The sequence below is a fragment of the Nonomuraea sp. NPDC004580 genome, from assembly GCF_040609855.1.
Classification (GTDB): Bacteria; Actinomycetota; Actinomycetes; order Streptosporangiales; family Streptosporangiaceae; genus Nonomuraea; species Nonomuraea salmonea.
The window spans coordinates 56,789-163,921 of record NZ_JBEXLH010000015.1 but is presented as its reverse complement, the minus strand read 5'-3'; the positions used below and the strand labels follow the sequence as shown (position 1 = coordinate 163,921).

Annotated in this window: 104 protein-coding genes and 2 pseudogenes (1 of these 106 running past the window's edge); 52 read left to right on the top strand and 54 right to left on the bottom strand. The window is 70.0% G+C overall.

All coding sequences use genetic code 11. The features are described 5' to 3' along the window. The coding region (locus ABZW11_RS18685; RefSeq protein ID WP_355418562.1) for a glycine betaine ABC transporter substrate-binding protein at nt 1–347 on the bottom strand (347 nt) is incomplete at its 3' end. A 70-nt stretch (nt 348–417) separates the two neighbouring features. After that, entirely contained in the window at nt 418–654 is a 237-nt protein-coding gene (locus ABZW11_RS18680; protein WP_355418560.1) for a hypothetical protein, read from the bottom strand. A gap of 756 nt (nt 655–1,410) precedes the next feature. Here ABZW11_RS18680 and ABZW11_RS18675 point away from each other — a divergent pair. After that, complete coding sequence (locus ABZW11_RS18675) at nt 1,411–3,846, top strand: PEP/pyruvate-binding domain-containing protein (RefSeq protein ID WP_355418558.1); 2,436 nt, start codon at nt 1,411–1,413, stop codon at nt 3,844–3,846. 141 nt (nt 3,847–3,987) lie between these two features. On the opposite strand, the gene ABZW11_RS18670 is transcribed toward ABZW11_RS18675, so the two are convergent. After that, nucleotides 3,988–4,929 carry a sigma-70 family RNA polymerase sigma factor gene (locus ABZW11_RS18670; protein WP_355418572.1) on the bottom strand — a complete coding sequence of 314 codons (942 nt, stop codon included), beginning with the start codon at nt 4,927–4,929 and terminating at the stop codon, nt 3,988–3,990. Between ABZW11_RS18670 and ABZW11_RS18665 the strand changes: the two genes are divergently transcribed. From ABZW11_RS18665 to ABZW11_RS18645, 5 genes are all read left to right on the top strand, one after another. Next, nucleotides 4,921–5,361 (top strand): hypothetical protein, encoded by a 441-nt coding sequence (locus ABZW11_RS18665; protein ID WP_355418570.1) that lies wholly within the window; start codon nt 4,921–4,923, stop codon nt 5,359–5,361. The genes ABZW11_RS18670 and ABZW11_RS18665 overlap by 9 nt on opposite strands. A gap of 91 nt (nt 5,362–5,452) precedes the next feature. Further along, nucleotides 5,453–5,806 carry a DUF4288 domain-containing protein gene (locus tag ABZW11_RS18660; RefSeq protein WP_355418556.1) on the top strand — a complete coding sequence of 118 codons (354 nt, stop codon included), beginning with the start codon at nt 5,453–5,455 and terminating at the stop codon, nt 5,804–5,806. A 204-nt stretch (nt 5,807–6,010) separates the two neighbouring features. Continuing rightward, nucleotides 6,011–7,003 (top strand): hypothetical protein, encoded by a 993-nt coding sequence (locus ABZW11_RS18655; protein ID WP_355418554.1) that lies wholly within the window; start codon nt 6,011–6,013, stop codon nt 7,001–7,003. Between the two features lie 71 nt (nt 7,004–7,074). Beyond that, nucleotides 7,075–7,932, top strand: a complete 858-nt coding sequence (locus ABZW11_RS18650) for a maleylpyruvate isomerase N-terminal domain-containing protein (protein WP_355418552.1) — start codon at nt 7,075–7,077, stop codon at nt 7,930–7,932. Nucleotides 7,933–8,698: 766 nt separating this feature from the next. After that, on the top strand, nt 8,699–9,472 hold the full coding sequence (locus tag ABZW11_RS18645; RefSeq protein ID WP_355418550.1) for an AraC family transcriptional regulator: 774 nt from the start codon (nt 8,699–8,701) through the stop codon (nt 9,470–9,472). A 181-nt stretch (nt 9,473–9,653) separates the two neighbouring features. Here the strand turns inward: ABZW11_RS18645 and ABZW11_RS18640 are convergent, their stop codons facing one another. The 9 genes from ABZW11_RS18640 to ABZW11_RS18600 all read right to left on the bottom strand — a co-directional run bounded on the left by ABZW11_RS18640 (nt 9,654) and on the right by ABZW11_RS18600 (nt 18,897). Next, the gene (locus ABZW11_RS18640) at nt 9,654–10,379 is read right to left on the bottom strand and encodes an SDR family NAD(P)-dependent oxidoreductase (protein WP_355418548.1); all 726 of its coding nucleotides are present in this window, start codon (nt 10,377–10,379) and stop codon (nt 9,654–9,656) included. A gap of 293 nt (nt 10,380–10,672) precedes the next feature. Then, on the bottom strand, nt 10,673–11,083 hold the full coding sequence (locus ABZW11_RS18635; protein ID WP_355418545.1) for an SgcJ/EcaC family oxidoreductase: 411 nt from the start codon (nt 11,081–11,083) through the stop codon (nt 10,673–10,675). Nucleotides 11,084–11,227: 144 nt separating this feature from the next. Further along, nucleotides 11,228–12,661, bottom strand: a complete 1,434-nt coding sequence (locus ABZW11_RS18630; RefSeq protein WP_355418543.1) for an MFS transporter — start codon at nt 12,659–12,661, stop codon at nt 11,228–11,230. A 183-nt stretch (nt 12,662–12,844) separates the two neighbouring features. Beyond that, nucleotides 12,845–13,510: a helix-turn-helix domain-containing protein gene (locus ABZW11_RS18625; RefSeq protein WP_355418541.1), complete on the bottom strand. Its 666-nt coding sequence runs from the start codon at nt 13,508–13,510 to the stop codon at nt 12,845–12,847. Between the two features lie 79 nt (nt 13,511–13,589). Beyond that, nucleotides 13,590–14,846: a styrene monooxygenase/indole monooxygenase family protein gene (locus tag ABZW11_RS18620; RefSeq protein ID WP_355418539.1), complete on the bottom strand. Its 1,257-nt coding sequence runs from the start codon at nt 14,844–14,846 to the stop codon at nt 13,590–13,592. An 80-nt stretch (nt 14,847–14,926) separates the two neighbouring features. Beyond that, nucleotides 14,927–15,808 carry an SDR family NAD(P)-dependent oxidoreductase gene (locus tag ABZW11_RS18615; RefSeq protein WP_355418537.1) on the bottom strand — a complete coding sequence of 294 codons (882 nt, stop codon included), beginning with the start codon at nt 15,806–15,808 and terminating at the stop codon, nt 14,927–14,929. A gap of 14 nt (nt 15,809–15,822) precedes the next feature. Then, entirely contained in the window at nt 15,823–16,449 is a 627-nt protein-coding gene (locus ABZW11_RS18610; protein WP_355418535.1) for a peroxidase-related enzyme, read from the bottom strand. A gap of 45 nt (nt 16,450–16,494) precedes the next feature. Next, nucleotides 16,495–18,048: a GMC family oxidoreductase N-terminal domain-containing protein gene (locus ABZW11_RS18605; RefSeq protein ID WP_355418533.1), complete on the bottom strand. Its 1,554-nt coding sequence runs from the start codon at nt 18,046–18,048 to the stop codon at nt 16,495–16,497. Between the two features lie 9 nt (nt 18,049–18,057). Further along, nucleotides 18,058–18,897 (bottom strand): SAM-dependent methyltransferase, encoded by an 840-nt coding sequence (locus ABZW11_RS18600; RefSeq protein ID WP_355418531.1) that lies wholly within the window; start codon nt 18,895–18,897, stop codon nt 18,058–18,060. Between the two features lie 247 nt (nt 18,898–19,144). Between ABZW11_RS18600 and ABZW11_RS18595 the strand changes: the two genes are divergently transcribed. After that, nucleotides 19,145–20,689 (top strand): GMC family oxidoreductase N-terminal domain-containing protein, encoded by a 1,545-nt coding sequence (locus ABZW11_RS18595; protein WP_355418529.1) that lies wholly within the window; start codon nt 19,145–19,147, stop codon nt 20,687–20,689. Between the two features lie 64 nt (nt 20,690–20,753). On the opposite strand, the gene ABZW11_RS18590 is transcribed toward ABZW11_RS18595, so the two are convergent. From ABZW11_RS18590 to ABZW11_RS18580, 3 genes are read right to left on the bottom strand one after another with little or no spacing between them, the layout of a single operon-like run. Continuing rightward, a complete protein-coding gene (locus ABZW11_RS18590; RefSeq protein WP_355418527.1) occupies nt 20,754–22,112 on the bottom strand; it encodes a cytochrome P450 in 1,359 nt (452 codons plus the stop codon). After that, the gene (locus tag ABZW11_RS18585) at nt 22,109–23,089 is read right to left on the bottom strand and encodes a DUF1702 family protein (protein ID WP_355418525.1); all 981 of its coding nucleotides are present in this window, start codon (nt 23,087–23,089) and stop codon (nt 22,109–22,111) included. The genes ABZW11_RS18590 and ABZW11_RS18585 overlap by 4 nt, the downstream gene beginning before the upstream one ends. After that, the gene (locus tag ABZW11_RS18580) at nt 23,050–23,961 is read right to left on the bottom strand and encodes a helix-turn-helix transcriptional regulator (RefSeq protein ID WP_355418523.1); all 912 of its coding nucleotides are present in this window, start codon (nt 23,959–23,961) and stop codon (nt 23,050–23,052) included. Before ABZW11_RS18580 ends, ABZW11_RS18585 begins: the two co-directional genes overlap by 40 nt. Before the next feature lie 649 nt (nt 23,962–24,610). Between ABZW11_RS18580 and ABZW11_RS18575 the strand changes: the two genes are divergently transcribed. The 4 genes from ABZW11_RS18575 (at nt 24,611) to ABZW11_RS18560 (ending at nt 30,864) form a co-directional block, all read left to right on the top strand. Beyond that, a complete protein-coding gene (locus ABZW11_RS18575; protein ID WP_355418521.1) occupies nt 24,611–26,395 on the top strand; it encodes a tryptophan 7-halogenase in 1,785 nt (594 codons plus the stop codon). 86 nt (nt 26,396–26,481) lie between these two features. After that, entirely contained in the window at nt 26,482–28,464 is a 1,983-nt protein-coding gene (locus ABZW11_RS18570) for an ASPIC/UnbV domain-containing protein (RefSeq protein WP_355418519.1), read from the top strand. Then, nucleotides 28,461–29,483 (top strand): enediyne biosynthesis protein, encoded by a 1,023-nt coding sequence (locus ABZW11_RS18565; protein WP_355418517.1) that lies wholly within the window; start codon nt 28,461–28,463, stop codon nt 29,481–29,483. Before ABZW11_RS18570 ends, ABZW11_RS18565 begins: the two co-directional genes overlap by 4 nt. A gap of 67 nt (nt 29,484–29,550) precedes the next feature. Continuing rightward, nucleotides 29,551–30,864, top strand: coding sequence for a cation:proton antiporter (locus ABZW11_RS18560; protein WP_355418515.1), 1,314 nt, complete (start codon nt 29,551–29,553; stop codon nt 30,862–30,864). A gap of 23 nt (nt 30,865–30,887) precedes the next feature. Here the strand turns inward: ABZW11_RS18560 and ABZW11_RS18555 are convergent, their stop codons facing one another. The 5 genes from ABZW11_RS18555 to asnB form a co-directional block, all read right to left on the bottom strand. Continuing rightward, nucleotides 30,888–31,598 (bottom strand): alpha/beta hydrolase family protein, encoded by a 711-nt coding sequence (locus tag ABZW11_RS18555; protein ID WP_355418513.1) that lies wholly within the window; start codon nt 31,596–31,598, stop codon nt 30,888–30,890. Between the two features lie 294 nt (nt 31,599–31,892). Continuing rightward, nucleotides 31,893–32,333, bottom strand: coding sequence for an acyl-CoA thioesterase (locus ABZW11_RS18550; protein WP_355418511.1), 441 nt, complete (start codon nt 32,331–32,333; stop codon nt 31,893–31,895). A 6-nt stretch (nt 32,334–32,339) separates the two neighbouring features. After that, a complete protein-coding gene (locus ABZW11_RS18545) occupies nt 32,340–38,270 on the bottom strand; it encodes a type I polyketide synthase (RefSeq protein ID WP_355418509.1) in 5,931 nt (1,976 codons plus the stop codon). Nucleotides 38,271–38,439: 169 nt separating this feature from the next. Continuing rightward, nucleotides 38,440–39,132, bottom strand: coding sequence for a TetR/AcrR family transcriptional regulator (locus ABZW11_RS18540; protein WP_355418507.1), 693 nt, complete (start codon nt 39,130–39,132; stop codon nt 38,440–38,442). Between the two features lie 98 nt (nt 39,133–39,230). Then, nucleotides 39,231–41,066, bottom strand: coding sequence for an asparagine synthase (glutamine-hydrolyzing) (asnB, locus tag ABZW11_RS18535; RefSeq protein WP_355418505.1), 1,836 nt, complete (start codon nt 41,064–41,066; stop codon nt 39,231–39,233). Between the two features lie 298 nt (nt 41,067–41,364). Here asnB and ABZW11_RS18530 point away from each other — a divergent pair, with 298 nt between their 5' ends. The 3 genes from ABZW11_RS18530 (at nt 41,365) to ABZW11_RS18520 (ending at nt 44,289) form a co-directional block, all read left to right on the top strand. Beyond that, nucleotides 41,365–43,113, top strand: a complete 1,749-nt coding sequence (locus ABZW11_RS18530; RefSeq protein ID WP_355418503.1) for an acyl-CoA carboxylase subunit beta — start codon at nt 41,365–41,367, stop codon at nt 43,111–43,113. 133 nt (nt 43,114–43,246) lie between these two features. After that, nucleotides 43,247–43,807, top strand: coding sequence for a hypothetical protein (locus tag ABZW11_RS18525; protein ID WP_355418501.1), 561 nt, complete (start codon nt 43,247–43,249; stop codon nt 43,805–43,807). Beyond that, nucleotides 43,804–44,289, top strand: coding sequence for a hypothetical protein (locus ABZW11_RS18520; protein ID WP_355418499.1), 486 nt, complete (start codon nt 43,804–43,806; stop codon nt 44,287–44,289). The genes ABZW11_RS18525 and ABZW11_RS18520 overlap by 4 nt, the downstream gene beginning before the upstream one ends. A gap of 93 nt (nt 44,290–44,382) precedes the next feature. Here ABZW11_RS18520 and ABZW11_RS18515 read toward each other — a convergent pair whose 3' ends face one another. The 3 genes from ABZW11_RS18515 to ABZW11_RS18505 all read right to left on the bottom strand — a co-directional run bounded on the left by ABZW11_RS18515 (nt 44,383) and on the right by ABZW11_RS18505 (nt 48,353). Next, on the bottom strand, nt 44,383–46,020 hold the full coding sequence (locus ABZW11_RS18515) for an FAD-binding oxidoreductase (RefSeq protein WP_355418497.1): 1,638 nt from the start codon (nt 46,018–46,020) through the stop codon (nt 44,383–44,385). Between the two features lie 396 nt (nt 46,021–46,416). Further along, nucleotides 46,417–47,736, bottom strand: a complete 1,320-nt coding sequence (locus tag ABZW11_RS18510; RefSeq protein WP_355418495.1) for an AarF/UbiB family protein — start codon at nt 47,734–47,736, stop codon at nt 46,417–46,419. A 68-nt stretch (nt 47,737–47,804) separates the two neighbouring features. Beyond that, nucleotides 47,805–48,353 (bottom strand): flavin reductase family protein, encoded by a 549-nt coding sequence (locus ABZW11_RS18505; RefSeq protein ID WP_355418493.1) that lies wholly within the window; start codon nt 48,351–48,353, stop codon nt 47,805–47,807. A 1,034-nt stretch (nt 48,354–49,387) separates the two neighbouring features. Here ABZW11_RS18505 and ABZW11_RS18500 point away from each other — a divergent pair. Further along, nucleotides 49,388–49,843: a DUF4383 domain-containing protein gene (locus tag ABZW11_RS18500; RefSeq protein WP_355418491.1), complete on the top strand. Its 456-nt coding sequence runs from the start codon at nt 49,388–49,390 to the stop codon at nt 49,841–49,843. 17 nt (nt 49,844–49,860) lie between these two features. Here ABZW11_RS18500 and ABZW11_RS18495 read toward each other — a convergent pair whose 3' ends face one another. After that, complete coding sequence (locus tag ABZW11_RS18495) at nt 49,861–50,946, bottom strand: acyltransferase (protein WP_355418489.1); 1,086 nt, start codon at nt 50,944–50,946, stop codon at nt 49,861–49,863. Nucleotides 50,947–51,005: 59 nt separating this feature from the next. Further along, complete coding sequence (locus ABZW11_RS18490; protein ID WP_355418487.1) at nt 51,006–52,220, bottom strand: AMP-binding protein; 1,215 nt, start codon at nt 52,218–52,220, stop codon at nt 51,006–51,008. A gap of 322 nt (nt 52,221–52,542) precedes the next feature. Here ABZW11_RS18490 and ABZW11_RS18485 point away from each other — a divergent pair, with 322 nt between their 5' ends. Next, on the top strand, nt 52,543–53,640 hold the full coding sequence (locus tag ABZW11_RS18485; RefSeq protein WP_355418485.1) for a VLRF1 family aeRF1-type release factor: 1,098 nt from the start codon (nt 52,543–52,545) through the stop codon (nt 53,638–53,640). A gap of 43 nt (nt 53,641–53,683) precedes the next feature. Here the strand turns inward: ABZW11_RS18485 and ABZW11_RS18480 are convergent, their stop codons facing one another. The 3 genes from ABZW11_RS18480 to ABZW11_RS18470 form a co-directional block, all read right to left on the bottom strand. Beyond that, nucleotides 53,684–55,000: an acyltransferase gene (locus ABZW11_RS18480; protein ID WP_355418483.1), complete on the bottom strand. Its 1,317-nt coding sequence runs from the start codon at nt 54,998–55,000 to the stop codon at nt 53,684–53,686. A gap of 451 nt (nt 55,001–55,451) precedes the next feature. Beyond that, nucleotides 55,452–56,297 carry an alpha/beta hydrolase gene (locus ABZW11_RS18475; RefSeq protein WP_355418481.1) on the bottom strand — a complete coding sequence of 282 codons (846 nt, stop codon included), beginning with the start codon at nt 56,295–56,297 and terminating at the stop codon, nt 55,452–55,454. A 36-nt stretch (nt 56,298–56,333) separates the two neighbouring features. Continuing rightward, entirely contained in the window at nt 56,334–56,483 is a 150-nt protein-coding gene (locus tag ABZW11_RS18470) for a hypothetical protein (RefSeq protein WP_355418479.1), read from the bottom strand. 612 nt (nt 56,484–57,095) lie between these two features. Between ABZW11_RS18470 and ABZW11_RS18465 the strand changes: the two genes are divergently transcribed. The 3 genes from ABZW11_RS18465 (at nt 57,096) to ABZW11_RS18455 (ending at nt 59,084) form a co-directional block, all read left to right on the top strand. Next, on the top strand, nt 57,096–57,275 hold the full coding sequence (locus ABZW11_RS18465; protein WP_355418477.1) for a hypothetical protein: 180 nt from the start codon (nt 57,096–57,098) through the stop codon (nt 57,273–57,275). A gap of 79 nt (nt 57,276–57,354) precedes the next feature. After that, nucleotides 57,355–57,798: a CBS domain-containing protein gene (locus ABZW11_RS18460; RefSeq protein ID WP_355418475.1), complete on the top strand. Its 444-nt coding sequence runs from the start codon at nt 57,355–57,357 to the stop codon at nt 57,796–57,798. Continuing rightward, nucleotides 57,795–59,084: an ArsB/NhaD family transporter gene (locus ABZW11_RS18455; protein WP_355418473.1), complete on the top strand. Its 1,290-nt coding sequence runs from the start codon at nt 57,795–57,797 to the stop codon at nt 59,082–59,084. Before ABZW11_RS18460 ends, ABZW11_RS18455 begins: the two co-directional genes overlap by 4 nt. An 88-nt stretch (nt 59,085–59,172) precedes the next feature. Here the strand turns inward: ABZW11_RS18455 and ABZW11_RS18450 are convergent, their stop codons facing one another. Both ABZW11_RS18450 and ABZW11_RS18445 read right to left on the bottom strand, forming a co-directional pair. Further along, nucleotides 59,173–60,327 (bottom strand): FAD-dependent monooxygenase, encoded by a 1,155-nt coding sequence (locus ABZW11_RS18450; RefSeq protein ID WP_355418471.1) that lies wholly within the window; start codon nt 60,325–60,327, stop codon nt 59,173–59,175. Next, entirely contained in the window at nt 60,324–60,821 is a 498-nt protein-coding gene (locus tag ABZW11_RS18445; RefSeq protein ID WP_355418469.1) for a transcriptional regulator, read from the bottom strand. Before ABZW11_RS18445 ends, ABZW11_RS18450 begins: the two co-directional genes overlap by 4 nt. Nucleotides 60,822–60,994: 173 nt before the next feature. Here ABZW11_RS18445 and ABZW11_RS18440 point away from each other — a divergent pair, with 173 nt between their 5' ends. From ABZW11_RS18440 to ABZW11_RS18430, 3 genes are read left to right on the top strand one after another with little or no spacing between them, the layout of a single operon-like run. After that, nucleotides 60,995–61,369 (top strand): hypothetical protein, encoded by a 375-nt coding sequence (locus tag ABZW11_RS18440; RefSeq protein ID WP_355418467.1) that lies wholly within the window; start codon nt 60,995–60,997, stop codon nt 61,367–61,369. A gap of 35 nt (nt 61,370–61,404) precedes the next feature. Beyond that, nucleotides 61,405–62,463: a CocE/NonD family hydrolase gene (locus tag ABZW11_RS18435; RefSeq protein ID WP_355418465.1), complete on the top strand. Its 1,059-nt coding sequence runs from the start codon at nt 61,405–61,407 to the stop codon at nt 62,461–62,463. Continuing rightward, nucleotides 62,414–62,872 carry a CocE/NonD family hydrolase gene (locus ABZW11_RS18430; protein WP_355418463.1) on the top strand — a complete coding sequence of 153 codons (459 nt, stop codon included), beginning with the start codon at nt 62,414–62,416 and terminating at the stop codon, nt 62,870–62,872. Before ABZW11_RS18435 ends, ABZW11_RS18430 begins: the two co-directional genes overlap by 50 nt. Before the next feature lie 65 nt (nt 62,873–62,937). Here the strand turns inward: ABZW11_RS18430 and ABZW11_RS18425 are convergent, their stop codons facing one another. The 4 genes from ABZW11_RS18425 to ABZW11_RS18410 form a co-directional block, all read right to left on the bottom strand. Continuing rightward, nucleotides 62,938–63,546 (bottom strand): TetR/AcrR family transcriptional regulator, encoded by a 609-nt coding sequence (locus ABZW11_RS18425; protein ID WP_355418461.1) that lies wholly within the window; start codon nt 63,544–63,546, stop codon nt 62,938–62,940. Between the two features lie 39 nt (nt 63,547–63,585). Next, nucleotides 63,586–63,738, bottom strand: a complete 153-nt coding sequence (locus ABZW11_RS18420) for a hypothetical protein (protein WP_355418459.1) — start codon at nt 63,736–63,738, stop codon at nt 63,586–63,588. A gap of 10 nt (nt 63,739–63,748) precedes the next feature. Further along, nucleotides 63,749–64,894 (bottom strand): FAD-dependent oxidoreductase, encoded by a 1,146-nt coding sequence (locus ABZW11_RS18415; RefSeq protein ID WP_355418457.1) that lies wholly within the window; start codon nt 64,892–64,894, stop codon nt 63,749–63,751. 113 nt (nt 64,895–65,007) lie between these two features. After that, complete coding sequence (locus ABZW11_RS18410; RefSeq protein WP_355418455.1) at nt 65,008–65,979, bottom strand: hypothetical protein; 972 nt, start codon at nt 65,977–65,979, stop codon at nt 65,008–65,010. Between the two features lie 90 nt (nt 65,980–66,069). Between ABZW11_RS18410 and ABZW11_RS18405 the strand changes: the two genes are divergently transcribed. Next, entirely contained in the window at nt 66,070–66,198 is a 129-nt protein-coding gene (locus ABZW11_RS18405) for a hypothetical protein (protein WP_355418453.1), read from the top strand. Nucleotides 66,199–66,235: 37 nt separating this feature from the next. Here ABZW11_RS18405 and ABZW11_RS18400 read toward each other — a convergent pair. After that, a pseudogene (locus tag ABZW11_RS18400) lies at nt 66,236–66,721 on the bottom strand (response regulator transcription factor); the annotation flags it as partial. Nucleotides 66,722–66,975: 254 nt separating this feature from the next. Next, nucleotides 66,976–67,425: a hypothetical protein gene (locus ABZW11_RS18395; protein WP_355418451.1), complete on the bottom strand. Its 450-nt coding sequence runs from the start codon at nt 67,423–67,425 to the stop codon at nt 66,976–66,978. 180 nt (nt 67,426–67,605) lie between these two features. On the opposite strand from ABZW11_RS18395, the gene ABZW11_RS18390 reads away from it, so the two are divergent. After that, nucleotides 67,606–69,411 carry an alkyl sulfatase dimerization domain-containing protein gene (locus ABZW11_RS18390; RefSeq protein ID WP_355418449.1) on the top strand — a complete coding sequence of 602 codons (1,806 nt, stop codon included), beginning with the start codon at nt 67,606–67,608 and terminating at the stop codon, nt 69,409–69,411. A 116-nt stretch (nt 69,412–69,527) separates the two neighbouring features. Here the strand turns inward: ABZW11_RS18390 and ABZW11_RS18385 are convergent, their stop codons facing one another. Next, a complete protein-coding gene (locus ABZW11_RS18385; protein ID WP_355418447.1) occupies nt 69,528–69,848 on the bottom strand; it encodes a putative quinol monooxygenase in 321 nt (106 codons plus the stop codon). Between the two features lie 355 nt (nt 69,849–70,203). On the opposite strand from ABZW11_RS18385, the gene ABZW11_RS18380 reads away from it, so the two are divergent. Continuing rightward, on the top strand, nt 70,204–70,608 hold the full coding sequence (locus tag ABZW11_RS18380) for a type II toxin-antitoxin system PemK/MazF family toxin (RefSeq protein ID WP_355418445.1): 405 nt from the start codon (nt 70,204–70,206) through the stop codon (nt 70,606–70,608). A gap of 58 nt (nt 70,609–70,666) precedes the next feature. On the opposite strand, the gene ABZW11_RS18375 is transcribed toward ABZW11_RS18380, so the two are convergent. Beyond that, nucleotides 70,667–71,626: an MBL fold metallo-hydrolase gene (locus ABZW11_RS18375; RefSeq protein WP_355418443.1), complete on the bottom strand. Its 960-nt coding sequence runs from the start codon at nt 71,624–71,626 to the stop codon at nt 70,667–70,669. A 58-nt stretch (nt 71,627–71,684) separates the two neighbouring features. Between ABZW11_RS18375 and ABZW11_RS18370 the strand changes: the two genes are divergently transcribed. Together ABZW11_RS18370 and ABZW11_RS18365 are read left to right on the top strand one after the other, a co-directional pair. Further along, entirely contained in the window at nt 71,685–71,948 is a 264-nt protein-coding gene (locus tag ABZW11_RS18370; RefSeq protein WP_355418441.1) for a hypothetical protein, read from the top strand. Nucleotides 71,949–71,957: 9 nt separating this feature from the next. Beyond that, a complete protein-coding gene (locus ABZW11_RS18365) occupies nt 71,958–72,554 on the top strand; it encodes a DUF1707 domain-containing protein (protein WP_355418439.1) in 597 nt (198 codons plus the stop codon). A 111-nt stretch (nt 72,555–72,665) separates the two neighbouring features. On the opposite strand, the gene ABZW11_RS18360 is transcribed toward ABZW11_RS18365, so the two are convergent. From ABZW11_RS18360 to ABZW11_RS18350, 3 genes are read right to left on the bottom strand one after another with little or no spacing between them, the layout of a single operon-like run. Further along, nucleotides 72,666–73,973 carry a hypothetical protein gene (locus ABZW11_RS18360; protein WP_355418437.1) on the bottom strand — a complete coding sequence of 436 codons (1,308 nt, stop codon included), beginning with the start codon at nt 73,971–73,973 and terminating at the stop codon, nt 72,666–72,668. Continuing rightward, entirely contained in the window at nt 73,970–74,653 is a 684-nt protein-coding gene (locus ABZW11_RS18355; RefSeq protein WP_355418435.1) for a hypothetical protein, read from the bottom strand. The genes ABZW11_RS18360 and ABZW11_RS18355 overlap by 4 nt, the downstream gene beginning before the upstream one ends. A 10-nt stretch (nt 74,654–74,663) precedes the next feature. After that, entirely contained in the window at nt 74,664–75,557 is an 894-nt protein-coding gene (locus ABZW11_RS18350) for a helix-turn-helix transcriptional regulator (protein ID WP_355418433.1), read from the bottom strand. A gap of 104 nt (nt 75,558–75,661) precedes the next feature. Here ABZW11_RS18350 and ABZW11_RS18345 point away from each other — a divergent pair, with 104 nt between their 5' ends. The 3 genes from ABZW11_RS18345 to ABZW11_RS18335 all read left to right on the top strand — a co-directional run bounded on the left by ABZW11_RS18345 (nt 75,662) and on the right by ABZW11_RS18335 (nt 78,194). Next, nucleotides 75,662–77,221 (top strand): MFS transporter, encoded by a 1,560-nt coding sequence (locus ABZW11_RS18345; RefSeq protein ID WP_355418431.1) that lies wholly within the window; start codon nt 75,662–75,664, stop codon nt 77,219–77,221. 9 nt (nt 77,222–77,230) lie between these two features. Further along, nucleotides 77,231–77,836: a TetR/AcrR family transcriptional regulator gene (locus ABZW11_RS18340; RefSeq protein WP_355418429.1), complete on the top strand. Its 606-nt coding sequence runs from the start codon at nt 77,231–77,233 to the stop codon at nt 77,834–77,836. Between the two features lie 64 nt (nt 77,837–77,900). Continuing rightward, the gene (locus ABZW11_RS18335; protein WP_355418427.1) at nt 77,901–78,194 is read left to right on the top strand and encodes a hypothetical protein; all 294 of its coding nucleotides are present in this window, start codon (nt 77,901–77,903) and stop codon (nt 78,192–78,194) included. On the opposite strand, the gene ABZW11_RS18330 is transcribed toward ABZW11_RS18335, so the two are convergent. After that, nucleotides 78,131–79,093, bottom strand: coding sequence for a GntR family transcriptional regulator (locus ABZW11_RS18330; RefSeq protein ID WP_355418425.1), 963 nt, complete (start codon nt 79,091–79,093; stop codon nt 78,131–78,133). The two genes, ABZW11_RS18335 and ABZW11_RS18330, sit on opposite strands and share 64 nt — an antisense overlap. A gap of 140 nt (nt 79,094–79,233) precedes the next feature. Between ABZW11_RS18330 and ABZW11_RS18325 the strand changes: the two genes are divergently transcribed. Continuing rightward, nucleotides 79,234–80,403, top strand: a complete 1,170-nt coding sequence (locus ABZW11_RS18325) for a hypothetical protein (protein WP_355418423.1) — start codon at nt 79,234–79,236, stop codon at nt 80,401–80,403. Between the two features lie 26 nt (nt 80,404–80,429). On the opposite strand, the gene ABZW11_RS18320 is transcribed toward ABZW11_RS18325, so the two are convergent. From ABZW11_RS18320 to ABZW11_RS18310, 3 genes are read right to left on the bottom strand one after another with little or no spacing between them, the layout of a single operon-like run. After that, on the bottom strand, nt 80,430–80,840 hold the full coding sequence (locus ABZW11_RS18320) for a DUF6463 family protein (protein ID WP_355418568.1): 411 nt from the start codon (nt 80,838–80,840) through the stop codon (nt 80,430–80,432). Beyond that, complete coding sequence (locus ABZW11_RS18315) at nt 80,840–81,031, bottom strand: DUF2867 domain-containing protein (RefSeq protein WP_355418566.1); 192 nt, start codon at nt 81,029–81,031, stop codon at nt 80,840–80,842. The genes ABZW11_RS18320 and ABZW11_RS18315 overlap by 1 nt, the downstream gene beginning before the upstream one ends. After that, nucleotides 81,031–81,345 carry a fumarylacetoacetate hydrolase family protein gene (locus tag ABZW11_RS18310; protein ID WP_355418421.1) on the bottom strand — a complete coding sequence of 105 codons (315 nt, stop codon included), beginning with the start codon at nt 81,343–81,345 and terminating at the stop codon, nt 81,031–81,033. The genes ABZW11_RS18315 and ABZW11_RS18310 overlap by 1 nt, the downstream gene beginning before the upstream one ends. Before the next feature lie 108 nt (nt 81,346–81,453). Between ABZW11_RS18310 and ABZW11_RS18305 the strand changes: the two genes are divergently transcribed. Then, nucleotides 81,454–82,020, top strand: a complete 567-nt coding sequence (locus ABZW11_RS18305; protein WP_355418419.1) for a helix-turn-helix domain-containing protein — start codon at nt 81,454–81,456, stop codon at nt 82,018–82,020. 33 nt (nt 82,021–82,053) lie between these two features. On the opposite strand, the gene ABZW11_RS18300 is transcribed toward ABZW11_RS18305, so the two are convergent. The 4 genes from ABZW11_RS18300 to ABZW11_RS18285 all read right to left on the bottom strand — a co-directional run bounded on the left by ABZW11_RS18300 (nt 82,054) and on the right by ABZW11_RS18285 (nt 85,745). Continuing rightward, complete coding sequence (locus ABZW11_RS18300; protein ID WP_355418417.1) at nt 82,054–83,637, bottom strand: ABC transporter permease; 1,584 nt, start codon at nt 83,635–83,637, stop codon at nt 82,054–82,056. Beyond that, a complete protein-coding gene (locus ABZW11_RS18295) occupies nt 83,634–84,524 on the bottom strand; it encodes an ABC transporter ATP-binding protein (RefSeq protein ID WP_355418415.1) in 891 nt (296 codons plus the stop codon). The genes ABZW11_RS18300 and ABZW11_RS18295 overlap by 4 nt, the downstream gene beginning before the upstream one ends. After that, nucleotides 84,521–85,147: a TetR/AcrR family transcriptional regulator gene (locus tag ABZW11_RS18290; RefSeq protein WP_355418413.1), complete on the bottom strand. Its 627-nt coding sequence runs from the start codon at nt 85,145–85,147 to the stop codon at nt 84,521–84,523. Before ABZW11_RS18290 ends, ABZW11_RS18295 begins: the two co-directional genes overlap by 4 nt. A 61-nt stretch (nt 85,148–85,208) precedes the next feature. After that, nucleotides 85,209–85,745 carry a hypothetical protein gene (locus tag ABZW11_RS18285; RefSeq protein ID WP_355418411.1) on the bottom strand — a complete coding sequence of 179 codons (537 nt, stop codon included), beginning with the start codon at nt 85,743–85,745 and terminating at the stop codon, nt 85,209–85,211. 118 nt (nt 85,746–85,863) lie between these two features. Here ABZW11_RS18285 and ABZW11_RS18280 point away from each other — a divergent pair, with 118 nt between their 5' ends. The 5 genes from ABZW11_RS18280 (at nt 85,864) to ABZW11_RS18260 (ending at nt 89,274) form a co-directional block, all read left to right on the top strand. Continuing rightward, nucleotides 85,864–87,024: a histidine kinase gene (locus ABZW11_RS18280; protein ID WP_355418409.1), complete on the top strand. Its 1,161-nt coding sequence runs from the start codon at nt 85,864–85,866 to the stop codon at nt 87,022–87,024. After that, nucleotides 87,021–87,668, top strand: a complete 648-nt coding sequence (locus tag ABZW11_RS18275) for a response regulator transcription factor (RefSeq protein WP_355418407.1) — start codon at nt 87,021–87,023, stop codon at nt 87,666–87,668. The genes ABZW11_RS18280 and ABZW11_RS18275 overlap by 4 nt, the downstream gene beginning before the upstream one ends. A 119-nt stretch (nt 87,669–87,787) precedes the next feature. Next, the gene (locus ABZW11_RS18270) at nt 87,788–88,522 is read left to right on the top strand and encodes an SDR family oxidoreductase (RefSeq protein ID WP_355418405.1); all 735 of its coding nucleotides are present in this window, start codon (nt 87,788–87,790) and stop codon (nt 88,520–88,522) included. A 47-nt stretch (nt 88,523–88,569) separates the two neighbouring features. Further along, nucleotides 88,570–89,034 carry a tetratricopeptide repeat protein gene (locus ABZW11_RS18265; protein WP_355418403.1) on the top strand — a complete coding sequence of 155 codons (465 nt, stop codon included), beginning with the start codon at nt 88,570–88,572 and terminating at the stop codon, nt 89,032–89,034. A gap of 108 nt (nt 89,035–89,142) precedes the next feature. Then, nucleotides 89,143–89,274: a hypothetical protein gene (locus ABZW11_RS18260; RefSeq protein WP_355418401.1), complete on the top strand. Its 132-nt coding sequence runs from the start codon at nt 89,143–89,145 to the stop codon at nt 89,272–89,274. On the opposite strand, the gene ABZW11_RS18255 is transcribed toward ABZW11_RS18260, so the two are convergent. After that, entirely contained in the window at nt 89,264–89,722 is a 459-nt protein-coding gene (locus ABZW11_RS18255; protein ID WP_355418399.1) for a MarR family transcriptional regulator, read from the bottom strand. The genes ABZW11_RS18260 and ABZW11_RS18255 overlap by 11 nt on opposite strands. A gap of 30 nt (nt 89,723–89,752) precedes the next feature. Between ABZW11_RS18255 and ABZW11_RS18250 the strand changes: the two genes are divergently transcribed. Continuing rightward, nucleotides 89,753–90,829 (top strand): bifunctional NAD(P)H-dependent oxidoreductase/GNAT family N-acetyltransferase, encoded by a 1,077-nt coding sequence (locus ABZW11_RS18250; protein WP_355418397.1) that lies wholly within the window; start codon nt 89,753–89,755, stop codon nt 90,827–90,829. Here ABZW11_RS18250 and ABZW11_RS18245 read toward each other — a convergent pair whose 3' ends face one another. After that, nucleotides 90,830–91,264, bottom strand: coding sequence for a hypothetical protein (locus tag ABZW11_RS18245; protein WP_355418395.1), 435 nt, complete (start codon nt 91,262–91,264; stop codon nt 90,830–90,832). A 44-nt stretch (nt 91,265–91,308) separates the two neighbouring features. On the opposite strand from ABZW11_RS18245, the pseudogene ABZW11_RS18240 reads away from it, so the two are divergent. The 9 genes and pseudogenes from ABZW11_RS18240 to ABZW11_RS18200 all read left to right on the top strand — a co-directional run bounded on the left by ABZW11_RS18240 (nt 91,309) and on the right by ABZW11_RS18200 (nt 99,054). Next, nucleotides 91,309–92,235 (top strand): annotated as a pseudogene (locus ABZW11_RS18240) (oxidoreductase). Nucleotides 92,236–92,244: 9 nt separating this feature from the next. Further along, nucleotides 92,245–92,457: a hypothetical protein gene (locus ABZW11_RS18235; RefSeq protein ID WP_355418393.1), complete on the top strand. Its 213-nt coding sequence runs from the start codon at nt 92,245–92,247 to the stop codon at nt 92,455–92,457. 359 nt (nt 92,458–92,816) lie between these two features. Continuing rightward, complete coding sequence (locus ABZW11_RS18230; RefSeq protein ID WP_355418391.1) at nt 92,817–93,008, top strand: hypothetical protein; 192 nt, start codon at nt 92,817–92,819, stop codon at nt 93,006–93,008. Between the two features lie 266 nt (nt 93,009–93,274). Beyond that, entirely contained in the window at nt 93,275–93,478 is a 204-nt protein-coding gene (locus tag ABZW11_RS18225) for a helix-turn-helix domain-containing protein (protein WP_355418389.1), read from the top strand. Between the two features lie 190 nt (nt 93,479–93,668). After that, nucleotides 93,669–94,190, top strand: a complete 522-nt coding sequence (locus tag ABZW11_RS18220) for a hypothetical protein (RefSeq protein WP_355418387.1) — start codon at nt 93,669–93,671, stop codon at nt 94,188–94,190. A 393-nt stretch (nt 94,191–94,583) separates the two neighbouring features. Next, on the top strand, nt 94,584–95,474 hold the full coding sequence (locus tag ABZW11_RS18215) for an ABC transporter ATP-binding protein (RefSeq protein ID WP_355418385.1): 891 nt from the start codon (nt 94,584–94,586) through the stop codon (nt 95,472–95,474). Then, a complete protein-coding gene (locus tag ABZW11_RS18210) occupies nt 95,471–96,523 on the top strand; it encodes an ABC transporter permease (RefSeq protein ID WP_355418383.1) in 1,053 nt (350 codons plus the stop codon). The genes ABZW11_RS18215 and ABZW11_RS18210 overlap by 4 nt, the downstream gene beginning before the upstream one ends. Beyond that, entirely contained in the window at nt 96,520–97,908 is a 1,389-nt protein-coding gene (locus ABZW11_RS18205; RefSeq protein WP_355418381.1) for a S41 family peptidase, read from the top strand. Before ABZW11_RS18210 ends, ABZW11_RS18205 begins: the two co-directional genes overlap by 4 nt. Before the next feature lie 12 nt (nt 97,909–97,920). After that, on the top strand, nt 97,921–99,054 hold the full coding sequence (locus ABZW11_RS18200) for an alpha/beta hydrolase (protein ID WP_355418379.1): 1,134 nt from the start codon (nt 97,921–97,923) through the stop codon (nt 99,052–99,054). 25 nt (nt 99,055–99,079) lie between these two features. Here ABZW11_RS18200 and ABZW11_RS18195 read toward each other — a convergent pair whose 3' ends face one another. Further along, nucleotides 99,080–99,700: a helix-turn-helix domain-containing protein gene (locus ABZW11_RS18195; RefSeq protein ID WP_355418377.1), complete on the bottom strand. Its 621-nt coding sequence runs from the start codon at nt 99,698–99,700 to the stop codon at nt 99,080–99,082. Nucleotides 99,701–99,814: 114 nt separating this feature from the next. On the opposite strand from ABZW11_RS18195, the gene ABZW11_RS18190 reads away from it, so the two are divergent. Next, entirely contained in the window at nt 99,815–100,441 is a 627-nt protein-coding gene (locus ABZW11_RS18190; protein WP_355418375.1) for an NAD(P)H-dependent oxidoreductase, read from the top strand. Nucleotides 100,442–100,766: 325 nt separating this feature from the next. Here ABZW11_RS18190 and ABZW11_RS18185 read toward each other — a convergent pair whose 3' ends face one another. After that, nucleotides 100,767–104,126, bottom strand: a complete 3,360-nt coding sequence (locus ABZW11_RS18185) for a BTAD domain-containing putative transcriptional regulator (protein WP_355418373.1) — start codon at nt 104,124–104,126, stop codon at nt 100,767–100,769. A 78-nt stretch (nt 104,127–104,204) separates the two neighbouring features. Between ABZW11_RS18185 and ABZW11_RS18180 the strand changes: the two genes are divergently transcribed. Then, complete coding sequence (locus ABZW11_RS18180; protein ID WP_355418371.1) at nt 104,205–104,387, top strand: hypothetical protein; 183 nt, start codon at nt 104,205–104,207, stop codon at nt 104,385–104,387. Here ABZW11_RS18180 and ABZW11_RS18175 read toward each other — a convergent pair. Next, nucleotides 104,347–105,357, bottom strand: a complete 1,011-nt coding sequence (locus tag ABZW11_RS18175) for a VCBS repeat-containing protein (protein WP_355418369.1) — start codon at nt 105,355–105,357, stop codon at nt 104,347–104,349. The genes ABZW11_RS18180 and ABZW11_RS18175 overlap by 41 nt on opposite strands. Before the next feature lie 172 nt (nt 105,358–105,529). Between ABZW11_RS18175 and ABZW11_RS18170 the strand changes: the two genes are divergently transcribed. The 3 genes from ABZW11_RS18170 to ABZW11_RS18160 form a co-directional block, all read left to right on the top strand. Further along, nucleotides 105,530–105,658, top strand: a complete 129-nt coding sequence (locus tag ABZW11_RS18170) for a hypothetical protein (protein ID WP_355418367.1) — start codon at nt 105,530–105,532, stop codon at nt 105,656–105,658. 371 nt (nt 105,659–106,029) lie between these two features. Continuing rightward, complete coding sequence (locus ABZW11_RS18165) at nt 106,030–106,593, top strand: hypothetical protein (protein ID WP_355418365.1); 564 nt, start codon at nt 106,030–106,032, stop codon at nt 106,591–106,593. Between the two features lie 113 nt (nt 106,594–106,706). Beyond that, a protein-coding gene (locus ABZW11_RS18160; RefSeq protein ID WP_355418363.1) for an MFS transporter crosses the window boundary here: on the top strand, nt 106,707–107,133 show its 5' portion. Its footprint extends 107 nt past the window's final position; 427 of the gene's 534 nt are visible here — the first part of the coding sequence; it begins with the start codon at nt 106,707–106,709; the stop codon falls past the right edge of the window.

Genomic DNA, 107,133 nt, shown 5'->3' with positions numbered 1-107,133 from the left:
TGGATCGGCTTGGTGTTCTTGAGGAACTCGATCCAGCCGGTGCCCGAGTAGTCCCAGTACAGGTCGATCTCGCCGGACTCGAGGGCCTTGCGGTTGGGTACGGTGCCGCCGAGGTTCGTCTTGTCCTCGATCTCCGCGCCGTGCGCCCGGAGCAGGTGCACCGCGATCTTGCCGAGCATGATGTTCTCGGTGAAGTCCTTGGAGCCGACCACGAGCTTGGCGCCCGCCAGCTCGTCGCCGGCGCTGCCCGTTTCGACGGAGCCGGAGCCGCCGCACGCGCCGGCCGACAGGGTCAGCGTCGCGGCGGCGAGAAGGGTGAGTGTCGTCCTGAGGGGACGGAAACGCATGTCAGAAACACCTCGTGGGGGTTGCGTGGGGGAACTGCCTGACGAAACGGGGGATCTCAGGGGGGCGAGATCACATGCCGCGCGGCTTCAGCGCGTGCTCGGCCAGACCGCCGAGCTGGTCGAGGATCGTCAGCACCGTCGCGGAGACCGCCGTCGAGCTGCCGCGTGCTCTCGGCGAAGCGCAGGAGAGGAGCCCGACGCCGATCGCCGTGGCGATGGCCAGGGCGATCGCGACGACCAGCGCGTGTTCGGCGGCGGCCGGCGAGAGAGTGTCCCAGCCTGAGACCACGTACTCGCCGAAGCTCATGAAATGACCACCTTCGCTTACGTTTACATCGATCCGCAAACGTATGCGAACTGTTGCGATCAGCGCAAAACTGAGTGCAGCTAGCGCAACATGAGTGCAACGCTTTCGTTATGGACGGACAGGGAAGAGCGAGGAGGCGCCGGTGTCGTCGGCGGGGCTCCGCCGGGACATGGAGATCCTCGAAGTACGACGACTGGCCGGGTACGCGATCTCCGATGTCGAGGTCGAGGGCGGCTCGGCCGGGCTGTCCGGCCGACCGGTCACGTTCGACCTCGGGCCCGGCGAGGACGATCGGCCTGCGGCGTCTCCGGGGGATGGGGGACGCCGCAGGTCAGTCGCGGCTGTCGGCGGAAATCCGGGGCCGCGGACCGGGACGGAGCCGAGCGCATCCTCTCGCACAACGTGTGTCCCGCATCGTGTTTCTTGGGCACGCCCAGCCCCCTGTCCCTGCATGGCGCTCTCCGACCTCGAGTCGCCACCGGCGATCTCTTGCGCAGTGCAATCGTTGTCCGGCTTCGAATACCGCTGATGAGCGGGCGGCTGCAACGCATCACAGATCTGTTGCAGTATGCAATATTTTCTTGGTATATCGAAACATATCCGGATGGAAGGGTCATTCGGTGTGCCCCCAGCCGCTGTGTGGCGCGGCAGACGCTCTGGTGTGCGGGCTTCGGCGGTGCTAACGTCCGGGACGGAGCGCCGGGAAGCCTGGTCGGCATCGTTGCGCATGATGCCGACCGCGGGAGAGAAGGCGCGATGGAACTGCTGCAGCTGCCCGACATCGATAGCTCCATGCTCGGCCTGGTGGGCGGTAAGGCTGCCGGGCTCGGGGAGATGATCAAGGCGGGTGAGCGCGTTCCCGACGGCTTCTGCCTGACCGTCGAGTCCTACCGGTCGGGGCGGCTGCCAGAAAGGGCGCTGGTCGAGGCGTACGAGCGGCTCGGCGGCGGGCGGGTGGCGGTCCGCTCCAGCGCCACCGCCGAGGACCTGCCGGACGCCAGCTTCGCCGGCCAGCAGGACACCTACCTCAACGTCGAGGGGACGGCGAAACTGGTCGGCGCGATCCGCCGCTGCTGGGACTCCCTGTTCACCGAGCGGGCCGTCGCCTACCGGGCCGCCGCCGGCATCGACGAGGCGGCCATGGCCGTGGTGGTGCAGCGGATGATCGACCCGGTCGCGGCCGGGGTGCTGTTCACCGCCAACCCCATCACCGGCTGCCGCACGGAGATGGTCATCGACGCTGCGCCGGGCCTGGGCACCGCCGTCGTCGACGGCACCGTCGTGCCCGACCACTACGTGCTCGACCGGCGGACGCCGGCCGTACCGAACCCCGGGGGTTGTCTGAGCGCGGAGCAGCTAGGCGAGCTGCGCGCGGCCGGGGCGCGGCTGCAGGAGCGTTTCGGCTCGCCGCAGGACGTCGAATGGGCGATCGATGGCGAGGGCACGCTGTGGCTGCTGCAGTCCCGGCCGATCACCACGCTCTTCCCGCAGCCGCCCGACACCGGCGACACTCGGCTGTACCTGGAGTTCGGCCACATTCAGGGCATGCTCCGCCCGTGCACTCCGATGGGCGTGTCGCTGCTCAAGACCGGCGGAAGTATGTGGTTCCAGGCAGCGGGCGCCAAGATCGACCGGCGTGACCCGTTGCCCCGATTGGTGTCGATCGGCGGCCGGCTCTACTTCGACGTGACCGACTTCCTGCGTAGCAGGACCATGCGCGAACGCATCGGAACCTCTCTGGAGGTCTACGGGCCGAGGGTGCGGGACGCCGTGCGGCGCATGCTCGACGACCCGCGGTTCGCGCCGCGCCCCGGCCTGCCCTTCCACCTCGGCAGCGCGCTCAAGGGCTCCTTGCGGATGATGCCCCCGGGGCTTGCCGGAGTAGTGTCGAGCCTGTCCAACCCGGCTCTCGCGCGAGCCCGCGCCTACCGCGGCGTCGCGGAGATCAAGCGCATGATCGTTCCGCCGGGCGAATCCGCCACGGCCGCCGATCGGTTGCGCTGGGTCGCCGAAGACTCCCACAAGGCGGTCATGAGCATCGACATGCGCGGGATCCTGTGGCCGCTGGCGGCAGGCATGATCGCCGGGACGGTCCCCGCCGCGTTGCTCAAAGGCATCGCCACGGCCGAAGAGCTCGACAAAGTCCTCGGCGGCATGCCCTACAACGTGACCACGCAGATGGACCTCAAGCTCTGGGACCTGGCGGTGACGGCACGCGAGCACCGCGACCTCTTCCTGGGCACCTCCCCGGAGGAGCTCGCCGTCAGGTACTTCGCCGGCGAGCTTCCCGACATCGGGCTGGCCGGCTTCCTGGCCACGTACGGCATGCGTGCGGCGGCCGAGATCGACGTCGGCGTACCGCGCTGGGACGAGGACCCGGCGCCGCTGTTCGCCATGATCGCCAACTACCTCCGCGTCGCTGATCCTGCACAGGCGCCTGATGTGCGGTTCAAAGCGGCAGCGGCCAAGGCGGAACGGATGATCGAGACGCTGGCACGGCGGGCACGGCGCAGGCGTCCGATCCGAGGTCGGCTGGCGGTGTTCTTCATGCGCCGCTCGCGGCAGCTCACCGGACTGCGGGAGATCGCGAAGTTCGCCTGGCTGCCCGCGATCCAGGCATGCCGGCGACAGCTCCTCCTGGCCGGCGCGGACCTGGCCGGCCGCGGCCGGCTTGAGCGCGCCGACGACATCATGTTCCTGACCCTGGACGAGGCGCGAGCCGCCGCCCACGATCAGGCCGGCCAGGGGGAACTGGCCGCGATGCGGCGTGCGGAGCACGAGCGGGAACTGCGCCGGCGCGTCGTCCCCGGCGCCTTGCTGTCCGACGGGACCGACGTGGAGATGCTCGCACCCGCCGAGCCGGCACAGGACGGCGTGCTGACCGGTATGTCCGGGGCCGCCGGGCGGGCGACCGGCAGGGCGCGGGTGATCCGCGATCCGGCCGGAGCCCGCATCGAACCAGGGGAGATCCTGGTCGCACCCACCACGGATCCGGGGTGGACCCCGCTGTTCCTGACCGCGGCCGGCCTGGTGACCGAGACCGGTTCCCCTGTCGCGCACGGCCCCACAGTGGCCCGCGAGTACGGGATCCCCGCCGTCATCTGTGTCCGTGACGCGACGAATGAGATCAAGACCGGACAGCTGATCACCATCGACGGCGCATCGGGGACAGTCCGTGTGGAACCCGAGTGACGTCGGCGAGGGGTGGTGCGGGACTTCAGCGTGCCGAGATGCCGTGCACCGGTGGCGGCCACAGCGGCGTGACAGACACCTGAGCGTTGCGAAAGCCCATCGATGCCGTTTCCCCACTGCGCGATTCACTGCTGCGCGATTTCACCACTGCGGGATGAGCAGGGTTCCGGAGGCATGCCGCCGCCAGGTCTCGGCGAGGCGAGCCACCCGGGCGGGCGCGGCGATCCCTCGCACGGTTGCGATCCGGCCGTCGGCCAGGTCGAACGTCACGACACCGGCGACCCGGTCGCTGACCACGAAGAGGATGGCGGGAGCCCTGTTGACGAGCGCGTAGTGGACCTCCGACGCGCCGCCGGCAAGACGCCGTTTGGCGGGTGTGGGCTTGAACCCGGCCCGTACGACCGCGGCGATGCGCTGCGAAGTGGCGTATCGCAGCAGCGTCCCGACCAGGCCGGCTCCGTCGGAGATGGCGGTCGCGTCTGCGGTGAGGAGTGCCACCAGCCGTTCCGTCCGCCCGGAGAAGGCGGCGGCGAGGAACTCCTCGACGATTCTCCGGGCGGATGCCGGGTCGACCTCGCCGCCCCGGCGGCGCGCCGCGGTGACGCGGTGCCGGGCCCGGTGAAGGTGCTGCTGGCTTGCGGACTCGCTGATGCCGAGCATCTCGGCGATCTCGGCATGGCTGTAGGAGAACGCCTCGCGCAGGAGGTAGACGGCCCGTTCGACGGGGGACAGGCGCTCCATGAGCGTCAGCATGGCGAGGGAGACCGACTCGCGCTGCTCGACGGTGTCGGCCGGGCCCAGCATCGGGTCACCCTCGAGGAGGGGTTCGGGAAGCCAGGCGCCGGCCGTGCGTTCACGGCGCACCTGCGCCGAGCGAAGCCGGTCGAGGCACAGATTGGTGACGATCTTGGTAAGCCAGGCCTCCGGCACCCTGATCCGCCGTCGGTCGGCGGCCTGCCACTGCAGGAACGCGTCCTGCATGACGTCTTCGGCGTCGGCGGCGGAGCCCAGTAGCCGGTACGCCAGTGAGGCCAGCCGAGTGCGGCTGGCCTCGAACCAGCGCGGACCAACGCCCTGGCCGATGCCCTCTACAGCCCCTTCGAGCCGGCGGACAACCTGGCCCGTATGACCTCCATCGACCCTGCCGGCCGGCGCTCCTACACCGGCTGGGACCGGGCGGCCCAGGCCACCGTGGCCAACCTGCGCCAGGCGGCCGGCTTCGCCCCGGACGACCCGCGGCTGGCCGAGCTCCTCCGCGATCTCGCCGGGCGGAGCGCGGACGTCGCCCGGCTCTGGAACGCCCACACCGTGCAGGGTAAGACCCAAGACGCCGAACACTTCCTGCACCCCGACGTCGGCCCGCTCACGCTCACCTACCAGGCCTTCGACGTCCGCGACGCCCCCGGCCAGCAGCTCGTGACCTACCACGCCGAGCCGGGCAGCGCCAGCGCCCAGGCCCTCGGCCTTCTCGGCTCCATCCACGCCACCCGGCGCCAGAGCGAACCGTGCAGGTGAAGGGCTGATTCGCCCGGGACGGTCGTTAGACTGCGGCCGTACAGTCCGGCGGCGGTCGCCCTTGGCGTGCCTCCGATCAGAGGGAGGGCCGATGGGCGAGACGCAGTTCCTTTGGGGCGTGGTGCTGATCTACCGGACGGATATAGGGGGCGGTTACGCACCTCCACGTTTCAGTGAGGACGTGAGGGTGGTGCGCGCCGATTCGGAGGACGCCGCCCGCGACGTGGCCTCAGCACTGGGACGGGAGGACGAGGTCAGTTACGGCAACGCCTTCGACGAAGAGGTGACGTGGCGGTTTCTCGGAATAGCGTCACTGCAACTGCTTCAGGTGGACGAGCCGGAGGCAGGGGTCACTCTGCTGTCGCGGTCCTTCGACAGCCTGAACCGCTACCGGGACCTGTTCGAGGCCGATGATCTGCCGGAAGAACCTCAGGACCACCCGTGAGCGTCCCCTGCTCGGGGGGCCAAGGGCGCGCGGTTCGCCGCCTCACCGCACTCGTGGCCGTTACAGGAACCGGCGCCCCCGCGAGTAACAGAGCACTTTGAAAGAAGGTCTCGCGTTTCGCCTGCCTCAAGCTTGAGGAGGCGCTCTGGGGGGTCACTTCTGCCTCGGCGTCGTCCTGTGAGCCGGTTCCGAAGGGAGAGGCACATGACGCAAGCACGCAGCAGCGGACGAGCACGGCCTGCGGTCGCGGGGGAAGCGCCCGACACCAGCGCCTCGTCCATGTTCGTGACCGGGGCGGTCCCGCGCCGGCGCGGACTGATCGTTCTGCTCGCGAGCCTCATCGGGTTCGTGCTCACGACGGTGTGGTCGGCGGAGTTCGTGGACCAGACGATCGGCGGCAACGTCGCCGGCACGCTGCTCGGGCATGACCCCACGGAGACGCCGATCGCCGGCATGGCGGCCGGGATCGTGTTCGCGTTCGTCAGCGGGCTGGCGGGGTCGTTCACCGCGTGCAACATCGCCTGCTTCGGGGCGGTCGCGCCGATGATGGGCGGGGTCGGCAGCCGATGGGGGCGGTTGCGGCAGTCGTTACGGCCGCTGCGGTGGCTGGCCGTGGGCATGGTCACGGTCTCGGCGGTCTACGGCGCGATCGTCGGCTTCGTCGGGACGAGCATGCCGCAGTTCTCCACCGCGCCGACCGTGCCGGGAACGTTGTCCGCACGCAGCGTGCAGTCGATGGTGGTGTTCGGGCTGATCGGGCTGTGCATGCTGTACATGGGGCTGGCCGCACTGCGCCTGGTGCCCGATCCGTTCGGCCGGATCGCACGGCGGTTCCCGAACGCGCCGATGGTGTTCATGGGCGCGCTCATCGGCGGGTTCCTCATCGGACGGCCCTACCCACTGTTCCGGCAGATGTTCCGGGACGCCGCCGAGAGCGGCAACCCGCTGTACGGGGCAGCGGCGTTCGTGCTGCAGTCGGTGGGGAACATCGTGATCATGGCGGTGCTGTTCATCGTGCTGTCCGTCGTGGCGGGCGGCCGGCTACAGCAGTGGCTCACGGCCAAGCCGGGCCGGATCGCGGCTCTGACCGCCGGATCGCTGATCATCGCCGGTGCGTTCACGTTCTTGTACTGGGACGTCCGCCTGCTCGCCCGCCGCGAGATCATTCCCTGGTATCCGACCGCGCCCTGGTCCTGACCGGCCGGCTTCGAGCGCCGGGACGCGGGCTCAGCACATCGGGACGGCTCTTCGCCATGGGGGAGTAGGTCATGATCGTGCCCATCACTCCGGACAGCTGGATGCGGGTCCGCCGTGCCCTCGATGCGACGACGGATCGGTTCGCCGAGTTGCTCGTGGCAGCTCGTGCTGTGCCGGCGAAGGCGACCGTGCACTGGTCGGTGGGGGAGACGGCGGCCCATGTGGCGACCCTGAGCAGACTCCTGGTCGCCATCACCGACCCCGGGGCCGGCCCGTTCCCGTTCTCGGGCGGCAAGGAACTCGTGCGCGAGACCGTCGTCGACACGGTTGCCCGGCTGAACGAGGTGCTGCTGGGAGAGTTCACCGAGCGGGATCCCGCGGTGCTGGCCCGGTTGATCCGGGCCGACATCTCCAGAACCCTGGAGGCCACTGAGGCGGTCGATCCGGTCGCAGCCGTTCCATGGCTGGGCGGAGCCCGGCTCCCGCATGCGGGTCTGCTCGCCCACATGGTGAACGAACTGCAGATTCACGGCTGGGACATCGCCAGAGGGGCACGGCTGCCTTGGACGGTGCCGCCGCAGGAGGCCGGTCTGTTCTTCGACCTCTTCCTTCTTGGGGTGATCCATTACGGCTATGGCCGGCTGCTGGAAGGACATGGGCCCGTCCCGAGGGGACGTATCACCGTGGAGTTCAGCTCTCCCTACACCGCCAGCAGAGTCATTGCGCTGACCGGCGGTTCCGTCACGGTCGAGCAGCCCAACGGCAGGCCTGACGCGCGGCTCTCCTTCGACCCGGTCACGCTCAACCTGATGTTGTTCGGACGCATCAGCAAGTCCCGCGCGGCGCTGACGGGCAAGGTCGCCGTGCGGGGCGGGCGCCGTCCTTGGCGGCTTCCCGCGTTCATGCGGATCGTGCGCCTCCCTTCGTGATCAGTCGGGCCCAGGGGGTCCCGTGCTCGTGGCAGGCGTATTCGACCAGCTTCAAGGATCACGTGCGTTCACGACGGCAATCCGCGCCGGCCGCCGGTGAATGGCCGGAGGCGTTTCTTCAAACGTGCTCAGATCGGCGCCGGCTTGAGATGAGCGCGTCAGGGTCTTGTCGCATGCCGCCCGCACGGATTATCAAGGATGGGTCCGGAACGCGAGGAAGCGGCTCGCATGAAAGCACCGGAAAATGATCGCCTACGCACAGTCATGGAAGTTATCCAAGAGTAATGGATTGAATAGTGAATCATTAAGTCGATCTTCGCTGGCACGCTCGATAATCCCGGCGAGGGTCCTTTTCTTCGGGTTCCGGCCCATCACTTATCAGCGTTCACGACACCCTCAAGGCGGGCCGCCCGCCGGCTGTCACGCTCCCATGTTCGGCCTGGCGTCTCCCGGGTCGCCGCCGTCTGAGAGGTGCCACCGACGTGGCTCTCCCACTCTTCATGCCTCTTGACCAGGGTGAATGTCACCTCTGTCGGTCGAGGTGCCGGATGCGCGGCGCGCCGCCCGTGCCCCTCGCCCGCTTCGGCCTGCCAGTGGCCCGGCGGCGCCTGTCGCGCGGCGGAATTGGCATAAAAAGGACATGGTTCAACACTTGCAGCGGACGGTCACATAAATTAAGAAAGAGGGGGCGCGCGAGCAATTCACTGGGGGAGTGGAGCTGGCCGGTCGCCGATCAACCACGACTAGTAGTTACGGGGGTCGCTCTGTGGGCAGCAGCATTGAGGACTCGATTGTGGGCGTCATCGCAGCCATGCAGGAGAACCTCGGTGAACGATTCACAATCGACGACATGGCGCGCATCGCCATGTTCAGCAAGTTCCACTTCTGCCGCGCCTTTCGCGCCTCCACCGGAATGTCCCCGGCGAGGTTCCTGGCGGCGCTGCGGCTCCAGGAAGCCAAGCATCTGCTCGTTTCGACGTCGGACGGCATCGCGGAGATCAGTAACAAAGTCGGCTATACCAGTGTCAGCACCTTCACCACCCGGTTCAGCGCCTCGGTAGGGGTGACCCCTGGAGTCTTCCGCGCCCAGCGCGGCCGGACCTCGCATCCCCGCACCTGCGATCAGCACACGCCGGCCAAGGGGGGCGGCGCGGTCATACAGGGCAAGGTCTCGGCGAGTGCTCCGTACGATGATTCGACCGTGTATCTCGGCCTCTTCCGCGACGTCGTACCGGAGGGCACACCCATCCGGAGCTTAGCCCTCGACAAGCCAGGGGTCTTCGAGATAGGCCATGTACCGGACGGCACATGGCACCTGCTGGCGTACACCGCGACACCCCCTCGGTTGCCCGGCTCGGACGGCGTCCGGCTGAGCGTGCCGCGATCGGCGATCGCAGCCCAGGGACCGTTCCATGTCAGCCAGGGGTCGGTGCTCAGCTGCGTGGACCTGCGTCTGCGGTCCACGCGCGCGACCGATCCGCCCGTCCTGGTCGCACCGTTCGACGCCCGGTGGGAGCCGGCCATGGCGACGGTCGGCTGAATCGCCCGGACCGCGCCGGTCGTGGCGTCACTCGTTCTCCAGGGCGGCGGCTCCTCGGTGGTCGGCCGCCGTCCTCACGCCTGATCGATCGCCTGCTGGACGCCGTACACCCGGACCGCACGTGGCGATCCGGGTGTCGTGCCGGAGACCTGCTCCGGCCGGGGGCCGCTGCTCGTCCGGTTCAGGAGGAGGCCGGCGCTTCCTGGACGAGGGCCGCGAACTGCTGCTCGAGGATCTTGTCCGGGCTGTTGGCGTACAGCTCCGCCAGAGGCGCCACCGTGGCGTCGGGAAAGATGTCCTCCTCGCCCTTGGCGACCGCGTCGAAGATGGCCTGCGCGGCGGATTGCGGGGTGGCCTTGGGAACCTGCAGTTCCCGCACCATGTCGGTGTCGATGGGGCCGGCCAGGACCGCGTGGAACTTGACCCCCCGAGGCCCGTAGAACGCGCGCAGCGTCTTGGTCAGCGAGTACGAAGCCGCCTTCGAGATCGAGTACGACGGGAAGGGCGGCAGCGGCGCCAGCGCGACCACGGACATCATGGTGATGACGGCTCCGCCGGAGTTGACGAGCGCCGGCAGGAACGCCTGGGTGACGGCGTTGGTGCCGTGGAAGTTGACGGCCATGTGACGGTCGAGCACGGACGGGTCGAACGGAACGTCGGGCAGCATGATCCCGGCGTTGTTGATCAGGATGTCCAGCGACTCGATCTGACTGGCGGCCCCCTGGATCTGGGCGGGGTCGGTGATGTCGAGCGTCACCGGGGTCACGCGCTCGTCCGAGTGGTCCAGCGGCTTGCGGGTGCCGCAATAGACCTGCTTGGCGCCCCTGGCCAGAGCTTCGGTGACCAGCGCCTGCCCGATGCCGCGGTTGGCCCCGGTCACCAGCAAGGTCTTGCCTTCGATGCTCATGTTGCTGCTCCTTTTTCTGATCGGTCAGGCGAGAATCATGTGCAGTCGGCCATTGATGACGGATCGGGAATTCGCAGAAATCGGCGGGACCACTTTCTCGATATACCGCCGAGGTTAACAGCCGGCCGATCGTCGTGGCCATGACTCCGATCGAACTTGGCAATATGGAAGAAGCGGAGATGTGGATGCCTGAATGCGGGGCCCGGCGGCCCCGCGCGATTGTTCGCATCGGGCCGCCGGCGGTGCGCCCCGTCCTTCAGGCCAGGACGGGGCACGGTCGCGGCGGCGGGCGGTTACTGCGGGCCGGGGCCGATCATGGGGCTGTTGCAGTAGGCCGCGATCTTCCACCCGTCGTCCCGCTTGGCGAGCACCCAGGTCGCGTACGAGGTGCGCTGCGGTGGAGCCTCGCTCTCTCCGGGGAGCAGCACGCCCGTCTCGGTGACGACCACCGCGGTCTCGTCGTTGAGGAAGCGGACGTTGCGGACCTTCTCCGAGGCCCCGGTGCCCTTCATCGGGCCGCTGAACAAGAAACCGATGGAGCCCTTGATCTCCCCGCGCGACTCCATGTAAGAACCGGGCAGGGTGGCGGAGGCGTCATCGAGATAATCCGCGACGAAGAGGTCCGCGTCGTTCTTGTTCCACGCATCGTGGACGCCCTTGACAGCGGCGAGGACAGCAGTCTCGTCGCTCTTGTTTATGGCCATGCCTAACCTCGTTCTGCTCGTGCGCCGAGAACACCGCGGACGGCCGCTTGACAGGTGCGAAATTCACGGCGCTGGGAATGGACTTCGAAAGAATGAGAGAGTTTTCGGTCCTCCTTCTGCCATTGAGGTGCGGCCGTTCGCCGGTCACGACGACACGGACGGTTCTTCTGACAGGCGGCGCAGCTGGTGCTGGACGACGCTGTGCGCCGGGTACGCCAGCGACATCAGCGCGCCCACCGCGGAAAGGCCCGCGCACAACCACATGGCGTCGCCGAAGCTGGAGATGAAGGTGGCGGGGGAGGTGTAGTTGCCCGGATGGGCGAAGACGCTCGCGGTGAGCGCGACCCCGAAGACGCCCCCCAGTTCCCGCAGCGTCGCGCTGGTTCCCGAGGCGATGCCGATCTGGTCCGGGCCGACCGAGGTCATCACGCCGTTGGCGACCGTCGGGAAGACGATGCCGATGCCCACACCGGCGACCAGCAGCGGACCGAGGATCTCACCGAAGCCCATCCCCGGCTCGACCGCGAACGCCACCCAGCCGAACCCGATCGCCTGGAAGGCCATGCCCATCGCCATGAACACCCGGTTGCCGTACTTGTCGGCCAAAGGGCCGACGATGGGCCCGATGAACATGGAGACGCCCGTCCAGGCCAGCAGATGAAGGCCGGCCATGAGCGGGGAGTCGCCGAGCCCGTCCTGGAAGAACTGGGCCATCAGGAACAAGGTGCCGAACAGCGGCGCGTACATGAAGAAGTTGACCCAGCTCGCGGCGTTGAACGCCTTGTTGCGGAAGAGCTCGAGGCGCACCATCGGTGCGCGCCGGCGGCCTTCGACCACCAGGAACACCGCGAGGACCACCCCGCCGGCGATCAGTGACGCGATCACCTGCACGTGTCCCCAGCCGACGCTGCTGACTCGCACCAGCCCCCAGGCCAGCAGGAAGGAGCCGGCGCTGCCCAGCGCCAGCCCGTACAGGTCGAGTGACTGGCGTGGCCCGTAGCTTTCGGTCAGTCGCGTGAGCGTCAGGACGGCGGCCACCAGGCCGATGGGGACGTTGACCCAGAAGATCCAGTGCCAGTCGAGGCCGGTGACGATGGCGCCGCCGAACACCGGCCCGATCGCGACCGCGAGACCCGAGACCGCGCCCCATGTGCCGATGGCGGTGCCACGCTTCTCGACCGGGAACGCGTCGCTGATCAGCGTGAGCGAGACGGGCATGAGGATGGCGCAGGAGAGCCCCTGGACGGCGCGGGCCGCGATGAGCACGCCGATGTTCGGTGACAGTGCCGCCACGACCGACGTCGCGGCGAAGAGGATGAGCCCGATCGCGTACACCTTGCGGCGGCCGAACCGGTCGGCCAGCGCGGCCATCAGCAGCAGGACGCAGGCGAAGGTGAGGACGTAGGCGTTGATGGTCCACTCGAGGGCGCTGAGGCTCGCCTGGAAGCTGGTCCGCAGCTCGGTCAGGGCGGTGGTCACCACGAGCGTGTCCAGGGCGGTCATGAAGACGCCTACCGAGCTGAGTACGAGGGTCCAGCCTTTGTGCGGCGCTGCTGCTCCGGTGTCAGCGGATGCCATGGCGTGCCAACTCCTCCAGGGAAGGTTCTGCACTGCAACGAAATTAGGTTCGCATTTTCAACTAGCTACTTCAATTTTTGCACCTGTGAGCCTACAGAGGGCTGGCGAACACGCGCAACAACATCACGCCGATCGGTGTGGCGAACGTGCCCCTTCGATGACCCGGCCCGGTGGGGCGACCGGCTACTTGATCACGGTCCTGATCAGGCGGTCGTCACCCTCGATTCGCACGCGCCCCGCCGCGATGGCGTCGTCGAGCGTCTCGTCGCGATTGACGAGCGACTTCAGCGTATGGGCGTCCATCCGCACGAGCGCGTCGGCCTCGTAGGCCGCAGCGCGCGCGATGGCCAGCCCCGCCTCGTCGAAACGCAGGGTGAATCGGTCGTCTCCGACGCGCATGTCACAGACGCCGGTGACGGGCATGCCGCCGGGGAAGAAGAACTGAGCCTGCGAGCGCAACGACAGCAGCAGCGAATCGACGGTCGAGGGGGCGTGCTTGTCCCACCACGGCGACATCACCGCCCAATTGCCCAAAGCGAACAGGACCGGCTCCAGGGACCGGCCCCAATCGGTCAGCTCGTACACGTTCGTGCTCACCGGGACACCGGCGCGCTGCCTGCGCAGCACGCCGATCCCCTCCAGATCGCGAAGCCGTCTCGTCAGGATGTTCGAGCTGGCGCCGCACAAGCCATCGCGCAGATCACTGAAACGCTTCGGCCCGAGCATGAGCTCGCGAACCACCAGGAGCGCCCAGCGCTCACCCACGAGATCCAGCGCATGGGACACCGGGCATCCCTCGCCGTAGCTGCGCCTCTTCTCCATGCCGCTACCATACTCCGTCATGTTCATGCCTCTTTGCGCACGATAAAGGGCTGACAGCGCACCCCTGTCCTGGTGACATCGGCAGGGCCGCGGCCTCGGACGGCTTTCAGCGGGCCGGCCCGGCAGCGGCGCCGGCGACCTCCGCGAGGTAGGCGGCCGCCTTGTCGGGATCGAAGAACCACTCGGTGAAGTCGTTGGGGTCGTCGAACCCCGCGATATAGCGATTGCCGATCGCCGGGAACCGGCTCGCGGCACCCAGGATCTCCTGCACGTGCGGGGGCGGCGGCGCCAGCGCCATGTTCGACCACTCGGTGGTCACCCGACCGTGCCGCGCCCAGAACGTCTCGAAGACACGTTCCATGAACGCGCCGTCGAACGGCCGATCCCCGTGCTCGATGATGGCGTCGAGGTAGCTGGCCGCGGACCTCGCGGCCATGTTCGCCCCCTGAGCCGTGATGGGGTCGTTGGCCACGACCACGTCGCCCATGCCCAGCACCCGGCCGCCGGAGGGCAGCGTCGCGACCGGCCGCCGCACCGTGGGGGCGAAGCCGCCGCGCAGCGTTCCGCCCGCGTCGGTGAGCTCCAGCTTGCCGTACTGCTCGCACACCCAGGGCACATGCCGCTCCAGCAGCTCGACGAAACGGTCCAGATGCTCCTGCGCAGAGGAGACGTCGCCGAACACGTCCAGCGCGCCGCCGGGTATCGCCTCGAAGAACAGGATGTGGCACGGACCGGAGGTGGTGATCGCCGGCATCACGATCAATTCGCCCCGTCCCGGCAGGAGGTGGAAGTCCACTGAATGATCGCCGGGGCCGGCCGGATCCGGCTGGAAGCCGTTGACGTAGACGACCGAGAGCATGCGCTGCGGCCGTGTGTAGGGCGAACGGGCCGCGTCACGCTCGAACACCTCGGCCAGCGGGCCCTTGCCGGCCGCCACGACGACGAGATCGTAGCCGGCCGCCCACTTGTCGAGGTCGGAGACGGTCGCGGCCCGGATGACCACGCTGCCACCGCGTTCTTCGAACAGCCGGAGCCAGCGCGACATCTTGACCCGCTGGTCGATGTCGGCGCCCGGCTTCTTCAGCGGGGCGCTCCACTCGAGCACGGGAGCGGGACCATCACCGCCCAGCATGAAACGCGTGCCGGGGGTGTGCGGCGGCTGCCCGTCCCAGAAGAAGATCCCCAGGTCGCGCTCGTACCTGAGGGTGCTGTCGAACTGGAATTGCGTGGACATCACGTTGCCGTGCTCGATCTCCTCGGCCGTGCGCGCCGACACCACGGTCACGTCGTACCCGTGCTGCTGCAGCCCGAGCGCCAGATGCAGCCCGGCCTGCCCGGCGCCGACGATCAGTATCCTGCGCATACCGCGTCACCTTCTCTGATGGCGGCCGACGACTCGTCCGCGTCCTTCATGTCCCTGTGTCCTCCTGTCGTGAGCACCGGCTACGGCGTGGGGAAGAAGGTTCGTACGAACTTCTCCCAGGCGCGTTCGCCGAAGATCACCCGTTGCGGGCGGAGCAGCCGTACCGGGATGCCGATGCGGTACCGGATGCGCGGCTTGCGTACGCTGATCGCCTTTTCGATGACGGCGGCGACGTGGTCGGCGCGCAGCGACATCCGGCCTCGGCCCTTGGGATGCTCGACCTCCCGGTACGCTCCGTGCCACACGACGAATCGCTCCCAGAAATCGCCGTAGGGATCTTCTTCGTCGGCGCTGGGGGCGAGCCCCAGGTCGCCCACGGTGGTGGGGACGAACGCGCCGAGGATCGGGGACGGCTCGATCACGACGACCTTGATGCCGAAGCGATGGACCTCCAGCCGCAGCGAATCACCGATCGCCTCGATCGCGTGCTTGGTGGCCTCGTAGTAGCCCCGCCCCGGCGTGGCGAAGAGCCCGAAGATCGAGGACATGATGACGATGCGGCCGGCTCCCTGGGCCCGCATGCCCGGGAGCACCAGCTGGGTCATCCGGGACAGGCCGAAGACGTTGGTCTCGAACTGCTGGCGGACCGAGTCCATCGGGGTCTGCTCGATCGTGCCGTTGAGGCTGTAGGCGGCGTTGTTGATGAGCACGCCGACCGCGCCGTGCTCGGCGGTGATCCGGTCGACCGCCTCGGCCATCGACTTCTCGTCGGTGACGTCGACCCGCAGGGTGGTGATGCCCTGCTGCTCCAGGTCTTTCAGGCCCTCCAGACTGCGGCCGCTGGCGTAGACCGGCCATCCCGCCCGGTGCAACCGCAGCGCCAGCGCTCGTCCGGTCCCGGAGGAAAGGCCGCTCAGCGAGGAGATACCGGTGATCAGGACCGCGCGCGATGGTCGCTGCATGATGGGCTCCGGCATCAGTCGGTCGCGGCGGCCGTGGCCGTCGCGGAGGTGTCCGGCACGCTCTGCTGCGAGATGCGGCTCCGTGTCACGGTGGTGCCGAGCCCGAGCCCGTCGACGAGACGGGTGATGAAGTTGAACAGGGCCGCGCAGAAGAACGCCTCGAGTAGATCATCGGCCGTCCAGCCGGCGTCCAGGGCGTGCCGCCAGTCCGCGTCCGTGATCCGATAGGCGCTGACGCTGAGCTTGGTCAGCAGGTGCAGGAGCACCCGCTCGCGTTCGTCCACCGGCAGGTCGTCGGGCGACTGCGCCCTTTCGATCGCGTCGGCGAGTTCTTTGGAGCCGCCGAAAACCTGAAGGAAGAAGTTGTGCGTGCCGACGCAATAGGGGCACTGGTTCACTCTCGAGGTCCAGGCGGAGATCAGTTCCCTGGTCTGCCGCGGTAGCCGGCCGTGATTGAAGACACCGTTGTAGCCGGCCAGCATGGTCTCCAGGAGTTCGGGCCGGGAGGACACCAGCCGGAACATGTCGGGCACGAAGTCGAGTCCGGTCACCTCCTTGGCCCGCTCGTAGAGCTCCGCCAGCCGTCCCGTCGCGTCCGCCTCGTCGATCAGCGGAACGCGAACCCCTGCGTTCGAATGCATCTGCCTACCCTTCTTCTCCTCTGTCGGCCGAAGCGCGTTCCCGGGTCAGCGATCGCGCAGCAACGCCGCCGCTCGTTCGCCGATCATGACGACGGACAGGTGCGTGTTCGCGCAGACCATGCTGGGCATGATGGACGCGTCCACGACGTGCAGGTTGTCCACCCCGTGCACGGCGCAGCGCTGATCGACGACCGCGCCCGGATCGCCGGCCGGGCCCATGCGCGTGGTGCCGACCGGGTTGTAGGCGCTGTCGACGCCCTTTTCGATGTAGTCGCGCAGGGCCTGGTCGTCGTCCATGACGCGCTCGTCGACCGCGACCAGTTGCTCACCCTTGTCGAGGATCTTCGGTGAGCTCGCCAGCTCCCAGCAGCCTCGGACGCCGTCGGCCAGCAGGCCGTAGTCGCGCTCGTCGGACAGGTATCCCAGATCGACGGCGGGTGCGATGTACGGGTCGGCGGAGGCGAGAGTGACCCGGCCGCGTGAGAATTGCCGGCGCAGCACCACCATCACGCCGAACACCGCCGTGGCCCCGGCGACCCGCCGCAGTTCGGGGAAGTGGTGGGTGAGGTCGAAGCGGTTGACCGCCGCGTAGTACTGGTCGTTGAAACGGTCGGCGGTCGTGCGGGTCACGATCTGGCCGGTCGACTTGCCCTCGTTCTCGTAGCCCGGTTTGGGCGTCATGAAGACACCGATGCGCGGCTGGTCGGTCAGCCCGGCGCCCACGCCGGGCAGATCCTGCCGGACGTCGACGCCGAGGGCACGCAGGTCCTCCGCGGGCCCGATGCCCGATCGCAGCAGGATCGCCGGCGAGCTGATCGCTCCGGCCGCCAGGATCACGCGCCCCGCGTGGATCGTCTCATAAGCGCCGCCGTCGATGGCCACGACCACGCCCGCCGCACGATCACCCTCGAACACGACCCGGTCGACGCTGGAGCGGGGCAGGATCGTGAGGTTGTCGCGCTCGGCGGCCGGCCACAGGTACGACATCGCGGCCGAGACGCGGATGAGCGGATCGCGGCGGTTCGACGGGATCGGCCCGACCCCGGTCGAGTCGGGGTGGTTGTGGTCCTCGGCCCACGGGTGGCCGGCGGCGAGGCAGGCCTCGCGGAACTCCTGCTGCAGTTCGGTCAGTTCCTCCGGCCGCCACCGCCGGATGGGCACCGGGCCGCCGCGACCATGGAAGGCGCGGTCGCCGAAGTCCAGGTCGTCCTCCAGGAACCGGAAGAACGGCTCCACGTTCTCCCAGGACCACAGCGGGTTGCCGGCGGACGCCCACTCCTCATAGTCCTGCGGAGTGCCCCGGATCGCGACGGTGTTGCCCACGGCCGAGGAGCCGCCGGTGACCTTCGCGAGCGGGAACATGACGCGGCGGTCCCGGGTGAGCCGAGCCGTGAAGCCCCAGCTGTGATTCACCAGCGACATCGTGTTGGCGTCCAGCAGGTCGGGCGGGGTGGACGCGGTCGCCCGATAGTGCGGCCCGGCCTCGATCAGCAGCACCCGGCGGCTCGGGTCCTCGCTCAGCCGGGCCGCCAGCACGGCGCCGGCACTGCCCGCCCCTACGACGATGTCGTCAACGTCAGAAGCCTTCCACGGCGACATGAATGCTCCTCAACGCTTCCTGGCGAGCCCGCACCACATGGGCAGCGGCTTGGGCCCGGAGGCGCCGGCCGGCGGGCGCCACAGCTCGGTCTCCACCACGCCGGGCGCCACGATCTCCATGCCGTCGAAGAACCGTTCGACCTCGGTACGGGTCCGCCGGGTCACCGCCTCACCGGTCTGCTTGTCCATTTCGGTGAGCATCGCGTTCATCGCCGTGTCCGCCTCGTCCTTGGCGAAGTGGGACAGCGCCAGGTAACTGCCGGAAGGCACCGCGGCGAGCAGATCGTCCAGGATCCGCTGGGGGCCGTCGGCGTCGTCGACGAAGTGGAGCACCCCGAACAGGACGAGTCCGACGGGCTGGGAGTAGTCGAGCGTGGTGGCGGCCCGGGGGAGGATGTCCTTGGGGTCGTTGAAGTCGGCCTCCAGGAACACCGTGTCAGGGTCGGAGGCCAGCAGGTACTGCCCGTGCGCGACGACGGACGGGTTGCTGTCGACGTAGACGACGCGGCAGCCCGGCGCGACCGCCCGCGCTGCCAGGTGGGTGTTGCCCATGGTCGGCAGCCCGCTGGCGAGGTCCAGGAACTGCCGAATGCCGCACTCTCCCGCCAGATATCCGACGATCCGGCCCAGGGCGTCGCGCGCGGCGTGCAGGTCGACGCGCACGCCCTCGATGCCGCCGGTCTCGCCCGGCCAGTTGACGAACGCGTTGTCGCCGATGGCACGGTCGGGTGCGTAGTGCTCGGTCCCGCCGAGCAGATAATCCATGATCCTCGCCGTGTTGGGGATCATCGGGTTCACGCCGGCCGGAGCGTGGCCCGGATCCTTCATCGTCGGCTGGCCCTCTCGCATGCTGAAGCCTCCTTACGCGCCCCGGTGCCGGAGCTCGCGGCGTTGACGAAGACAGCGTGCCGCTCCTTCAGGGGCGGGGGCTTCTTTCTGCGTGCCCAGCCCGCCCGGCGGTGCCGGGCAACGCGGGAGTAGTCCGCCCGGTCCGGCCGATGCGACGCTCAACAGGACAGACGCCCCCGCGTCCAGAAGCGACGTGGCCACCGTTTCGCGTCGCGCCATCCGCAGCCCTGATCAGCGAGGATCATCTATGACGCCCCAGTACGATGACATCGTCGTCGGCGCCGGCTCGGCCGGCGCCGTGCTGGCCGCACGACTGAGCGAGGACGGGGCCCGCCGCGTGCTGCTCCTCGAGGCCGGCCCGGATTACCTGACACCACAGGAGACTCCGGGCGACATCCGCTCCGGTAACGCGATGTCCTTCAGCGACCACGACTGGCAGTTCAGAGCCGACATCCGGGACGGGCGCCGGATCCGCTTCCCGCGCGGCAAGGTGACCGGCGGCTCGTCGGCCGTCGGCGCCACGGTCGCGCTGCGCGGCATCCCCGACGACTACGACCAGTGGGCGCGAGCCGGGAACCCGGCCTGGTCCTGGCAGGAGGTGCTGCCGTACTTCCGGCGTCTGGAGGACGACCTGGACTTCGGCGGCGAGTATCACGGGCAGGGCGGCCCGTACCCGATTCGCCGCTGGCGCCCGGACGAGCTGCTCCCCGTGCAGTCGGCATTCGTCGAGGCCTGCCTCGAGGCCGGCTTCCCCGAAGCCAAGGACCACAACCACCCCGAGTCCACCGGAGTCGGGCCCATCCCGTCGAACCGGCGGGACGCCGCGCACCGGGTCACGACCGCGATGGCCTACCTGGCGCCGGCTCGCGGCCGCCCCAACCTGGACATCAGAGCGAACACGATCGTCGACAGGGTCGTCTTCGAGGGCGGCCGCGCGGCCGGCGTGGTGGCCGGCCGGACCGGTGGCGGCTACGAGACGATCAGCGCACGCCGGGTGATCCTGGCGGCCGGGTCCGTGGCGTCACCGATGATCCTCATGCGGTCCGGCATCGGCCCGGCAGCGGAGCTGCTGCGGCATGGCATCGACTGCCTCGTCGACCTCGCGGGCGTCGGCGCCAACATGGTCGACCACCAGCGAACCGGCGCGTTCCTCACCCCGAACCCCGGAGCGTGCGACCCGTCGGTGCCGTTCCTGCAGCAGATCCTGCGCACGACCGCGGCCGGCTCGGACGAGACCAACGACCTGCAGTACTACATGGTCAACCATTTCGACCTGACCCACTTCCCCGAGCTGCAGATGCTCTCGGGCACAACGATGATCTTCGGTGTCATGGTGGTGTCGCAGCGGCCCCGCTCCCGCGGAAGCCTCAGGCTGACCTCCCCCGACCCGCTGGCGCCGCCGGAGATCGACCTGAACTTCCTCGGCGACGACGGCCGGGAACTCGACCTCCTCGTGGACGGCGTGCGCACGTGCTGGCGCCTGGCCGACCACCCGGGAATCCGCAAACTCGGGCAGAGCTTCGTGATCCTCCGCGAGGCCATGATCGATGACGACGACATGATGCGGCAGTACGTCAGAACCAGCATCGACAGCGCCTACCACCCGGTCGGGACGGCGCGCATGGGCCCGGCCGCCGACCCGTCGACGGTCGTCGACGAGCGGTGCGGGGTGCACGGCGTACAGTCCCTCTACGTCTGCGACGCCTCGGTGATGCCCGGCACCGTCCGCGCCAACACCAACCTCACCTCCATCATGATCGGAGAGCGCACGGCGGACTGGCTGCGCGCCTAGCGAACACAGCGGACCGGCCGGGCGGATCTTCCGCCCGGCCGGTCCGGTGCTCGGCCGATCGGCCTCAGCCCGCCGGCCGCACGGTCATCGGCAGGCCACCACGGATCTGCAGGGTCAGCATCGCCTCGCCGGTCACCCGGAAGCCGGGGCTCTTCGTCAGCCGCAGGTCACGGGCGATGGTCGCGAGCGCGACGGTCGCCTCCATCATGCCGAGGTTGTTCCCGACGCAGAAACGCGGCCCGGCGCCGAACGGGATGTAGGAGTAGCGGTTCCGGCCCGCTGAGGCCAGAGGGGTGAAGCGATCGGGGTCGAAACGGGCCGGCGCGCTCCAGAACTCGGGGTGCCGGTGCAGCAGGTAAGGGCAGAGCAGCACGTCCGCTCCGGCCGGTACCGGGTAACCGCCGATCTCGTCGGCTGCGCGGGCGATCCGCGGCAGCAGCCAGACCGGGGGATACAGGCGAATCGTCTCTTCCAGGACCTGCTTGGTGTAGGTGAGGGCGTGCAGGCTCTCGATGGTGAGCGGTCCGCCGGCGAACACCTCGACGGCCTCGTCGTGCAGCCGCTCCCATACCTGCGGGTGCTCATCCAGCATGTGGAAGGCCCAGGTCAGCGTGCTGGCCGTGGTCTCGTGGCCGGCGAGCAGCAAGGTGACCAGCTCATCTCGCATGCGGACGCGTCCGGCCCGCTGGTCGCTCTCGTGACGGACGGATTCGATCAGCCGCGAGACGATGTCGGCGCCGGCGGGCTTGGCCGCGCGATCCGTGGCCAGCTTGTCCACGATCCGCTGCAGGTCACGCCTGGCCCGCCGGAACCTGCTCTGCAAGGGCAGCGGCAGCCACAGAGGCACCGTCCCGAGCGTGAGGGCGTCGAACATCGCCTGGTTCTGGACCGCCTCGAACGAGGCGCCGATCGACTCGAACTCGCCGAGGTCGGCGTCGACCAGCGTCCGCCCGAGCACGCCCAGCGTGAAGGAGGTCATCTCCTCGCGCATGTCCACCCGGCCGCGGACGCGCAGCCGCGCCGCCAGCTGCTCGGCCTCATCGGCGATGGCGCCGAGCTGACCGGCGATCCGCTTGCTGTGGAAGACCGGCTGGATCGTCCTGCGCTGCCTGCGCCACAGCTCGCCCTCGCTCGTCAGCAGCCCGTCCCCCAGAGCGCGCCGGGCGTGCACCATGCCCAGACCCTTGGTGTAGTTGCCCGCGTTGTCGGCCAGGACGTGCTTCGCGTGATCGGGGTGGTTGAAGAAGTAGAGCGTCTTGGGGCCGAGCGGCAGCCGGACCGCGTCACCGTACCGGGATGCCGCCCAGGCCATGACCTCAAGCCGGCTGCGCGTCATCTTGCCCAGGACGGCCAGGATGGCGGTACGGGGCGGCCCGGGGAGCCGGCGGCCGCCCCGGGCCGCCGGTCGCCTCGTCGTGGTCATGGCGCGGTTTCCAGATCGGCGAGACCGGAGACGATGCGTCGCCGCCACAGCTCGTAGCTGGGGACGTCCGAGACCTCGAAACGCTGAGCGCGGCTCGTATCGGCCAGGCCGGAGGCCTGCTCCGGCGTGATGCCGCACAGCAGGCCGGCCGCCATCGTGGTGTGGGGCATGACCAGGCCGGCCCGGAAACGGGCGGCGCCGGCGAACACGCTGCCCTGCGCCACGTGCGGCAGATAGCGGCCGGCCCGCCGCTGGAAGGCGCGCAGCTCGGACTCGTCGGCCGCGCCCGCATAGGTGGCCGCCAGGCCGGCGCCGCTGTACAGATCGGCTCGCCGGCTCTCGTCGAAGGCGTCGATCAGGTCGGCGGCCACGTCGGGGTCGGCTCCGCCGACGAACCAGATGGCCCGCCCGATGCCCTGGTCGATGACCCGGCCGGCGTACCAGGCCGGGCCTCCGGCGGGCCAGGGGAAGTCCGGCTCCTGGTACTGCCGGCGCACGTACCGGTCGGTGTGGAAGAAGGCCTGGTGGAATCCGTAGCCGTCCAGCACGAGCCAGCGCAGCAGGGGATCGGCCGCCGCGGCCGATGCCCTCGCCCAGCGGAACCGGGGCAGCCGGGCGAGGGCCCAGCCGATGCCGACGTAGACCATGTACACGTGGTCTACGGCCTTGCCCTGCAGGAACCGGTGCACCAGCCCGCCTCCGAACGGCAGGCCGTCGCGGATCGCGAAGCCCATGCCGGCGCCCTCGTAGGCGAAGCCGCGATACTGCGGCGGTATCAGCTCCAGACGGGCCTCGGCCTCCGCCGGATGGCGTGCCTCGGCGGCATAGGCGTAACCGGTGAGGAACATCTCGCCCGTCGTCTCCAGCATCGTCCGCGCGGCGGCGTCCTTCACGTGGAACCCGCGGACGGAAAGCTGGGCTTCCTTCTTGTTCGGCGTCAGGATGCGGCGTCTGAGCGCGCGCCACGCACTGGCCAATTTCCCGCTCCTTTCAGCGGATCACCTGAAGGCGGCAGACCCGGGCGGGATCTCACGGCCCGGGAGTTCAGCGGACCCGCGCCCTGCTTACCGGCATGACGCTGCAGCCGGCCCGGGGTGAACCCGAGGTGGTGCACGGCCGGCTCAGGCTCGGGAACACCCCGCTGGTCGAGCTCCGGCAGCGCCAGCAAGATCGGCAGGTCGGTGAGATCGACGCCGCGCATCGGGATGTCGAGCTCGATGCTTTGACCGGTCCGCATGGTGAACGGCTTCGGGTCTCCCACGAAGCCGGGCCTCGCCCACGGCCGCGGATCGATGTCGTCGCCGCGCATCGCGACGGCGACGGACCGGACGTGCCACTGGCCGGCGGGCACCGAACCGAGCCGGTACTCGCGCACGCGGCAGCTGCCGGCAGGGCTGTCGAGGATGTCGCAGGAGATCGGCATCCCCTCGACGAGGGGGCTGCTGAACACTCCGACGTAGACGCGGAGCGGCGTGCTGCTGTGCGGCAGGACCATCTTGCCGTGCACCTCGCCGGATGCCTGCCCCGCGTCCATCCTGGGCGGCAGGAACGACAGCGTGCCGCTGCGGAACAACGTCCGGAACTGGGCCGGGGTCACACCGACGCTCTGGCGGAACCGGGTGGTGAACGTCCCGAGACTGTTGTACCCGACCATGTAGGCGATATCGGTGACGCTCATCGGTGTCTCCAGCAGCAGGCTCTTGGCGCTGTACAAGCGGATCGCGCTCAAGAAACGCCTTGGAGACGTGCCGGTGACGGAGCGGAAGACCCGGGAAAAGTAGAACTTGCTCAATTGGGCACTGTCGGCGATGTCGTCCAGGGACAACGGTTCACCGTAGTGCTGCCACATCATTGTTATGGAACGTTCGACGGCCTCTCGACAGATCTCTTTCACAGAACCCCGTCCCCTGGAAACATCAGTATGATCGCTTGTACGACACCTCAACGGTTATTGATCCGGATGTTCGATCTCTCGAGAAAACACTCTCGGTGACTGCAAGGTAGCTGTGGGAGTGGACCCGTCCATTATGCGCACGCGGGTCGCGGATACACTTCTTTGAACTTGCTTGCATGGGTCCGCCGGCGGCCCGCCGGCGCCTCTTATGGGGGCCCTGCCTGCCGACCTCCGAAATTACGGGCGCAATTTGGAAGAAGCCGTGCGCGGTCGAGGTGCCTAGGCTGTCCGGGGGATTCGGCTCGCCACGGGCCCTGATGCGGGAACCCCGGGCCGCGAGCTCGCCACTTCCAGGAATTCGCCGTGAGTTTTAGCGGCGGCTCCTGGATCGCGCCGTGCCTGCTTTTCGTGATGCCCCGGCGCCGTTGCTCGATTCTCGCTACGGCAAGGCGGGAGAAGACGGGTGCGGACCTCGGTGCCATGCTGGCCAGGGTGAGCGCAGGTGCTCTCCGAAAAACCCAATCACAAGCCGTCCTAATTATGGGGAACGATGCTGACCAACCGATTTGATGTGGCAATCCTTGGGTCGGGAATCGGTGGCTCGATGCTGGCGTGCATCCTTGCCAGACAAGGCGTCTCGACTCTCCTGCTCGAAGGGGCGAGCCATCCGAGATTCACCATCGGCGAGTCGCTGATACCGGAGACCGGCCTGCGGCTGCGCATCGTCGCCGACAAGTACGGCGTTCCGGAGATCGGCTGGATCGGCACATTTCACAAGCTGCGCGATCATGTCAGCAGCAACTGCGGCGTCAAGCGCTCGTTCGGCTTCATGTATCACCGCGCCGGCGAGGAGAACCGCCCCGAGGAGATCAACCAGTTCGGCACGCTCGCCCCGCCCGTCGGCCCCGACTCGCACCTGTTCCGGCAGGACACCGACGCCTACCTCGCGGCGATGGCGGTCAAGTACGGGGCGACGTTCCACTCCCAGACGCGAATCTCGGAGATCAAGTTCGGGGACGAGGTCGAACTGCTCGCCGACTCCGGCCGTACGTACCGCGCCAAACTCCTCATCGACGCCTCGGGAATGCGGTCGATGGTCTCCGACCAGCTCGGCATGCGCGATGAGGTGCCGCGCTTCAGAACCGACACGCGCGCCATCTACACCCACATGATGGGGGTCAAGAGCGCCGATCTGCTGCTGGACGCCGGAGACCGGCGCCGCCTGATGACGCCGCTGGGCCAGTCCACCATGCACCACATCTTCGACGGCGGCTGGATGTGGGTCATCCCGTTCAGCAACCACCGCGATGCCACCAACCCGCTGACCAGCGTGGGCCTGATGCTGGACCGGCGCAAGCACCCGAACCCCCAGGGAGAGCCGGAACAGGAGTTCCGCCGGATCATCTCCGCCTACCCGACGATCGCCCGCCACTTCGCCGAAGCGGACGCGGTGCGCCCATGGATCAGGTCCGGCCGCATCCAGTACTCCTCGCCGCACCTGATCGCGCCCCGCCTGATCCAGCTTCCGCACGCGGCCGCCTTCATCGACCCCCTGTACTCCAGCGGCATGTCGGTGCTCATCGTCGCGGTGGATCTGATCGCCGAAGCCCTGCTGAAGGCCGTCGCCGACGACGACTACGACATCGAGCGGTTCCGCTTCGTGGAAGAGGTGGTCAACCGCGGATTCGACCACTACGACGCGATCGTGTCCGGGTCGTTCGACTCGTTCGCCAGCTACGACACATGGAACGCCTGGAACCGCAACTGGGTGATGGGCAGCCTGCTCGGCACGTTCGGCCCGCTGTCGCTGTGGATGCGCTACCGCAAGACCAAGGACCGCGCCTATCTGCACAAGACGACCGAACCGAGCCGCATGGGCGTGCTGGGAAGCCATCTGCCGGGCGTGGTCGATGTCGTCCAGGCCTCCCGCGCCGACCTGGACGCCGCGATCGCCGGCGAGATCAGCCACGCCGAAGCGAGCGAGCGCATCTTCGCCCGGTTCCGCAGGGCCGATTTCCTGCCGCCGTACATGGGCTTCGGCGATCCCCGCCAAACCGGGACGGCCACCTTCACGCTGCTGCCAGGTGCCCGCCACGTCATGTGGTACCGGCGCCACGCCGATCCGATCTACCGGGAGAACTGCGACTTCCCGCTGCTGACCTACGCACGCGACGGCGCGGGGTTCGTGCTCGGGGAGGCCCGTCAGTCAGGGCGGCGTACGCTGTCCGCCCTGCGTGACGTCTTCTTCGCCGGCAACCGCGACGGGCGCCACATGGCACCGGCGCTGTCGGCGCACCGCCACCTCCTGACGCCGGTCCAGGCGGCCACCGCCTTCGACGACGAGCTGACCGGGATCGACGCCGCCGGCACCCCCCGAAGCATGGCCTGACCGGTACGCATCGGCGCGACCGCCATCCATCGCGATGCGGAGGACGCCCACCTCGTCATGAACGTTCACTTGGAAAGGAGATCGCAGTGAGGCTACGTGAGCGTCTCCGCCGGCTGGTACCGGGAGCGCTGGCCATCGTGGTCGGTACGTCGCTGTGGTTGGCCGCCGGCGCCGCCGTCGCGGTTTCCGGCGCCGAGGGCACGGCCACGAAGTACAAGTTCCAGGAATTGCCGATCGCGCTGCCGCCCGGCTACGACAAGCTGCCCAAGAGCACGATGCGTCCGGTCAACCCGGCCTATCACAAGATCCGCTCCTGGGTCTCCGCGGTCGGGGCCAGCGTCGCCATCAACGACTTCACCGGCAACGGCAGCCCGAACGGCATGTGCATCGTCGACACCCGGACCAACAAGGTGATCGTCACCTACACGCCCACTGCGCCGGCGGAGGATCAGTTCACGCCGTTCACCTTGGAACCGGGACCGCTGCCCTACGACGACACGATGGCACCCACCGGCTGCGCTCCCGGCGACTTCATCGGCGACGGCCGCATCGGCTTCCTCGTCATGTACTGGGGACGCACCCCGATCCTGTTCCTGCCCAAGTCGGATGCCGCGAAGCCGGAACCGACCGCGTACGTGCCGCGGGAACTCGTGCCCTCGCAGTCGCTCGACGGCAGATACCACGGTGCGCGCTGGAACACCGATGCCGTGTACGTCGGCGACCTCGACGGCAGCGGGCGCCCGTCGATCATCGTCGGGAACTACTGGCCCGACTCCGACGTGCTGAACCCCGACGGTATCAACAACGTGGCGATGCCCAACAGCATGTCCTCGGCCGACAACGCCGGCGGCGCCCATGTGCTGCGCTGGGTCAGCGCCACGCCGGGCACCGATCCGCAGGCGAACTACGTCGAGGAGAAGAACGCGATTCCGTTCGAGAACTCCACCGGCTGGACGCTCGCGATCTCCGGGGCCGACCTCACCGGCGACGGCCTGGCCGAGGTCTACCTCGCCAACGACTTCGGGCACGGCTTCCTGCTGTACAACGAGTCGACGCCGGGCCGCATCAGGTTCAAGGAGGCCAAGGGGGTGCGCTCCCCGACGACCCCGAAGTCGTTCGTGGTCGGGAACGGCTCCTTCAAGGGGATGGGCGTCGACTTCACCGACCTGAACCGCACCGGCACGTTCGACTTCCTGGTCAGCAACATCAACGTTCCCTGGGGCCTGCAGGAGAGCAACTTCGTCTTCGTCAACCAGGCCAAGGACGAGGCCGACATGAAGCGGCAGCTCAGCGAGGGTGTCGCCCCGTTCACCCAGGAGGCCCAGCAGCACGGGCTGGCGTGGACCGGCTGGTGCTGGGACGTCAAGGCCGACGACTTCCTCAACAGCGGTGACAGGGAAGTCGTCCAGACCACCGGCTTCGTCCAGGGCACCGCCAACCGGTGGAACTGGCTGCAGGAGGCCGCCACCATGAACGACGAGCTCCTGCGCAGCCCGGCGATGTGGCCCAACTTCCAGCCCGGCGACGACATCTCGGGCCACGAGGCCATCGCCTTCTACGCCAAGAACGCCGAAGGCCAGTACGTGGACATCAGCGCCGAGCTGGGCCTGGCCGTGCCGATCCCGACGCGCGCGGTCGCCACCGGTGACACGACCGGCACCGGCGCCCTCGACTTCGCCGTGGGCCGGCAATGGGGGCCGCCGGCGTTCTACGCCAACCAGTCGCCGAACCGCGGCAACGCCCTCACGCTCAAGCTCTACCGTCCCTCCACCGGCACGGGCGAGACCGGCGACGGGCTGAAGGGGGCCGGCGCTCCCGCCTACGGCGCCACCGTGAAGATCACCACGCCGCAGGGCACCCAGATCTCGCAGCTCGACGGCGGTGGCGGCCATGTCGGATTCCGCAGCTTCGACGTCCGCTTCGGGCTCGGCTCCCACACCGGTCCGGTCTCCGCTCTGGTGCGGTGGCGTGACGTCGACGGCGTCATGCGCCAGCAGACGCTCTCGCTCACGCCAGGCGTCCACAGCCTCATGCTCACCGACTCCGCTGAGGAGGTCTCCAGCCGATGACCGCCGTCCTGAACCACCCCACCGGCGACAGCGCCCCGGCGAGCGCACCGGCCGCCCCCGCCAAGCCGAAGCCCGATCCCCGGTACCTCGCGCTGCGCAACTTCGCCTTGTCGATCAGTGTCCTGAACGTCTTCGGCTACACCCTCCTCGGCTTCGAGCAGCCCTGGCTATGGCCGTTCATCGCCGTGCTCACGGGATACACGACCGAGATCACCCTCGAAATGGTCAGCGCGTGGGCCCAGCGGCGCCGGCCGCGCTTCCTGGGATCCGGACCGCGCGGCGTCTATGAATTCCTGCTCCCTGCGCACATCACGGCACTGGCCGTCAACATGCTGCTCTACGCCAACAACCAGATCCTGCCCATCATCTTGGGCGTGTTCGTCGGGGTCGCCGGCAAGCATGTGTTCCAGGCGCCCATCGCCGGGCGGATGCGGCACTTCATGAACCCGTCGAACTTCGGCATCACCGTCGTCCTGGTCGCCTTCAGCTCCTGGGTCAGCATCGCCCCGCCGTACGAGTTCACCGAAGAGGTGAACAGCTTTTTCAGGCTGATGATCCCGTTGATCATCATCACCGCCGGGACCGTGCTCAACGCCATGCTCACCCGCAAGGTGCCCCTCATCCTCGGCTGGATGGGCGGCTTCGCCATCCAGGCCTTCCTCCGGCACTGGGTCTGGGACGTCGCGCTCTTCTCCGCGCTCGGCACGATGACCGGAGTCGCGTTCGTCCTGTTCACCAACTACATGATCACCGACCCGGGCACGACGCCGTTCAAGGCGCGCGCCCAGTTCATGTTCGGCGGCTCCGTCGCGGTCGTCTACGGAATCCTCATGCAGTTCAACATCACCTACACCTTGTTCTTCGCACTCGTGATCGTCTGCGGGGTGCGTGGCCTGGGCTGGTGGGTGCACCACTTCCGCACCCGCAGCCGGTCCCGGCTCACGATCGACGCCACCCCGGCCGCAGGAAAGGACCCGGTCCTGACCTCGGGGACGACGGACACGGGGCTGCGCGGCTAGGAGCGAGCACCGCAGGTGTCCGGGGGAACCGTGATCGGTGACCGACGGACGAGCACCCGAGGAGATCATGTCCCAGAGTTCCAGCTCGGTGCTGGCCGTCGCCGACGTGGCGGTGGTGCTGGCGGCCGGAGCGGCCCTCGCACCGCTGATCCGCCGCCTGCGCCAGCCCCGGGTCATAGCCGAGATCGTCGCGGGCATCGCACTCGGCCCGAGCCTGCTCGGCCTGCTGCCGGGCGAGCTGACGACACACCTGTTCCCGGCCGAGGTCCGCCCCCTGCTGTCGGCCATCGCCCAGGTCGGCGTCCTGCTCTTCATGTTCCTCGTGGGCTGGGAGATGGACCTCGGCCACGCCCGCACCCGCGGCGGTGCCGTGCTGGGCGTCTCGCTCGCGTCCATCGCCTTTCCCTTCGGAGCCGGCGCCGTGCTGGCCACCTGGCTCTACGGCAACCACGCCATGATCGACGGGCACCGGGTCGACCAGGTGGCGTTCGTCATGTTCGTCGGCACCGCGATGGCCATCACGGCCTTCCCGGTGCTGGCACGCATCATCACGGAGCATCGGCTCCAGCTGACGCCTGTCGGCGTCATCTCGCTGTCCGCCGCCGCGGCCGGGGACGTGCTGAGCTGGTGCATGCTCGCGCTCGTCTCGGTCGTGGCGACATCCGCCCATCCCGGGCGCCTGCTCGAAGTCCTCGGCTACTCCGCTCTGTACGCCCTCGTGCTCTGGGCCGCCGTACGGCCGCTCCTCAGGGTCCTGATCCGCCGCATGAGCCGCGGCGGCGGCGTCTCACCGCAACTGCTCACGATCATCGCCGCCGGCGTCTTCCTGGCCGCCTACGCGACCGACCGGATCGGGATCCACGCCATCTTCGGTGCGTTCTCCTTCGGCCTGATCATGCCTCGCGACTCCGTCAAGGTCCTCGCCTCACATGTGCGGATCCCCATGGAGCACGTCACCGGACTGCTGATGCCGATCTTCTTCATCACCACCGGGCTGTCCGTCGACCTCAGCGCGCTCGGCGGCAGCGGCATCGTGGAGCTCCTGGCCATCATCGCCGTGGCCTGCCTGGGCAAACTCGCCGGCGTCATCCCGGCGGCACGAGCGGCCGGGATGACGTGGACGGACTCGACGACCGTCGGCCTGCTCATGAACACGCGCGGCCTCACCGAGGTGATCATCCTGAACGCGGGACTCAGCCTCGGCATCCTCGACACCCGCATGTTCACGATGATGATCGTCATGGCCCTGGTCACCACGGGCATGGCGGGGCCTTACCTCTCCTACCGGCCCCACGCCAGAGCCGACGGACACACCACCACCGGCCGCACCGCGCCGAAGAGCCGTCTCAGCGAGGCCGCTTCGCCCGGTCCGGCGGAGTGAGCGCCGGGAGATCTCGGAATCGCTCAGGCGATCTCGCGCGCTATCTCGTCGAGCAGGGCCGCCAGCTGCTCGGGAACCGACACCATGGGCCAGTATCCGGCGTGCAGGGTGCGGAAGGTCCAGCCGGGCTCGGACCGCAGCGCCTGGATGGCCGGGCACAGGAGGCCATGGGTGTGGTCGAGGCCGCAGACGACGTAGGTCGCCGGGCCGATCGGGTGCTTCACCGTGACCGGCTCGGTGAGCGTGCGGCCGGGGTGGGGGACGAGCCGTTCGGCGAGCCGGCGGGCGTCCCGGCCGGAGAGGTCGGGCACGTCGCACAGGAGCTCATGATCGGGGGCGGGCCAGAGGCCTCCGGCGGCCTCGATGAGCGCGCGTTCTGCGGCCAGCTGGTTGTCGGGCAGTCCGTCCAGCGCGCACAGGCCGTCGCGGGGCACGAATCCTTCGATGTAGATGCTGTGGGTGACCTGTTCCGGCACGTGGTCGGCGACCAGCCCGGCCACCATGCCGCCGTAGTCGTGGGCGACCAGGACGACGTCGTCGAGGCCGGAGAGCATCGCCAGCCCGTCCTTGACGTGGTCGTCGAGACCTACTCTGGACGGCTCCTCCGCGTCCGGTTCGAGCCCGGTCAGCGTGACGCTGTGGGCCCTGTGGCCCCGCTCGCGTAAGGCGCCGGCCACCGGTTCCCATACCCACGCGCCCGACCAGGCACCGGGGATCAGCACGAAGTCCGTCATCGTGAGCACCTCTCTTACGTCGCGGCAGCGCAGGGGCGCCTGCCCGGGTACGGAACGGGGAGGTACGGGGGGAACGCGGTCGGCGTAGGGCTCGTCGCCTTCACCAGGGAGGTGCAGGGCAGGGCCGCCACCGTCGGCCCGCCACCCCTCCATCATGCCCCGCGAGCGGAGGCTGTCCACGCGTTCTCAGGAAGGAACCTTCACCGCCCCTGCCGCCCCCCTGGGCGCCGCGCCGCACACCCAGGAGCGCGCCGCACCCGCGAGCCGGCGGCAGGCGGATGCGACGCGCCCTGCTCAGGCGGGGACTGCCGCCGTGTAGGGCTGCAGCGCCTCCACGAGGGACTCGGGCACGCGGGCCGGGACGGTACGGGTGTTCGGCCCGCGCATGCAGGCGACTCGCTGGCGACCGCGCGCGACGAGCCTGTCGATGCCGTCAGAGTGCGTCACCACGTAGTCGAAGCCGAACTCCAGCTGCGTCTGGGCCAGCTCGATCAGCCGCATCCGGATGGACAGCTCGTCGAACGCGGTGATCTCGGCGAAGAACTCGCAGTCGACTTTGAGGGTGAACAGTTTCAGGTCGTCCTGCAGTTCGGCGAGGACGTCCGGCGCGTGGGTCTTGAGGAACAGCTCCCGGCACCGGCCCTGCCAGCGCAGGTAGTTCACGTAGTACACGTTGCCGACGAGGTTGGTCTCCTCGAAGCCGACGGTGTGCTGGTACTCGAAATAGTCCGTCATGGCGATCTAAGCTCGTCCTTCCGTGAGGATCGCGAACACGATCGGCTCGTCGTGCCCGCTCAGGAACGTGGCGAACGTGGCGATGAGCAGGTCCCCGGACACGAACACCGCGCAGCCGCCCGGCGTCTCGGGGGCGAGGGTGAGCGGGGCGTCCTGCGCGAGGCCCGCCTTGCGCAGGCATTCGACGGCCGACCACACCCGGGTGCCGGCGACGGCGGCGCTCTCGTCCAGCTCAGTGGCGACGAGCCCGGCCACGGCCTCGTACGGGCCGAGCAGCCCGCCCCACTGCGCGGCCGTCCGTTCCGCGGCGATCTCGACGTCGCAGCTCACGGTCGTCGCAGCCGTGACGACGAGCGTCAGCCCCGCGCCGTGGGAGGCCGAGATCAGCCGGTCGCCGTCGATCTCCGGACGGCCGTCGGGCCGGTAGCGGATGTCGACGTCCTCATCGAGGGCACGCGCCGCGGCCAGCGCGGTGAGCCGGCGCCGCCGCGTCCCGGCGGCCGAGTCGTCCGCGCCGTCCGGGGCGTCGGCGCCGTCGGGCTCCACCGCCACGGCGACGCGCCCGCCGGTGGCGTCCTGCACGGCTCGTTCGAGGAACGGGCCCAGCAGCGGGGCCGCCGACCACGGTCCGCGCCCGTCGCCCTTGCGCACCGCGCGCAGTCGCAGGCCCTCCCATCGTTCGACGACCTCACCCGCCTCGTCGCGGACCGCGATGTCGTAGACGTAGTCGTCGCCGGCGTGGAAGCGCTCGGTCGCGCAGTAGCGCAGCATCCCGGCGGCGCTCAGCCGATCGCCCCCGGGATGGACCCGCTCGATCCCGGTCGGCAGGAGGGTGGCGTCGGGGACGCACACCTGGTTGCCGTGCATGAGGGCGTCCCGGACGCCGGGGTCGCCCAGCAGCAGCTCGCCGGGCAGGAAGCCGGCGAACCACCCGGGCTCCAGCGCTTCCACCTCGACGTCGACATGCAGCGCGGACGCCCGGTGATACCGGCGCAGCCGCTGGAACCGGCCGCCCTGGAACAGCACGGGACCGTACAGCTGCGTGGCCGGGTCGAGCGGTACCGGCGGCACCTGTGCCGTGGTCTGGTCCGGCGGGCCCTCAGGAGCGCTGGGCTGCCCGAAGCGGAGCCGGGCGCGGAAATGGTCGGCGGCGAAGCCGGTCTCGGAGCTGCGGATCGCGGCGAGGACGGTGTCGTCGCCGGTGACCACCACCGCCACGCGGATCGTGGTGGTGCCGGCGGGCGGGACGATGATGGGCCGCGCGAACTGCGCGTCCTCGATCACCGGGGTTTCCCTGCGGCCGGTGACGGCCGCGGCGGCCTGCGCCATCGCTTCCATGCCGAACACCGCGGGGAACAGCAGGTTGCCGTCCAGCAGATGATCGGTCAGGTAGGGGTCGGTGCCCTCGTTCAGGTCGATCTCGGTGATGAGCTCGACTCCGTGGTAGCGGACGAGGGTCTTGCCCACGAAGCGCAGCAGCGGAAGCTGCGGCGAGTCGCGGTGGATGGTGTCGATGTTGCCCGTCCGCCCGCTGACCACCACGATCTCAGGGGCGGTGGGGTCGGCGAGGAGGCGGCGCATGATCTGCACGCCCTGTTCAGGGGTGATGGCGGTGATTCCGTCGCGGGCCAGGGACTCCACGACGGACAGTCGCTCACCCATGCCGACTCCGGACCACACCGACCATTCCAGGCACAGGGCCCGGCAGCCGGGGTGCCGGCTCGCGGTTTCCTGGGTGAGGGCCGCGAGCCACTCGTTGGCCATCGCGTAGTGCGCCTCGCCGCGCAGCCCCGACCGGCCGATGATGCTGCCGAGGGTCAGCAGGAGCCGGAGCCGCTCGGGCTCGACCGCGTCGAGCACGGCGCGCAACCCGCCGATCTTCGGTGCGAAGGTCGCGCGTACCTCGTCGAAGTCCAGGTCCGCCAGGCCGCGCGGCTCGTTGCGGCCGGCCCCGTGCAGGATCGCGGTGATCGGCCCGAGGTCCCGGGTCGCCGCGGCCACGGCCTGCCGCACGTCGGCGGGGTCGGCGACGTCGGCACGGTAGTAGCCGACGGTGACGCCCGCGTCCTGCATCCGCCGCAGATTGGCGGCGAGCTCGGGGGTCTGGCCGGGATCGGATCGGCCGAGGATGGCCAGCCTGGCGCCACTGTCGCCGGCCAGCGCCAGCGCGCATTCCGCGGTGATGCCCTTGCCTCCGCCGGTGACGAGCACGACGTCGGTGCCGTCCAGCCGCACGGCGGGTTCGCCGGTCAGGGCGGGGCCGGAGGGCGCGGCCACGGGCATCGCCCGCAGGGTCGGAACGCGGCGCAGACCGTCGGCGTCGTAATGGGCTTCGGCGTAGTCCCCGGTGGCCGCCACCTCCGCCGTCACCCACGCGACGGCCTCGGCGATCGCAGGGGCCTGCACGATGGTGACTCGCAGGTGCGGCGCTTCCAGCCGCAGCGTCTTGGCCAGCCCGGCGGCTCCCCGCCCGTGCTGGAGCAGGACGAACCGGTCACCGCTTCCCTCCGACAACGCGGCCTGGGCACCGTCGAGAGCCGATCGCAGGTCGTCCTCGGCGCAGTCCTCCGGCAGGCAGACCAGGACACCGGATCCCACGCCGGCGGCCCGCAACGCCGCTCGCAGCGGTTCGGCGAGCGGGTTGTCCGCTGCGGCGTACAGCAGCCACTCCGAACGTCCGGCCAGGTCCTGCGGTCGCCGCGCCGTCGCGGAGCCCTGCGGCAACGGCGCCTCGACCAGGTCGACGGTGAACGGCCGCGCCCACGCGGCGGCGCCCTCGACGACGGGGGAGAGCCCGGTACCCTGCCCGGAGGCGGCCAGGCTGTCGAGGGTCTCGGCCAGTTCCCGCAGCGTCGCCGTGGCGAAGTTGGTCGGAGGCTGCAGGATGGTGACGCCGCGGGTCTTGGCGGCCGCGTCCATCACCTGTCCCACGGTGATCGAGCTCAGGTGCAGATCGTCGAGCAGGCGGCTGTCGTCGGAGACCAGCTCGACCGGCAGCTCGACGCGTTCGGCCACCAGCCGGCGAAGCACTTCCAAGGGGTCGCCATCGGTCTGGTCGCCGGCCTGCGCCGCGCCGTCCGCCGCGCCGTCCGCCGCGCCGTCCGCCACGCCGTCCGCCACGCTGTCCGCCACGCTGTCCGCCGTGCCGGAGGCAGGCTCGGCAGCGGGCGCCGGAACGCCGGCGTGCCCGTCGAGGCCGACCTCGGGGGCCTGCTCGCAGGGGCTGGCGAAGAAGCTGAAGTGCGCACCGATCTCCAGCGGCCGGATCAGGCGGCCGTGGAACAGCGCTTCGTGGTCGACGGACGCGCCGACGGCGAACGCCGCACCGACCACCCGCAGCAGCCCGCCGATCGACTCACTGTCGGTGTCCAGCGCAACAGCGGGGACGTCGGTCGTCTCGGCCGTCAGCCGGCTGAGCACCCGTCCTGGACCGACCTCGACGAACAGGTCGACGTTCTTGGCAGCCAGCTCCACCGCCTGGGTGAACAGCACCGGGTCGGTGATCTGACGGTGCAGCAGGGCCGGGATGTCGGCGTCCTCGGCAAGGGTCTCGCCGGTGATGGTGGAGCAGATCGGAGAGTGGATCCGGCCGAACTTCATGCCGCGCAGCCTGTCGGCGAAGACGTCCGCGGCCGGAGCCACCAGGGGCGAATGAAAGGCATGGGAGACGGCCAGCCGCGTCCACGACACGCCTGCGCGCTCGGCCCTGGCGCCGACCGTGGCGATCGCCTCGGCCGTGCCCGCGACGACCGTCTGTTCCGGCCCGTTGTATGCACCGATGACGACAGGCAGGCCGGCGATGAGCCCGGTGGCCGCCTCCGGGGATGCGGTGAGACCGGCCATGGTGCCGGATTCGCTGTGCTCGGCCATGACCCGTCCACGGATGCCGGCGATGCTCAGCAGCGCGGAGTCGTCGAGTGCGCCGGCCCAGTGCAGCGCGGAGATCTCGCCGAGGCTGTGTCCGACGCCGACGCTCGCCTCCACCCCGAGCAGCGACAGGGCGCGCAGCCCGGCCAGGGAGCCGGTGACGATCCGCGGCTGTGCGACGGCGGTCGCCACTGTGTCGCCTGTCCGCGGCAGCGCGGCCCGCTCGTACACCTCTTCGACCTCGGCGAAGCGTCGGCGCAGCGCGCCGCCGCTCAGCCCCCGGCCCGAGCCCTGCCCGGGGAACAGGTAGCCGATCCGGCCCTCGCCGCCGGCGTGGCCGAGGAAGCAGCCGCCGTCGGCGTCGAACAGGGTCGTCTCGCCGGCGTCCAGGACGTCCAGCAGCCGCCGCAGCCGCCGCTCCGCGTTCTCCGGGGAGTCCACGACCGCCGCGGCGCGGTAGGGCAGGTCACGCAGCCCGCGCTGCAGCGTGGCGGCGAGGTCGCCGAGCTGCGCGTACGACAGCGCGGGAACCCAGCCGGCCAGTTCCGCGAGCCGCTCGCGCAGCTCGCCGGGCGAGCCCCCGTCGACCAGCAGCAGCTCGGCGTCCTGGACGGATGCGGCCAGCTCACGCGTGCGCCGGTTGAACGACGCCGCCCGCCGCGATCCGACGCCCTCCACCACCACGTGACTGTTGATGCCGCCGAACCCCATGGACGTGACGCCGGCCCGCAGCGCGGCCTCCTGCGGCCAGGGCTCGGCCTTGCGCAGCACCCGCAGCATCGCGGGGTCACGCGCGAGCAGCGGATGCGGGTCCGCGCAACCGACGGTCGGCGGCAGCACGCGATGGTGCACCGCCAGCACCGCCTTGATCAGGCCGGCCACTCCGGCGGCCGCCTTGGTGTGGCCGATCATGGCTTTGACGGAGCCGAGCGCCGCCGGCGCCCCGGACGCGCCGGAACCGGCCGCCGCGATGGCCTCCGCCCGGGTCTCGGACAAGGCCGTCAGCTCCGCGGCGTCCCCGACCGCCGTCCCCGTGCCGTGGCCTTCGAACAGCGCCACTGTGTCGATGCCGAACCCGGCCCGCTCGTAGGCGCGCCGCAGCGCCAGCCGGTGGCCGTCGATCTCCGGACGCGTGATGCCGCCGCTGCCGTCGGAGGAGATGCCCCAGCCGGCGATGGTGGCATAGACTCTGCGGCCCACCTCGGCGGCGTCCTCTTCGCGCATCAAGACGACCATTCCGCAGCCCTCGCCCGGCCAGAAGCCGTTGGAGCCGCGGTCGTACACGCGCATCTCGGTCCTGGCCAGCGCCCCGGTCTTGGCGAAGCCCACGACCTCGAACGGGTCGATCGACAGGTCGACCCCGCCCGCGATCGCCACGTCGAGGTCCCCGTCCAGCAGCGCCTTGCACGCGGTCGTCACCGAAAGCAGCGAGGAGGAGCAGGCCCCGTCCACCGCGTAGCCGCCGCCGTTGAGGTCGAAGTAGTTGCAGATCCGGCCGGCGATCGTGTTGGACAGTGCCCCGGCGAGGGTGTCTTCGTCCGGCGCGGGGAACGGGCTCTTATAGGAGCGTTCGAGACCGTCCAGGAATTCGCCCAGAGCGTCGTCCTCCCAGCCGAGTTCGCGCAGCGCCGCGCCGACCGTGCGCCGTACGTACGGCCAGCGCAGCCGCATCAGGTTGGCCCGGGCGAATTCGCCCGTGAGGGTGTTTCCGACGATGACGCCGGTGCTCTGTCTCGGCAGCCCTTCGGCGCCGGGAAAACCGGCGTCGGCCAGCGCCCGGCCCGCGACGTCCAGCGCGAGCCAATGCGTCAGATCGGTCGATCGGAACGTGCTCCCGGCGATCCGGTGCGCCACCCGATCGAAGTCGTACCCTTCGATGACCGCGGCGTTCCTGGAGTAGAAGCTGTCCGGGGCGGACGGGTCGGCCCGCCAGTAGTCGGTCAGCCGCATGCGCTCGTCCGGCAGCCGCCTGAAGGCCCGGCGCGCGGCGACGGCGTTCTTCCACAGTTCGTCCGGTGAATCGGCGTCAGGATAGACACATGCCATTCCCACAATGGCGATCTTCTGCATGTCCTGGCTCGCCCCCTTCGCTGTTGCACTGAGCGCAAGCATGCCCTGTCGCGACCGGCGAGCTTTATTCCAGAGTGCTCTGACGCCAATTTAATTCGAATAACGCCGTTTGATAATGGCGTCATTTAATGAATGAGTTTTTCCCGGTATTCCTGCCGGACGCGGGACTTCACGGAGCGGATGCCGCGCCATGCTGCTCGGCGAGGTGGGGGGCGAGTTCGTACGCCATGCGCCGCCTGGACGCCTCGACCGATCTACCGGCGGCCGCGATGGTGTCTCCGGCGCCGACCATCAGGCTGATGAGCTGGTTCTCGAAGCACACTTCTGGATCGTAGGGCGGGATGAGGTAGCCGCCGAGCTCCAGCGTGACGAGGCCGTGCATCGCGCTCCACATCTGGTGGGCCACCAGTTCCTCGTCGGCTGGGCGGAACCTGCCCGCCGCGACGCATCGGGCGGCGCAGCCGACGACGTCCACGAGGGTGTAGCGGCCGTACTGGCGGTCCTGTTCGGACAGTTCGAACCCGGCGAGCGCGGAACCTCCGAACATGGCCGCGTACAGGTGCGGGTTCGCCAGAGCGTTGTGGCGGTAGGCGCGGCCCAGCAGGGCCATGTCGCACACCGGGTCGTCGGAGGTGCCGACGAGGCTGAAGTACTGCTGCATGCGCGCGAAACCCTCGTGAACGATCGCGCGTACCAGGCCGCTCATCCCGCCGAAGTAGGTGTAGACGGGCATGGTCGAGCTGCCCGCCTCGGTGGCGATGCGCCGTACCGTCATGGCCTGCGGGCCGTCTTGCGCCAGGATCCGTGCGGCGACGTCCACCAGCTGGGCGCGGAAAAGCGGGTCCGTCTTGCGCGGTGACATCCGGCGGGACTTCCTTCCCTGAGACGAAACCGGTCAGTGGTCATCCGGTGGTCACCGCGCGGCCGGCCCGGCTGCGGTTCGTGCTGCCCGGACGTGGGTCATGGAAGTTTGAGCTCGGGCCGGTAGATGTCCAGCCAGGCGGCCAGGTCGAGGACGCGCTCCAGGCCCAGGCGCGTCAGCCGGTCCACCGCGGCCGGATCGCGCTTCGTGGCGCCTTCGAGCCAGTCCCGGTCCACCAGGGCGAACACGTCGTGGTCGCGGTCGGCCAGCAGGTCCTTGCCCTGGTTCTGCAGCTCCTGGCTGTAGTAGGGGTCCTGGGTGGAGGGGTAGGGGCTCTTGGGCCGCCAGGCGACCGAGTCCGGCAGCAGCTGCCGGGTGGCGCCGCGCAGCAGGCTCTTCTCCCGGCCGTCGTGGGTCTTCATCGACCAGGGGGTGTTGTAGACGTATTCGACGAGCCGGTGGTCGCAGTACGGCACCCGGACCTCGAGCCCGACCGCCATGCTCATGCGGTCCTTGCGGTCGAGCAGATACTTCATGAACCGGGTCACGTGCAGATGAATCATGATCCGCATGCGGTGCTCGAAGTCGTCGTCGCCGTCGAGGCGCCCCACCTCGGCGATGGCGGTGTCGTACGCGTCGAGCCGGTAGGCGTCGAGATCGAGTCGCGTCAGCAGGTGCGGGTCGAGCCCGGTGGAGTCCTTGTCGAAGGGACCGACGTTGACGGCGATCCACGGGAACGCGCGTGCGGTCTGGATCTGGGGGATGTGCATGTGCCGATATCCGCCGAAGATCTCGTCGGCCGCCTCGCCCGACAGGGCCACCGTGGACTTCCCGCGGATCGCCTTGAAGAGCAGGTACAGCGACAGGTCCATGTCGCCGGTACCGACGGGCAGGTCGCGCGCGAGGGCCACGGCCCTGCGGATGCCGGGATCGGCCAGCGTCTTGGGGTCGAGCACGATGTCGGCGTGCTCGGTCCCGACGTGCCGGACGACGTCCTGGATGAAAGGCGTGTCCGGAGTGTCGCGCAGGTCGTCGGGCCGGAAGTTCTCCGCCTGACCCATGAAGTCCACCGCGAACGTCCGCACCTGTCCGGCGCCGAGATGGGCCGCGGCCAGGGCGGTGAGGGCGCCGGAGTCCAGCCCGCCGGACAGCAGCAGGCACCGTGGCACGTCGGCGACCAGTTGCCGCCGCACGATGTCGTCGAGGAGTTCCCGGACGCGGCCTACGGAGGTGCCGGCGTCGTCGGCGTGCGGCCGGGTCTCCAGCCGCCAATAGGTGCGCTCGCGGACGCCGGTGACGTCGACGGTGACGATCGTGCCCGGTTCGACCTGCCGCATGTCCGCCCATATGGCGTGTCCTGGGGTGAAGGTGTAGGAGAACGCCTCGCGCAGCCCGTCAGCGTCGACGACGCGCTTGGCGAGTGGGTGGGCGAGTATGGCCTTCTGTTCCGAGCCGAACAGCACTCCGTCAGGCGTTCGGTAGTAGTAGAGTGGCTTGATCCCCATCCGGTCGCGTATCATGACGAGCTTCTGGTCCCGTCCGTCCCAGATCGCGAAGGCGTACATGCCGTTGAGGCGTTCGGCGACCGCCGGCCCCCAGTGCAGATATCCCTGTAGGACCACTTCTGTGTCACTGGACGTCCTGAAGCGCTTGCCCTGCCGGGTGAGTTCGTCGCGCAGTTCGGCGAAGTTGTAGACCTCGCCGCTGTAGACCAGGGTGACGGCGCCCGCGTCCGTGCGGACGGTCATCGGCTGGAGCCCGCCGGGCAGGTCGATCACGGCCAGCCTCCGGTGGCCGAGCGCCGCATGCCGGTCGACCCAGGTGCCGCGGGCGTCAGGACCGCGGCACGCCATGGTCTCGGTCATGGCATCCAGGACCTTGTGCTCGCGTGCCAGGTCGCGATCGAACGAGATCCAGCCGGTGATACCGCACATTCCGTGCTCCTCCTGTGGCCGTCGCAGAGGTTCGCTTCCGGTTCGATCGACGCGCAGCCGCCTTGGAGGCCGGTGCAGCTCCGTGCGCAATCGGATGGGATCCAGCATCGCGTGACCACACCGAGGGGTCTTCTTTCCTCGTGCTCAGCTTGCCCTCCGGCAGGCCGGCGGTGAGCCGTGGAGGCGCCGCATCGAGCAATCTGGGAGTGGCCGCCCCTCGTCACCGCCTGCCTAACCTACGCACGTTGCTTTCTTGCTCGTCCGGGTGGCGAAGACCGCTCATGAGAGGGGTGGCAGGATGACCGGAGCACATGCCGGCAACTCTGGATCGATCGCGGCTCATGCTCCGGCTGCGCCTCCCCACGAAAACGGCCATCAGCCGGGCAACGGGCACAACGGCACCCGCACGCGGGTCGCCGCGCCGGCGGCGAACGGCCACGTCCTCGACGACCCCGCGGCGAACGGCCACGTCCTCGACGACCCCGCGGCCGGCCGGAAGAACACACTGCGGGAACTGGCCGAGCTGCTCGGCCGCCGGCGCGAATCGATCAGGGACGGAGACGCGGAAGCCACCAGGCGCCAGCACGCCAAAGGCAAGCTGACGGCCCGCGAACGGATCGATCTGCTGCTCGACGAGAACACCTTCACCGAGATCGAGTTGTTCCGGCGCCACATGGCGACGGGTTTCGGCCTCGAACGCAAGCGGCCCCACACGGACGGCGTCATCGCCGGCTCCGGCCTGGTCTTCGGCCGCCGGGTTTTCGTGTACGCGACGGACTTCCGGCTCTTCGGCGGCTCTCTCGGCCATGCCCATGCCGCCAAGGTCCACAAAGTGATGGATCTCGCCATCTCGATGGGGGCACCGCTCATCGCCTTGAACGACGGAGCGGGCGCCCGCATCCAGGAAGGGCTGAACGCGCTGGCCGGCTATGGAGGCATCTTCCGCAGGAACGTGCGGGCTTCCGGCGTGATCCCGCAGATCAGCGTCATTCTCGGCCCTTGCGCCGGCGGCGCCGCCTACTCCCCGGCCTTGACCGACTTCGTCTTCATGGTCAAGGACACCTCTCAGATGTACGTCACGGGCCCGGACGTCATCGGTGCGGTCACCGGTGAGTCGGTCACGCACTCGGCTCTTGGAGGCGCCGAGGTGCACGGCTCCGTCTCCGGCGTGGCCGGTTTCGTCCACGACAACGAGGAGTCCTGCCTGGAGGAAGTCCGGTATCTGCTGTCGCTGCTGCCGTCGAACAACACCGAGTTCCCCGCCGTCGTGGACGCCGCCGATCCCGCCGATCGGGCCTGCGACGCCCTGCTCGACCTGGTGCCCGTCGAGGGACGCCGGCCGTACGACATGCGAGAGGTCATCGCGGAGATCGTCGACGACCATGAGGTCCTGGAGGTCCAGGAATCGTGGGCGCGGAACATCATCTGCGCGTTCGCGCGGATCGACGGGCATGTCGTGGGCGTCGTCGGCAACCAGCCTCTGGTCAGGGCAGGGGTGCTCGACATCAGGGCCTCGGAGAAGGCGGCGCGGTTCGTCCGCACCTGTGACGCGTTCAACGTCCCGCTCGTGACGCTCGTCGATGTGCCGGGTTTCCTGCCCGGCGTCGATCAGGAGCATCAGGGCATCATCCGGCACGGGGCGAAGCTGCTCTACGCCTACTGCGAGGCGACCGTCCCGCGCGTACAGGTCATCCTGCGCAAGGCGTACGGGGGCGCCTACATCGTCATGGACTCGCGGTCGGTCGGTGCTGACCTGTCGTTCGCCTGGCCGACCAATGAGATCGCGGTCATGGGCCCGCAGGGCGCCGTGGACGTCCTCTTCCGTAAAGAGCTCGCCGCCGCCGCGGAGCCTGCGGAGCTGCAGCGGCAACTGCTCGACGACTATACGGCCGAGTTCCTGCACCCGTTCTATGCCGTCGAGCGCGGGCTGGTGGACGACGTCATCGATCCCCGCGAGACGCGCAAAGTGCTGGCCGACGGGCTGGCGATGCTGCGCAACAAACGCGAGTTCCAGCCACAGCGCAAGCACGGCAATATTCCTCTCTGACTCGCGTGGTATTCGATTTTCGCAGTGAGCAATCTGGGAGAGGTCGCCCGCTCGTTCCCCGTGGAGAATCGGTCCGGGGCGCACCGCAGGTGACGCCCGCCGAGTTGTCGTGACCGGTCGAATGGGAGGTCGGATGACAAGCGCCTCTGTAAACCCGCCGTATGGCCTTGTCGCGAATCTGAACGGTGAGCGGCATAAGCCGGCACTCGGTTTCTTCGCCTTCATCGTCATCGCGCATTGGGCCGAGCACATCGCGCAGGCGTATCAGGTCTACGTGCTCAACTGGCCGCTTCCGGAAGCACGTGGCGTCCTGGGCGTTCCCTTCCCGTGGCTGGTCACCTCGGAATGGATGCACTACGGTTACGCGCTGCTCATGCTGGTCGGTCTCGTACTGCTGAGGCGCGGCTTCACCGGGCGCGCGCGGACATGGTGGAACATCTCGCTGGGCATCCAGGTCTGGCACCACTTCGAGCATTTCCTGCTGCTCATGCAGGTCATCATCGGCGCCAATCTGCTCGGCGGCCCGACTCCGCGCAGCATCATCCAGCTCCTCGTGCCCCGGCTCGAGCTGCACCTGTTCTACAACGCCATCGTCTTCGTCCCGATGGTGGTGGCGATGCTGCTGCACCGCAAGCCCGATTCCCAGGAACGGGCGACGATGGCCTGCACCTGCGCCCACGAGAGAGTGTCTTGAAAGCAGCGGGCACCCGAGGCAGGCGGCTGCCGCCCGGATTCGCCTTCCGGGCGACGGTCGCTCTCATCGGCGCGTCACTGACCTTCTTCACGACGCCCAGTGTCTGGCCCGCCATCCGGGCGGCTCGTGCGGACGGAGTGCCCGGAACCTTCACGGCCGAGCACATGGAATGCGTCCAGCACCCCGGCCATGAGTCCTGCCAATGGTACGGGGACTTCCGCTCCGAGGACGGCACGGTGAACCGGACGGACATCTTCATGTACGGGATGGGGAAAGGACAGCTCCAGGCGGGCCGGCAGACCTCGGCGGTCGACATCGGATTCCCCAACAGGGTTTACGGTCCCGGAGGGTCGAACGAATGGGTGTTCACCGTCGCGCTGCTCCTTGCCGGCGCCGCGCTGACGCTCGGTCAAGTGCGGAGAATCCACAGTTCCATGAAGAACGACGAAGCCGGCCCTGAAGGTCGGCGTGAGGGCCCGTAGCGCCCTCACGGCCGTCCGGCCGGCTCGGTGACGACTGCGCCGAGCCGGCCGCCCATCCCGACGGGTGTCACCCGGTCAGCCCGCTGATTCCGGCTACGGCAGTTCGACCGACTGACGGTGCCGGAAGAAGTCACGCGGATCGTACTTCTTCTTCACCTGCTGGAGCCTTGGGTAATTGTCCTTGTAGTAGAGGTCGTGCCATGGGGAGGTGGAGCGGTTGAAGGTGGGATCGCTGAGGTCGGCGTCGGGGTAGTTGACGTAGCATCCATCGGTCACGTCATTGGGAACGGGCACGCCGCCGGTGGCGGCATAGGTGTCCTGGTAGCTTTCGCGGGCCCAGGCGATGTTCTCGGCGTCGTCGGCGGGATCGCTCCAATTCGCCGCCCAGAGCATCTTGAAGGCCGCGTCGCGGTGGACCGAGGCGGTGTCACCCGGCCGTACGGCGGCGGTCATGCCGCCGAACGGCGACAGCTGGACGCTGAGATTCGGGTTGTCGATGTCGGTGCGCGCCAGATGCTTGTACAGCGCCTCCGCCTGGGCCTGGGGGAAGGCGGCCTTCATGTAGGCGGATTTGTACTCCCCGCGCAGCGTCGGGTCGTTGAGCAGCGGGTTGGTGGTGCCGGTCAGGCGGGCCGCCTGCAGCCACGGGAGCCGGACCTGGCTGATGAACGGCTGAGCCACGCCGTTGCTCATGAAGGTCAGGTAGTCGTTCAGGATGGTTTCGGCGTTGGGTGCCCCGGCGTCCACCTGCGTGAGCAGGACGACGGTGCCGTTCGAGATGTGGTTGAGCACCATGAAACTGCTCAGGAACCGGGTCGGGCTGGTCGGGGCCGCGTTGGTGACGTGCCAGTTGGCGTAGTTCTGGATGAGCTGGATGAACCTGTCCTTGTTCAGCTGGTCCCACCCCCAGGCGGCGACCGCGTAGAGCACCTTCGCCGGCGGCCTGGGCAGCAGGCGGGTGGGGTCGGTGCCGGTGGCGTCCGGCGAGCGGAAGAAGTAGCGGGTGACGACGCCGAAGTTCCCCCCACCGCCGCCGGTGTGCGCCCACCACAGCTCTCGGTGGGGGTCGTCGGCCTCCCGGGTCGCCACCACCTTGCGGACGGCGCTCGAGGCCTTGACCGTCACGACCTCCACCCCGTACAGGTGGTCGATGATCAGGCCGTCGCGGCGAACCAGCCAGCCCCAGCCGCCTCCGGCGACGTGGCCGCCCATGCCCACGGAGTAGCAGATGCCGCCAGGAACGGTGACGCCCCAGGTCTGGTACAGCTTCTCGTAGACGTCCAGCAGCGTCGCGCCTGCCTCGACGGCTATCGCGTTGCGCGCAGCGTCGTAGTAGACCCGGTTCATGTTGGACAGGTCGATGATCATTTGAACGTCGGAGTTGTAGACGAAGTCCTCCAGGCAGTGCCCGCCGCCTCGTACCGTCAGCCGCTTGTTCGCGCTGACCGCCTCCGCGACGATCGCCCGCACCTGCCGCGGGGCGTCCACCACGTGAACCGAGCGCGGTGCCGCCGTGTAGCGGGCGTTGAGCGCCCGGACCAGGTCCGGGTACTGCGGGCTGTCGGGGCCCACGGTCGTGGCCGTGCTCGTCTGGCGGGCCAGCACCGCCGGGTCGGGTTCCGTGGCCGCCGCGGCGCTCGAGGCGAAACCACCGGTGATGATCCCCCCGCCGACGCCGGCAGCGGTTCCCGTCAGGAATTTCCGCCGGTCCAGCCCCCGTCGTTGTGCCATAGTACGTTGTCCCTTTCGCTCGGTGAGGAGCGTCAGCGTCAGTCGTCCGCTGATGGCCAAGGCGCGCCGACAGCCCGCACGCTCGTCCCCCGTATGGCGGCCCATGGAGATACGCAACGCCTTATCCGAATAAATCCTGACGATTTGGTATTCGACGGGACGCTTTCCTCGCGTCGGCATCACCACGGCTTCGTTCCGCGGTTCGCCGCCTGTTGCTTGCCATGCGCATCACCATCTGGGCGCCGTGCAGAAAAATGCCCATTTCGCCTACGATTCGAGCAAGCCCATGTTCGCTGACGGAGCCAATTATGGGGAGCAAGCGGAGAAAGCGTCTTCTTCCAGATTGCTCTGCAGATCGTCAGCGAGGGCGAACGGGCCGGCCGGGAGTGTGGGTGCTCACGGGTGCAGCCGTACCGTACGGTCGCGCAGCATGTTGCGGCGCCGCAGGATCGGCATGGCCTCGGCCTGAAAATCGACACCGCTGTCGAAGTCCTTGATCATCCCCTCGATGACCAGCAGCGACAGCAGAGGGAAGGCGAACTCCGGCGCCGGGAACACGCCGAAGCGCCGCTGCAGGTCGAACAATCTGCCGGCGAAGGGCGCCAGCGCGAACTGGCCGGACTTCGCTCCGGACGCCTCCTGCACGAGCTCGGTCAGGCCGGTGCGAAAACCCGCCACGTCGCAGTCGCCGACGACGTGCGCCGCACTTTCGATCACGATCTGCGCGCAGGTCCAGCCGTCGCCCATCGCCATGTGGATGAAGAAGTCGGCGAAGGAGCGGCGCACCTCGTCGGGCAGCCGGATGACGAACCCCGCGTCGAGCATCACCAGGCCGGCGCGCTCGTCGAAGTACAGGTTGCCCGGATGCAGGTCGCAGTGCACGACGCCGTCGATGAACAACATCTCGTAGACCGCGGCAAGCACCGCCTGCACCACGTGACGCCGCGTGCCGGCGTCCAGGTCGCCGGGGGCGAAACGCTTGAGGCCGCTGATGTACTCCATCACCACGACTTCGGGCGTGCACAGGTCGGCCAGCGGTTCGGGAATGCGTACGTTTGCGAGCCCGGCCAGGTTCGTCCGCAGCTCGGCCAGCGCCGCGGCCTCCGCAGGGAAGTCCAGCTGCCGCAGGATCGCCGAGCCGACCTGCTCGTGCATCACCTTGAACGGCATCTTGCGCAGTTTCGGGACGGCGCCGAGCGTACGCATCAGGGCGAGCGTCAGCGCGAAGTCGCGCTCCATGACCCATTGGATTCCGGGCCGGCGCACCTTGACGGCGACCCGCCGGCCGTCCAGGGTCACGGCCTCGTGCACTGTCGCGATACTGCCGCAGGCCATGGGCTCCCAGGTGAACTCCCTGAAGGGCCAGCGCGTCCCGGCGTAGGCGGCGAGGACCGCCTGCCGGACCCGGCGCCTGCTGGGAGGCGGCGCCGCATCGGTCAACCGCGAAAGCGGTCCGGTCACCGCCGGCGGCAGGAGGTCCCGGCGGGTGCTCACCAGCTGGCCGATCTTGATGTAGGACGGGCCCAGGCGGGTGAGCATCGTGACCCACCTGTCTCCGTCGTGCAGGCCGCCGGCCTGCGCACCGTGACCGGCGCGCCGCCGTCCCAGGAGGCGACGAGATTCCGCCGCGCCGAACAGCAGGGCGTAACCCGCCATGATGCCGCCCACGTGCACGGCCCGCACCGCCATGCCGGCCGCTCGGAGAACGCGGCCCATGAATCCGTTCACCATCGCCCCCAAGACTGATCGCCGTCGGCGGGATGTCCCCGGCCGCGTGGCCGTACTCATAGAAGGATGTGGTCGCGCCAGTCGGCGGGGGTGTCGATGCGCTGGAACGCGCCGGCATGGAACAGCAGCGCGTCTTCACCGGAGCCGCGCTCGAGGTTCACGATCTCGCCGAGAAAGATCGAATGGTCCCCGCCGTCATAGACCGCGGCCAGGGAACACTCGAACCACGCCAGCGCGCCGGGCAGCACGAGGCACCCGGTGTGCGGCCCGGCGAGGCAGTCGACGTTCGCGAACTCGGCCAGGCCACGAGGGCGGTGGCGGTCGGCGAAGTGCCGGGCCACGCCTTCTTGCCGGTCGGACAGGATGGAGACCGCGAAGGCACTGTGCCGCAGGATCATCTCGTGCATCGCGGCGTCGCGCAGGACGCAGACCAGGACCATCGGCGGATTCAGCGACACGGACGTGAACGAGTTCGCGGTCATGCCGCGCGGCTCGTCCCCGCCGGCGGTCACGACGGTGACACCGGTCGCGAAGCTCCCCAAGATGCGTCGTAGTTCTCGGGGCTCGAAAGTGGTGCTCGCCGGGACGTTGTTGGCCGTCGCCATTCGCCTTAGCTCCCTTCCTCGGGCCTCGGCACGCTGCCGCGCAGCTCAGCCCCGCAAGAGCAGGCGGGGACGCTTCCGCCCCGGTGATCCGATGCGTGTCGCGCCGAAGCCTCTTACCGAGATGGAATGAGTATTCGACGTCACTTGCGGCACGCGCTTCTCCGACCGTGCCCTGCCCGCACAGGGCACCACTTGGCCATGTGTCGGTCAGGCGGGGAGGGCCGGGCGACGGTGCTGCCCGGCCGCCGAATCCAGATCGCTGCAGCGCCTGCCGTTCCACGTCGAGATCGCCGAAACAGCAGTGCGGGTACGGCGAGCAGCAGGATGAACTTCAGCAGCGTGTGAGCAGGTTCACCACCGCCTGACCACCATGACCCTGCGGCGAGGAGTGTGGCTGAGACCGAGAGCAGGACGGCCTGAAGGTGGAGGCCGCCGCGTGCTGGTACGGCGCCAGCGGTGATCGCGGAGAGCCCGCCTCCGAACGTCCAGCGAACCTCGCGCGCTTGTGGCGTTCTCCGCTCCGTCACGACGTCATCAAGCAGACGTGTATGCGGGCGATGCGCAGCGTTGGTGCGGATCCGGTGCAGGGTTCACCCGCCACCGGCACAGGTGCCGCCGGAGCACTCAGCGGCCCGGCCGAGCAACGCCGATTCGCCGATGCCGGGCTCGCCGCGCAGGACGAGGCCGCCGCTGCGGCCGGCTGCGCCAGCGCATCGAGGCGGTCATCTGGACACTGAAGAACCAGCTCGGCCTCGAACGCCACAACGCCCGCCACCCAGACGGCCTCTGGGCACGCATAAGCCAGTTCGACCAGGCCAACGGCGCGCTTCTGTGATCACGCAAGGCGGGCGGTGGCGTTTCTCACCAACATCTCGCCCTGCATTGATCACCAGCCGCTGTCGAAGACTCACCTGGAAGCGCTGCCCCTTCAGGCCAACGCAATCACTGCCTGACCTCCCGTAGGTCACAGTGCGTGAGGGTCGCCGTGAGGGGTAGGCGCATATGACTATCACCAGTACGACAAGGGAGGCGCCATGAGCGGCGTTCTTTCCTCCGCCACCAAGACTCCCGTTCAGATGGCGGCGCTCATCGTCGGCGCCGTGTTCCTGCTGATCGGCATTCTCGGGTTCATCCCTGGCATCACCACTGATTACGGTCAGATGCAGTTCGCCGGCCACGAGTCGGGCGCGATGCTGCTGGGCCTGTTCCAGGTGTCGGTCCTGCACAACATCGTCCACCTGGGGTTCGGGGTCGCCGGCGTCCTGCTGGCCAGGACGTGGGCGGCGGCACGCGGGTTCCTGCTCATCGGCGGCATCATCTACCTGGTGCTCTGGCTTTACGGGCTGTTCGTCCCGCACGGCGGCGGGGCCAACTTCGTCCCGTTCAACACGGCCGACAACTGGCTGCACCTGGTGCTGGGGGTCGTGATGATCGTGCTCGGGGCGGTAGCGACGCGTGCACGGCTCCAGCACCGCCTGGACACTCGCTAGCCGAGACCCCGCCGAGCTCAGCGACTCGCCGCCTTCCGGGGCCGGCGGGCGGCCAGCTCGACCCGGGCGAACAGGACGGCCAGCACGGCCAGCACCGCAGAGGGCGCCAGGAGCCAAAGCCAGCGCTGCGCCCACCAGCCGGCGGTTGGCTGCGCGAGCAGGGTGCCGCCCAGCCTCTCATAGGCCCAGAGCACCCCCAGGTACGCGGTCATGTGCCAGAGGAAGACGGTCAACGCGACCACGTTGAGGGCCACCACCGGCTTCCAGACGGCCGGCCGGCGTAGCAGGCGTTCGGCGGCCGGCGTGATGAGGACGAGCAGCCCGAGCTGGAAGACGGCGAGGGCGGCGATGGTGGCGTTGGTCGGGAAGATGTTGGATTCGGCCTCGCCGGCGGTGGACACCATCGAGAGGGGATAGCCCGCTCCCACGGTGAGCCCGGCCAGCGCGGCCAGACCTGCCGCGGCGATCGCGAGCCGCTGCGGCAACGGCCGGTGCCCCAGCTGCCAGGTGCGCCAGGCGTAGCCGAGCTGGTGGCAGAACACCCACACCAGGGCGGCGGTCGCCCAGCCCGCCCAGTCCAGGCCGGCGCCGCGGTGCGCCACGCCGCCGAGGGCGATCAGCAGCACGAGCGCTACCAGGACCCGGGCTCCGTAGCGGGCGTGCAGGCTCGTGGTGATCGGCACCGCGGCGATCAGCAGGCCGTACACGCCCAGGAACCACAGGGGCGTCAGATAGCCGGGGAACCACTCCCACATCCATCGGTGCGGGCCGGGCAGGGCAGCCGCGATCAGCTCGCCGGCGAGCCAGAGCAGGGCCCAGGCGGCCGTCGGCCAGAGCAGCCGGCGCAGCCGGTCCAGGACGAACTGGCCGGCGGTGGTCCCGCGTGCCCGGGCCCGCTGCCGGCCGACCAGGTTGGCGTACCCGCCGACCAGGAAGAACACCGGCATGATCTGCAGCACCCACGTGGCCAGCCAGCCGCCGGGCACGGTGTGGATCGGATTGGGCATGGACAGGCTGCCGTCGGCGGTGCGGTGGGTGACCGACAACGTCCAGTGCCAGAGGGTGACGACCACGATGCACAGCGCCCGGGCGGCGTCGACCACGCGGTCGCGGGACGCAGGCGTGGCCGAGACCAGCCGGTCAAGTGCCGACGGTGCGCCGCTCAGCGGTACAGCTCCTCGATGTCGGCCCTGAAGTCCTTGTGGACCAAGGCACGCTTGACCTTCAGGGTCGGGGTCAGATATCCGTTCTGCTCGGTCAGGTCCACCGCAAGGATCCGGATCCTGCGGATCGACTCGGCCCGGCTCACCGTCGTGTTGGCCTCGTCCACGGCCGTCTGCAGCCTGGCCAGCAGATCCGGGTCGTCGCGGAGGTCGGCCGGGCCGGCCTGCTCGGGCTTGCCGGCGGCCCGCTTCCACGACGCCAGCGCCGCGGCGTCCAGAGCGATCAGCGCGGCCGTGTACGGCCGCCGGTCGCCGACGACCACCGCCTGGCTGATGAGCGGATGGGTGCGCAGGCGGTCCTCCAGCGGTTCCGGGGCGAGGTTCTTGCCGCCGGCGGTCACGATGATCTCCTTCTTGCGGCCCGAGATCGTCAGGAACCCGTCCTCGTCCAGGGCGCCGACGTCGCCGGTACGCAGGAAACCGTCGGCGGTCAGGCTCTGCCTGGTCACCTGCTCGTTGCGCCAGTAGCCCTGGAACACCATCGGGCCCTTGATCAGAATCTCGCCGTCGTCGGCGATCCGGATCTCGACCCCGGGCAGGGGCGGCCCCACCGTGCCGAGCATGCAGCCCTTCGGGCGGCCGGTGGCGCCCGAGGTGTAGATGATCGTCGCCAGGTCGTCGGCCGACACCATCCGGCGCCGCTCCCGTAGCTGAGCGTCGCTCACGCCGTGCCCGCCCTCGCGGAGCCGGTCCAGCCCGCCGCCGTCGATCTGCCACACCCGCGGCGGTCCGGACGAGAGGCTCGCGGCCGCCTCCTCGACCAGGCGGCGCTGCGTCTCGTTCCCGGCCACCACGGCGACCGGGCCGGCGTCCTCCAGCACCCAGCGGACCTGCTCGGCCGAGGAGGTCTCATAGATCGGGACCGGCAGCGCCGCCACCGCCCACAGGGCGTAGTCCACCACCGTCCACTCGTAGCTGGTGGCGGCCGGCAGCGCGACCCGGTCTCCCGGCTGGATCCCGGCGGCGAGGAAGCCGTCCGCCAGGCCGCGGACGTCGGCCGCGAACCGCCTGGCCGTCACCGGACTCCAGCCTCCGGCCGACCGGCGCTGGAACAGGACCATGTCACCGTTCACCCGGTCGTCGCTGAACACCATGTCGGCGAGCTGGGTGTCGGGGGCGATGGTCACCGGGGCCGGGGCCTCGGGGACACGCATCGTCCATCTCCCTGTGACGAAAAGGCCGGATGAGGCGGAATGCGGCGCCGGGCGCCGCGTTGATGGCGGCGATAAGCAGCCGAATGTGTTATTTCCCCAGGTCAGCGAGCACAAACGCGGAAGGTCGTAGACGGCGCGACCTGAATGGGTTGTTCGTGATGAGATCCCCAACAGTGTCCTGGACGTGGGGGAGTGGGGCGAGCACGGCTGAGGGCGCTCGCGAAGGCCGCTGAACAGGGACGATGGGCGCCTCGGTTGAAATGGGGCAACCCCCTCCGCTGGTGTCCGTGCAGGACGCCCAGCCTATGGGGGTGTGCGTGTCATGGTGTTCGACCAGACAGATCTGCGCGAACTGGCCGCGTTCGGTGACGAGGTCGGTGTGCTGTCGCTCTACACCACGATGGAGCCCGGCACACAGGCCGAGCGGACCCGGCTGCGCAACGAGATCGCCGCGTTGCGCCAGGAGCTGGCCGCAGGCCGCGACCAGGAGCGGGCCAGGCTCGTGGGTCTCCGTCTGGACCTGCTGGAGCCGCGGATCGACGAACTGCTCGACCCGGCCGGTCCCGGTCTGGGGCGTGCCCTGTTCGCGCAGGTGGCCGGTGACGAGGTGCGCACCGAGTGGCTTCAGCTCCCGGTGGGTGACCTCGCCACAGTCAGGGAGCACGCCTGCCTGCTGCCGCTCGTCGCCGCCGTACAGGCCGACAGGCCCGCGGGGATCGCCAGGGTGGGGCGTGACGGCGTGCGCCTGTTCGACAGCCGGTACGGCCTGGCCGACGAGCTGGAGCCGGTGATGTTCCAGCTGGCGACCGCGGACGGGTCCGCGCAGGGATCGGCGACGCTGCCGGGCCTCTCCCGGCGCGGTATCCACCCAGACCGCTTCGACCAGCGCATCGAGGAGCACCTGGCCAAGTACCTGCGCGAGGCGGCCCAGCACGTGGCGGGCCATGCCCGGCGGCTGGGCTGGGAGACGCTGCTGCTGGTGGGCGATCCCCGCGACACCGCGGTTCTGGGCGAGGCGCTGCCGGCAGGCCCGGAGATCGTCCACATGGACGCCGTGCTCGATCCCGCCCTGTCGCCGTCGGAGGTGCTGGAGTTCGTCCGCCCCGCTCGCGAGGAGGCGCGGGCCAGGCATGACGCCGCCCTGGCGGTGCGTGCCCGCGGCCTGGCCCTGTCGCGCGGCAACGGTGCGGTCGGCCTCGACGACATCCTCTCCCTGCTGCGGCAGGGCCGGGTCGAGCACCTGCTGCTCGACGAGGCGGGCCCGCGCAACACCGAGCACGTGGGCGTCACTCCCGAGGAGCTGGAGGAGGAGATGATCGAACTCACCTTCGAGCATGGAGGCGAGGTCACCGTGCTGGAGACCGGAGCGGCGCAGGAGCTCGCCGAGGCGGGCGGAGTGGCCGCGATGCTGCGCTGGTGAGACCCACCCAGGTCGACGCCGGTCCTGCGGTGCTCCGCCGCGCTCAGGGGCCGGCGTCCGGCCGGACAGACCGGTCCCGCGTCACGCGCAGAACGGCGGCGCCGCACAGGTACGCGAGCACCCCGCCCCACGGGAGGCCGGTGGGGCCGTGGTAGCCGGGGCCGGCCACGGCGACGATCAGGAGCCCGGCCAGCACGGCGGCCGAGCCGAGCACGGTCGCGCCGTCACGCCACGGGTCGCGCTCGACGGAATGCGTCATCGGCCGGCGCAGCTCGATGCGCGCGAACAGGGCGACCAGGACGATGAGGACGAGGGCGCAAGCTGCCAGCCACGGCACTCGCCACAGCAGCCACGCCGTCGAGTGCGGCGGGGGCTGCGGCAGGATCCCGGTCGGGATCAGTACGGCGGCCGCGATCGCCGCCGCTGCCATGTGCCACAGGAACACGGTCAGAATGACCGCGTTGGTCGCGATGACCACACTCCACGGGCCGATCCGGCGAAGCCATCGGTTGGCCGCGGGCTGAAGGGCCAGGACCAGTCCGATCTGCGTGGTGGCCAGCGCCATCAGTGCCAGGGTCGGCGGCGCTGTGTTGTAGCCGACCATGCCGACCGGGTAGGGGCCCACCACGGTCAGCCCGACCAGGGCGGCCAGGCCGCCGGCCGCGACCGCCAGCGCTTGCCTGCGGCTCAGCCGCAGGAGTCCGTCCCGCCAGCAGAAGCCGAGCTGGTAGATCGCCATCCAGGCGAACAGGTAGGTGCTCTGACCGACGACCGGCACGTGCAGGCCCCGCCGCAGCAGGTCGGCGGCCGCGACGATGACCACCATCACCACAGGGACGGCGAGCCCCGCGCGGCGGTGCAGCGCGTACAACAACGGCGTGAGCACCACCAGGACGAGGTACGCCAGCAGGAACCACAGCGGGATGGAGGCGAGCCACGCCGCGTGGCCGAGCAGTTCGGTGTTCACCCCGGCCGCCCCGATGACCAGCGAGGTCAGTGGCAGGACCAGGAACAGCGCGGTCGTCGGCCGGAGCAGCCGGTCGGTCCGCCTCAGCACCCAGCCGATGCCGTCGCCTCCGGAGGCGCGGTGCGAGGCCATCGAGGCGCCGCCGGCGTAGCCACCGACCAGGAAGAAGATCGGCATCACCTGGAACAGCCAGGTCACCGGGTCCATCCAGCTCAGGACGTCGAGCGCGTTGTACCCGGACAGCCGGCCGTCCCGGTAGGTCACGGCGACGACGAACCAGTGCCCGAACACCACCAGGAAGATGGCCAGTGCGCGCCACATGTCGGCGCTGCGCTCGCGGCTGTCGGGCGTACGCGCCGCCAGGTCGCGCACCATCGCCGCCAGCCCGCGCATGACGTCAGCCCTCGCTCACCGGAGATCGTCCCTGTGCCTCGTTCGCCCTCAGGTCGGAGGCCATGCTGACGCTGTCCCCAACCCGCCGCGATGTGAAACGGTGACGCCTGTCCGGCCAAGTGGTCACTCCCGCGCCGCCGAGCAGGCGGACGCCTTCGTGCGCGTGGACGTGCGAGCGGGCGATCACGTCACCAAGGGCACGCCCATCGCCTCCGCGTGGAGCTTCGTACCGGATCATCCCGTGGATTCCCGAGCGCGCGACTTCCTCCCGTACAGACGCCGACCGCCGGAACAGCGATCTTCGGCGAAAGCCGACGCGGGACGCCCCGCTGATCGGCCGGCATGCCGGCCGATCAGCGGTCGTAGCGGTATTCACGTGCCCGAATGGCCACGAGGGTCACCAGAGGGTGTTGGAAACGTACAAGATCGGACCAAGCATCCACGATCCGCCTCAGGACAGGCGATCTCTGGGATCGTTGCCGGGCCGGATTTCGGCGGTCAGGTGGGCCATGAGCCGCGCAGGAGCGTCCTCTTGAAGGAGGTGGCCCGCGTCCTCGATCCAGTGCAGTTCGGCGTGCGGGATGCGCTCGTGCAGCCATTCGCCGTACTCCGGGGGAAGAATGCGATCCTCGCGGCCCCAGATGAGACGGATCGGAAGCGACAACTCGCCCAGCAGGTGCTCGTACGCGAAGGTGTCGTTCTGCCTGATCTGGCGGTACTGGCGGTAGAACGCGGCCTGACCTGCCGCTCCCCGCCACGGTGCGAGGTATGCGTCGAGCACTCCCGGCCGGAGGCCGACGTGTGTGGCGTGGCGCAGGTGGCTGGCGACCAGTGCTTCGTGCGCATAGTCCGGAAGCTGCTGGAAGACCTCCGTGTGCTCCAGGATGAGCCGGAAGAGCCCTCGCTCCCACTCGCCTCCGCTCACCGCGTCGAAGAGGATCAGATCCCGGTAGCTTCTCCCCTCCAACAGCAGCGTTCGCAGCGCCACGGCCCCGCCGATGTCGTGGGCGACGACGCTGGGGCAGGACAGCTCCCAGTGGCCGAGGAGCCGGGCGAAGTTCCTCGCGTGAGCCGCCAGGCTGAGGTCCTGGCCCTCGTGCTTGTCCGACTGGCCGAAGCCGAGATGGTCGAAGACGAAGACTGTGCGGGTTCGGGCGAGCGCTGGAGCGATGTCCCGCCAGAGGAAGGAGGAATAGGGGGTGCCGTGCACCAGCACGACCGGGTCCCCGCTGCCCAGGCGGCTCCACCGGACATTTCCGTCAGGCGTCTCGAACACCTCGCTCAGTGTCCAGTTCACCTTCGGCCCCCCATACCTGTCACCGCCCCCTTGACGCTAGCAGGGCTGATGCCGTCTCGCCGGACGAGACGTCCATGACCGGGCGATGTCGGCGACCTGCGCGACGACGGCCTTGTCCGGCGGGACGGCGGCGGCGTCACGCAGGCTGACCAGGACGACCACGTCGTCCACGGTGGTGCCGGGCATCGGGTAGTGGGTGTGGCCGTGGGCGGCGATCGGCCGAGCCGCAGCACTCGGCCGGCGGCCAGTCCCGGCGGTCAGCGACGCTGACCGGTACGGCGCACGAATCCTTCGATAGCGGCACCACTACTCCGCGAACCTGCGCCAAGTCAAAGTTTCGGAAGAGACCAACCTGTATCGCGTTATTTGGGATGTCTCATCATGTCTGCCCTGTTGTCGTGATTGATGGCCGAACGAAAGGAACGGTGCAACGACCGGAGGGCATCATGCAGATCAGGCAGTATTTCGGGCTACTTGGGGTGAGGGCCCCGTCGGCCCCGTATCCGGAGCCGCGCTCGCCCAGCGGGAGCGGCACGGACAGCAGCCGTAGTGCGCGCCGCCGGAGGCGTCGTCGCTGACGTTGATGGATGGACATGGCCTGGCGGCCCTGAGCTGCTGGGCGTGTCTGCCCACATGGGTGATCGCTGAGGGGCTGGCTCGACCCCGGGGATCTCGGTGAACGCAACGCGGGTCGCGGGAGCGTTCCGCAGCAACGTGTGGCGGGCCCTGGCGGCGGCTCACCATGTCGCGGACGTAATCGGGCCGCAGCGGGCTTTCACCGCCAGGCAGCATGGCGACATGACGGATCTTCGGTGGGACGAGGTCAGGGGGGTGCCGAACAGCGACGCCTCGTTCAGCGGAATGAGCACCTGCTGGTCGACCGTTGAGGGCGTCCAGCCGTACTTCTCCCAGAACCAGTCGTACGCCTTGTTCCTGTCGATGAGTCGCGTTCGATGGAGGGTGCCCACGGGCCGGTGATCGTTGGTAAGTTGGTCGCAGGTGTGCCGGGAAGCCTGGTCGGCGAGGCCATGTCGTCGACGTCGAAAGAGGCTTGCGCATGCGTGCGCGCGTTCTGGCTTGCGATTTTCCCACCGTCACTCTGGACACCTCCGTCGCCGAGGCCGCCCGGCTCCTGGCCGAGCAGGATCTGCCGGGCCTCATCGTGGTCGATGAGGAAGGGCTGCCCTTGAGCGTCCTGCCGGGCACGCAGGTGCTGTGGCTGGCCGTACCGGGCTACTGCCGCGACGATCCCGCGCTGGCGCGGGTCGTGGACGAGCCGCACGCCGACCGGTTCTTGCGGTCGCTGGCCGGGCGGACCGTACGCGAGGCGTTGCCGAAGGAGTCACGCGAGTTGCCGGTCACCGATCCCGACGCCACGGTGCTGGAGCTGGCGGCCTTGATGGCCCGCACGCGCAGTCCGCTGGTGGCGGTCGTCGAGGATGGGCGGCTGATCGGCGCGGTCACCTTGCAGGCCCTGATGGACTGGGCGGTGTCCGCATGACGGTCACCGCATGGCTGGCGGTGGCGGTCTTCCTGGGCGCGTACGCGCTGATCGCCACAGAGAAGATCCACCGCGTCGCGGCGGCGCTCGGCGGAGCCGGGATCATGCTGCTGATCCACGCCACCGACGCCGGGGCGGCGTTCTTCGACGAGCACACCGGCATCGACTGGAACGTCGTCTTCCTGCTGCTCGGCATGATGATCATCGTCGGTGTGCTGAAACAGACCGGGGTCTTCGAATACCTGGCCATCTGGGCCGCCAAGCGTGCCAAGGGGTATCCGTACCGGCTGATGGTGCTGCTGGTGGTCATCACCGCCGTCGCCTCTGCCCTGCTGGACAACGTCACCACCGTGCTGCTGATCGCGCCGGTGACGTTCCTGGTGTGCGAGCGGCTGGCGCTGCCGGCGGCGCCGTTCCTGATCGCCGAGGCGATGGCCTCCAACATCGGTGGTGCCGCGACGCTGGTCGGCGACCCGCCGAACATCATCATCGCCAGCCGTGCCGGGCTGAGCTTCAACGACTTCCTCATTCACATGGCGCCGCTGGTCGTCGTCCTGATGATCGTTTTCATCGGGTTGTGCCGGGTCCTGTTCCGCACGTACTTCCGCTACGACCCCGAGCGGGCGGCCGAGATCATGGCGCTGAACGAGCGGGAGGCGATCACCGACCGGCGGCTGCTGTGGCAGTCGCTCGTCGTGCTGGCCCTGGTCATGGTCGCGTTCGTGCTGCATCCGGTGTTGCACTATGAGCCGTCCGTGGTGGCGATCCTGGGCGCGGGCATCCTGGTGGCCGTCACCAAGGTCACCACCCAGGACGCGATCGCCGAGGTGGAGTGGCCGACCCTGGTGTTCTTCGCCGGGTTGTTCGTGATGGTCGGCGCGCTGGTGGAGACGGGCGTGATCGGCCAGATCTCGCAGGCCGCGGCCGAGGTGACCCAGGGGCAGCTGGGGCTGACCGCCATGGGCCTGTTGTGGGCCTCGGCCGGGCTGTCGGCGATCGTCGACAACATTCCCTACGTCGCCACCATGAGCCCGATCGTCGCCGACCTGGTCCAGGCGGCCGGCGGCAACGGCCCGGCCCAGGTGCTGTGGTGGGCGCTGGCGTTCGGCGCCGACCTCGGGGGTAACGCCACCGCCGTGGGCGCGGCCGCCAACGTGGTCGTCCTCGGCATCGCCGCTCGCAACGGTCACCCGATCAGTTTCTGGCAGTTCACCAAGTACGGCCTGGTCGTCACGGTGGTCACCATCGCGCTGTGCGTGCCGTACCTGTGGCTGCGCTACCTGTGAGCCACAGGTACGGCACGCGGCCGAGGTCCGGCACGCCGCGCGGAGCCGCGATGGGTTGAGCCCCAGGGGCGCCGGAGGCGGTTCCGGCTCATGAGTGCGTGCTCGGCGACGGCAGATGCGGCGGCCGCCATCGCCAGGTGGCGTTGCCGTCGGCGGCGATGCCCTTGCGCCACAACGACGCGGGCATCAGCCGGATCATGGTCACCATCGCCCGGTAGGCGGCGGTCGAGGTGGTGCGCCGCCCGTCGGCGCCAGCGCCGCGAGCGGTGGCCTGGGTGCGCGGGCGGCGTTCGGCGTCGTAGCGGCGCAGCGCGGCCTCGATCGCGGGTTCGCCGGCGAGGGCGGCGGCGAGCACGACGGCGTCTTCGATGGACTGCCCGGCGCCCTGGCCACGATCGGGGCTCATCGCGTGCGCGGCATCGCCGAGCAGCGCCACCCGGCCGCGGACGTAGGTGGGCAGCGGTGCCAGGTCGCGGATGTCGATATGGATCACCGCCTCGTCCGGGGTGGCCTCGATCAGCGCCGGGATCGGCTCGTGCCAGGTGGCGAGGCGGCGAGCCGCCTCGATCTTCTCCTCCTCGTAGCGGATGCCCGGTCGGGCGGCGGTGGTGACGTAGGCCCAGTACGCGCGGCCGCGGCTGATCGGATGGATGAGGACGTAGCCGCCGGGGCCGAGCGTGATGCTGCCTGGCAGGTCGGCCATCTCGGTGATGCCCAGCCAGGCGGTCCGGCCCAGGAAACGCGGCGGCGGCGCGTCCGGCCACAGCAGCCGGCGCACCGTGCTGTGGACGCCGTCGGCGGCGACGACCAACTCGCCGCCGAGCTCGACGCCGCCGTAGGTCACCGTGACACCGCTGTCCTCCTGCCGGACCGCGGTGACCTCCGCCCCGGTGCGCACCCAGCCGTCCGGTAGCGCATCGAGCAGCACCTCGTGCAGGTCGGCGCGGTGGAAGGCGAGCATGGCGGCCGCATCGTCCGGCCGGGCGCGCTGCAGGTAGCGGCCATCGGGCAGCCGCAGGTTGCCGGCCGCGTGGGTGGGCGCGCCGACGGCTCGGGCCTGGGCGCCGACGCCGAGCTCGTCCAGTGCGCGCATGGCGTTCGGGGCCTGGGACATGCCGGCGCCGATCTCGCGCAGCTCGACCGCTCGCTCCAGCACGACGGCGTGCCACCCGATCCGGTGCAGGGCCAGGGCGGCGGCCAGCCCGCCGATGCCGCCGCCGATCACGATCGCCTGTCTGCTCACGAGGTCACCTCATCGTCAAGATCGTTGGCAGGGTCGTCCTTGGCCGGATCGGGGCGCAAGGGTGGCGCATTGTCAAAAACCGTGGCCATCCATTCGAAGGTGGCGTGCGCCTGGCGGATGCGCGCGGCCCGCGTATCGCCGGAGCCGACCAGGTCGAGGCCGTCACGGGTGATGTCGAGGAAGGAGGTGATGCCGGCGATCTGCTTGCGGACCACCACCGTCCAGGCGTCGTCGGCCATCCGGTAGAAGACGGTCCGCTCGCCCGGCCGGGTGCGCCAGGTGAGGAACCCCATGCTGGTCAGCAGCCGCAGATTCGAGGTGAGCGAGGCGCGGCTGGCACCGATGGCCTGGCTGATGTCCGCGGCGGACTGCTCCGGCGGATCGCACACCATCAGCCATCCCAGCACCCGCCCGGCGATCGGCGGCACTCCGTCACGCGCCAAGTACATGGCTACCCGCTCCACCCATTCCAGCAGCGGATCCTGTTGCGTCATGCCGGTGTCATCCTCTCTTTCAGTGATTTCAGCATAAACTAAAATAGCTGTATCAAGCGAGAGGCGCCGGGATGGTGGCGGGAATGTCTGGCTTTGCGACCCGTCTGATCACGGCTGACGGCGCTGGCTTCCCTTTCTATTGCGACCTGGGCGACACGGCAGGACTGGCCGCCATGCTGGAGGCGGGTACGGCGGTACGCCGCTACCTGGGACGAGCGTTCCTGGACGGCACCCCGGAGGCGGCCGCGCTGTTCGACGAGCTCGTGGCTTCCACCGGCCGATGGCTGGAGCAGGGCGTGAGGGAGGGCTGGGTGCAGCCCAGCGACGACCCGCCCGCGCGGGCCGCGATGTACGTCACCTGGCTGCTGGCGCCGCTGGCGTTCGGCGAACAGCTGGCGCGCTCACTGCGCGTGACGGACGTGCACGACATGCGGACCTTGCTGCGCGTCTCCCGCGCCGGCATCGAGATCTTCACCCACGGCGTGTTCGCCGACGACCGCGCCCTGGACGCGTGGGACGCCATGCGTGACGAACGCGGCTCGCGCTGAGGGCCGCGCCTGCTGCCAGGAAAGGAACATCCGTCATGAGCATCGCCGCCAGGGTGCTGGCCGGCAGAGCCACACTGGCTCCGGCCGAGACCCAGAACGTGACCATCGAGAAGGACCTGCGTGTCCCGATGCCGGACGGCGTCGTGCTGCTGGCCGATCACTACGCTCCCCAAGGACTCGGCGACCGGCCGACGGTGCTGATCCGCTCGGTCTACACCGACAGGACCAAGGGTGCGATGGTCAGCCGCCTGGTCGCCGAACGCGGCTTCCACGTCGTGGTCGTCAGCGGCCGGGGGACCTGCGGATCGGGAGGGACGCTCACCCCGTTCGTCTCCGAGCGCGACGACGGCCTGGCCGTCCTGGAGTGGCTGCGCCGGCAGCCGTGGTTCACCGGCGAGCTGGGCACCCTGGGGCAGAGCTACAACGGCTACACGCAGTGGGCGATCGCCGCCGGCGCCGTGCCCGAGCTGCGGGCCATGAGCACCTCGCTGATCGGGTCCAACGCCTACGACCTGGTCTATCCGGGCGGCGCACTGGCTCTCGAGCTCTTCCTCGGCTGGATCAGCATGGTCGCCCACCAGGAGAAGCCGCTGCCCGTCTATCTGTCCACCGTGGCGCTGGGCGGTAAGAGGCGGGCGCGGGCCGCTCGCCTCCTCCCGCTCGCCGAGGCCGACACCAGCGCCATCGGCGCCGTGGCGCCGCACTGGCGGGACTGGCTCGCACATCCCGACGCCGGGGACCCGTGGTGGTCCGCTGGTGACCACAGCCGGGAGATCTCGGCGGTGTCCGTTCCCAACCACCTGGTCAGCGGCTGGGACGACTTCGCGCTGCCCGGCCTGGTCCGCGACTACCAGGCGCTGCGCAAGGCGGGGCGCGAGCCGTACCTCACCATCGGGCCATGGCGGCACTGGGACGCCGAGCTGTCGATGACGGCCCTGCGGGAGAGCATCGTCTGGCTGCGCTCCCACCTGCTGAAAGACCGGGACGGGCTGCGCACGGCGCCGGTGCGCATCTACGACCCCGGCGGTGACCGGGATGTCCCGCATGATCGGCATCACGCGCAGGACCGGGGAGAGCGTGCTGGCCGGGCGTGAGGACGTCCTGACCTACATCGGCGAGCCGTTGCCGGCCGATCTCGAGGCTATCGGCGTCCCCGCCGCCGAGCTGCACGTGACCTCCAGCCTGGCGCACACCGACTTCTACGTGCGCGTGAGCGACGTGACGCCCTCGGGCGCGATCACGCATGTCTCCGACGCGCTGCGCCGGTGCGCCGCCGACCGGCCGATCGACGGGCTGGCCGAGATCGAGCTGGCGCCGGTGGCCCACCGGTTCAAGCGCGGTCACCGCATCCGGGTGCAGGTCGCCAGCGCCGCCTACCCGCGCTGGGACCGTAACCTCGGCACCGGTGAGCCGCCCGCCACCGCGATCGCGATGCGCGCAGCCGACCAGCAGGTTCATCACGACCCCCGCCGGCCCTCCGCCCTCATCCTGCCGGTCTGCTGACGGGAAAGGCGCCATCGTGTCGCACCACCGGCCGCTACCCGAGCGCGCGCCCCCTGCCCGCCTCGTTACTGTTGCGGGCGGGTGAGGCCGGTGGCGACGATGTCGATGAGCCTGTCCAGGACCTTCGGGTACAGGTCCGGACGGGCCAGCCGGTCACGGTGCAGCGGCATCATGAGGACGGCCTGCAGGACGCCGACGATCACCTCCGGGTCGTCGCCGGCGAGGTCGTCGCTGTGCTCGGTGAGATAGGCCGCCAGCGCGGTGACCGGGTTGTCCGGTGCGGAGGTCACCCGTTCCTCGTCCAGCTTCCTGACCACCGCCTCCATCTCCTCGGGGTGCGTCATCAACCTGCCGTAGAGGGGGTTGCCGTCCAGCTCCGCCAGCGTGGCGTGCAGGAAGGCGCGCAGCCCGGCGCGGGTCTCGCTCTCCTCGCGCAGCGCTCCGTCGATGACCCTGCTCTTGACCTCGGCCATCTGGGCGAGCATCAGCTCCAGGTAGAGCGCCTCCTTGGAGTCGAAGAAGACGTAGAAGGTGCTCTTGGCGATGCCGGTCCCGGCGACCAGGTCCTCCAGGGAGGTCTTGCGCAGGCCCTGCGTGGTGAACAACTTCAGGCCGTTGTCCAGGAGCAGCCGCGTGATGCGCGCCTTTTCCGCGGCCGAGAAGGCGGGAGGCATGAGGTGCACCTTCCGATGGGTCGAAACAGAACAATCTTGTCACGTGGAGCAGCGCGATCGGACCAGGTCCAGGACGCGCAGCCGGCGTGACAGCCGGCGATTGCGCCTGGTGACAGTGTCGCCGCGCCGCAGCGCCGCCTCCACCACGGCGCGGCCGACGTGGTGGGTGCCGCCCATGACCAGTACGTGCATCGCCATCTCCTCAACCCGCCAGCTGGAAGCCGCGCTCGATCAGCTTGCGTACCGGCCCCCACGACGACAGCCGCAACGGAAGCTGGGTCAGCTCCAGCAGCAGCGGGTTGCGCGGGGCGTACACCTCCTTGACCCGGCGGCCGAGCCTCTGCTTCTTCTCCGCCTCCGGCCGCAGCTCGGCCTCCCAGTCCGCCAGCGCGGCCGGGACGTCGTGGCCGTGGCGTTCCAGGGCGGCGCCGAGCCGGTCGGCGCCGCCGACCGCCAGTGAGGAGCCGTAGCCGGCGAACAGCGTCACGCACCACGCGGCGTCGCCGAGCAGCACGATCCTGCCTCTGCTCCACCGGTCGACCACGATCTGGCTGATGCTGTCGAAGTAGACCGAATCAGCCGTCTTCAGCCCCTCCAGGGCGTGGGGGACCAGCCACCCCATGTCGCCGTAGAGCTCGTGCAGCTCCTCCAGTGATGTCCCCGCCCGGCCGCCGTCGGTGCGGTAGCCGAAGAAGGCGGCGGTACGGCCGTCGCCAACGCTCATCATCGCGAACGTGCGTCCGCCCGCGCTGATCGAGCCGGTCGTCTGGGCGGGCAGGTCGGCCGGCGGCTCCTTCAGCATGTAGACCGCGACCCGGTGGTCCAGGTCGAGCCGGTAGTCCTCTTCCGGGCCGAACGCCAGCGCGCGCGTCGCCGAGTGCAGCCCGTCGGCGCCGATCAGCAGGTCGGCGTGCTCGGTGCTCCCGTCGCTGAGCGTGACGTGCACCGCGTCGGCGTCCTGCTCGACGGCGGTGATCGTGGTGCCGAACCGGATCGTCGTGTGGTCGGCGACGGCCTCGTACAGCACGGCCTCGATGTCGCCGCGCAGGATGCTGAACGACCTCTTGCCCATGGTGGCGGCGATCGTCGCGGCGGCGAGGGAGAAGCGGCGTGCCCCGTCGGGCTTGCGGTAGACCAGCTCGCGCGTCACGAACGCGCGCCGCTGCAGCTCCGCCAGGACGCCCATCCGCTCGGCCCCGTCGTAGCCGATGCCCCCGAACGTCACCCCGTAGCCGCCACCGCGACGCTGTGGCGAGCGCTCGATCACCAGCGTCTCCCAGCCCGCTTGATGCAGCCGCAGCGCCGCCGCCAGCCCGGCGATCCCCGCCCCGATGATGATGGCACGCATGTCCGCGCCCCCTTCCGTTGCAACTATAAAAACAGATTGTCGATATGTTTTCAAACGAGCGCACCCAGTGCTCGGTGGTGGTTCAGGTGAGGTGAGGGCTCGTGCCGAGGAGGTCAGATGGCGGCGTAGCGGCGGGCCACCTCGTCGAACGCCTCCTTGCGGGTCCAGCTCCCCGGCTCGCCCGGCGGCACCTTGACGATCCCGAACCCGGCCATGTCCAGATCGCCGCGCGGGTCCTGCCGATGCGGGAAGTCGGCCATGGCGAAGGTGAAGACGAAACAACCGTGCACACCGTGCCTGGCGTAGAGCTCGATCAGTTCGGACAGATAGCGCGCCTGGGTGCCCTCGTCGCGTACGTGCCCGGCCCTGACGTGGGGCGGGTCGGCGAACCAGTTGACGATCATGAACGAGCCGGGCCCGCGCCGCTCGGCCCCCACATGCGCCCCGCAGCCGAACTCCGTGACGACCACCGGCTTGCCGGCCTCGCGCAGCAGCTTGAGGAGCGTGGCCTCGTACGCCGCCGGATCCGTCCCCCTTCGGTAGAGGTTCACGCCGGCGAGATCGAAGCCGGACCAGTCGACCTGCTCCCAGTAGCCCGCCGCATAGGTGACCGGGCCGCGGAACTGTCCGCGCACGATGGCCAAGGTCTCGGCGAGCAGCGCGCCGAGCCGCCGGGTGATGCGGCGCCGGAAGAAGCGCCCCCAGCGTAGGAGGATGCGCAGCCGGAAGAAGACCCCCGGCCCGGGGACAATGCCCGCCGTGGTGACCGAGAACTCCGTGCCGAGCACGAACGTCACCCGGTCCGGATGCCGCTGCCGCAGCGCCTCCGCCGCGCTCGCCGTCCGGGCGAGGCCGGCGAGGAGTTCGGCGCGGGAGCGGTCGGTGAGGTCGGGCCGCAACCAGACGCCCAGCCCGGCCCCGAGCGCGGCCTCCGCCGACGTGAGCAGCGCCTGCTCATCCTTGCCGATCAGCATCACGGTGGTGCAGCGCAGCTCTTCCCTGATCACCCGCAGGTCCCGCCGTAAGTCCGCGCCGGGCACGCCGCCGCACACGTACGAGATGCCCTTGACCTCCAACCCCGCCACGCCATCGACCCTACCGAGAGCTTGGCGCGGTGGTGGGTGATGTGACGCCCGAAATCGCCGGTCACCGGGCTGGTGGGGGTGGCGGGCGGGATGGGCGGGTTCGTGCCGCCGCTGGTCATGGGCTTCATCCACGGCCGGCTCGGCTCGTACGGACCCGGCCTCGCCCTGCGCGGTGGTGGGGGAGAGACGGTGCCCGCCCCCACCGCCCACTCTCCCTGATCAGCGGCTCGCCGCTCTGCCGGTTGGTGAGCCCCTAGCCGATGAGGTCGAAGATGTGACGCTCCTGCTCGGTCAGCTCCGCGAGCGGATCCTTCCTGGCGGCCTGGTCGCGCAGCCGCTGCAGCATGGTCGCCGTGGCCTGCGGGTCGAGCAGCGACTGCCCCGAGGCCACCGTACGGACCGCGCCCACCAGGTCGGAGCCGTGGATCTGCCTGAGCACGTAACCAGCCGCGCCCGCCATCACGGCGTCGAACAGCGCGTCGTCGTCGGCGAACGACGTCAGCATCAGGCACGCCAGCCCCGGCACCCGGGAGCGCACCTCGCGGCAGACGTCCACCTCGTTGCCGTCGGGCAGCCGGACGTCGAGCACCGCCACGTCAGGGGTCAGTGCCGGGATGCGTGCGATCGCCGGCTCGGCGGTGCCCGCCTCGCCGATCACCTCGATGTCGTCCTCCGAGTCGAGCAGCGCGGCGACACCTCGGCGCACGACCTCGTGGTCGTCGAGGAGGAACACACGAATCATGTCCGTGACGCTATCCAAGCGGTGACCTCGCCGAAAGGACGAAAGTCCCTTGCCGGAGCGTCGAAGGTCCACCGCACGGTTTCCCGCACGCTCGGGCGAGCGCGCCGCTCGGCGTGTCAGCCGAAGGCGACTAACGTCCCGTCGCGCCGGTGACGGACGGCCCCGGCGCGCCTGCCTGGTCGTACAGCAGTCTGACCAGCATGGACGTCTTGAACCTCCCGCGCGGTCGCGGTGGCCGCCCTCGGCGGCTTTCGTCAGCCGCAGTGGACTCCGAACGCGGCATCGCCGGTGCGGTACCAGTCGCCGTTGTAGGTCAGTTGCCCGTCGGCGTAGACGCACTTGTTCTTCAGGTACAGCTTGACCGGGCCCGCGTAGTAGCGGTAGTTGGCGCTGCTGTTGAGCGCCGGGTCCCTGACGATGCGGGAGCCGCCGTCGCTCAGCATGACCTTGATGTGGTGCGCCGTGCCGTCCCACGCGGCCTTGGCCCGGGCGATGGCGCAGTTGTAGCCGTTCGAGGGGTTGTAGTAGAGGTCCAGGCTGCCGCCGACGGCGTCGCCGTAACGCATGGGGTACGACGACAGGAAGTTGTACCCGGATCCGCAGCTGCCGCCGGTGGCGGAGGCGGGCTGCGCCGTTACCGCCGACAGCGGGATGGTCACGACGCACGCCGCCAGGACGGCGGACAGCTTGCTACGCAGGGACATGTGGGGGGCCTTTCGCGCATATGATCACAAACTCGCGCGATCTTACTTCATAACCTCCTCAGCGCGCCCTACGCCCTCGACGACTTCCTGCCGGCGACCGGCGAAGGCATGCTCAGGCGCTGTGGGTTTCTTGAGCGTTCGCTTGCCCTGATCGAAGACGGACGCGGGCATGACCGCCGCATGGCAGACCTTCCCGTGCACGACCGCGCGGACTTCGACGCCGCCAAGCGCGGCTTCATCGCGAGCTTGTCGCCCGCCCTGATCAAGGCGGCTGACGGCAGGGTCGTCTGGGACAATGACGCGTACGCCTTCCTCGACGGCGACTGCCCCGGCACCGCGCACCCCAGCCTGTGGCGGCAGGCGCAACTGTGCGCCAAGCAGGGCCTGTTCGAGGTCACCGAGGGCATCTACCAGGTACGCGGCCTCGACCTGTCGAACATGACCCTCGCGGAGGGCGAGCGCGGCGTCATCGTCATCGACCCGCTCGTCTCCACCGAATGCGCCGCCGCCGCGCTCGAGCTCTACCGCGGCCATCGCGGCGACCGGCCGGTCACCGGCCTGATCTACACCCACTCCCACGTGGACCACTTCGGCGGCGCCCGCGGCGTCACCGGCGGCGACGCCATCCCCGTGATCGCGCCCGCCCACTTCATGGAGCACGCCGTCTCCGAGAACGTCCACGCCGGCGCCGCCATGAACCGCCGCGCCGCCTACATGTACGGCCAGCACCTGTCCCGCACCCCGGACGGCCAGCTCGGCTGCGGCCTCGGCATGGGCACGTCCGCCGGTACCGTCTCGCTCATCCCGCCCACCCTGGACGTCACCCGCACCGGCCAGGAGGAGACGGTGGACGGCGTACGCATCGTCTTCCAGCTCACTCCCGGCACCGAGGCGCCCGCCGAGATGAACTTCCTCTTCCCCGACCGGCGTGCCCTGTGCATGGCCGAGAACGCCACGCACAACCTGCACAACGTCCTGACCCTGCGCGGCGCGCTGGTCCGCGACGCCCGCGTCTGGTCCCGCTACCTGACCGAGGCCATCGCGCTGTTCGCCGACCAGGCGGACGTGGCCTTCGCCTCCCATCACTGGCCCACGTGGGGCCGCGAGCACATCGTCACCTTCCTGTCCCAGCAGCGCGACCTGTACGCCTACCTGCACGACCAGACGCTGCGGATGCTGAACCAGGGCATGACGGGCAGCGAGATCGCCGAGGCCATGCGGCTGCCGCCGGCCCTTGAGCAGGCCTGGCACACCCACGGCTACTACGGCTCGGTCAGTCACAACGTCAAGGCGATCTACCAGCGCTACCTGGGCTGGTTCGACGGCAACCCCGCACACCTGTGGGAGCACCCTCCGGCCGAGCTGGCCAGGCGCTACGTCGAGCTGCTCGGCGGCGCCTCCGCCATGGTCGCCCTGGCCGGCCGATACGTGCAGGAGAACGACCTGCGCTTCGCCGCGACCCTGCTCAACCACGCCGTCTTCGCCGACCCTGGCGACTCCGCCGCCCGCCGCCTGCTGGCGCAGGTCTACACCCGCCTGGGCCACGGCGCCGAGAACGCCACCTGGCGCAACTTCTACCTGACCGGCGCCCAGGAGCTGACCGGCTCACCGTCGAAGCCCGCGACCGACACCGTCTCACCGGACCTGCTCGGCGCCCTGACCGCCGAACAGGTCTTCGACTCGCTGGCCAGCCGCGTCAACGGCCCCGGCGCCTGGAACGAGCGCTTCGCCATCGACTGGCACCTCACCGACACCGGTGAGCACCATCGCACCACGATGTCGAACGGCGCCCTGATCCACGAGCGGAACCCGTCCGGGAACGGCGCGGACCTGACGCTACGGCTGAGCAAGGAGCGCCTCATGAGCCTGCTCACCAGCGACGGCGGCGCCGACGGCCTCGACCACGACGGAGACCTGACCGTCCTGCGCCGGCTGACCGCGGTCCTGGAGCAGCCCACACCGGACTTCGCCATCGTCACACCCTGAACAGGTGCGGGGCCGGAGACCGTTGGGGCCCTGGTCAGGACGACCCCGCCGCGCGGTCGCCGCCGATGCCGGACGCGAGCCCCGAGAAGCGGTGCGGCCGGGCGATCAGCAGGGCGTCAGCCGGTCGCGGTGAGGGGGGTGAGCCAGTGGATTTCCAGGTCTTCTCGCAGGTAGTCCATGCGGTGCCGCTGGAAGCGCGCGAGCTCGGGACGCGCGAGGTGCGCGCGCAGGTCGTCGGCCGACCGCCACAGCTCGTAGAACACGATCACGCCGGGATCGGCCGCGTCGCGGTGGACCTGGTACTGCAGCGAGCCCGGCTCGGCCCTGGTCGGCTCCACGAACGACAGCAGCAGCCGCTCCAGCTCCTCAGCGCGCTCGGGCTTCGGCCGGGCGAAGCCGTAGAGCCCGACCGCCCCGGCTCCCTCAGGTACGATCATTCCGAGGCCGGCCTGATCGTCCAGCGCGACCACGGCAACGGCAGCGCCGTCTCGCTGCCCAGGCAGGACATCGAACGCCGGCTGCCGGGCCTGCTCGACCTCCTGTCCAAGGAAGCCAAGCCCGACTAGTACTCCAGCCGTCGACCCGGCGACCCCCACCAGCGTGGCCAGAGGCCCGCTGTCCGGGACGTCAGGACCTCGAACGCCTCCTGCCGGCGGGCAGGGTCTACGCTGTGGCTCGCGGCTGATCTTCAGTCTCCACACACCGATGATCGACGGTGGCCGCGCCCGCATCCCTTCCGTGTCCCGCACGGGGAACGCAGCGTTCGGCCGCCGTCTCGTGCCAGGAGGACGCATGCAACGCGGTGACGTCTGGTGGGTCGACTTCGATGAGCGACGCCCGGTCGTGCTGCTCTCGGACGAGGAGTCATCCGGGTTCCAGGCGATGCAGGTCGTCGCGCCGGCGGGCGTCGACATGAGCGGCCTGGGCGTTGAAGTGGCTGTAGGAGCCCCGGAAGGACTGCCCTTCGAAGGCGTGCTGCGGGTCGCGTTCCCGCGTCCAGGCTTCACTCCGTGCACATGGCTGACCACCGTGGCCCGAGACGACCTGATCGAGCGGGCGGGCGCGTTGTCCTCCGTGAAGCTCAGCGAGGTCGGAGAAGCCCTCCGCGCCGCTGGAGACAGGAGGGAGTGGACCCCGATGGCGGCCGCCAGGTTCAGCGAGATCAAAAATGCCCGCCGTCTCGAAGGACTCGAGTAGCCCAGGCCTGTGCTGCCCAGCGCACGGGCGAAGGTCCCGACCTACTGAATGAGCGGCGTCAGCAGCAGGCGGGTGCTGAGCGGCCGGACGCGGCCTGCTGCTGGTCCTGGAGGATGCGGCCGCGCAGCATCGTCTCCATGACCTTCATGAAGCGCTGCGTCCTGGCGGGGCCGATGATGAACGGGTTCTTCGTGGCTCCCGCACGGAGTTGCTCGATGCGGGTCAGGCCGTAGTCGGCGCCCCCGTGGTTGTTCAGCTCGACGTCCACACCGGCCTTGCGCATCGCGACGGCGGCCGTACGCACGGAGGACAGGTACGTGCGCTTGGCCGCCACCGTGGCGGGCGGGTTGGTGCCGCCCCACAGGATGGCGGTGTGGCGGCGGCCCTTCCAGCGGACCGGGAAGACGGGCGAGACGGTGCCGGGGGTGTGGCCCGGCGTGTGGTGGAAGACGATCGTGGTGTCGCCGAGGGTCAGCTTCTGGCCGTCGGCGATCTCCAGGTCGCGCTTGGGGGCGTGCTCGGGGCGCTCGGCGGCGATGAGGTCCCAGTCGGCCTTGTGCATCATGACGCGGGCGCCGTACGTGTCCGCGAGGTACTGCGCGCCGCCGAAGTGGTCGTCGTGACCGTGGGCGGCCACCACGTACTTGATGTGGGCGGGGTTCACGCCCACGGCTCGCAGACCGGGGACGATGATCTTCTTGACGTCGTCCGGTGACCCCATCGCGTCGATGAGGACGACGCCCTTCGACGTGAGCAACGCCGTGGCCTGGACGAACGTGGTGCCGACCACCGCGACGTTCTCGAAGATCTTGAAGGGCTCGACGGGCTGCACGGCCGGCGTCTGGAGGTCGGGGGAGAGCGCCTTGACCAGGGCCTTCAGTACGGGGTCGTCGCCGGCGAGCTTGGCCGCGCGGTCGTAATAGTCCTGCGCGGTCCTGGGCGCGGCCGAGGCCGGGCGCGCCCCTCCCGCCAGCGGTAGCAGGGCGGCGGCGGCCAGCACGGTACGACGGGACGGCATGAACGAGTACCTGCTTTCTCGGAGACGGTCCGGACAGCGAAGCAGACCTCGTTTCCGCATGTCCAATAGCGATCTCCATCGCCGACCGATAAGGGAGTCGATATCAAAGCAGGTCGGACCTGATCTCCACCCCAGGCTGGACGGCCTCGCCGCCCTCGTCAGCGCCACCTTCGTCCTGCTGCTCGCCGCGTCACTGCTCACCGGCGACCCCAGGATCCTGCTCGCCAAGGAGTCGATCCTGGCCGGCGCGGCGGGCCTGCTCCTACTTAGCAACACCGAATACCTGGGACGGACTGCCCGGGCTTGTGCCGAATCGCCGTAGTATCGGGCTATGACTTCTGGCCCCCCGGAACCCGTCCGCCGTGCCGACTGGCGCGTCTCGCACGACGAGCGCGAAGCGGTGGTGGAACGGCTGAACAACGCGGCGGCCGAGGGCCGGATCGACCTCGAAGAGCTGGACGTGCGGCTGAGCGTGGCCCTGAACGCCAAGACGTACGGCGATCTCGAGCGCCTCACCGCCGACCTGCCTCCGGAGGTTCCGGTCGATCAGGAGCCGCTGGTCCTCAAGGGCGGCATGCACGGAGTCACCCGCACCGGGCGCTGGGACGTGCCGGGCCGCATCATCGTGTACGGCGGCATGGGCGCCGCCAAGCTCGACTTCACCCAGACCGAGTGCCGGCTGCCCGAGGTTCAGATCGAGGTGCACGGCGAGATGGCCGGCGTCACGATCGTCATCCCCGACGGCTGGATCGCGGAGACCTCGCGCATGAACCCCGGTCTGGGCGGCTTCAGAGACAAGACCACGCCCGACCGGCTGCCCAGGACCCCGCTGATCCGGCTGGCCGGCAGCGGCGGCGCCGGGGGAGTGGTCATCCGCCACCCCAACAGCTGGGAACGCCGCAAACTGCGCCGCCTCCAGGAGCGCTGACCCCCGCCCCCATACGCCGTGCGCTCGCCAAGGAGCGCTGACCCCCTTGAAGCGCTGCGCGGCGGGAGCGCAGAGCTGTGCGCTCGCCGATCCGAACCGCGCGCGGTCGTCTCAGGCAGGTGGGCGCGCCCGCTCGGCCGCGACCCCCGCCAGGTGATCACACACCCGACCGGCCCAGGGCGCGTCCCGCCCCCGCAACAGCGAGCCCAGCTCCTGCCAGGAGGAGGGGTCGTCCGGCGCGAGCACGACGGCCTGCTCGGGCGAGAGCCGCTCCCGCAGCCCGTCCGGCCTGGGCAGCATGGACGCCGTGCGGTGGCCGGGCTCGCGCCAGCCGTCCGTCAAGGGCTCATCCAGCAGGAAACGCGGGACGAGCAGCGCCTCCCGGGCGAACCGGTCCCCGCTCACGTCGCCCTTGGCCCGGAAGACGCCGGCCAGCCCACGGCTGTGCGCGACGACCGACTCCATGACGGGCGGACGCGCCACCCGCAGGCTCGCCACCATCCCGCTGTAGTGCGCGTCCAGCTCCAGCAGCTGCCCGTGCACGGCCCGCAGCCCCAGCGGCATGCGCGGCATGCTCCACTGCAGGACGTACAGGGTGCCCTGGACGATGCTCTCAGCCTTGGTCAGTGCCATGAACCAGGAGTCGAACCCATCAGTTCGCCGAGCCTCCTCCAGCAGGCGGAACGCCCGCTCCACCAGCATCCCGACGAGCGAGGACGCCTCAGAGGAAAGGGGCCGCGGCTCGGGGTCGGCCTGCGCGTACGGGGTGGTCATCCACTCGTGGAAGGTGCCCGGCAGCCGCCCGTCGAAGAAGGTCCGGACCATCTCCTCGGCCGTCCCGCCCCCGGACCGCACCCGGAGCAGCAGGGTGATGGCCCGCGCCGCCCCCGTGACGTCCCGGCACAACCCGCACTCCACCACGTCCACGACATAGCGGATGGCTGCCGACAGATCACCCGTCCGAAGCGCATGGAAGAGGGCGGCCCGCAGCAGGCGGGCCGACTCCAGGACGCGGCTGTTGCCATCGCGGGCGTCCGCGGCCCAGGACCTCCTGACCGAGTCGTGCGCCTCCCACCGGGCCAGCAGATCGATGGCCCAGCCGGAGGGCGGGAGATCGAAGGAGGCCGGCAGGTAACCGCCCGGCTCGCCCCCGCCCCGCCGCGCCAGCCACAGGAACGGGATGCGCATGGACGGGGCGAACTCCAGCCCGATCGCCCGCTCCAGCGCCTCGGCCAGCCGGACGGTCACGATGTGCCGGGGGACGCGGCCCTGGAGATCGCCGCCCGGGAAGCGCGACGGGCCGAGCACGGCATCGCAGGTGCCGGCGAACAACGCCTCCTGCATCAGCTCGCCGAGGACGGCCATGAGCGTCTCGGCGCCGGGCGGCGTCTCGCGGGCCTGCCACTGAATGTCGATCATCCCATCAGCCCGATCGTGCCGACGATGTCGCCGTAGTGCTCCCTCGCCGTGCGGAAGCCCTCGATCAGCCATTCGCGTACGGGTCTGCGGCCGGTCCGCTCGTACGCCAGCCCGCGCCGCGTCCACACCACGCCGAGGTCGTCGAGGAGCCTGCCGGGCTTGCCGGTGGTGGCGAGGTGGTCGATGTCGGCGAACGCTTCGCGCAGGAACGTCCGTACCTCATGCTCCGACGCCAGATGCCCCAGCGGCAGATAGAAGCCCTCGGTGTCCTCGGACAGGTCGAGGAAGACGGCGAGACCGGGCAGCGGCGGCACCCGGGACCCGGCGAAAAGCGTGCGAATCATGTGATTGGCCGGATTAGCCCCTCTATCCAGCTCCGCCCACTGCCCGAACGCGTCCGACCCGAGGGGGACCGCGATCGGCGCGGGCCGGTCGAGCGTGAACAGGACGAGCACGTTGGGCCCGCTGTCATCGGCCATCGTGCCGGAACGTACGTAGTCGGCGACGGCGGTGTCTCCGGTGGGATGAAAGGCCAGAAAGCAGAAGACCGCCGAATGCTCCCGCAGCTGCCGCATGTTCTCCGGCCGCAGCAGCTCGGGCAGATGCCGGACATTTCCCGTATTGAAGCGCCCGACCGCCAGCGCCTCCTCCAGAATGGCCTGCAGAGAGATGACCAGCATGCCGTGCACGCTAACGCGCGAAACCGTGCTCCGCCGCTCGTTGCGGGAAATCGCCTGAGCCCGATTCGAGGTTCCGGTGCGCCAGAAGCCGCAGGGCGTCGGCGGATCCGGGGTCGTTCGGCGTGTAGACCTCGAGCCGGTGACCGGGACTGTCGGGCTGCAGCCACACCTGATAGCTGACGCTCGCCGCACCGACGGTGGGGTGCCGCAGGTGCATGGTGCCGACCGTGCAGTCGGCCACCTCGCCCTCCGCCCACAGCGTCGCGAACTCGGCACTCCGCATCGTCAGCTCACCGATCAGCTTCGCCAGCAGCGCGTCGGTGGGGAACCGCCCCGCCGTGAGCCGCAGGTAGGCGACGTGGACGCGGGCCAGCTCGTCCCAGTTGTGATGCAGGTCGCGGGTGAACGGGTCGAGGAAGAACATCCGCGGAACGGACGGACGCCGCGCCGCGTCCTTCGGCGCCTCGAACGGGACGTGCTCGGCCATGAGCGCGTGACCGGTACGGTTCCAGGCGAGCACGTCACCCCGCCGGCTGAGCACGATCGCCGGCATCGCCTCGCTCAGAGCCTCCAGGAGCGCGACGACCCGGGGATGCGGCTCCTCGGCAGGAGGCTCGGACAGCCCGGGGTTGCCGGGTTGCCGGGCGAGGTTGTGGAGGTGGACGGCCTCGATCGGGTCGAGCTGCAGCACCCGCGCGAGGGCGTCGAGCACCTGCTCGGAGGCGCTCTCCGCCTGCCCCTGTTCGAGCCTGATGTAGTAGCCGACGCTCACCCCCGCGAGCTGGGCCAGCTCCTCTCGCCGCAGGCCGGGGACGCGGCGCGTGGTCCCGTACGTGCGCAGCCCGGCCATGGCCGGCGTGACCAGATCGCGCCGGCGCTTGAGGAACGCTCCCAGACTCTCCATGCGATCGATCGTAGGCGGCCGGGCGCCCGCGTGGGTGACCCTGTCAGGTGCACCCATGGCAGGGGGATGGCTGACGATCCGGCCCCGGCCCGACAGTCAGGGACATGTCGCAACAGCACAATGCACCAGGGCTGCGAGCCTGGCTCGGCCTCATCGTGGTCCTCGGGCCCGTCCTGCTCGTCTCCATGGACGGATCCATCCTCTTCCTGGCGATGCCCAGGATCAGCCAGGCCCTCATGCCCACCGCCGACCAGGCCCTGTGGATCCTCGACGGCTACGGCTTCGCCGTCGGCTCCCTGCTGATCGCGTTCGGCAACCTCGGCGACCGGTACGGCCGGCTGAAGCTGCTCATGATCGGCGCCACGGTCTTCGGCATCGGCTCCGCCCTGGCGGCCTTCGCGCCGAACGCCGAGCTGCTCATCGCCGCCCGCGCGCTGATGGGAGTGGCGGGCGCGACCCTCCTCCCGTCGGCCCTGGCGGTGCTGAGCGAGCTGTTCGCCGACCCGCGGCGCCGGGCGCAGGCGATCGGCGTCTTCGCCGCGGCGTTCGCCGCCGGGTTCGCCATCGGCCCGGTGGCGGGCGGTCTCGTCCTGCAACGGTTCTGGTGGGGCTCGGTCTTCCTCGTCAACGTGCCGGTCGTCGCCCTGTTCCTGCTCCTCGCGCCCGGCCTGCTCCGCGAGGTGCGCACGAAGCGCGCAGGCAGGATCGACGCGCTGAGCGTCGTGACCTCCGCTCTCGGCCTCCTGCTCGTGATCTACGCTGTAAAGGCGGCGGCCATTGAAGGCCTGTCGATCAGCACGGTGATCGCGGGCGTCGCCGGGGTGGCGCTCCTGGCCTGGTTCGCCCGCAGGCAACTGCGGCTCCCGCAGCCCCTGATGGACTTCTCGCTCTTCCGCGACAGGCTCTTCTCGCTGGCGATCGTCACCGGGTTGCTGCCGCTGGCGGCGTGGTCGGCGACCGCGTACCTGGCGGGCGTCTACCTGCAGTCCGTCCTCGGCCTGAGCGTCCTGCACGCGGCCCTGCTCGCGATCCCCGGCGCCGTCGTCCTGACCATCACGTGCGTCGTCACGCCGTTCGTGGTCGATCGCATCGGCAAGCGCACCACCCTGATCGTCTGCCACTTCTCCATCGCGGGCGGCCTGCTGTTCCTGCTCCCCACGGCGATCAGCGGCGGCATCGGCTGGTACGTGACCGCCACGGTCGTCACCGGCGTCGGCTACGGCATCAGCTTCAGCGTCGTCGCCGACACCGCCGTCGACGCCGTCCCCGTCGAGCGCGCGGGCGCGGCGGGCGCGATCGCGGAGACCAGCAACGAGCTGGGCAACGCCCTCGGCATCGCCCTGCTCGGCTCGCTCGCCGCCCTGGTCTTCCGCCTCCAGGGCCCGGGCCTGGCCCCCACCCTCGACGAGACCCTGCACCTGCGGGACCTGGCGCCGGCCCTGGCCACGGAGGCGAAGACGGCCTTCGTCACCGGTCTCCACGTGGTCGCCGCGGTGGCGAGCGTTCTGCACGTCGTGCTCGGCGTCGTAGCCGTCTCTGCCCGAAGAGGAAAGATGACGAAGAGGCCGCGCACGCGGGGTCGATTCGCCAGGACAGAACGTTCGGTCTTGCCTAGACTCCTCCTCATTCGGCACACTGCCAAGACCGAACGGTCTACCCACTAGGATGGTCACATGCGTACCGAAACCGAAGGCCGGCCGTCCGAAGCGCGGTCCCGGCTCCTCGACACGGCCACCCGGCTCTTCTACGCGGAGGGCATCCACTCCGTCGGTATCGATCGCATCGTCGGAGAGGCTCAGGTCACCAGGGCCACCCTCTACCGGCACTTTCCCGGCAAGGAGGAGCTCGTCCTCGCCTACCTGAGCGGGGTCGATCGCGCGATACGGACACCCGCGGAAGAGGCCGCCGCCGGCCTGCCGCCCGCCGAGGCGATCCTCGCCATCAGCCGCTCCATCGCCCAGGGCATCCAGTCGGAGGGCTTCCGCGGCTGCGCGTTCCTCAACGCCGCCGCCGAATACCCCGACCCCGAGTCACCGGTGCGCAAGGCCGTGATCGCCCACCGCCAGTGGTTCCTCGACACCGTCACGGGCCTGCTGGCCCAGATCCGCGAGGACGGCGCCGAGCCCGCCGGACGCCACTTCGTCATGATGCGCGACGGCGCCATGGCGGCCGGCTGCCTGTTCGACCCCGAGCTGATCAGCGACACGTTCCTGCACGGCGTCGAACGCCTGCTGGAGGTCTACACGACCAGCGGCGGCACCACCTCGGCCGGCGCCTGAGGTCATCGGGTCCTCCCGCGTGGCGACCGCGCCGGGCGGGAGGACCCGATGAGTACTGGACGCCATGCGCGTCGACCTCGACCCCGAAGAGCTGGAACGCGAGCCCAGCCGCCTCGTCCGCCCACCCCGGGTGGCCGCCTCACCGGTCGTCCTGGAGTGCCGCTCCCACACGACGCTGCGCATGGGCAACTCCACCCTGGTCTTCGGCCGCGTCTTCCTCGCCGCCGTGCACCGGGAGTACCTCGTGGACGGCCGCCCGAACGCCGAACGCCTCCGCCCCCTGCCAAGGCGCCGCTACATCGCCGCACCCCTGCTCAGCATGACGGCGAATCCGTCGAGATGTCGTGCCAGGATGTAGTCGAACATCCCGTCCAGGTCCGACACCGTCTCCTCGGGGAGGGCGGCCAGGAGCGGGAATCGTCCAGTGCTGAGGAGTTCCTCGGCCCGCTTGCGCTGGAGCAGCCGCCACCCGTCGAGCGTCACGCCGGTCTCCTGCTCGGCTTCGGCCTCCTCTGCCATGGACAGCGCCACGGTGTGGACCAGCGCGGGCAGCGTGAGCGCCTCGCGGATCCGGGTCTCCATGGGCAACTCGAGCTCGTCGAGCGCGCGCAGGGTCCACTCGGTGTGGGCCATCATGTTGGGCACCAGCAAGGGGCGGGTGAACGAGACGGCTCTGGGCAGCCATAGGTGTCGCCGGGACAGCTCCCATTGCAGGCGGGCGATCAGTTCGAGCTTGGCCCGCCACCCTTCCGGCCCCGGGAAGGGCGGTTCGGCTTCGCCGAAGACCTCGTCGGCCATCTGCGTCACCAGGTCGTCCTTGCCCGTCACGTGCCGGTACAGCGACATCGGGCCCACGCCGAGTTCGGCCGCCAGCCGCCGCATGGACACCGCGCCGAGCCCTTCGGCGTCGGCGATCGCGATGGCGGTGCGCAGGACGTGCGTGCGGTTCAGCGAGCCCTTGAGGACGCCGGCCTGCCGCGCCGCGGGCAGCGCAGCCGGAGCGGACGACCGCTCCCTTCGGCTCGCGCGTGCGCTGACCACCGTACCGGCGCCGACCTTCGGCTCGACCAGTCCTTCGTCACGCAGGGCCGCCACAACCTTGGTCGCGGTCGCGACGGCGACACTCCATCGCTGGGCGATCTGCCGGATGGACGGCACGCGATCGCCTGGCCGCAGGTCACCGGCCAGGATCCGGGTACGGAACTCCTCGACGATGCGCCGGTAGGGCGGGTCCGGACGTTGCGTGGCCGATGTCATGAATGCCTTCCGATCCTTCGGCGATTGTCGCGGGCTTGCCTTGAGTGTACTAGTTCACCAATCGGCATACTAGTACACTTTCTCGCCCCGATGAGCGTTACTTTCGCCTTCCGGGCAAGGTGGGACCATACGATGTACACATGACATCAGATACGCCGTACGCAAGCCGGTCGGCACGCCGGCTGTCCCTCTCGTACGCCGAAGTACGGTCGTGGCACCGGCCGCTCATGATCATGGTGGCGGCCATGTCCGCGTTAGTCGTCGTCGCGAGCGTCGGTCTCTTCGCCGACGGTCGCCAGCTCCTGCAGGAGTCGGTCTGGGCCAAGCCGCTGAAATTCGGGGCGTCGTTCGTCATGTACGGCGCGACGCTCGCCTGGCTGATACCGAAACTGCGCCGGGCACGGCGCACGATGTGGTTCGTCGGAACGGTCTTCGCCGTCGCCGGGCTGATCGACGTCGGTTTCATCGCGGTGCAGGCCGCCCGCGGGACCTTCAGCCACTTCAACGCCGGCACCGACACGTTCAACCTGATAGGGCAGCAGATCTTCTCCACAGGTGTGTTCGGGCTGTTCGGGGCTAGCCTGATCGTCGCCGTCATGCTGCTGTTCCAGCGCGTCGGTGAGGCGGCACTCACCGGGGCCCTGCGTGCCGGGCTCGGGCTGGCCGTCCTCGGCATGGCGCTGGCGTCCTTCATCACCGGGTGGACCTCGTCGGCCGGGCCCCGTACGGTCCAGGACGCCTACGGCAGCCCGGTTCCGCTGGTGGGCGGACACGGGGTCGGGGTGCCGGACGGTGGCGGCATGCCGATCACGAATTGGAGCACCACAGGCGGCGACCTGCGCGTCCCCCACTTCATCGGCCTGCACTCCATCCAGGTACTCGTGCTGACGGTGCTGGTTCTCACCGCCCTCGCGGCCCGGATCGATCGGCTACGCCACGAACGCGTACGCGCCCAGCTCACCGGCGTCGCCATCCTGGGCTACGGCGCGCTGTTCACCATCACGGCCTGGCAGGCGCTGCGCGGTCAGTCGCTGATCAACCCCGACGCGGCGACCTGGACCGCGCTCGCGGCGACGGCCATCCTGACCGTGCTGGCGGGGGCCCTGGTCGTCACGGTGACCCATCGCAACGAGCCGGGTCGTCGCGCCGAGACGGTGAGCCCCCGCGAGCTGGTCCTCCGCAGGAAGGCGGCGCACCGCAAAGGGCTCGCACGGGGCGAGACGAGGGCGCCCGCCGGCCCCCTGGATGAGGACTCGCGCCACAGCGTGGCAAGCGCGTCGGCCCGTTTTCCTGATCTCGGTGCCAGATGATCGCCGGGACAGGCCGATGAACGCTCCTAGGCGGGACCCCTGGATGACCTCCGCCCCGCCACGATGATCAGTACCCCGGCGATGGTCCCGACGAAGTACGGTGACGGAACGAGCAGCACCCCGCTCACCAGGCACCACACCGCAAGCCCCCACCCGATCCCGGCCGGCACGGCCACCCCCCGTCCGGCGAGCTGCCAGACCAGGCAGCCCAGGAGGATCAGCGGCACGGCGAAACTGCCAGGACCGGCCCAGAAGGCGACCTGATCGTCCTGGTTCCCCTCCGCGCCGGACAGGAGCGGGACGGCCGCCCACAGCCCCCGGTCCACCCAGCCGGCGACATCCTCCCGACTGATGAGAGTCAGCAGGGACAGGTGCCCGATCCCCAGCACGAGCATGATTCCGGCCGCCCAGCGGAGCAGCCGCCTTTCGGTGTTCATCACGACGTCCTCCCCAGGTGGGCGCGCCAGGCCCGCTCCCATTGCCGGGTCAGGGCGGGGTAGACGACGAGGTGCCGGAACGGAGCGATGGCGGCCATGTAGAGACGCCCGAACCGGCCGTTGGGTTTGACAGGGACGGCCATCCGCAACTCGTGGTCGCCGTTCGCGCCCGGCACCCACCCGAGGTGCATCACGGCGTGCGCGGTGCCTGCTCGGGGGTGAGGTCGCGGCCCCCGGGGCCGATGACCGCGGCGATCTCCAGCTCGAAGTCGAACCAGGCGATGCCGGGGGAGATGGGCACGTCGTCGTACGGGCCGACGATCGTCGCCGGGGAGGCGAAGGAGAATGCGGGGATCTCGTACCAGGTGTCCTTGAGCGTGCGGGGCGCGCCGGAGGCGTGCTGGCAGTTGCGCATGTGCTCCAGGAAGCACAGGCAGTCGCGGACGGACGGGGGGCGCGGGATCGGCGCGCGGAGCATGGCGCCGGCCAGCGGGACCGGTCGCATAGGTCACCCAGCGCATGAGCGAACCTCCTCATTGTCTATGTTGACCAACATAGGCTATATCCCATGGCACATGCTCTGCTGTCCGGCATACCTGGTTAGATGGAGCCCATGGCCACGCGACGTGACGAAAGGACCCGGGAGAGCCGCCGCCTCCTGGTGGCAGCCGCCGCCGAGCTCTTCGCCGAGAAGGGATACCGGCGGACGAGCTTCATCGACATCGCCGACCAGGCCGGCATCAGCCGCGGCTCCATCCCCTGGCACTTCGGCAACAAGCTGGGCCTGCTGGAAGCCGTGCTCGACGACCAGCTCCACGCCGTCCTGACCGGCCTCCCCCCGTCCGACGCGGCGGGCGACGCGCTGAACCAGGTCATGGACTTCATCCGGCTACCGGCCACCCGCCTGTTCATCACCCTGCTCGCCGAAGCCGTGGAGACCGGCTCCCCGATCCGCGAACACCACGCACGCCTGCACGCGGCGCTGCGGCAGGGGGTACAGACCCGGATCCCCGCACACGCGGCACCCCCGGGCACGACTCCGGAGGCGCTCACGGTCCTGCTCGTGGGGACCGTCATCGGCGTGCACGCACAGTGGCGGGTGGCGCCCGAAGCAGTCGACCTCGAGGCCGTCCAGGCCACGATCCGCGCTCTGCTGCCCCCGAGCCTCGGCCTCGCCTGATGCCGGCGAGGCCGAGGCTCGGGCATCAGATCTTCAGGCCGAGGGCATCAGGTCGCGGCGGCGCAGGAACACCAGCCCCGCAGCGTTCAGGGTGATGGCCACCACAGTCAGCCCCAGCAGTGGCGCCACCGGTGACGAGACGCTGCCCAGAAGCATCGCCGGCACGTGCACGAACGGCGAAAGGTCGAGGACGATCCCGGTGGCCAGCCTGAACTCCGCCAGCAGGTCCACAACCAGAAAGAGGCCCAGCACGGTCCAGCTCACGGCAGCCGCCAGCCGTGGCAGCAGGCCGGACAGCAGCACCGCGAACCCGACCACGATCCAGACCGCCGGCAGGTAGGTCAGCGTGGCTCCGGTGACGCGGGCCACGTCGCCGTCGAAGGTGAGCCCCGCCGCCGCGCCCAGCACGGCCAGCAGCAGCACCGGGCTCATGACGGCGAACACCAGGTGGCTCAGCGCCCAGCGCAGCCGGCCGACGGGGGTGGACAACAGCAGCTCGGCCCGGCCCGCCGACTCCTCGGCACGGGCGCGCAGCGCCGACACCAGAGCCGCCCCCGCGACAAGCTGGCTGAGCACGTACATCACGAAGGTGAAGAACACGTCCGAGAGCCGGGCTTCGGCTCCACCGAGGGTCGCGGCCAGCTCCCGGAACTGCGGCGTGTCCAGCTGGGCGTTCAGCCCGCGCGCCGCCACACCCAGCAGGGCGCCCAGCGCTCCGAAACCGATCGCGAAGCCCGCCAGGGTGCCGCGGTGCAGGCGAGCGGACAGGCCGAACGTGCCCGGCAGCGTCCCCTCGGCGGGTCCAGGGCGGGCGGAGATCAGGCCGCCCGCCACGTCCCGCCGCGCGGACAGGGCGAACGCGGCCGCCGCCGAGGCAGCGGCGAACACCGCGATCAATCCCAGCACCCACCACTGGTCCCCGGCATAAGGTCTGGTCAGCCGGACCCAGCCGAACGGCGTCAGCCACGCCAGCCAGCCCACACCACCGAGGTCGGCCAGCGAGCGCAGCGCGAACAGCAGACCGCCGACGGCGATCGCGATGCCGCGCGCCGTACCGGAGGACGCGGTGATCTGCCCGGTGACGGCGGCCACCGCCGCGAACGCCCAGCCCCCCGCGGCGGTTGACAGCCCGAACAGCAGCGAGGAACCCGCGGGCAGCCCGCCCGCGACCAGAGCGGGAACCGACAGCAGACCGTGCAGCAGATTGGCGGCCGACACGACCGCGAGCGCGGCGGCCAGCGGGGCGTGACGGCCGATGACCCCCGAGGCCAGCAGCTCGCGCCGGCCGGTCTCCTCCTCGACGCGAGTGTGCCGGATCACCAGCAGGATGCTGATCAGCCCGCCGATCAGTCCCAGAGAGGAGCCGAGCGTCCATGCGGTCAGGCCGCCGACGCTCGCGTCGTAGATGGGGCCGCGCATGGCCAGCTGCGCGGGGTTGCTCGCCGAGGCCGCCGCGAAGGAGTCGCGGGCGGCCTGGTCGGCGTACAGGTCGGCGGTGGCAGAGGCGATGCTCGCGGGAAGCAGCGCGGTGATCGCGATCCACACGGGCAGCAGCACGCGATCCCTGCGCAGGATGAGCCGGATCAGTGTCCCTGTGCCGGTCAGGGTGCCGGTCATCTCGCGGCTCCCTCGTAGTGGCGCAGGAACAGTTCCTCCAGAGTCGGCGGCTGTGTGGTCAGGGTGCGTACGCCCGCCCGGGCCAGCTCAGCGAGCACCGCGGTGAGCGCGTCGCCGTCCACCTGGCAGCGCAGCCGTGCGCCGTTCACGGTGAGGCCGTGTACGCCGGGCAGGGCGGCCAGGCCAGGCGCCGGCCCGATCAGCTCGGCGGTGACGGAGGTCCGGGTGAGGTGGCGCAGGTCGGCCAGGCTGCCGGACTCGACCGCGCGGCCGGCGCGGATGATGCTGACGCGATCGCACAGCGTCTCCACCTCCGACAAGATGTGGCTGGACAACAGCACGGTACGGCCATCGCGCTTCTCCCGCAGGACACACTCGTTGAAGACCGCCTCCATGAGCGGGTCGAGACCCGATGTCGGCTCGTCGAGGATCAGCAGTTCGGCGTCAGAGGCGAACGCGGCCACCAGCGCCACCTTCTGCCGGTTGCCCTTGGAGTAGGTGCGGCACTTCTTGCGCGGGTCGAGCTCGAAGCGCTCCAGCAGCTCGGCGCGGCGTTTCGGGTCGAGGCCGCCGCGCACCCTGCCCAGCAGGTCGATGACCTCCCCGCCGGTGAGCGAGGGCCACAGGGTGACGTCGCCGGGCACGTAGGCGAGCCGCCGGTGCAACTCGGTGGCATCGCGCCAGGGGTCGCCGCCGAGTAACGCGATCCGGCCGCCGTCGGCGCGCATCTGCCCCAGCAGAATACGGATCGTGGTGGTCTTCCCCGCGCCGTTGGGGCCGAGGAAGCCGTGCACCTCACCCGTCTTGACCGTGAGATCGAGCCCGTCCAGAGCCCTGGCCCGGCCGAAGGTCTTGACCAGGCCGGCGGCGTGCACTGCGGCGTTCATTGCTGTCCCTCGAGCTTCTCCAGGCCCGTCCGCGCCTGGTCGAACAGCTCGCGGCCGAGGAATTCCGGTCTGATCAGGTCGAGCTGGGCCTTGCCGACGCGCAGCGCGCCCCGGGAGCCGTACAGATCCGTGCCGAGCGCGCGGGAGACGTGCTCGTGCAGCACCGTGATGCCCAGCTTCATCGCTGTCAGCACGGTCGCGCGGGCGCGGTGATCGGCCTCGGGGCGCTCGTCGCCGGCGAGATGCTCCTCCGTCACACGGACGAGTTCGTCGAACATCGCGGCGGCTGCCGGGGAGCCGTCCACGAGGGCGCGGCCGAGGTACTTCATCAGGGGCGGCGCGGTCCGGTGCACGTTCTCGATGAATTCCGGCTTGTCCAGACCTCGGTCGGTGACGCCCGCGGTGACCTGGTCGCGCAGGTAACCGAGGACGTACTCGTCGCACGCGTGCCTGAGCGCCTCCTTGCTGCCGAAGTGGTGCTGCACCAGGCCCGGCGAGACCTTGGCGGCCTCGGCGATCCCGCGGATCGTGGTGGCCTTGACTCCCTGCTCGGCGAACAACGTCATCGCCGCGTCGCGGATGCGCGCTCGCGTCGTCAGATCCTCTTCAGTGATTGGTCGCACGCCCAAGAGTCTATACGAATGTATTGTTCGTTATGCAAGCGTTCAACGCCGGTAGGGCGCTTCAGGCGTTGCGGCGGCGCCGGTGGTAGGCGTAGGCCAGGGCGAGCACGAGCGGGCCCCACAGCGCGAGCGGGGTGATGCACACCATGGCCAGCGCCTGCCACCAGCCGTTCTCATACGCCACGCGCCCGGAGACCCCGACCCAGGAGAGCACCATCCACACCGAGACCGCGGTCAGGAGCAGCCCACCGGCCACGGCGGGGACGACCGCCGCCATCGGCGGCACACGCCGACCGCCGATGACCGGGATCCAGCCCGGCACCACCTCGCCCCACCGGCGCACCAGACCGATGCTGAGGAGTGCCGCCAGTTCCGTGAGCACACTGAGCCCGAACACGTACGGGATGGTGAGCCACAATGGCGACACCGGCGCGTCGCTGAGCTGACCCATCTCGAAGTGAAAGGCGAACGGCAGCCTCCACAGGCACGAAGGGAGCAGCAGCCAGGGAAGCGCGTAGGCGGCACGCAGCGCCCAGCGCGGGACGGGGCGTTCGGTGTCACCGGCGGCCGGAGCCTTGTGCAGCAAGTTGATCGTCATCGTTTCTACCTCCAGGAGCGTCGTGGATGACCGGGACCCAGACTGTGCCGTCCGGCGGGGGAAGACATCTGCCGATCGGCTGATTCGCCGCCGCGGACCGCTGCCCTAAGGTGCCGTCATGAGATTCCTCGCCGGCGGTCCGGCCGTGGCCGGCGCGCTCGCGCTCACCCTCGTCCTCCGGCCGCTCCCGAGCCCGCTCGTCGCCGTGCCCGCGCTGCTCACGGTCGCGGCCATGTCGCTCGTCTGGTGGCCGAAGGCGCGCCCCCTCCTTCCGGCGATCACGGCGACCACTGGTGCGGCCGGCGCGATGTGCACGCTCGTCTGGCTGGCCGATCCGGGCATCCCCGGCGGCCCATCGACCTGGGTCCACACGGTCGCCGTGCTCACGCTCATCACGCTGACCGTGCGCTGGTCCGCCGTACGCCAGGCAGCCCCGGCGGTGGGAGTGGCCGCGATCTCCGAAGCGCTGCTGGGGTTACAGATCACCCAGCCGCCGCCCTCGGGTCTCGACGCGGTCGCCCTCACCCTCTTCTGGTCCATCGGCACGGCGGGCGCGGTCGGTCTCGGCGCCTATCTGCGCATCCTCGACCGGCGCCGGGTCGACGCGGTCACGCAGGCCCGCCGCACCCAGCGCCTGCAACTGGCCCGCGACCTGCACGACTTCGTCGCTCACGACGTCAGCGCCATCGTCATCCAGGCACAGGCGGCGCAGATCCTGCTCGACCGCGATCCGGCCGAGGCCGCGGCGGCCCTGCGGGCGATCGAGGAGGACGGCGCGCGAGCGCTCGCCTCCATGGACCGGACCGTACGCATGCTGCGCGAACTGGAGGGCGACAGCGCCTCAGCCGAGCCCCTGCCTGGACTTGACGACCTGCCCGACCTGGTGCGGCGTTTCGCCGACGCGGGCTTCCCCGACACCGAGATGCGTGTCGGACCGTCCGGCCCGGTACCGCGCGAGGTCGGAACCACGATCTACCGCATCGTCGTCGAAGCGCTCACCAACGTCAGGAAGCACGCGCCGGCCGGATCGAGCGTGACCATCCAGGTGAGCGACGAGACGGGAGCGGTCGTCGTGACCGTCGCCGACCGTGCAGACGGCCAAGCGCACGGCCATACGCACGGCCAGGCGCGCGACCAGGCCCTGTTGCGCCTGCCGTCCGCCGAACGCGCCGGCGTCGGCCTGGTGGGGCTGGCCGAGCGGGTGCAGGCGCTGGGCGGCGAGTTCGCCTCCGGCCCCGCCGCCGGCGGCGGCTGGGTGGTGAAGGCGGTGTTCCCATGACCATCCGGGTTCTGATCGCCGACGATCAGCCGGCCGTCCGGCGCGGCTTCCGCACGATCCTCGCGGCCCAGCCGGACCTGGAGGTGGTGGGCGAGGCGCCGGACGGCCTGGCCGCGCTCGCCCTCGCCCGCGAGCTGCGACCGGACGTGGTCGTCGCCGACATCCGCATGCCGCGCATGGACGGGCTCGAACTCACCCGCTGCCTGGCCGGCCCTGAGACGGCGGCGCCGATGCGGGTGATCGTCGTGACCAGCTACGACCTCGACGAGTACGTGCACGCCGCGCTCCGCGCGGGAGCTTGCGGCTTCCTGCTCAAGCACGCGGGGCCGGCGCTCCTCGTGGAGGGCGTCAGAGCGGCAGCCGCCGGCGACGCGCTGATCAGCCCGTCGGTGACCGTACGCCTGCTGCGCCATCTCACCCCGTCGCCCACCCGGACCGGCGTACCGGGCGAGCAACCGCTGAGCGACCGCGAGCTTGAGGTCGTCAAGCTCGTCGCCGGCGGCCGGTCCAACCCCGAGATCGCCGCCGAGCTGTTCATCTCGGCCGGCACCGCCAAGACCCACGTGGCCAACGTCCAGCGCAAGCTCGGGGTACGCAACCGCGTGGGCATCGCCGCCTGGGCCTACGAACATGGCCGCGCGTGAATCCCCCCGCACCTCCAGCACCTCGGCCGCCGGTCCAGTTTGAGGGTTGCCTCAAGTTCGCTACAGTGAGCAGGAGAAAAAGTTGAGGGCAGGCTCAGCTTGACGATGGGGGGAGCGATATGGCGAAGCTGGACGCGAAAGTCGCGGTGGTCACCGGTGCGACGTCGGGGCTGGGGCTGGCGACGGCGCGGTTGTTCGTCGAGGAGGGCGCGCGCGTGTTCATCACCGGAAGGCGCCAGGACCGGCTCGACGCGGCGGTGGCCTCGATGGGCCACGGCGTGACCGGGGTGCTCGGCGACGTCGGCCGGGTCTCCGACGTGGCCCGCCTGGCCGAGGTCGTGACGGCTGAGGCGGGCAAGGTGGACGTGCTCGTCGCCAACGCCGGCGTCTGGACGTGGAACGAGACCATCGACGACGTGACCGAGGAGTCGTTCGACGCGGTCTTCGGGGTGAACGTGCGCGGGACGTTCTTCACCGTGCAGAAGCTGCTGCCGCTGCTGTCCGACGGCGCCTCGGTCGTGCTCATCGGGTCGGGCGCGGCGGACAAGGGCGGACCCGGTACGACGGTCTACGCCGCGAGCAAGGCGGCGCTGCGGTCGTTCGCCCGCACGTGGACCACCGACCTGAAGCAGCGCGGCATCCGGGTCAACGTGCTCAGCCCCGCCGCGATCGACACCCCCGCGTTCGCGGACCTCCCGGCAGGGTTCAAGGAGCGGATCGCCGCGCAGGTGCCCATCGGGCGGCTCGGTGACGCGGCGGAGATCGCCACCGCCGCGCTCTTCCTCGCCTCCGCCGACTCCAGCTTCGTCACCGGCATCGACCTCCCCGTGGACGGCGGCGTCGGCCAGGTGTGATCGCGAGTACAGTGCTCCCCGGACCCCCCGAGGTGAAGGAGCCGCCGATGTACCCCGATCCCACGATGGCCCGCATCGGTGAGGGGGTCGAGCTGCACCACCAGCGTGGTGAGCGTGACGCGGCCCGTGAGCTGTTCGCGCGGATCTGGGAGGACATCGGCGGTGAGCAGGGTGATCCGCTGCACGTCTGCGTGCTCGCTCACTCCATGGCCGACGTGCAGGACGACGTGCACGAGGAGCTGACGTGGGACCTGCGGGCGCTGGCCGCGGCCGATCGTGTCACCGATGAGCGGGTGGCCGAGGCGGGGGTGCCGCTGTCGGTGGCCGGCCTTTATCCGTCGCTGCACCTCAACCTGAGCGAGTGCTACCGCAAGCTGGGCGATCTCGACCGCGCCCGCGAGCACCTGCAGCGGGCGCGGGACGAGATCCACGTGCTCGGCGACGACGACTACGGCCGGCTCATCAAAGACGGCCTGGAGCGGATCGCCGAGCAGCTCGACGACATGCCCTGATCGACGAGCCGGTCAGAGGGGCGCGGGACACCTGACCGGCTCCTGATCAGCCCGGCCACGAAGGTGTAGGAGCCGGGCGGCGCCGTTTCGACGGCGTGACCGTTCTCCATGAGCGGGAATCCGCGGGGGAGAGTTGACGGTCGGCGGCCGCTGCGCGTCTTCGTGCGCTCGGTGGTCTTCTTCACGGTGCTGGTCTCCACCGTGGCGGCCGGCATGACGGCGGGCGCGATCAAGGGGTAGGCGGCTCCTCCAGCTTGCCGGCGATGGCCTCCAGGGCGGACAGGTCCGCGGGGGAGAGGCGGTCGATCACGTGGCGGCGCACCGACTCGAGGTGGGCCGGGGCGGCGTCCTCCAGGGTGTGCAATCCGTGCTCGGTGAGGACGAGGTAGCAGCCCCTGCCGTCGTCGGGGTCGGGCTCGCGCCGCACCAGGCCGCGCTCCTCCATGCGGGTGGCGTGCCGGGACAGGCGGCTGCGCGACCAGCCCATCTTGGCGGCCTGCTCGCGCAGCGTGGCGGTGTGGCCAGGCCGCTCCGACAACGTGCTGAGCACCTCGTAGTCGGGCTCGGACAGGCCGATCTCGGCCAGGTCGTGGGCGGTGCGCGTCTGGATCGCGATCATCATGCGGCGCAGGGCGCGCCAGGCGCGCTCCTCGTCGGCGTCGAGCCAGCGCACCGTTCTCGTTGACATGTAAACAAGATACCAGCTAAGGTCGTTTCCATGTCAACGAAATACCTGCGGATCCTCGTCCTCACGTGCAGCACCCGTCCCGGCGCCCTCGGCCCCGTGGTGAGCGGGTGGCTGACCGGCACGCTCGCGGCGCGGGCCGCGGAGCTGGGCGCCGAGCTCGTACCCGTCGCCTTGAGCGACCTCGACCTGCCGTTCCTCGACGAGGAGGACGAACCAGCCTCCGGCCGCTACCGCAACGAGCACACCAAGCGGTGGAGCGCCATGGTGGACGCCGCAGACGGCTTCATCGCGGTCACCCCCGAGTACAACTACGGCATGCCCGCCGCCTTCAAGAACGCCCTCGACTACCTGGGCCGCGAGTGGGCGTGGAAGCCCATGGGCTTCGTCAGCTACGGCAACACCTCGGCCGGCACCCGGTCGGTCCAGCACGCCAAGCAGGTCGTCACCACGCTGCGGCTGGTGCCGCTGGGCGCCACCGTCGCCCTGCGCATCGGCGACGCGATCTCCGGCGGGACCCTCCGCCCGGATCCCGGACGTGACCAGGCCGCCGCCGGCGTCCTGGACGAGCTCGTCCGCCTCGCCCACGCGCTGCGGCCGATGCGCGAGCGCACGCGTCCCGGCGCACGGCCGGACCTGCTGCCTGGCGCGTACGCCAGGACGCTGACCCCCGACGACGCCCCCGACGTCCTGGTGCTGCAGCGCTGCTGCTGGGTGGAGGAGGCGCTGGCCAACGACACCCTGGACATCCCCGCGCTGGGGGAGTCGCTGGACGGCGTGCGCGCCTGGCTGGCGACCTGGAACGTCACCGGCCTGTGGCGGGACGGCCGGCTGCTCGGCATGGTGCGCACCCGCCGCGTGGACGACGACTGGCACATCGGCCGTCTCGCCGTCGTGCCCGACCTGCGCGGCCAGGGCGTGGGACGCCGCCTCCTGCACGGCGCCGAGTCCGCCGCCGAAGCCGGCTGCCGCCGCATCGTCCTGTCCACCGGGGCCCGCAGCGCCCGCAACCTCCGCATCTACCAGGCCCAGGGCTACCGGCTGGAGTCGTCCGACGGCGACACGGCCACGCTGGTCAAGCCCGTGCCCGCCTACGCGATGGTGAGCTGACTACACCAGCCCCAGCTCACGGGCCCGGACGCCCGCCTGGAAACGGGACTCCGCGCCGAGCGCGTCCATCAGCTCGGCCACCCGCCGCCGGTACGTCCGCACGCCAAGACCCAGCCTGCGGGCCGCGGTCTCGTCCTTGACCCCCTGGCCGAGCAGGTCGAGCACGGCGGGCGCGAGCTGCCGGATCTCGGCCACCTGCGCGTCGTGGACGGCGAGGTCGGTCGCCGACCGCCATGCCGTCTCGAACAGCGACATCACGCCCTGCACGATCTCCGGCTGGGAGATCACGCTGTAGCCGCGCCGACCGGCCCTGAGGTCGCCCGCCAGGATCACCACCCGGCGGTCGAGGATGATCGTCTCGTTCAGCTCCTCTTTGCTGATGCGGATCTCCGCGCCGAGGCTGTCGCGGCGCCGGGCCAGCTCGCGCGCGGACACCGAGTCGAGCAGCAGGCCGGAGCCCGGCCTGCACGCTGAGCCCCATGACGACTCACCTGAACAGCACCCCTGACGCCGCCGCCGCGGGCACCTGGCGGCTCGGCGACCGTACCGTCAACCGGATCGGGTACGGCACGATGCGCGTGGCGGGCACGCCGGCCGCCCCCAAGCCCAAGGACCGAGCCGAGTCCATTGCCGTGCTGCGCCATGCCGTCGAGCTGGGCGTGAACCACATCGACACCGCCGCCTTCTACTTCCTGCCCACCCGCTCGGTCAACGAGCTGATCAGCACGGCGCTCCAGCCGTACGCCGAGGACCTGGTCATCGCCACGAAGGTCGGGCCGGGCCGGTCGCGGGACGGCGGCTTCGAGGAGTACGCCAGGCCCGAGGAGCTGCGCGCCCAGGTCGAGGAGAACCTGCGCCAGCTCGGACGCGACCACCTCGACCTGGTCAATCTGCGCTGAGGCGCCGGGCTCGAACGCGTGCCCGGTTCCCTGGCCGAGCACTTCGGCGCCCTGGCCGCGCTGCGCGAGGCCGGACTGATCCGCGCTCTCGGCGTCTCCAACGTCACCGAGGAGCAGCTCGTCGAGGCGATGGAGATCGCGCCGGTGGTGTCCGTGCAGAACCGGTACGGCCTGACCGAGCGCGAGGACGACGCGCTTGTGGAGACGTGCGGGCGGCACGGCATCGCGTTCGTGCCGTTCTTCTCCGTCGCCGCCGCCATCCCCGGCGCCCTTCCGCACGGCGACCACCACGAGACGGGCCGGGCGGAGGCCGCCAAGGTCGCGCAGGCCCACGGCGCCACCCCCGCGCAGGTCCGCCTCGCCTGGACCCTGCACCGCTGCGGCCACGTCCTCGCCATCCCCGGCACCGGCGACCTCGCGCACCTGGAGGAGAACGTCGCCGCCGGCGCCATCCGCCTGACCGCCGACGAGCTGGCCCTGCTCGACGGCATCGCCGAACTGTCGTAGCCCGCTGACATGGCCCTCGGCGGCCCCGCCACCTACTCCGCCTCCCACGGCGGCGAGACGCGGGCCCTGCGCGTCCACAGCGGCAACGGCCCGCACGAGGAGCTGGACCGCCGCGCGATCGCCTGCTTCGGCCAGGCGCTCGACGACGTCGGCCTGGGGCGGACGAGCGGCTGCGGCAGGCGCTCCACGACTACGTCGCCTGGGCCACCACCACGGCGATGAACCGCTACCGTTCGGAGAATCTCAATGATCCTCTGCCTGCTTCGTCGGCGTCTGCCTCGATTGCTCGAGGTCTTACGTCGCCTCCATAGGCGTTTCGCGTCTCCGGGGAACTGCCCTCAACGCATACCGCCGACATACCGCGGGCTCGTAGCGTTCCTTTCATCCAACCAAGGAACGAAAGGGAATTCATGCGGCTGTCAATCGGAATCAGCGCCCTGGCCATCTCTGCCGGACTGCTGGCGGGGGTCCAGCCCGCTCATGCCGCCACCGCCCTGGCATGTCACGTCAATCCCGGCATTCCGTACAAGGATGGTGCCCACGTTCGAGGGACTGTCACGTGGGTCGGCGACTGCGGGCAGATGACGCTCAGGGTGCAGCGCAAGGACTGGTTCGGCTGGAACACCATCAACTCCGACACCTGGACCAAGGATTCCGACAAGAAGGTCGGCCTTCCGGCGAAGTGCGGCAGCGGCACCCACGACTGGCGGGTCTACGTCTACGCGGAGAAGGGCGGCGGCTTCACCAACGTCAGCAGGAAGATCACCTGTTGATCGCCTGACCGGGCGGCGTGACCGGGAGGGGTGCTCGCTCGCGCGCATCCGGATCAGGTCTGCCCAGTTCAGGTCCTGGTCGAGCACGGGGGTGTCGGCTGGGGTGACCAGGTGCAGGCGTGCGCGGGTGCCCATGGCCGTTCTCCTTCAGCTGGGGCCGACCGCGCCGACCTGCGCTTCACCACCGTGCTCGGCGCGCTGAGCGACCCGGTGCGGCTCGCGATCGTCGCCCGGCTCGCCGACGTCAGGCCCGAAGGGGAACCGGCATGCGCGACCTTCGCCTTGCCGTCGTCAGCAAGTCCACCCAGAGCGGCCACTTCAAGGTCCTGCGCGAGGCCGGCGTGATCCGTCAACGTGACGAGGGCACCAGGCGTCTGAACAGCCTCCGCCGCGACGACCTCGACGCCCGCTTCCCCGGCCTCCTCGACCTCGCCATCCCCCAGGGCCGCGAAGTCCTCGCGAGCTGGTAGCCGTTATTCGCTTGCGCAGAAGAGATCGAAGCTCCTAGGAAGGAGGTTCACTGGCCAGGGCGCGAAAGCCGACGAGACAGGGAAAAGAGCCATAAGTCTGCATTACGTCCTCGCCGGCTATCGGGTCGCCACTCGCTGTGATCGGCGAGACTGGCAGGAGATCGGACTGCTCGGCCCTCACCTGTGGTCGATGAGCGAATGCGTCGTGGACCTGGTGCGTGTATACCCCAGCGGCTGGGACAGCTGGTTCGCCGGCCCGCAGGAAGCCGAAGCCGCCATGACCCAGGCCGGCCCCCCGGGTTTGCACGTGCTCGGGGTCGGCTTCGCCACTGCCGACGTCCCCGCACTACAGGCCGACATGGCGAAGGGCGACTGGGGTCCATCAGGCGGCACCGTCCCGGGCCGGCTGAGCCGGCACGAACCGTTCCCCGGCCCCGCAGACCGGCCCCTGGGCTTCGAACTGGTCGGCTACGACTACGGCGGCTGGCACACCTGGACCTGCATCGGCGGCCTCGTCACAGACGTGGCCCAAGCCACCGGCATCCGGCCGAACCACGACGGCCTGATCGAGGACGAGCAGGACGCCCGCCGCGCCGCCCAATGGCTCACCGACTCCGGCCTCGGCGACCCCAAGGTCTTCCTCTGGACACCCGCCCTGCTCACGGCACGGCCTGATGCCCCTTCCAGCGGAGCCGCTCGGTCAACGTCCTGACGGCTGGTCGCGCATCTCGGTCGCGTCCCGGGAGGGTTACGACGAAGTGTGGCTTCCACCGCAGTCCGACTCCTGGGTGCCGATCTCGGCCTGGCAGTCCGAGCAGATGAGGTTGGGGCCGTCCAGTCCATCAGGGCCGCAACATCCGTTCCACCGCCGGGACTCGGGTTCAGCGCCGGCGGCGTACGGACATGGCATGGGCGAGTCCGACGGGAACGAGACGCCGCTCAGGGTGTCGTTCGGCTACGACCTGGAGGTCCCCTGACGCCGTCCTGCTCGGTCGGCTCTCGGTCGTGGCCGGCGATTCTTATGTTCCGCTCACATCTACAAGCCTAAAGTACTAGGAATATAGATAAATGGAGAAAGTCGGGGCAGCTGATCGGAGGACATGGCGTGACTTTCGTCATGCAGGCCCAGGGTCTGGGCAGGAGATACGGCAGGCGCTGGGCGCTGCGCGAGTGCACGCTCGACATCCCCGCCGGCCACGTCGCCGGCCTGGTCGGCCCCAACGGGGCCGGTAAGTCCACGCTGCTGAAGCTGGCCTGTGGCCAGCTCGAACCGACGGCGGGCGGCATCACGGTGCTCGGCGGGCGGCCCGCGAGCACGCCCGCGCAACTGGCCAGGGTCGGATTCGTGGCTCAGGACACTCCCGTGTACGCCGGGCTGACCGTCGCCGATCATCTGCGGCTGGGCGCGCGGCTCAACCCGCGCTGGGACGCGGCCATGGCGCGTGACCGCATCGCCCGGCTCGGGCTCGACCCCGGTCACCGGGCGGGCAGGCTGTCGGGTGGTCAGCGTGCCCAGCTCGCCCTCACCCTGGGCCTGGCCAAGCGGCCCGAGCTGCTGATCCTGGACGAACCGGTCGCCTCGCTCGACCCGCTGGCCCGCCGGGAGTTCCTGCAGCACCTGATGGAGGCCGTCGCCGAGCACGAGGTCAGCGTCGTGCTCTCCTCGCACCTGGTCTCCGACCTGGAACGCACCTGCGACTACCTGATCGTGCTGGTGGACTCGCGCGTGCAGGTCGCCGGGGAGGTCGATACGCTGCTGGCCACCCATCACCGGCTCACCGGCCCGCGCCGCGACCCCGGCCGGTTGCCAACAGGACAGCACGTCATCTCGGCGCGCCACACCGAGCGGCAGAGCACGTACGTGATCCGCACCGAGGCCCCCATCGACGACTCCGCATGGACGGTCAGCCGGCTCAGCCTGGAAGACCTCGTCCTGGCGTACATGGACAAAGGCACTGCCGAGCACCCGCACGTCACCCTGGAGGTGCAGCGATGATCTGGCTGACCTGGCGGCAGTTGCGCGGCCCGGCCGCGATGATGGCCGCCCTGCTCGCCGTCCTCGCCGCCGCACTGGCCGTGACCGGCCCCGGCCTGGCCTCCGAGTACGCCGCCGGCATCGCCGCCTGCACCCAGGACGACACCTGCGGCCGCTTCTACGACCGCTTCTTCGACACCTACGACATGCCCTTCATGGCCGTCAGCCTCATCACGCTGCTCCTGCCCGCCGTCGCCGGGCTGTTCTGGGGAGCCCCGATGATCAGCCGCGAGCTGGAGACCGGCACGCACCTGCTGGTGTGGAACCAGAGCATCACCCGCACCCGCTGGCTGGCCGTCAAGCTCGGCCTCACCGGGCTGGTGGCGATGGCCGCCGCCGGCCTGTGCGGGCTCGCGGTGACCTGGTGGTCCGGCCCTCTGGACAAGTCGGCCACGGACGAGCTGGCGCTGATGGCGCCGCTGGTGTTCGGGGCGCGGGGCATCGCCCCCATGGGGTACGCGGCGTTCGCCTTCGTTCTGGGCGTGACCGTGGGCATGCTGGTGCGCCGCACCCTGCCCGCCATGGCCCTCACCCTGGCGATCTTCGCCGCGCTGCAGATCGCCATGCCACTGCTGGTACGTCCCCACCTGATGCCCCCGGTCACCGGCACGTTCGAGCTCAGCCAGGCCAACGTGGACGGAGTCGGGATGAATAGAGATAAAGGCGGACAAATTGAGATAAGCCTGAACGCGGCCGTGCCAGGCCACGCGGGCGCCTGGGTCATGTCCAGCGAACTCGTCGATCCGTCCGGAAAGACGATCACCGGCGCCGGGTCCGGCATGGGGGCCGTCAAGGTCTCGACGACGTCCGGACCCTGCGCGCCCTCCGGAGCACCGGTCCTGGACAGCTGTATGGCCGAGGTCAACCGGCTCGGCTACCGGCAGCAGGCGGCCTACCATCCCCTGGAGCGCTTCTGGCCGTTCCAGTGGATCGAGACCGGCATCTACGCGCTGCTCACCCTCGTCCTGACCTGGACATCCTTCTGGTGGATCCGCAGGCGTCCGTCATGACCGGGAGGATGGTGACGGCCGTGGCGGCCGTCCTGCTGGCGGCGGGCTGCTCGGCGCCGGCGCCGCCGCGCACCCAGGCGGGCAAGGCCTCTCTTACGGTCTGCTCCGCCCCGAAGGGGCCGCCCGCCGCGGAGACCCCCACCACGATCGACGTCGTCGAGCAGGCCTACTTCTGCATACTCGGCACCTACTACAGCGGCGCCACCCTGGACGCCCGCACGCTGCTCACCACCGGCTTCGCCGCCCTGACCCAGGAGCTGAACCGCAACGGGAAGGACGTACCGGAAGCCGTCATGCCGCCGCTGACCGGCGACCGCGCCACCGACTGGACCGCCTTCGAGACCACCTACCGCAAGGTCACCGACCAGGTGCCGGACCTGCGGGAGAAGCTGGCCGTCGTCACCCTGGAGGCCGTCGTGGCCGCACTCGGCGACAACCACGCCCGCTGGGCGCACGGCGACGCACGGCCGCCCCGCTACTACGACGGCGACGGCTACGGCCTGGGTCTCGAAGCGAACGCCCGCGACCCGGACGTCGCCCTCCCGCCGCTGTTCGTCACCGCCGTGCAGGGCGGCGCGGCGCGGGCCGCCGGGCTCCGGCCCGGCGACGTCATCGAGGAGATCAACGGCTCGGCGCCCTTCATCGGCGGGAAGGCCAGTCCGGCGATGGCGGAGCTGTATCCCCGGTACCCGGAGGCACAGCCCGTCCTGCTGCGGCTGCTGCGCAAGAACCGTCGTTGGAGCGTGACGCTCAAGCCTGGCCTGTTCCAGCGGGACCTGGTCACGCTGCAGGTGGTGCGGTCGAAGCTGCTGGACGACATCGCCTATGTCCGGATGCGCGGCTTCGCGCCCGATTCCGCGGACCGGGTCCTGCGGGCGATCGCCCGGTTGCGCAAGGGCCGGACGCTGTCAGGCGTCGTGTTGGACCTGCGCGGCAACGGCGGCGGCAGCCCGCTGGAGGCGACCAGGCTGGTGAGCGCGTTCGTCCATGGCAAGGCCACTGCCTACCAGTGCACGGTGGCCGGTAGGTGCGAGACCTCCCGGACCGACGACACCGTCGAACTGGTCGGCCTCCCGCTGGCCGTGCTCACCGACCGCGGCTGCGCCTCGGCGTGCGAGCACTTCAGCTCCGTGATCAAGGACCTGCGGGCCGGCCTGCTGGTCGGCACCAGGACGGCCGGCGTCATCTCGGGGCCCGCGCAGCCGTACCTGCTGAGCAACAACACTTTGCTGAGCTTCCCCACCAGGCACCACCTGGGGCCGAACCGCGAGGTGATCGACCGCATCGGCGTGCCCCCCGACTACCACGTCCCCCTGGCCCCGCAGGACGCCGCCGCGGGCCGAGACCCCGCCCTCGGCAAGGCCCTGACCCTGCTGCGCAAGTGAACGGACCTTCCCATGAGACCTCTCCTGGCCGTCGCCGCGGGACTGGCCGTCCTCACCGCCTGCTCCCCACCCACCCCGCCCCGCTCCGCGGCACCGTCGCCCACCCCGGCGAACCCGGCCACCCTGCCCGCCCCGACGGGCCCCCACCCGGTCGGCACCACCGCACTCCACCTCAAGGACACCTCCCGCCCCGACCCTTGGAACCTCGACGCGAACGCCAGGGAACTCAAGGTCACGGTGTGGTACCCGGCCGCGCGAAAGGACGGCCCGCCGGCGCCGTACATGACGCAGAAGGAGGCGGAGCTCCTGCTGGCGGGCAAGCGGATCGCGGGCGTGCCGCCCGGCATCCTGAGCAGCACACGAACGCACGCCGTCAAGAACGCCCGGCCCACCGGGCGGAGGTTCCCGCTGGTGGTGCTCTCACCCGGCTTCACCAACCCGATCAGCACGCTCACCTCCCTCGCCGAGGACCTGGCCAGCAGGGGGTACGTGGTGGCCGGCATCGACCACCCCTACGAGAGCCACGCCACGACCCTGGCCGACGGGCGCATCGCCGAATGCCTCGCCTGCGACAGCGACAACGACCCGGGCTTCGGCACGGGGGCGGTCGCCGTCAGGGCGGCCGACGTCTCCTTCCTCCTCGACCACCTGCCCGCGCAGTGGGCGAGGATCGACCGCTCCAAGATCGCCATGGTGGGCCAGTCACTGGGCGGGGCGAGCGCCCTGGCGACCATGGTCAAGGACGCCCGGGTACGGGCCGGCATCGACATGGACGGCACCACCTACGCCCGCATCCCTCGAAGCGGGCTCTCCCGCCCGTTCATGTTCCTGGGCTCGGCCCGACACGTCCCCGGAGGCCCGGACACCTCATGGGAGCGCGACTGGAAACTGCTGACCGGCTGGAAACGCTGGATCGTCCTGACCGGCGCCGACCACCAGTCCTTCACCGACTCCCCGCTGCTGGCGAGCGCCCTCGGTCTCAAGCCGGCGTACGGCGCGCTGCCCGGGGCCCGCGCCGCCGAGCTGACCCGCACGTACGTGGCGGCCTTCCTCGACCAGCACCTGAAGTCCCAGCGCCAGCCTCTCCTGAACGAACCCCGCGACCCCGAGGCCAAGCTCTGCCCTATGTCCTGCGGCCGGCCCTGAGGCCGGTGACAGCAGGTGGCGGACGTCAGACCGTCGCGAGGCGGCGGCTGATCGCCACGACCGCGGCGGTGAGATCGGGCAGGGACCGGTTCTCGTCCCGGCGCCAGTGGCGGACCTGCTCGGCGGTCAGGGCCGCGAGCAGCGTGTCGGCACGGATTTGAGGATCCGGGACGCCTGCGGCGGTGAGCAGGATCGCACAGTGGTGCTGCCACAACCGGTGCGAGCCCGTACGGAGCCGCGCCCCGGCGCTCGCGGTCTGGGACAGCGTCACGAGGTCGAGGTGGGCGTCGACGTAGGCGAGGTAGGCGGCGGCGAAGGCGGCGAGCCGGTCGGCGGGTGGCGCACCCGGGCCCAGCGGGGGCGGCCCGCTCAGGATCGCGGTCTGCAGTTCGGACTCGCGTTCGTCGAGGAGCGCCGCCGCGAGGCCGGACTTGTCGCCGAAGCGCCGGTAGAGCGTGCCCTTGCCGACGCCGGCGGCCGCGGCGACGTCGTCCATGCTCACGGCGGCCACCCCAAGGGTGTCGAACAGCCGCTCCGCTGCGGCGAGCACCTTCATCCGGTTGCGAGCCGCGTCCGCCCGCTCCTGCGGCACCCCGCCGGACAACAGGGGCAGATCCCTCCGATGCGATGCGACGGCGTCGTTCATGGGTCCGACTGTAGTCCAGTTCAACGCCCGTTGGTTGACTTAAACGGACTCAAGTCCGTATATTTTCGGCCAACAAGCGGACTGCAGTCCGCATCTACTTCTGGAGGTAGTCCCATGAGCAAGCTGCTGCACATCTCCGCCTCGCCACGTGACGAGGCGTCGGAGTCGCTGCGGATCGCCCGGGTGTTCACGGAGGCGTACCAGGAATCCCACGCCGGCGACGAGGTCGAGCACTGGGATCTGTGGGACGGCTCGCTGCCGGGCTTCGCCGTCGGTGCCAAGGCGAAGATGACGGTGTTCGGCGGGAACGAGCCGCAGGGCGCCGAGGCCGAGGCTTGGGCGAAGGCACGGCGGACGTTCGAACGGTTCGACTCCGCGGACCGGCTGCTGTTCAGCGTGCCGATGTGGAACGCGTCGGTGCCGTACGTGCTCAAGCAGTTCATCGACGTGGTCAGCCAGCCGGGCTGGATCTTCACGGTCGACCCCGTGACCGGCTACGGCCACCAGCTCGCGGGACGCGGCAAGAGGGTCGCCGTGATCTACACGAGCGCGGTCTGGGGGCCGGGGCTCGGCCCGGAGTTCGGCGCCGACCATCAGTCGACGTTCTTCGGCGACTGGCTGCGCTGGACCGGCCTGACCGACCTCCAGGAGGTACGGTTCCACCCCACCCTCACCGGCGACTGGGACGACGCGCGCTGCGCCGCCGATGCGCGAGCCAGGGACATCGCCAAGGTCTTCTGACGACTCTTTCCGGGGAGAAGGGGCAACATCGCCGCCGCGATGCAACGGTGCCAGGTGCGCCGGCTCGCCGTGGTGAGCTCGAGCGGGGTCGATCCGCAGACGTCCTCGGAGGGCGGGTTCCTGTTCAACCGCGTGGTGCTGGGCAGGGCGCTGTACGCCAATATGCGGCGGATGGAGGAGCTGGTCCGCGCCACCCGATGCCCCGCCCCCGCGCTTCAGACCGGAGAACCCCGTGAAACACCGCATCGTCGTCCTGGCGAGGGCGGGCACTCCCGCACGGCGCAGGCGGTTCGTGCCGCTGCACGCCGCCGGTGCAGGTGCCGCCTCAGTGTGCGTGACCTGCGCGGGAACAAGGGTCCGTCACGGATTGCGTCTCGCCTGTGACGCCGTTGGCCTGCCCACAGATGTCGGCCGGGTTGAGCGTGAGGCCTCGGGCGAACCCGGCGGTGAACGCCTGTTCGCCGATGGCGTCCCGGACCGTGGCGGTGATCCGATCGACGTCGCTGCGTTCGGCGCGCGGTAGCGGAGCGCCCACCGAGTCCCGGCAGGCGGACGCCGCGCCGAGCAGAGCGGCCGCCTGCTCATGCCGCCCGTTGAGAGCATGCGCTCCCGCCAGCCCCTCGAGGGCCAGAGCGACCGCGCGCAGGTCGCCGTTGCGGCGTGCGATGGCCAGGCTGTCTCGGTGCAGGTCCAGGGCGGCCGCGGCGTTGCCGCGCTGTTCGGCGGCGAAACCGAGCTCGGCTGAGATCAGTGCGGAACCGGACGCGGACGACAGCTTGTCGTAGCGGTCCTGCACGCTGCGCAGCAGCTGCTCGGCGAGCTCGAAGTCGGCCTCGCGGCGTGCTACCAGCGCCAGCCCGAGTTCGGCGTGCAGTTCTCCGTAGACGTAGCCTTGCTCGGCGGCCAGGCGGCGGGCCCGCTCGTGGAAGTGCTTGGAGCGGCTGTGATGCCCGGTGAGCAGGGCGATGCGGCCCAGGCCAATCAGGCGGTCGGCGACGCTGGGCCACAGGGCCAGCTCCTCGGCAAGCTGGAGCCCGTCGCCGTGCAGCCGCTCGGCGCGTTCGTAGTCACCCTTGATCTCGGCCAGCGACGCGAGCGGTCGGACGGTCTGTAGTTGTCCCCATCGGTCACCGAGGCTGCGGAAGAGCTCCAGGCTCTGGCCGCCGAAGTCGCCCGCGTCGGCCAGGTTTCCTCGGAGCATCGCCTGGCCGGCCCGGATCGCGAGCGTCGCAGCGACTCCCCAGCGGTCGCCGAGGGCGCGGAATTCTCTCAGCGCCTGCCTCATGGCGTTCTCGCTTGTGGTCAGGTCGCCGCCGGGCGCGTACTGGATGAATCCGCGCAGCCAGGCCGCGAGCGCTCGTACCGCTGGGTCGCCGGAGGTCTCCTGCGGCACGGGCGAGGCCCGCACGCCGGCGTCGGTCAGCGATGCGAAGCCGGTGTGCCAGATCTCCGCCCTGGCCCGGGAGCTGGCTGATCCGCCGCTTGTGATGGCCAGGGCCTTGCCGAGCGACAATCGGGCCTCGCTGTAGCGGCCGCGCAGGAACCAGTACCACGCCTGCGCGTTGACCAGCCGGAGCGCCTGCTCGGCCGCGCCGGCATCGAGCGCGAAGTCCAGCGCGGCCCGCAGGTTGGCGGCTTCGGTGTCCAGGCGTTCCAGCCAGATCCGCTGGTGCTGCCCTCGCAGGTACCGTTCGGCCTGTTCGGCCAGTGCGGTGTAGTAGTGCAGGTGTCTCTGTTGGACAGCCGCTGTCTCTCCCGCCTCGGTCAGACGCTCTAAGCCGTAGGCGGTTACGGATTCCAGCAGCCGATATCTTGGCGGGGTCATGATCAGCGAGGAGTCCACCAGGCCGGCGAGCGCATCGAGCACCTGCCCGGCCTCGACGCCATCTCCCGCGCAGACCGTCTCGGCGGCCTCCAGGGTGCAGCCGTCCGCATGTACGGCGAGTCGTCGTAGTACGGCGCGTTCGGTCTCGGTCAGCTGCCCCCAGCTCCAGTCGATCATCGTCCGGAGGGTGTGCTGCTGGGGCGGGGCACCCCGGTGACCGGTGCTCAGCACCGCGAAGCGGTCGTCGAGTCGGCGGGCCAGCTCCCGTATGTCGAGCGTCCGAAGGCGCATGGCAGCCAGTTCAAGGGCCAGAGGCAGCCCGTCGAGCCGGCGGCAGACCTCTGCGACCGTCCCGGCGATACCGGCATCGAGTTCGAAGCCGGGGACCGCTGCGGACGCCCGCTCGGCGAAGAGTTGCATGGCGCTGTCCTGGTCCAGCGGCGGCACCTGCCATAGCACCTCCCCGGCGAGCCCCAGCGACCGGCGGCTGGTCGTCAGGATCCGCAGCTCGGGATCGGTTTTGAGCAGCAGGTCGGCCAGTTCGGCTGCCGGCCCGATCACGTGCTCGCAGTTGTCCAGGACCAGCAGCAGGCGGCGGCCTCGCAGCACGTCGGCCAGTCGTTGTGGGGCGCTGATCGGGCCGGCCTTGGCGTCTTCCCGGACGCCGAGTGCGGCCAGCGCGGCCTCGGCCACGTCGGCGGAGCGTGCCGCGAGCTCGACCAGGCAGACGCCGTCCGGGAAGGTGCCGGCCAGCCGGTGCACCACTTCCAGTGCCAGGCGGGTCTTGCCGACGCCGCCCGGCCCCGTGAGGGTGACCAGTCGAGCGGACTGGAGCCGCGACACCACTTCGGCCAGCGCGCCGGCCCGCCCGATGAGCCCGGTGAGCGGGACGGGCACGCTGGTGCGAGGCTCCGGCAGGGCCGGCGTGGACGGCGGCCGCAGGAGCTCCTGGTAGGCGGCCGCGAGCTCGGGCCCCGGATCCACCCCAAGCTCGTCGGCCAGTCGGCGGCGTAGGTTGTGGTAGGCCTGCAGCGCCTCGTGCTGCCTGCCGGCCCGGGCGAGGGCGCGCAGGTACAGCGCCTGGAGGCGTTCTCGCAGGGGGTGCTGGGCGGTCAGGTCGCCGAGCTCGCCTACCAGGAGGGCGAGGCCGTCGGCCTGCTCACCAGCTTCGAGCCGCGCATCGGCACGGGCCTCCAGCGCGGCCAGCCGTAACTCCTCCAGCCGCTGGATCGGCGGACGGACGAATCCGAGGTCACGGATCTCGGCGAACGCCGGCCCCCGCCACAGCGCCAGGGCCTCGGTCAGCACGGCGGATCGCGCCGCCGCGTCCGTGATCGCCGTGGCCCGCCCCAGCAGGACGGCGAACCGGCCCATGTCCACCGCGTCGGCATCGACGCGCAACGCGTATCCCGGCGCGCGGGTCTCCACGAGCCGGCCGCTGCCCGGCTCGCAGTTCTCCAGCACGCGTCGCAGCCGGGAGACCTTCGTGTGCAGGGCCGCCGAGGGATTGGCGGGCAGATCGTCTCCCCACAGGATCTCGATCAGGCGGTCGGTCGCGACCGGCCTGCCCTCGCTGAGGAGCAGCGCGACGAGCAACACCTGGACCTTCGCCTCACGTACCTCTGCCAAGGTGCCGTCAGCCGCTCGCAGCTCCAGTGAACCCAAGACCCCGAAACGCACATCGCCAACGCTAATGCAAGAACGGTAACCGTCGGCCAGCGCGTCGCTCCAGGCGCCGACCGCGGCCTGCCGTTCGACGCTCCGGCCCCGGTCCTCGCACAACTGCCCGGCAGCCTTGACTATCGCGGCGCCTTCACCCGGCCACGTATCGCGCCTGGCGGAGGAGTACGACCGGGACATCCCGGGCGGCATCGCGGTGCTGATGAGAGGCGTGCCGGAGGTGACGACGGTGCAGGCATCGAGCCGGGCAAACGCGAGGTGGTGTTCCAGCGGTTCGCCCGGCTGGACGCCTGCTACAAGGACGTCGGCGGCACCGGACTGAGCCTGGCGATCGCCCGGCAGATCGCCGAGGGCGGCGGTGCCGAGACCGGCGGTGCCGAGACCGGCGCCAGGGGACCTGTCAGAGAATGTGCTGGAAGCCGGACCAGCCCACACCGATGACGGCGGCCGGGCCGCCGATCGCGTTTCCGTTGTTGGCGTAGTACAACAGATTGCCGTCAGGAGCGACGGCGATCAGGTCAGCGTGTCCGTCTCCGCTCCAATCCATGGCGCGCATGAAGTTCCACGTTCCGTGGCGGAGGAATTCCGGGGTGGTGAGCCTGTCTCCGTTGTGAGGGTAATAGAAGACCGCGGTGCTCGCCTGGCCGAGGACGTCAGCGTACCCGTCGCCGCTCCAGTCAGCGGCCACCACGTGGGGGGTCGAGCCGGCGAATATCCGATACTCGATCTGCACACTCTGGCCGGGCTGCAGGTTGTTGTTGGGCATGTACCAAAGACTTCCGTTGCCGTCAACGCCCAGAAGATCGGCGCATCCGTCGCCACTCCAGTCTGCCACCATCATGTGCGCCATCCAGCTGTAACTGCCGGTGCCGCCGAAGCGCTGCGGGGGGCTGAGACCGGCCCCGTTGTGGGGGAAGTACATCAGATTGCCGCCCTGGTCGATTCCGAGGACGTCGGCGTAACCGTCGCAGCTCCAGTCGGCGGCCTTCAGATGTCTGAAGCGACTCCAGTTGACGTCGGCCGCGATCTGCCATGGCCCTTCAAGCCCGGCACCCTGGTGTGCGTAGTACAGCAATTTGCCGTCTTTGACGCCGAGCACGTCGGCGAAGCCGTCCCCGCTCCAGTCCGAGACGCTGCCCGGGCGCCGGCCCAGCATGGCGGCCCCTGCTGTGACGGCGGCCTGATGAAGGGAAACGGACGAAGGCGGGGCGGTCGCCGTGAGCGCAGGCGTGCTGCCCGCGATCATCGTCCCGATCAGAACGATGACCAGGGCCGACCAGCGTAAGCCAGCAGAGACGATGCTTCGTTTCATGGAGAGCCTTCCGGGAGAGAAGCGAGCATGGATGTGCCTCATTTGAGTGACCGGATCTGCCGTTGCCTTGACCATGGTCATCAGCGCGCCGATGACCATCTTCTTGGTTTGTTTCAGAGTTTTCCTTTCTAGTGATCACGGCTTCCTCATCCTTGCGGGCAGCCCTGTCGTGGCGCTGTCGCGCACCTGTCGCTCACCGGCTCGCCGTTCTTCGACAGCGTCTTTTCTCCACCTTGAGCTGGTTGGCTGAGGTCTTCGGCTGGAGGTCGATGTGCTCGCTGTGGTCAGCGTGGGTGCCCGGCTGTCGCGCCGGGTGGGCGGGGCGCCTGATCCGGCCGCCGCCGCGCGGCTGACCATCAGCCAGGTCAGCGCGGCGCTCAAGGCGAGGAACCATGGGTGACGGCGTGCCTCGCGTACCCCCCTTCGCCGAACTCCTTGAAGAAGGCGGATCCGCCCGCGACCGGCTCGGCCAGAGGCCCGACGCGGTGGTGCCGCACCACAGATGGAGAAAGAGGCTTCTCGCAGGATCGTCCGCCCGGGAGGGGGCGGCAGGTCGGGATCGGTCGGTGTCGGTGCGGTCACGGGGGAGAAGCTCTTCACGGTGGTCGTCGGCGGGCTGGTTTCGGCGCGAGCTGACTCTACGGAGCGGTTGCGCTTGAGCGTCTCGAACCTGCCGGTGTTCTGATGCGTATCTGTCCCTGTACGGGTGGAGGGCGAGGCGGTCCGGGGCCGGTCTTCTCATCGACCCGTCCGGCTGGAAGGATGAGCGTCGTGTCCGCCCTGGAACGGATCGCCCGCATGGCACGCGCCGTCGTCTTCGCGACGGTGTGCGTTGTCATGTCCGCGGGCGGTCATGTCCTCGCCGGTGGTGCGCCGGTCACGGCCCAGACCCTGCTCGTCGGTATGGCGGTGGCCTTCGCTCTGGCGTTCGCGCTGAGCGGGCGTGAGCGCGGGCCTGAAATCGTTCTCGTGGCCACGGCGGGCGCCCAACTCTTGCTGCACGAGATGTTCACCAGGAGTGCTCCGGATGCCGTCGCGCATGCCGAGCAGATGCATGCGGGCACGTCCGGTGTGGGTATGCCGGTGGCGCACCTGGTCGTCGCCGTGGTGAGCGGCTGGTGGCTGTATCGCGGGGAGAGCGCGTTCTGGCTGATGGTGCGGCTGTGGGGGATGGCTCCGCTGCCGAGGCTGCGCCGGCTGCTCGTCGGCGAGATCGATCCCGTCGCGTCCGCGATATGGGTGACGCCCGTTGCGGAGGCGGTGGCGTACCTCGATTCCGGATTCATGCGTGCGGTCCGGCGGCGTGGCCCGCCCGCCGGGCTGATCGCTCGCTGACGCTCCTGTACCGCCGACCCGTTTTCCGGGGGCGGTCTCTCTCATGCACTCAAAGTCCGCCGCGCCGCTTCTTCGACGGATAAGCCCGCCACCATGGAGTGACAGTCGAAGTCATGTCCGCTGGAGTGACGTTCCGCCTGGTTCGAGCCACGGCTTTCGCCGTGGTGTGTTCCGGGCTGGGCGCATCTGCTCACCTGCTCGGGGGCGGCACAGTGACAGGCCCCCTGGCGGCGACGGCTCTGGCGATCTCTTTGACCGCTGCCGTGCCGACGACCGGGCGGGAGCGGGGGACGCACGTCGTCCTCTTCCTCCTCGCGGGTGTGCAGGTGGTGTTGCACCTGTTGTTCTCCCTGGCCCCGTCGCTGTCTGGCGCACCTGGTGGGCATGCGCACTCCGGTCTCGTGCCGGGCGTGGGGATGCTGGTCGCCCACGGCCTGGCGACCGTGTTGACGGCGCTGTGGCTGTCACGGGGTGAGGCGGTGCTGTGGGGATTGCTGCGTCGCCTCGGCGCACGCGTCCTCGTGTTGCTGCGCGTGGCGC

Coding starts and splice junctions, on each gene's coding strand:
- ABZW11_RS18390 (WP_355418449.1), top strand. CDS start 67,606: ATGGCAGACCTTCCCGTGCACGACCGCGCGGACTTCGACGCCGCCAAG.
- ABZW11_RS18270 (WP_355418405.1), top strand. CDS start 87,788: ATGGCGAAGCTGGACGCGAAAGTCGCGGTGGTCACCGGTGCGACGTCG.
- ABZW11_RS18395 (WP_355418451.1), bottom strand. CDS start 67,425: ATGTCCCTGCGTAGCAAGCTGTCCGCCGTCCTGGCGGCGTGCGTCGTG.
- ABZW11_RS18280 (WP_355418409.1), top strand. CDS start 85,864: ATGAGATTCCTCGCCGGCGGTCCGGCCGTGGCCGGCGCGCTCGCGCTC.
- ABZW11_RS18680 (WP_355418560.1), bottom strand. CDS start 654: ATGAGCTTCGGCGAGTACGTGGTCTCAGGCTGGGACACTCTCTCGCCG.
- ABZW11_RS18460 (WP_355418475.1), top strand. CDS start 57,355: ATGCGTGCGCGCGTTCTGGCTTGCGATTTTCCCACCGTCACTCTGGAC.
- ABZW11_RS18275 (WP_355418407.1), top strand. CDS start 87,021: ATGACCATCCGGGTTCTGATCGCCGACGATCAGCCGGCCGTCCGGCGC.
- ABZW11_RS18485 (WP_355418485.1), top strand. CDS start 52,543: ATGGTGTTCGACCAGACAGATCTGCGCGAACTGGCCGCGTTCGGTGAC.
- ABZW11_RS18615 (WP_355418537.1), bottom strand. CDS start 15,808: ATGCAGCGACCATCGCGCGCGGTCCTGATCACCGGTATCTCCTCGCTG.
- ABZW11_RS18505 (WP_355418493.1), bottom strand. CDS start 48,353: ATGGCGACGGCCAACAACGTCCCGGCGAGCACCACTTTCGAGCCCCGA.
- ABZW11_RS18330 (WP_355418425.1), bottom strand. CDS start 79,093: ATGACATCGGCCACGCAACGTCCGGACCCGCCCTACCGGCGCATCGTC.
- ABZW11_RS18490 (WP_355418487.1), bottom strand. CDS start 52,220: ATGCGTGTCCCCGAGGCCCCGGCCCCGGTGACCATCGCCCCCGACACC.
- ABZW11_RS18200 (WP_355418379.1), top strand. CDS start 97,921: ATGAGACCTCTCCTGGCCGTCGCCGCGGGACTGGCCGTCCTCACCGCC.
- ABZW11_RS18580 (WP_355418523.1), bottom strand. CDS start 23,961: ATGTGGCAGCACTACGGTGAACCGTTGTCCCTGGACGACATCGCCGAC.
- ABZW11_RS18510 (WP_355418495.1), bottom strand. CDS start 47,736: ATGGGCCGCGTTCTCCGAGCGGCCGGCATGGCGGTGCGGGCCGTGCAC.
- ABZW11_RS18445 (WP_355418469.1), bottom strand. CDS start 60,821: ATGACGCAACAGGATCCGCTGCTGGAATGGGTGGAGCGGGTAGCCATG.
- ABZW11_RS18550 (WP_355418511.1), bottom strand. CDS start 32,333: ATGACGGACTATTTCGAGTACCAGCACACCGTCGGCTTCGAGGAGACC.
- ABZW11_RS18260 (WP_355418401.1), top strand. CDS start 89,143: ATGAGCGGGAATCCGCGGGGGAGAGTTGACGGTCGGCGGCCGCTGCGC.
- ABZW11_RS18540 (WP_355418507.1), bottom strand. CDS start 39,132: ATGTCACCGCGCAAGACGGACCCGCTTTTCCGCGCCCAGCTGGTGGAC.
- ABZW11_RS18465 (WP_355418477.1), top strand. CDS start 57,096: ATGACGGATCTTCGGTGGGACGAGGTCAGGGGGGTGCCGAACAGCGAC.
- ABZW11_RS18620 (WP_355418539.1), bottom strand. CDS start 14,846: ATGCGCAGGATACTGATCGTCGGCGCCGGGCAGGCCGGGCTGCATCTG.
- ABZW11_RS18310 (WP_355418421.1), bottom strand. CDS start 81,345: ATGCGACCGGTCCCGCTGGCCGGCGCCATGCTCCGCGCGCCGATCCCG.
- ABZW11_RS18220 (WP_355418387.1), top strand. CDS start 93,669: ATGAGCGAATGCGTCGTGGACCTGGTGCGTGTATACCCCAGCGGCTGG.
- ABZW11_RS18355 (WP_355418435.1), bottom strand. CDS start 74,653: ATGCTGGTCATCTCTCTGCAGGCCATTCTGGAGGAGGCGCTGGCGGTC.
- ABZW11_RS18315 (WP_355418566.1), bottom strand. CDS start 81,031: ATGCACCTCGGGTGGGTGCCGGGCGCGAACGGCGACCACGAGTTGCGG.
- ABZW11_RS18205 (WP_355418381.1), top strand. CDS start 96,520: ATGACCGGGAGGATGGTGACGGCCGTGGCGGCCGTCCTGCTGGCGGCG.
- ABZW11_RS18175 (WP_355418369.1), bottom strand. CDS start 105,357: ATGGTCATCGGCGCGCTGATGACCATGGTCAAGGCAACGGCAGATCCG.
- ABZW11_RS18655 (WP_355418554.1), top strand. CDS start 6,011: ATGACGCAAGCACGCAGCAGCGGACGAGCACGGCCTGCGGTCGCGGGG.
- ABZW11_RS18190 (WP_355418375.1), top strand. CDS start 99,815: ATGAGCAAGCTGCTGCACATCTCCGCCTCGCCACGTGACGAGGCGTCG.
- ABZW11_RS18335 (WP_355418427.1), top strand. CDS start 77,901: ATGCGCGTCGACCTCGACCCCGAAGAGCTGGAACGCGAGCCCAGCCGC.
- ABZW11_RS18255 (WP_355418399.1), bottom strand. CDS start 89,722: ATGTCAACGAGAACGGTGCGCTGGCTCGACGCCGACGAGGAGCGCGCC.
- ABZW11_RS18565 (WP_355418517.1), top strand. CDS start 28,461: ATGACCGCCGTCCTGAACCACCCCACCGGCGACAGCGCCCCGGCGAGC.
- ABZW11_RS18230 (WP_355418391.1), top strand. CDS start 92,817: ATGACGCTCAGGGTGCAGCGCAAGGACTGGTTCGGCTGGAACACCATC.
- ABZW11_RS18185 (WP_355418373.1), bottom strand. CDS start 104,126: ATGTCCCGGTCGTACTCCTCCGCCAGGCGCGATACGTGGCCGGGTGAA.
- ABZW11_RS18420 (WP_355418459.1), bottom strand. CDS start 63,738: ATGCACGTACTGGTCATGGGCGGCACCCACCACGTCGGCCGCGCCGTG.
- ABZW11_RS18530 (WP_355418503.1), top strand. CDS start 41,365: ATGACCGGAGCACATGCCGGCAACTCTGGATCGATCGCGGCTCATGCT.
- ABZW11_RS18635 (WP_355418545.1), bottom strand. CDS start 11,083: ATGGCCATAAACAAGAGCGACGAGACTGCTGTCCTCGCCGCTGTCAAG.
- asnB (WP_355418505.1), bottom strand. CDS start 41,066: ATGTGCGGTATCACCGGCTGGATCTCGTTCGATCGCGACCTGGCACGC.
- ABZW11_RS18610 (WP_355418535.1), bottom strand. CDS start 16,449: ATGCATTCGAACGCAGGGGTTCGCGTTCCGCTGATCGACGAGGCGGAC.
- ABZW11_RS18340 (WP_355418429.1), top strand. CDS start 77,231: ATGCGTACCGAAACCGAAGGCCGGCCGTCCGAAGCGCGGTCCCGGCTC.
- ABZW11_RS18415 (WP_355418457.1), bottom strand. CDS start 64,894: ATGCGTGCCATCATCATCGGGGCGGGGATCGCCGGGCTGGCGGCGGCG.
- ABZW11_RS18545 (WP_355418509.1), bottom strand. CDS start 38,270: ATGCAGAAGATCGCCATTGTGGGAATGGCATGTGTCTATCCTGACGCC.
- ABZW11_RS18630 (WP_355418543.1), bottom strand. CDS start 12,661: ATGGCATCCGCTGACACCGGAGCAGCAGCGCCGCACAAAGGCTGGACC.
- ABZW11_RS18285 (WP_355418411.1), bottom strand. CDS start 85,745: ATGACGATCAACTTGCTGCACAAGGCTCCGGCCGCCGGTGACACCGAA.
- ABZW11_RS18325 (WP_355418423.1), top strand. CDS start 79,234: ATGACATCAGATACGCCGTACGCAAGCCGGTCGGCACGCCGGCTGTCC.
- ABZW11_RS18675 (WP_355418558.1), top strand. CDS start 1,411: ATGGAACTGCTGCAGCTGCCCGACATCGATAGCTCCATGCTCGGCCTG.
- ABZW11_RS18525 (WP_355418501.1), top strand. CDS start 43,247: ATGACAAGCGCCTCTGTAAACCCGCCGTATGGCCTTGTCGCGAATCTG.
- ABZW11_RS18210 (WP_355418383.1), top strand. CDS start 95,471: ATGATCTGGCTGACCTGGCGGCAGTTGCGCGGCCCGGCCGCGATGATG.
- ABZW11_RS18455 (WP_355418473.1), top strand. CDS start 57,795: ATGACGGTCACCGCATGGCTGGCGGTGGCGGTCTTCCTGGGCGCGTAC.
- ABZW11_RS18640 (WP_355418548.1), bottom strand. CDS start 10,379: ATGAGCATCGAAGGCAAGACCTTGCTGGTGACCGGGGCCAACCGCGGC.
- ABZW11_RS18225 (WP_355418389.1), top strand. CDS start 93,275: ATGCGCGACCTTCGCCTTGCCGTCGTCAGCAAGTCCACCCAGAGCGGC.
- ABZW11_RS18380 (WP_355418445.1), top strand. CDS start 70,204: ATGCAACGCGGTGACGTCTGGTGGGTCGACTTCGATGAGCGACGCCCG.
- ABZW11_RS18575 (WP_355418521.1), top strand. CDS start 24,611: ATGCTGGCGTGCATCCTTGCCAGACAAGGCGTCTCGACTCTCCTGCTC.
- ABZW11_RS18660 (WP_355418556.1), top strand. CDS start 5,453: ATGGGCGAGACGCAGTTCCTTTGGGGCGTGGTGCTGATCTACCGGACG.
- ABZW11_RS18370 (WP_355418441.1), top strand. CDS start 71,685: ATGTCCAATAGCGATCTCCATCGCCGACCGATAAGGGAGTCGATATCA.
- ABZW11_RS18425 (WP_355418461.1), bottom strand. CDS start 63,546: ATGCCTCCCGCCTTCTCGGCCGCGGAAAAGGCGCGCATCACGCGGCTG.
- ABZW11_RS18265 (WP_355418403.1), top strand. CDS start 88,570: ATGTACCCCGATCCCACGATGGCCCGCATCGGTGAGGGGGTCGAGCTG.
- ABZW11_RS18480 (WP_355418483.1), bottom strand. CDS start 55,000: ATGCGCGGGCTGGCGGCGATGGTGCGCGACCTGGCGGCGCGTACGCCC.
- ABZW11_RS18320 (WP_355418568.1), bottom strand. CDS start 80,840: ATGAACACCGAAAGGCGGCTGCTCCGCTGGGCGGCCGGAATCATGCTC.
- ABZW11_RS18350 (WP_355418433.1), bottom strand. CDS start 75,557: ATGGAGAGTCTGGGAGCGTTCCTCAAGCGCCGGCGCGATCTGGTCACG.
- ABZW11_RS18295 (WP_355418415.1), bottom strand. CDS start 84,524: ATGAACGCCGCAGTGCACGCCGCCGGCCTGGTCAAGACCTTCGGCCGG.
- ABZW11_RS18360 (WP_355418437.1), bottom strand. CDS start 73,973: ATGATCGACATTCAGTGGCAGGCCCGCGAGACGCCGCCCGGCGCCGAG.
- ABZW11_RS18595 (WP_355418529.1), top strand. CDS start 19,145: ATGACGCCCCAGTACGATGACATCGTCGTCGGCGCCGGCTCGGCCGGC.
- ABZW11_RS18250 (WP_355418397.1), top strand. CDS start 89,753: ATGTCAACGAAATACCTGCGGATCCTCGTCCTCACGTGCAGCACCCGT.
- ABZW11_RS18385 (WP_355418447.1), bottom strand. CDS start 69,848: ATGATCGTACCTGAGGGAGCCGGGGCGGTCGGGCTCTACGGCTTCGCC.
- ABZW11_RS18430 (WP_355418463.1), top strand. CDS start 62,414: ATGATCGGCATCACGCGCAGGACCGGGGAGAGCGTGCTGGCCGGGCGT.
- ABZW11_RS18195 (WP_355418377.1), bottom strand. CDS start 99,700: ATGAACGACGCCGTCGCATCGCATCGGAGGGATCTGCCCCTGTTGTCC.
- ABZW11_RS18555 (WP_355418513.1), bottom strand. CDS start 31,598: ATGACGGACTTCGTGCTGATCCCCGGTGCCTGGTCGGGCGCGTGGGTA.
- ABZW11_RS18440 (WP_355418467.1), top strand. CDS start 60,995: ATGCTGGAGGCGGGTACGGCGGTACGCCGCTACCTGGGACGAGCGTTC.
- ABZW11_RS18435 (WP_355418465.1), top strand. CDS start 61,405: ATGAGCATCGCCGCCAGGGTGCTGGCCGGCAGAGCCACACTGGCTCCG.
- ABZW11_RS18605 (WP_355418533.1), bottom strand. CDS start 18,048: ATGTCGCCGTGGAAGGCTTCTGACGTTGACGACATCGTCGTAGGGGCG.
- ABZW11_RS18625 (WP_355418541.1), bottom strand. CDS start 13,510: ATGAACATGACGGAGTATGGTAGCGGCATGGAGAAGAGGCGCAGCTAC.
- ABZW11_RS18375 (WP_355418443.1), bottom strand. CDS start 71,626: ATGCCGTCCCGTCGTACCGTGCTGGCCGCCGCCGCCCTGCTACCGCTG.
- ABZW11_RS18345 (WP_355418431.1), top strand. CDS start 75,662: ATGTCGCAACAGCACAATGCACCAGGGCTGCGAGCCTGGCTCGGCCTC.
- ABZW11_RS18300 (WP_355418417.1), bottom strand. CDS start 83,637: ATGACCGGCACCCTGACCGGCACAGGGACACTGATCCGGCTCATCCTG.
- ABZW11_RS18515 (WP_355418497.1), bottom strand. CDS start 46,020: ATGGCACAACGACGGGGGCTGGACCGGCGGAAATTCCTGACGGGAACC.
- ABZW11_RS18305 (WP_355418419.1), top strand. CDS start 81,454: ATGGCCACGCGACGTGACGAAAGGACCCGGGAGAGCCGCCGCCTCCTG.
- ABZW11_RS18500 (WP_355418491.1), top strand. CDS start 49,388: ATGAGCGGCGTTCTTTCCTCCGCCACCAAGACTCCCGTTCAGATGGCG.
- ABZW11_RS18650 (WP_355418552.1), top strand. CDS start 7,075: ATGATCGTGCCCATCACTCCGGACAGCTGGATGCGGGTCCGCCGTGCC.
- ABZW11_RS18365 (WP_355418439.1), top strand. CDS start 71,958: ATGACTTCTGGCCCCCCGGAACCCGTCCGCCGTGCCGACTGGCGCGTC.
- ABZW11_RS18235 (WP_355418393.1), top strand. CDS start 92,245: ATGGCCCTCGGCGGCCCCGCCACCTACTCCGCCTCCCACGGCGGCGAG.
- ABZW11_RS18470 (WP_355418479.1), bottom strand. CDS start 56,483: ATGCCCGGCACCACCGTGGACGACGTGGTCGTCCTGGTCAGCCTGCGT.
- ABZW11_RS18405 (WP_355418453.1), top strand. CDS start 66,070: ATGGGCGGGTTCGTGCCGCCGCTGGTCATGGGCTTCATCCACGGCCGG.
- ABZW11_RS18560 (WP_355418515.1), top strand. CDS start 29,551: ATGTCCCAGAGTTCCAGCTCGGTGCTGGCCGTCGCCGACGTGGCGGTG.
- ABZW11_RS18590 (WP_355418527.1), bottom strand. CDS start 22,112: ATGACCACGACGAGGCGACCGGCGGCCCGGGGCGGCCGCCGGCTCCCC.
- ABZW11_RS18600 (WP_355418531.1), bottom strand. CDS start 18,897: ATGCGAGAGGGCCAGCCGACGATGAAGGATCCGGGCCACGCTCCGGCC.